The sequence below is a fragment of the Mesorhizobium sp. M2A.F.Ca.ET.043.05.1.1 genome, assembly GCF_003952445.1.
Lineage (GTDB): Bacteria > Pseudomonadota > Alphaproteobacteria > Rhizobiales > Rhizobiaceae > Mesorhizobium.
In genome coordinates this window covers 1470233-1582645 of sequence record NZ_CP034446.1, presented here as the reverse complement: position 1 = coordinate 1582645, position 112413 = coordinate 1470233, and the positions used below count along the sequence as shown (strand labels likewise).

112 protein-coding genes, 1 tRNA gene and 2 pseudogenes (1 of these 115 running past the window's edge) are annotated in these 112413 nt (G+C 63.6%); 37 read left to right on the top strand and 78 right to left on the bottom strand.

From position 1 onward, the window contains the following. The first annotated feature begins 94 nt into the window (after positions 1-94). Positions 95-1552, top strand: a complete 1458-nt coding sequence (locus EJ069_RS07550) for an NCS1 family nucleobase:cation symporter-1 (RefSeq protein ID WP_126060768.1) — start codon at positions 95-97, stop codon at positions 1550-1552. A gap of 341 nt (positions 1553-1893) precedes the next feature. Then, a complete protein-coding gene (locus EJ069_RS07545; protein ID WP_126060767.1) occupies positions 1894-2856 on the top strand; it encodes an IS110 family transposase in 963 nt (320 codons plus the stop codon). A gap of 1 nt (position 2857) precedes the next feature. Here the strand turns inward: EJ069_RS07545 and EJ069_RS07540 are convergent, their stop codons facing one another. The 5 genes from EJ069_RS07540 to tpiA form a co-directional block, all read right to left on the bottom strand. Further along, positions 2858-3433, bottom strand: coding sequence for a DUF1697 domain-containing protein (locus EJ069_RS07540; protein WP_126060766.1), 576 nt, complete (start codon positions 3431-3433; stop codon positions 2858-2860). A 21-nt stretch (positions 3434-3454) separates the two neighbouring features. After that, positions 3455-5092, bottom strand: coding sequence for a CTP synthase (locus tag EJ069_RS07535; protein WP_126060765.1), 1638 nt, complete (start codon positions 5090-5092; stop codon positions 3455-3457). A 206-nt stretch (positions 5093-5298) separates the two neighbouring features. Beyond that, positions 5299-6429 carry a L,D-transpeptidase family protein gene (locus EJ069_RS07530; RefSeq protein WP_126060764.1) on the bottom strand — a complete coding sequence of 377 codons (1131 nt, stop codon included), beginning with the start codon at positions 6427-6429 and terminating at the stop codon, positions 5299-5301. A 216-nt stretch (positions 6430-6645) separates the two neighbouring features. Then, complete coding sequence (gene secG / locus EJ069_RS07525; protein ID WP_126060763.1) at positions 6646-7152, bottom strand: preprotein translocase subunit SecG; 507 nt, start codon at positions 7150-7152, stop codon at positions 6646-6648. Positions 7153-7313: 161 nt separating this feature from the next. Further along, positions 7314-8081 (bottom strand): triose-phosphate isomerase, encoded by a 768-nt coding sequence (tpiA, locus tag EJ069_RS07520; protein ID WP_042642513.1) that lies wholly within the window; start codon positions 8079-8081, stop codon positions 7314-7316. A gap of 143 nt (positions 8082-8224) precedes the next feature. On the opposite strand from tpiA, the gene EJ069_RS07515 reads away from it, so the two are divergent. Genes EJ069_RS07515 through glp form a run of 5 tightly spaced genes read left to right on the top strand, consistent with a single transcriptional unit; the run spans position 8225 to position 13631 of the window. Next, positions 8225-10120, top strand: coding sequence for a peptidylprolyl isomerase (locus EJ069_RS07515; protein WP_126060762.1), 1896 nt, complete (start codon positions 8225-8227; stop codon positions 10118-10120). Then, positions 10117-11127: an anthranilate phosphoribosyltransferase gene (gene trpD / locus EJ069_RS07510; RefSeq protein WP_126060761.1), complete on the top strand. Its 1011-nt coding sequence runs from the start codon at positions 10117-10119 to the stop codon at positions 11125-11127. The genes EJ069_RS07515 and trpD overlap by 4 nt, the downstream gene beginning before the upstream one ends. A gap of 4 nt (positions 11128-11131) precedes the next feature. After that, positions 11132-11944 carry an indole-3-glycerol phosphate synthase TrpC gene (gene trpC, locus EJ069_RS07505; RefSeq protein WP_126060760.1) on the top strand — a complete coding sequence of 271 codons (813 nt, stop codon included), beginning with the start codon at positions 11132-11134 and terminating at the stop codon, positions 11942-11944. A 2-nt stretch (positions 11945-11946) separates the two neighbouring features. Further along, complete coding sequence (moaC, locus tag EJ069_RS07500) at positions 11947-12426, top strand: cyclic pyranopterin monophosphate synthase MoaC (RefSeq protein WP_126060759.1); 480 nt, start codon at positions 11947-11949, stop codon at positions 12424-12426. Beyond that, complete coding sequence (gene glp, locus EJ069_RS07495) at positions 12426-13631, top strand: gephyrin-like molybdotransferase Glp (protein WP_126060758.1); 1206 nt, start codon at positions 12426-12428, stop codon at positions 13629-13631. Before moaC ends, glp begins: the two co-directional genes overlap by 1 nt. Before the next feature lie 43 nt (positions 13632-13674). On the opposite strand, the gene EJ069_RS07490 is transcribed toward glp, so the two are convergent. Then, a complete protein-coding gene (locus EJ069_RS07490) occupies positions 13675-14505 on the bottom strand; it encodes an alpha/beta hydrolase (RefSeq protein WP_126060757.1) in 831 nt (276 codons plus the stop codon). A 59-nt stretch (positions 14506-14564) separates the two neighbouring features. Next, positions 14565-15812 (bottom strand): kynureninase, encoded by a 1248-nt coding sequence (gene kynU, locus EJ069_RS07485; protein WP_126060756.1) that lies wholly within the window; start codon positions 15810-15812, stop codon positions 14565-14567. 454 nt (positions 15813-16266) lie between these two features. On the opposite strand from kynU, the gene lexA reads away from it, so the two are divergent. Beyond that, the gene (gene lexA, locus EJ069_RS07480) at positions 16267-17001 is read left to right on the top strand and encodes a transcriptional repressor LexA (protein WP_042642529.1); all 735 of its coding nucleotides are present in this window, start codon (positions 16267-16269) and stop codon (positions 16999-17001) included. Here the strand turns inward: lexA and EJ069_RS07475 are convergent. Continuing rightward, a complete protein-coding gene (locus tag EJ069_RS07475; RefSeq protein WP_126060755.1) occupies positions 16995-19463 on the bottom strand; it encodes a ComEC/Rec2 family competence protein in 2469 nt (822 codons plus the stop codon). The two genes, lexA and EJ069_RS07475, sit on opposite strands and share 7 nt — an antisense overlap. Before the next feature lie 101 nt (positions 19464-19564). On the opposite strand from EJ069_RS07475, the gene gltX reads away from it, so the two are divergent. Both gltX and gltA read left to right on the top strand, forming a co-directional pair. Further along, entirely contained in the window at positions 19565-20989 is a 1425-nt protein-coding gene (gene gltX, locus EJ069_RS07470) for a glutamate--tRNA ligase (RefSeq protein ID WP_126060754.1), read from the top strand. A gap of 181 nt (positions 20990-21170) precedes the next feature. After that, the gene (gltA, locus tag EJ069_RS07465) at positions 21171-22499 is read left to right on the top strand and encodes a citrate synthase (protein ID WP_126060753.1); all 1329 of its coding nucleotides are present in this window, start codon (positions 21171-21173) and stop codon (positions 22497-22499) included. A gap of 71 nt (positions 22500-22570) precedes the next feature. Here gltA and lpxB read toward each other — a convergent pair whose 3' ends face one another. The 13 genes and pseudogenes from lpxB to EJ069_RS07400 all read right to left on the bottom strand — a co-directional run bounded on the left by lpxB (position 22571) and on the right by EJ069_RS07400 (position 35721). Then, positions 22571-23752 carry a lipid-A-disaccharide synthase gene (lpxB, locus tag EJ069_RS07460; protein ID WP_126060752.1) on the bottom strand — a complete coding sequence of 394 codons (1182 nt, stop codon included), beginning with the start codon at positions 23750-23752 and terminating at the stop codon, positions 22571-22573. Beyond that, positions 23742-24659, bottom strand: a complete 918-nt coding sequence (lpxI, locus tag EJ069_RS07455; protein WP_126060751.1) for a UDP-2,3-diacylglucosamine diphosphatase LpxI — start codon at positions 24657-24659, stop codon at positions 23742-23744. Before lpxI ends, lpxB begins: the two co-directional genes overlap by 11 nt. Next, complete coding sequence (gene lpxA / locus EJ069_RS07450; protein WP_126060750.1) at positions 24646-25485, bottom strand: acyl-ACP--UDP-N-acetylglucosamine O-acyltransferase; 840 nt, start codon at positions 25483-25485, stop codon at positions 24646-24648. The genes lpxI and lpxA overlap by 14 nt, the downstream gene beginning before the upstream one ends. Positions 25486-25500: 15 nt before the next feature. Continuing rightward, complete coding sequence (gene fabZ / locus EJ069_RS07445) at positions 25501-25962, bottom strand: 3-hydroxyacyl-ACP dehydratase FabZ (RefSeq protein ID WP_126060749.1); 462 nt, start codon at positions 25960-25962, stop codon at positions 25501-25503. Continuing rightward, complete coding sequence (gene lpxD, locus EJ069_RS07440; protein WP_042642540.1) at positions 25955-27010, bottom strand: UDP-3-O-(3-hydroxymyristoyl)glucosamine N-acyltransferase; 1056 nt, start codon at positions 27008-27010, stop codon at positions 25955-25957. The genes fabZ and lpxD overlap by 8 nt, the downstream gene beginning before the upstream one ends. A 78-nt stretch (positions 27011-27088) precedes the next feature. Then, positions 27089-29452, bottom strand: coding sequence for an outer membrane protein assembly factor BamA (gene bamA / locus EJ069_RS07435; RefSeq protein ID WP_126060748.1), 2364 nt, complete (start codon positions 29450-29452; stop codon positions 27089-27091). Positions 29453-29670: 218 nt separating this feature from the next. Then, a pseudogene (gene rseP / locus EJ069_RS07430) lies at positions 29671-30812 on the bottom strand (RIP metalloprotease RseP). Positions 30813-30918: 106 nt separating this feature from the next. Next, entirely contained in the window at positions 30919-31734 is an 816-nt protein-coding gene (locus EJ069_RS07425; RefSeq protein ID WP_126060747.1) for a phosphatidate cytidylyltransferase, read from the bottom strand. A gap of 12 nt (positions 31735-31746) precedes the next feature. Further along, the gene (locus tag EJ069_RS07420; protein ID WP_126060746.1) at positions 31747-32466 is read right to left on the bottom strand and encodes an isoprenyl transferase; all 720 of its coding nucleotides are present in this window, start codon (positions 32464-32466) and stop codon (positions 31747-31749) included. Positions 32467-32495: 29 nt separating this feature from the next. Beyond that, positions 32496-33050, bottom strand: a complete 555-nt coding sequence (gene frr / locus EJ069_RS07415; RefSeq protein ID WP_082037291.1) for a ribosome recycling factor — start codon at positions 33048-33050, stop codon at positions 32496-32498. Positions 33051-33140: 90 nt separating this feature from the next. Beyond that, a complete protein-coding gene (gene pyrH / locus EJ069_RS07410; RefSeq protein WP_042642552.1) occupies positions 33141-33863 on the bottom strand; it encodes a UMP kinase in 723 nt (240 codons plus the stop codon). Between the two features lie 185 nt (positions 33864-34048). Then, positions 34049-35158 carry an aldo/keto reductase gene (locus EJ069_RS07405; RefSeq protein ID WP_126060745.1) on the bottom strand — a complete coding sequence of 370 codons (1110 nt, stop codon included), beginning with the start codon at positions 35156-35158 and terminating at the stop codon, positions 34049-34051. A 35-nt stretch (positions 35159-35193) separates the two neighbouring features. Next, a complete protein-coding gene (locus EJ069_RS07400) occupies positions 35194-35721 on the bottom strand; it encodes a nuclear transport factor 2 family protein (protein ID WP_126060744.1) in 528 nt (175 codons plus the stop codon). Positions 35722-35837: 116 nt separating this feature from the next. Between EJ069_RS07400 and EJ069_RS07395 the strand changes: the two genes are divergently transcribed. Further along, on the top strand, positions 35838-36764 hold the full coding sequence (locus EJ069_RS07395; protein WP_126060743.1) for a LysR family transcriptional regulator: 927 nt from the start codon (positions 35838-35840) through the stop codon (positions 36762-36764). A gap of 54 nt (positions 36765-36818) precedes the next feature. On the opposite strand, the gene tsf is transcribed toward EJ069_RS07395, so the two are convergent. From tsf to EJ069_RS07370, 5 genes and pseudogenes are all read right to left on the bottom strand, one after another. Beyond that, positions 36819-37739, bottom strand: coding sequence for a translation elongation factor Ts (gene tsf / locus EJ069_RS07390; protein ID WP_040987261.1), 921 nt, complete (start codon positions 37737-37739; stop codon positions 36819-36821). 121 nt (positions 37740-37860) lie between these two features. Continuing rightward, a pseudogene (rpsB, locus tag EJ069_RS07385) lies at positions 37861-38635 on the bottom strand (30S ribosomal protein S2). Between the two features lie 176 nt (positions 38636-38811). Then, on the bottom strand, positions 38812-39423 hold the full coding sequence (locus tag EJ069_RS07380; RefSeq protein ID WP_126060742.1) for a LysE family translocator: 612 nt from the start codon (positions 39421-39423) through the stop codon (positions 38812-38814). Next, entirely contained in the window at positions 39420-39698 is a 279-nt protein-coding gene (locus EJ069_RS07375; RefSeq protein ID WP_126060741.1) for a DUF4031 domain-containing protein, read from the bottom strand. The genes EJ069_RS07380 and EJ069_RS07375 overlap by 4 nt, the downstream gene beginning before the upstream one ends. 83 nt (positions 39699-39781) lie before the next feature. Further along, the gene (locus EJ069_RS07370; RefSeq protein WP_126060740.1) at positions 39782-40612 is read right to left on the bottom strand and encodes a cell envelope integrity EipB family protein; all 831 of its coding nucleotides are present in this window, start codon (positions 40610-40612) and stop codon (positions 39782-39784) included. Positions 40613-40749: 137 nt separating this feature from the next. Here EJ069_RS07370 and EJ069_RS07365 point away from each other — a divergent pair, with 137 nt between their 5' ends. From EJ069_RS07365 to EJ069_RS07350, 4 genes are all read left to right on the top strand, one after another. Then, positions 40750-41214, top strand: coding sequence for a RidA family protein (locus EJ069_RS07365; protein ID WP_126060739.1), 465 nt, complete (start codon positions 40750-40752; stop codon positions 41212-41214). Positions 41215-41222: 8 nt separating this feature from the next. Next, entirely contained in the window at positions 41223-41951 is a 729-nt protein-coding gene (locus EJ069_RS07360; RefSeq protein ID WP_126060738.1) for a glycerophosphodiester phosphodiesterase, read from the top strand. A 53-nt stretch (positions 41952-42004) separates the two neighbouring features. Next, a complete protein-coding gene (locus tag EJ069_RS07355) occupies positions 42005-43219 on the top strand; it encodes a GNAT family N-acetyltransferase (protein WP_126060737.1) in 1215 nt (404 codons plus the stop codon). A 107-nt stretch (positions 43220-43326) separates the two neighbouring features. After that, a complete protein-coding gene (locus tag EJ069_RS07350) occupies positions 43327-43755 on the top strand; it encodes an HIT family protein (RefSeq protein WP_126060736.1) in 429 nt (142 codons plus the stop codon). Positions 43756-43767: 12 nt separating this feature from the next. Here EJ069_RS07350 and EJ069_RS07345 read toward each other — a convergent pair whose 3' ends face one another. From EJ069_RS07345 to EJ069_RS07325, 5 genes are all read right to left on the bottom strand, one after another. Continuing rightward, positions 43768-44118 (bottom strand): AzlD domain-containing protein, encoded by a 351-nt coding sequence (locus EJ069_RS07345; protein ID WP_126060735.1) that lies wholly within the window; start codon positions 44116-44118, stop codon positions 43768-43770. Next, positions 44115-44852: an AzlC family ABC transporter permease gene (locus EJ069_RS07340; RefSeq protein WP_126060734.1), complete on the bottom strand. Its 738-nt coding sequence runs from the start codon at positions 44850-44852 to the stop codon at positions 44115-44117. The genes EJ069_RS07345 and EJ069_RS07340 overlap by 4 nt, the downstream gene beginning before the upstream one ends. A gap of 203 nt (positions 44853-45055) precedes the next feature. Further along, positions 45056-47521: an ATP-dependent Clp protease ATP-binding subunit ClpA gene (gene clpA, locus EJ069_RS07335; RefSeq protein WP_042642578.1), complete on the bottom strand. Its 2466-nt coding sequence runs from the start codon at positions 47519-47521 to the stop codon at positions 45056-45058. Positions 47522-47527: 6 nt separating this feature from the next. Beyond that, positions 47528-47854 carry an ATP-dependent Clp protease adapter ClpS gene (gene clpS / locus EJ069_RS07330; protein WP_040972327.1) on the bottom strand — a complete coding sequence of 109 codons (327 nt, stop codon included), beginning with the start codon at positions 47852-47854 and terminating at the stop codon, positions 47528-47530. A gap of 277 nt (positions 47855-48131) precedes the next feature. After that, positions 48132-48461 carry a phasin family protein gene (locus EJ069_RS07325; RefSeq protein WP_042642580.1) on the bottom strand — a complete coding sequence of 110 codons (330 nt, stop codon included), beginning with the start codon at positions 48459-48461 and terminating at the stop codon, positions 48132-48134. Between the two features lie 287 nt (positions 48462-48748). Between EJ069_RS07325 and EJ069_RS07320 the strand changes: the two genes are divergently transcribed. Beyond that, on the top strand, positions 48749-50173 hold the full coding sequence (locus EJ069_RS07320) for a D-alanyl-D-alanine carboxypeptidase family protein (protein WP_126060733.1): 1425 nt from the start codon (positions 48749-48751) through the stop codon (positions 50171-50173). A 43-nt stretch (positions 50174-50216) separates the two neighbouring features. Here the strand turns inward: EJ069_RS07320 and EJ069_RS07315 are convergent, their stop codons facing one another. From EJ069_RS07315 to EJ069_RS07305, 3 genes are all read right to left on the bottom strand, one after another. After that, positions 50217-50915, bottom strand: coding sequence for a molecular chaperone DnaJ (locus EJ069_RS07315; protein WP_126060732.1), 699 nt, complete (start codon positions 50913-50915; stop codon positions 50217-50219). A 99-nt stretch (positions 50916-51014) separates the two neighbouring features. Further along, positions 51015-51452, bottom strand: a complete 438-nt coding sequence (locus EJ069_RS07310) for a DUF1489 family protein (RefSeq protein WP_126060731.1) — start codon at positions 51450-51452, stop codon at positions 51015-51017. An 84-nt stretch (positions 51453-51536) separates the two neighbouring features. Further along, positions 51537-52940, bottom strand: coding sequence for an L-serine ammonia-lyase (locus tag EJ069_RS07305; protein WP_126060730.1), 1404 nt, complete (start codon positions 52938-52940; stop codon positions 51537-51539). A gap of 179 nt (positions 52941-53119) precedes the next feature. On the opposite strand from EJ069_RS07305, the gene EJ069_RS07300 reads away from it, so the two are divergent. Beyond that, a complete protein-coding gene (locus tag EJ069_RS07300) occupies positions 53120-53839 on the top strand; it encodes a DUF599 domain-containing protein (protein WP_126060729.1) in 720 nt (239 codons plus the stop codon). On the opposite strand, the gene EJ069_RS07295 is transcribed toward EJ069_RS07300, so the two are convergent. The 5 genes from EJ069_RS07295 to EJ069_RS07275 all read right to left on the bottom strand — a co-directional run bounded on the left by EJ069_RS07295 (position 53812) and on the right by EJ069_RS07275 (position 57776). Next, a complete protein-coding gene (locus EJ069_RS07295; protein ID WP_126060728.1) occupies positions 53812-54609 on the bottom strand; it encodes a YdcF family protein in 798 nt (265 codons plus the stop codon). The two genes, EJ069_RS07300 and EJ069_RS07295, sit on opposite strands and share 28 nt — an antisense overlap. Before the next feature lie 30 nt (positions 54610-54639). After that, the gene (locus EJ069_RS07290; RefSeq protein ID WP_126060727.1) at positions 54640-56205 is read right to left on the bottom strand and encodes an amidase family protein; all 1566 of its coding nucleotides are present in this window, start codon (positions 56203-56205) and stop codon (positions 54640-54642) included. After that, a complete protein-coding gene (locus EJ069_RS07285; RefSeq protein ID WP_126060726.1) occupies positions 56205-56663 on the bottom strand; it encodes a GNAT family N-acetyltransferase in 459 nt (152 codons plus the stop codon). The genes EJ069_RS07290 and EJ069_RS07285 overlap by 1 nt, the downstream gene beginning before the upstream one ends. A gap of 3 nt (positions 56664-56666) precedes the next feature. Next, a complete protein-coding gene (gene gatC, locus EJ069_RS07280) occupies positions 56667-56954 on the bottom strand; it encodes an Asp-tRNA(Asn)/Glu-tRNA(Gln) amidotransferase subunit GatC (protein WP_040987223.1) in 288 nt (95 codons plus the stop codon). Between the two features lie 114 nt (positions 56955-57068). Further along, positions 57069-57776 carry a metal-dependent hydrolase gene (locus EJ069_RS07275; protein ID WP_126060725.1) on the bottom strand — a complete coding sequence of 236 codons (708 nt, stop codon included), beginning with the start codon at positions 57774-57776 and terminating at the stop codon, positions 57069-57071. 118 nt (positions 57777-57894) lie between these two features. Between EJ069_RS07275 and ruvX the strand changes: the two genes are divergently transcribed. Further along, entirely contained in the window at positions 57895-58377 is a 483-nt protein-coding gene (gene ruvX / locus EJ069_RS07270; RefSeq protein WP_126060724.1) for a Holliday junction resolvase RuvX, read from the top strand. On the opposite strand, the gene EJ069_RS07265 is transcribed toward ruvX, so the two are convergent. The 3 genes from EJ069_RS07265 to EJ069_RS07255 form a co-directional block, all read right to left on the bottom strand. Beyond that, the gene (locus tag EJ069_RS07265) at positions 58319-58660 is read right to left on the bottom strand and encodes a DUF6105 family protein (protein ID WP_126060723.1); all 342 of its coding nucleotides are present in this window, start codon (positions 58658-58660) and stop codon (positions 58319-58321) included. The two genes, ruvX and EJ069_RS07265, sit on opposite strands and share 59 nt — an antisense overlap. After that, complete coding sequence (locus EJ069_RS07260) at positions 58660-59220, bottom strand: hypothetical protein (RefSeq protein WP_126060722.1); 561 nt, start codon at positions 59218-59220, stop codon at positions 58660-58662. Before EJ069_RS07260 ends, EJ069_RS07265 begins: the two co-directional genes overlap by 1 nt. Positions 59221-59389: 169 nt before the next feature. Beyond that, positions 59390-61018, bottom strand: a complete 1629-nt coding sequence (locus tag EJ069_RS07255; protein WP_126060721.1) for a DNA alkylation response protein — start codon at positions 61016-61018, stop codon at positions 59390-59392. A 162-nt stretch (positions 61019-61180) separates the two neighbouring features. On the opposite strand from EJ069_RS07255, the gene EJ069_RS07250 reads away from it, so the two are divergent. The 4 genes from EJ069_RS07250 to dprA all read left to right on the top strand — a co-directional run bounded on the left by EJ069_RS07250 (position 61181) and on the right by dprA (position 65335). Next, a complete protein-coding gene (locus tag EJ069_RS07250; protein ID WP_126060720.1) occupies positions 61181-62161 on the top strand; it encodes an aspartate carbamoyltransferase catalytic subunit in 981 nt (326 codons plus the stop codon). Continuing rightward, the gene (locus tag EJ069_RS07245; protein WP_126060719.1) at positions 62158-63444 is read left to right on the top strand and encodes a dihydroorotase; all 1287 of its coding nucleotides are present in this window, start codon (positions 62158-62160) and stop codon (positions 63442-63444) included. The genes EJ069_RS07250 and EJ069_RS07245 overlap by 4 nt, the downstream gene beginning before the upstream one ends. Before the next feature lie 185 nt (positions 63445-63629). After that, positions 63630-64211: a glycerol-3-phosphate 1-O-acyltransferase PlsY gene (gene plsY / locus EJ069_RS07240; protein ID WP_126060718.1), complete on the top strand. Its 582-nt coding sequence runs from the start codon at positions 63630-63632 to the stop codon at positions 64209-64211. Next, positions 64208-65335: a DNA-processing protein DprA gene (gene dprA, locus EJ069_RS07235; RefSeq protein ID WP_126060717.1), complete on the top strand. Its 1128-nt coding sequence runs from the start codon at positions 64208-64210 to the stop codon at positions 65333-65335. The genes plsY and dprA overlap by 4 nt, the downstream gene beginning before the upstream one ends. A gap of 28 nt (positions 65336-65363) precedes the next feature. Here dprA and EJ069_RS07230 read toward each other — a convergent pair whose 3' ends face one another. From EJ069_RS07230 to EJ069_RS07220, 3 genes are all read right to left on the bottom strand, one after another. Further along, a complete protein-coding gene (locus tag EJ069_RS07230; protein ID WP_126060716.1) occupies positions 65364-66506 on the bottom strand; it encodes a hypothetical protein in 1143 nt (380 codons plus the stop codon). Positions 66507-66602: 96 nt separating this feature from the next. After that, a complete protein-coding gene (locus EJ069_RS07225; RefSeq protein ID WP_126060715.1) occupies positions 66603-66860 on the bottom strand; it encodes a hypothetical protein in 258 nt (85 codons plus the stop codon). A 93-nt stretch (positions 66861-66953) separates the two neighbouring features. Beyond that, positions 66954-67029 (bottom strand) — tRNA-Lys (locus tag EJ069_RS07220). Between the two features lie 280 nt (positions 67030-67309). On the opposite strand from EJ069_RS07220, the gene EJ069_RS07215 reads away from it, so the two are divergent. Further along, positions 67310-67762 (top strand): BA14K family protein, encoded by a 453-nt coding sequence (locus EJ069_RS07215; RefSeq protein WP_126060714.1) that lies wholly within the window; start codon positions 67310-67312, stop codon positions 67760-67762. 106 nt (positions 67763-67868) lie between these two features. Here the strand turns inward: EJ069_RS07215 and EJ069_RS07210 are convergent, their stop codons facing one another. The 16 genes from EJ069_RS07210 to EJ069_RS07135 all read right to left on the bottom strand — a co-directional run bounded on the left by EJ069_RS07210 (position 67869) and on the right by EJ069_RS07135 (position 84540). Then, positions 67869-68339, bottom strand: a complete 471-nt coding sequence (locus EJ069_RS07210; protein ID WP_126060713.1) for a DUF6882 domain-containing protein — start codon at positions 68337-68339, stop codon at positions 67869-67871. Positions 68340-68367: 28 nt separating this feature from the next. After that, positions 68368-69861 carry a glycerol kinase GlpK gene (gene glpK, locus EJ069_RS07205; RefSeq protein ID WP_126060712.1) on the bottom strand — a complete coding sequence of 498 codons (1494 nt, stop codon included), beginning with the start codon at positions 69859-69861 and terminating at the stop codon, positions 68368-68370. A gap of 91 nt (positions 69862-69952) precedes the next feature. Next, positions 69953-71677, bottom strand: a complete 1725-nt coding sequence (locus EJ069_RS07200) for an ABC transporter substrate-binding protein (protein WP_126060711.1) — start codon at positions 71675-71677, stop codon at positions 69953-69955. Positions 71678-71755: 78 nt separating this feature from the next. Continuing rightward, positions 71756-72043, bottom strand: coding sequence for a DUF2160 domain-containing protein (locus EJ069_RS07195; RefSeq protein ID WP_126060710.1), 288 nt, complete (start codon positions 72041-72043; stop codon positions 71756-71758). 3 nt (positions 72044-72046) lie between these two features. After that, the gene (locus EJ069_RS07190; protein ID WP_126060709.1) at positions 72047-72955 is read right to left on the bottom strand and encodes a carbohydrate ABC transporter permease; all 909 of its coding nucleotides are present in this window, start codon (positions 72953-72955) and stop codon (positions 72047-72049) included. A gap of 1 nt (position 72956) precedes the next feature. Continuing rightward, complete coding sequence (locus EJ069_RS07185; protein ID WP_042642628.1) at positions 72957-73823, bottom strand: sugar ABC transporter permease; 867 nt, start codon at positions 73821-73823, stop codon at positions 72957-72959. Next, on the bottom strand, positions 73824-74906 hold the full coding sequence (locus EJ069_RS07180; RefSeq protein ID WP_126060708.1) for an ABC transporter ATP-binding protein: 1083 nt from the start codon (positions 74904-74906) through the stop codon (positions 73824-73826). A 10-nt stretch (positions 74907-74916) separates the two neighbouring features. After that, positions 74917-75996, bottom strand: a complete 1080-nt coding sequence (locus EJ069_RS07175) for an ABC transporter ATP-binding protein (protein WP_126060707.1) — start codon at positions 75994-75996, stop codon at positions 74917-74919. Positions 75997-76035: 39 nt separating this feature from the next. Beyond that, positions 76036-77562 (bottom strand): glycerol-3-phosphate dehydrogenase, encoded by a 1527-nt coding sequence (glpD, locus tag EJ069_RS07170; protein ID WP_126060706.1) that lies wholly within the window; start codon positions 77560-77562, stop codon positions 76036-76038. A 126-nt stretch (positions 77563-77688) separates the two neighbouring features. Then, positions 77689-78456, bottom strand: a complete 768-nt coding sequence (locus EJ069_RS07165) for a DeoR/GlpR family DNA-binding transcription regulator (protein WP_126060705.1) — start codon at positions 78454-78456, stop codon at positions 77689-77691. 126 nt (positions 78457-78582) lie between these two features. Further along, entirely contained in the window at positions 78583-79995 is a 1413-nt protein-coding gene (locus tag EJ069_RS07160; RefSeq protein WP_126060704.1) for a pyridoxal-dependent decarboxylase, read from the bottom strand. A gap of 73 nt (positions 79996-80068) precedes the next feature. Continuing rightward, entirely contained in the window at positions 80069-80800 is a 732-nt protein-coding gene (locus tag EJ069_RS07155) for a peptidase (protein ID WP_126060703.1), read from the bottom strand. A 32-nt stretch (positions 80801-80832) separates the two neighbouring features. Beyond that, entirely contained in the window at positions 80833-81627 is a 795-nt protein-coding gene (locus tag EJ069_RS07150) for a transglutaminase family protein (RefSeq protein ID WP_126060702.1), read from the bottom strand. A gap of 21 nt (positions 81628-81648) precedes the next feature. Further along, positions 81649-82590 carry an alpha-E domain-containing protein gene (locus tag EJ069_RS07145; protein WP_126060701.1) on the bottom strand — a complete coding sequence of 314 codons (942 nt, stop codon included), beginning with the start codon at positions 82588-82590 and terminating at the stop codon, positions 81649-81651. A gap of 132 nt (positions 82591-82722) precedes the next feature. Next, complete coding sequence (locus EJ069_RS07140) at positions 82723-84135, bottom strand: circularly permuted type 2 ATP-grasp protein (RefSeq protein WP_042642643.1); 1413 nt, start codon at positions 84133-84135, stop codon at positions 82723-82725. A 168-nt stretch (positions 84136-84303) separates the two neighbouring features. Next, positions 84304-84540 (bottom strand): Lrp/AsnC family transcriptional regulator, encoded by a 237-nt coding sequence (locus EJ069_RS07135; RefSeq protein WP_027166286.1) that lies wholly within the window; start codon positions 84538-84540, stop codon positions 84304-84306. A 211-nt stretch (positions 84541-84751) separates the two neighbouring features. Between EJ069_RS07135 and EJ069_RS07130 the strand changes: the two genes are divergently transcribed. Then, positions 84752-85171, top strand: coding sequence for a DUF4864 domain-containing protein (locus tag EJ069_RS07130; RefSeq protein WP_126060700.1), 420 nt, complete (start codon positions 84752-84754; stop codon positions 85169-85171). Positions 85172-85376: 205 nt separating this feature from the next. On the opposite strand, the gene EJ069_RS07125 is transcribed toward EJ069_RS07130, so the two are convergent. The 9 genes from EJ069_RS07125 to coaD form a co-directional block, all read right to left on the bottom strand. Continuing rightward, positions 85377-85586, bottom strand: a complete 210-nt coding sequence (locus EJ069_RS07125; RefSeq protein WP_126060699.1) for a hypothetical protein — start codon at positions 85584-85586, stop codon at positions 85377-85379. Positions 85587-85812: 226 nt separating this feature from the next. Beyond that, entirely contained in the window at positions 85813-86538 is a 726-nt protein-coding gene (locus EJ069_RS07120; protein ID WP_126060698.1) for an SDR family NAD(P)-dependent oxidoreductase, read from the bottom strand. A gap of 65 nt (positions 86539-86603) precedes the next feature. Continuing rightward, the gene (gene tgt / locus EJ069_RS07115) at positions 86604-87734 is read right to left on the bottom strand and encodes a tRNA guanosine(34) transglycosylase Tgt (protein WP_126060697.1); all 1131 of its coding nucleotides are present in this window, start codon (positions 87732-87734) and stop codon (positions 86604-86606) included. After that, on the bottom strand, positions 87727-87996 hold the full coding sequence (locus tag EJ069_RS07110) for a hypothetical protein (RefSeq protein ID WP_126060696.1): 270 nt from the start codon (positions 87994-87996) through the stop codon (positions 87727-87729). Before EJ069_RS07110 ends, tgt begins: the two co-directional genes overlap by 8 nt. Continuing rightward, positions 87986-89074: a tRNA preQ1(34) S-adenosylmethionine ribosyltransferase-isomerase QueA gene (gene queA / locus EJ069_RS07105; RefSeq protein ID WP_126060695.1), complete on the bottom strand. Its 1089-nt coding sequence runs from the start codon at positions 89072-89074 to the stop codon at positions 87986-87988. Before queA ends, EJ069_RS07110 begins: the two co-directional genes overlap by 11 nt. Next, positions 89074-89523 (bottom strand): DMT family transporter, encoded by a 450-nt coding sequence (locus EJ069_RS07100; RefSeq protein WP_126060694.1) that lies wholly within the window; start codon positions 89521-89523, stop codon positions 89074-89076. The genes queA and EJ069_RS07100 overlap by 1 nt, the downstream gene beginning before the upstream one ends. A gap of 10 nt (positions 89524-89533) precedes the next feature. Then, positions 89534-90046 (bottom strand): peptidylprolyl isomerase, encoded by a 513-nt coding sequence (locus EJ069_RS07095; protein ID WP_042642653.1) that lies wholly within the window; start codon positions 90044-90046, stop codon positions 89534-89536. A 30-nt stretch (positions 90047-90076) separates the two neighbouring features. Continuing rightward, complete coding sequence (locus EJ069_RS07090; RefSeq protein ID WP_245456631.1) at positions 90077-90574, bottom strand: peptidylprolyl isomerase; 498 nt, start codon at positions 90572-90574, stop codon at positions 90077-90079. 126 nt (positions 90575-90700) lie between these two features. Continuing rightward, positions 90701-91201, bottom strand: a complete 501-nt coding sequence (coaD, locus tag EJ069_RS07085) for a pantetheine-phosphate adenylyltransferase (protein ID WP_126060692.1) — start codon at positions 91199-91201, stop codon at positions 90701-90703. A 292-nt stretch (positions 91202-91493) separates the two neighbouring features. On the opposite strand from coaD, the gene EJ069_RS07080 reads away from it, so the two are divergent. Next, positions 91494-91646: a hypothetical protein gene (locus tag EJ069_RS07080; RefSeq protein ID WP_095765297.1), complete on the top strand. Its 153-nt coding sequence runs from the start codon at positions 91494-91496 to the stop codon at positions 91644-91646. A 50-nt stretch (positions 91647-91696) separates the two neighbouring features. Here the strand turns inward: EJ069_RS07080 and gyrA are convergent, their stop codons facing one another. Beyond that, positions 91697-94483: a DNA gyrase subunit A gene (gyrA, locus tag EJ069_RS07075; protein WP_126060691.1), complete on the bottom strand. Its 2787-nt coding sequence runs from the start codon at positions 94481-94483 to the stop codon at positions 91697-91699. Positions 94484-94707: 224 nt separating this feature from the next. Here gyrA and EJ069_RS07070 point away from each other — a divergent pair, with 224 nt between their 5' ends. Continuing rightward, complete coding sequence (locus tag EJ069_RS07070; protein WP_245456451.1) at positions 94708-96387, top strand: SulP family inorganic anion transporter; 1680 nt, start codon at positions 94708-94710, stop codon at positions 96385-96387. A 30-nt stretch (positions 96388-96417) separates the two neighbouring features. Here EJ069_RS07070 and EJ069_RS07065 read toward each other — a convergent pair whose 3' ends face one another. After that, positions 96418-97242, bottom strand: a complete 825-nt coding sequence (locus tag EJ069_RS07065; protein ID WP_126060689.1) for an AraC family transcriptional regulator — start codon at positions 97240-97242, stop codon at positions 96418-96420. Positions 97243-97326: 84 nt separating this feature from the next. On the opposite strand from EJ069_RS07065, the gene EJ069_RS07060 reads away from it, so the two are divergent. Both EJ069_RS07060 and EJ069_RS07055 read left to right on the top strand, forming a co-directional pair. Continuing rightward, positions 97327-97851, top strand: coding sequence for a hypothetical protein (locus EJ069_RS07060; RefSeq protein WP_126060688.1), 525 nt, complete (start codon positions 97327-97329; stop codon positions 97849-97851). Positions 97852-98021: 170 nt separating this feature from the next. Next, positions 98022-98651 (top strand): MarC family protein, encoded by a 630-nt coding sequence (locus EJ069_RS07055; RefSeq protein ID WP_126060687.1) that lies wholly within the window; start codon positions 98022-98024, stop codon positions 98649-98651. A 76-nt stretch (positions 98652-98727) separates the two neighbouring features. Here the strand turns inward: EJ069_RS07055 and EJ069_RS07050 are convergent, their stop codons facing one another. Together EJ069_RS07050 and EJ069_RS07040 are read right to left on the bottom strand one after the other, a co-directional pair. Next, positions 98728-99153 (bottom strand): OsmC family protein, encoded by a 426-nt coding sequence (locus EJ069_RS07050; RefSeq protein ID WP_126060686.1) that lies wholly within the window; start codon positions 99151-99153, stop codon positions 98728-98730. 262 nt (positions 99154-99415) lie between these two features. After that, positions 99416-99925 carry a single-stranded DNA-binding protein gene (locus EJ069_RS07040; RefSeq protein ID WP_126060684.1) on the bottom strand — a complete coding sequence of 170 codons (510 nt, stop codon included), beginning with the start codon at positions 99923-99925 and terminating at the stop codon, positions 99416-99418. A 196-nt stretch (positions 99926-100121) separates the two neighbouring features. On the opposite strand from EJ069_RS07040, the gene EJ069_RS07035 reads away from it, so the two are divergent. From EJ069_RS07035 to EJ069_RS06990, 9 genes are all read left to right on the top strand, one after another. After that, positions 100122-100502: a cupin domain-containing protein gene (locus tag EJ069_RS07035; protein WP_245456450.1), complete on the top strand. Its 381-nt coding sequence runs from the start codon at positions 100122-100124 to the stop codon at positions 100500-100502. A gap of 45 nt (positions 100503-100547) precedes the next feature. Beyond that, positions 100548-100862, top strand: a complete 315-nt coding sequence (locus tag EJ069_RS07030; RefSeq protein ID WP_126060682.1) for a metalloregulator ArsR/SmtB family transcription factor — start codon at positions 100548-100550, stop codon at positions 100860-100862. Further along, on the top strand, positions 100859-101335 hold the full coding sequence (locus EJ069_RS07025) for an SRPBCC domain-containing protein (RefSeq protein WP_126060681.1): 477 nt from the start codon (positions 100859-100861) through the stop codon (positions 101333-101335). Before EJ069_RS07030 ends, EJ069_RS07025 begins: the two co-directional genes overlap by 4 nt. A gap of 16 nt (positions 101336-101351) precedes the next feature. Then, positions 101352-101954: an ATP-dependent Clp protease proteolytic subunit gene (locus tag EJ069_RS07020; protein ID WP_126060680.1), complete on the top strand. Its 603-nt coding sequence runs from the start codon at positions 101352-101354 to the stop codon at positions 101952-101954. Between the two features lie 130 nt (positions 101955-102084). After that, positions 102085-102303, top strand: a complete 219-nt coding sequence (locus EJ069_RS07015; protein WP_042642753.1) for a hypothetical protein — start codon at positions 102085-102087, stop codon at positions 102301-102303. A 793-nt stretch (positions 102304-103096) separates the two neighbouring features. Then, positions 103097-106018, top strand: coding sequence for an excinuclease ABC subunit UvrA (gene uvrA, locus EJ069_RS07010; RefSeq protein ID WP_126060678.1), 2922 nt, complete (start codon positions 103097-103099; stop codon positions 106016-106018). A gap of 106 nt (positions 106019-106124) precedes the next feature. Then, positions 106125-106583 (top strand): GNAT family N-acetyltransferase, encoded by a 459-nt coding sequence (locus EJ069_RS07005; protein ID WP_126060677.1) that lies wholly within the window; start codon positions 106125-106127, stop codon positions 106581-106583. 28 nt (positions 106584-106611) lie between these two features. Continuing rightward, positions 106612-107418: a DUF72 domain-containing protein gene (locus EJ069_RS07000; RefSeq protein WP_126060676.1), complete on the top strand. Its 807-nt coding sequence runs from the start codon at positions 106612-106614 to the stop codon at positions 107416-107418. A gap of 588 nt (positions 107419-108006) precedes the next feature. Then, the gene (locus EJ069_RS06990; RefSeq protein WP_126060674.1) at positions 108007-109152 is read left to right on the top strand and encodes a GGDEF domain-containing protein; all 1146 of its coding nucleotides are present in this window, start codon (positions 108007-108009) and stop codon (positions 109150-109152) included. A 24-nt stretch (positions 109153-109176) separates the two neighbouring features. Here the strand turns inward: EJ069_RS06990 and EJ069_RS06985 are convergent, their stop codons facing one another. The 4 genes from EJ069_RS06985 to urtC all read right to left on the bottom strand — a co-directional run. Beyond that, entirely contained in the window at positions 109177-109353 is a 177-nt protein-coding gene (locus EJ069_RS06985) for a hypothetical protein (protein ID WP_126060673.1), read from the bottom strand. Between the two features lie 419 nt (positions 109354-109772). After that, entirely contained in the window at positions 109773-110468 is a 696-nt protein-coding gene (urtE, locus tag EJ069_RS06980) for an urea ABC transporter ATP-binding subunit UrtE (protein ID WP_126060672.1), read from the bottom strand. A 70-nt stretch (positions 110469-110538) separates the two neighbouring features. Further along, a complete protein-coding gene (urtD, locus tag EJ069_RS06975) occupies positions 110539-111285 on the bottom strand; it encodes an urea ABC transporter ATP-binding protein UrtD (RefSeq protein ID WP_126060671.1) in 747 nt (248 codons plus the stop codon). A gap of 6 nt (positions 111286-111291) precedes the next feature. Next, on the bottom strand, positions 111292-112413 hold the 3' portion of the coding sequence (urtC, locus tag EJ069_RS06970; RefSeq protein WP_126060670.1) for an urea ABC transporter permease subunit UrtC. It continues 102 nt past the right edge of the window; only the last 1122 of its 1224 coding nucleotides appear in the window; its start codon lies off the right edge, out of view; it ends in the stop codon at positions 111292-111294.

Sequence of the window (112413 nt, the reverse complement as noted above, 5' to 3'; positions counted from 1 at the left end):
AGCCGGCAAATGGATTGCTTGCCGGTTCCCCTGCGTCAGGCTTAACCTCCGCGGTTACGCGTGAGGGCGCGTTTGCAAGAAGGGGAACAACGACATGACCATTCAAGGCGCATCGCCTGACCTCTATAACGAGGATCTGGCTCCGGCAACGGTCAGGAACTGGGGACCGTTTTCGATCTTCAATGTCTGGACTTCGGACGTACACAGCCTCTGGGGCTACTATCTGGCGGCCAGCCTGTTTCTGTTCTGCGGCGGCTTCGTTAATTTCATCATCGCCATCGGCATCGGCTCACTGATCATCTACGCGCTGATGAACATGGTCGGCTATGCCGGCGTGAAGACCGGCGTGCCCTACCCCGTGCTAGCCCGCGCCTCCTTCGGCATCTGGGGCGCCAACATTCCGGCGCTGGTGCGCGCCATCGTCGCCTGCTTCTGGTATGGCGCTCAGACGGCCGCGGCGTCGGGCGCCATCGTGGCGCTGCTGACGCGCCTGCAATGGTTCGACGAGTTCAACAAGAGCTCGCATCTTCTGGGGCATTCGACCCTGGAGGTGATCTGCTTCGTCGTTATCTGGGCGTTGCAGTTGCTGATCATTCAGAAGGGCATGGAGACCGTTCGCCGCTTTCAGGACTGGGCCGGCCCCGCCGTGTGGGTGATGATGCTGCTTCTGGCCATCTATCTCTGCGTGAAGTCCGGAACTTTCGCTTTCACCAGCGACATCCCCATGGATGTGCTGCGCGACAAGACCGCCGACGCCGGCATTCCAGGCGACCCGGGGTCGTGGACCGCGCTGTTCGGTGCCGCGGCGATCTGGGTGACTTATTTCTCGGCGCTCTACCTGAATTTCTGCGATTTCGCCCGTTACGCGCCGGACAATGCGGCCCTTCGCAAGGGCAATATCTGGGGCCTGCCGGTCAATCTGATCCTGTTCTCGCTGGTCGCCGGAGTCACGACGATCGCTGCCTACGACGTCTACCATGAAGTGCTGCTCCATCCCGACCAGATCTCGGCCAAGTTCGACAGCTGGTTCCTAGCGGCGCTTGCAGCGCTCACCTTCGCGGTGGCGACGCTTGGCATCAACGTGGTGGCGAATTTCGTTTCGCCGGCCTTTGACTTCTCCAATGTCTTCCCGCGTCAGATCGACTTCAAGAAAGGCGGCTACATCGCGGCGTTGATTGCGCTGGTGCTCTATCCCTTCGCGCCCTGGGAAGGCAGCGCCGCGCATTTCGTCGGCATCATCGGCGCGACGATGGGGCCGATCTTCGGCGTGATGATGGTCGACTACTATCTGATCCGCAAAAGCGAGGTCGATGTACCGGCGCTCTATCGCGAGGACGGCGAATTCCGCTTCCAGGGCGGCTGGCATGTCAACGCCTTCATCGCCGCCGGCATCGGCGCGATCTTCTCCTCGATCCTGCCCAATTTTACCAACCTGCTGCCGTCCTGGTGGGGCGTCTATGGCTGGTTCTTCGGTGTGGCCATCGCCGGCGCCGTCTACTACGTCCTACGCACTATGGCGCTCGGCGCGGGTGCCAGGACAGCCAAGGCCTGAGCGCACTTTTCCCTTCTCCCCTTGTGGGAGAAGGTGGATCGGCGCGATAGCGCCGAGACGGATGAGGGGTGTTCCAGCGGAGTGAGACGTTGGCTTTCCCTGGAACACCCCTCATCCGGCCGCTTCGCGGCCACCTTGCATAAGCGATGTTGTATGAAGTGGTCGTCCCGTAAGGGACGCCAACGGCCGGGTGGCCACCCGGCCGTTGGCGCCGATCGTCGGATCGCCAGCCACCCGAACCCGTGGGGTTAAGGAGAAGCAAGATCGCGATCGGCTCTTCATCGTGGCCCGGATGGTTGCTGGAACAACCTGGTTCGTATGCAAGGCAGGGAACGACGAAGATGAATGAGACTAGCACAAGAACCGCCGGAATCGACACCAGCAAGAAGTCGCTTGATGTCGCAACCTATCCGACGAGCGACAGGTTGCGCGTAGCCAATGCCAGAGACGGACATCAAGAGTTGGTTGCTTGGCTGAGCGCGCGTAAGATCAAACGCATCGGCATCGAAGCCTCCGGGGGTTACGAACGAGCCGTCGTGGAATATTTGCGCGAGCAGGGCTTCGAGGTCGCTCTCCTGCAGCCGCGTCAAGTGCATGCCTTTGCCATCTACAAGCTGCGTCGTGCCAAGAACGATCGTATCGACGCCGCCCTCATCGCCGAGTGCGCTGCCAATCTCGGCGACCTGCATGAACCGCCAGACACCAGGCTGGCCGCGTTCGCTGAGCATCTGCTCTTCATCGAGCAACTGGAGTACGATATCGCTCACCTCAAGACGCGGCGCGAGCACTTCACCACCAAGCGGATTCTCAACCAACTCAAGCGTGACGTTCAGCGTCTGCAGCGGCGCCGCGAGGCCGAACTGCTGCTCCTGCAGGTCGTCGTGTGCAAACACGATGATCTCGCTCGGCGGCTCGAGCTGATCGCCAGCGTTGATGGCATCGGCATACGCACCGCGCTCACCCTCGTCATCCTCTTGCCCGAACTCGGCAAGGTCAGTCGTGAGCAAATCTCTGCCTTGGTTGGCGTCGCTCCTTACGACGACGACTCGGGCGAACGTACCGGCGAGCGCCATATCGCCGGCGGTCGCAGTCGTGTCCGCCGAGCGCTCTTCAATGCTGCATTGCCCGCTTCCCAGCGCTGGAACACCGCCCTGGTCGCTCTCTACGGCCGCCTTACGAACAACGGCAAGGCCCACAGGAAAGCCATCATCGCCTGTGTCAGAAAGCTCCTCATCTTCGCCAACGCCGTCGTCGAACGCGGCACTCCGTGGAGCAAAGCTCCACCCGCAAACCACGCCGCCTAAGCTAATGGTTGCGCTTCTCCCACAGGGGAGAAGGGAAGGCCCCGCCGACCATCTCCGCCAGCCTGCGCACCGTGTTCCAGTTGCGCGACGTGCCGACGCCGAAGCGCTTGTGATTGGCGGCTGCAAGCAGCCGCGAGCTCGGCCGCTCGCGCGAGAAGACAAGCCAGATATCGCCGTCGACCAAAAGCACCTTCTCATCGTCGGCCGCACGGGCCTGAAGTCCAGATAGCGCTTCGTCGGCGACAGGTTGGCGCATCACCCGAATCGCGACCTGGTCGCCGGCTTCAGCCGACTCGGCAGGGAATGGATTGGAAGCCGCAAGCTTCAACCAATCCTCGGCGCCGCGCACGATAATATCGACATGGCGGCCGAAAGTTTTCTCGAAGGCCTTTTCCAGCCGCTGCTCAAGTTTCGAAATTTCGCCTGCTCGCGCCTCGAAGACCATGTTGCCGGTCGACACCAACGTGCGGACATTGTTGAAGCCGAGGCCTTCGGCCATCGTCTTGAAGTCCGACATGACGAGGCGCCGGCCTTCGCCGAGGCCTATGCTGTAGAGCAAGGCTACATAGGTCTGCATCGCTGGTGGCCAGCCGGTCGCTCAAACCAGGCGCGACTGGTCCACTGCCGCCGAGATGAAGCTCGCGAACAGCGGATGCGGCTCGAGCGGCCGGCTCTTCAGCTCGGGGTGGTATTGCACGCCGATGAACCAGGGATGGTCCGGATATTCGACCGTCTCCGGCAGCACACCGTCGGGCGACATACCGGCGAAGACCAGGCCGCACTCTTCCAGCCGCTGCTTGTAATCGATATTGACCTCGTAGCGATGCCGGTGGCGCTCGGAAATCTGCGTGTCGCCGTAAATGTCCGCAATTTTCGAGCCCTTGGCGAGTTCGGCCTGGTAGGCGCCGAGCCGCATCGTGCCGCCGAGATCGCCGGTAGCCCGGCGCTTCTCAAGCATGTTGCCTTTCAGCCATTCGGTCATCAGGCCGACGACTGGCTCATCCGTCGGGCCGAACTCGGTCGACGAGGCGTGATCGACGCCTGCCAGCGAGCGGGCCGCCTCGATGCAGGCCATCTGCATGCCGAAGCAGATGCCGAAGTAAGGCACTTTGCGCTCCCGCGCGAACTTGGCGGCCAGGATCTTGCCCTCCGAGCCACGCTCGCCAAAGCCGCCTGGAACAAGAATGCCGTGCACTTTCTCCAGCCAGGGAGCGGGATCCTCCTTCTCGAAGATCTCGCTCTCGATCCAGTCGAGCTTGACCTTGACGTGATTAGCGAGCCCGCCATGCGACAGCGCCTCGATCAGCGATTTGTAGGCGTCCTTAAGGCCGGTGTACTTGCCGACGACGGCGATGGTCACCTCGCCTTCCGGATTGTGGATACGCTTGGACAGCGCCTGCCACGGCTCCATGCGCGGCTTCGGCGCCGGGTCGATGCCGAAGGCGGCGAGCACTTCCGAATCGAGCCCCTCCTGGTGATAGGCCATCGGCACGTCATAGATATGCGGCACGTCCAGCGCCTGGATGACGGCGCTTTCGCGCACGTTGCAGAACAGCGACAGCTTGCGCCGCTCTTCCTTCGGGATCGGCCGGTCGGCGCGCACCAGAAGGATGTCGGGCGCAATGCCGATGCCGCGCAGTTCCTTGACCGAATGCTGCGTCGGCTTGGTCTTCAATTCGCCGGCGGTCGGGATATAGGGCATTAGCGTCAGATGCACATAGACCGCGTTGTTGCGCGGCAGATCGTTGCCGAGCTGGCGAATCGCCTCCAGGAACGGCATCGCCTCGATATCGCCGACCGTGCCGCCGATCTCGCACAGGACGAAATCGTAGTCGTCATTGCCGTCCAGCACGAAATGCTTGATCTCGTCGGTGACGTGCGGGATCACCTGCACGGTCGCGCCGAGATAGTCGCCGCGCCGCTCGCGCTCGATGATGTTCTTGTAGATGCGGCCGGTGGTGATGTTGTCCTGCTGGTTCGCGGAACGCCCGGTGAAGCGCTCGTAATGTCCAAGATCGAGGTCGGTCTCGGCGCCGTCGTCGGTCACGAATACTTCGCCATGCTGGTACGGCGACATCGTTCCGGGGTCGACATTGAGGTAAGGATCGAGCTTTTTGATCCGCGCGCGATAGCCTCGCGCCTGCAGGAGAGCCCCAAGAGCTGCTGCGGCGATGCCTTTTCCGAGTGAGGAAACCACGCCGCCTGTGATGAATACATATCGCGCCATGGGAGTCATCGCTTAACGCGGCCTGATTGATTCCGCCAGAGAAAAAACCGCCGCGAAGGCTTTTTCCCAAAATGGCGCGGGTGTCTCTGGAGCATGATCCCGAAAAGTGGAAACCGGTTTTCGGGAAAGATCATGCTTCACAAGGAACGGGGTTGGATTCAGTCAAAACAAAAGGGCCGGCGGTGCCGGCCCTTTCGGCAGTTTGATGGAAATCGTTAGATAATAACGACCTTGGTGCCGATCTTGACGCGGCTGTAGAGGTCCATGACGTGCTCGTTGATCATGCGGAAGCAGCCATTGGAGGCGCTGGTTCCGATCGAGTTCGGCGCGATCGTGCCGTGGATACGCAGATGCGTGTCCTTCTTGCCGTCATAGAGGTAGATGGCGCGCGCGCCGAGCGGGTTCTCGCCGCCGCCGGGCATGCCGTCCTTGTACTGGCCGTAATGCTTCGGCTCGCGCTTCTGCATGTCGAGCGTCGGGATCCAGCGCGGCCATTCCTGCTTGTCGCCGACCGCCACGGTGCCCTTGAACTGCAGGCCTTCGCGGCCGACAGCGATGGCATAGCGGCGCGCAGTGGAAAACGACTCGACGAGGTAGAGGCGGCGAGCGCTGGTGTCGATGACGATGGTGCCCGGCTCATAGCCGGTGAACGTGACGTCCTGCGGCACGAATTCCGGCTTCACCTTGAAGGGCCGCTTGGCGTCCTTCTTGGCCAACGCCGAATCGAGCGCGCGTGTCTCCGGCAGATAGCTGATCGAGGACACCGAGGCGCCGCCGAACAGGCCTGCGAACAGCCCACCGCTGCTCGTCTGCTTCTGGCCGGGCTGCTCACTGCGCAATTCACCGTTGTTGCCGGTGGCGGTGATGTTCATGGCTTCCGCCGGGATCGGCTCCTCGGCCTTGACCGGAACGAGCGGCGCTATCGGCTCCAGCGGCGCAAGGATGTTGGTGGTCTTCTTGGCCGGTTTGGCGTCGGCGACTTCAGATGCCGCCGCCCCGCCGCCCTTCTTGGCGAGCCATTCCTGGCGCGCCGCGTCTGCCTTGGCCTTTGCCGCCTCGCGCATCGCCAGCTTGCGAGCCTCGAGCGCCTTCTGCTTGGCGGCTTCCTTGTCGGCCACGATCTTGGCCTCGAGCTTGCTGATCTGCGCAAGGTCGTCCGAAGTCGGGTTTTTCTTCTTCTTGAGAAGCCTCAGCTGCGATGCGTCGCTCTTGGCGGCGACGACTGGAATTGCGTCGGTCGTCTCTACCGACGGGGAAGTGGCCAGGTTTGCCGGTCCGGCAAAGGCCGCGGAGCCCATGCCGAGGACGGCACAGACTCCCAGGAGGATGAAGCTGCGAAGCTGCATGGCGAAGATCCGATTGTCAAAAGCAAGTTGCCCACGGCATCGCCCGGCGCCCCCCAAGGACGCCGATAAAGTGCCGCGGGCAATCTATAATCGATTAGCCGTCATCGCCTCAAGCTGAGGCAGGCGCCACGCCCGGTTGAATCTTTGTGATCGGACGCGCATTTGCCGCGACTGTGTTCAAAGAACAACAGATCGCGGCCCGGTTTCCTTGGCCGGCTACTGGTTCGGAACCTGCGGCGTGACCGGCAAGGTGACGCCGTTGGCTGCAGGCGCCGGCGCAGCCGGAGCAGGCGTTGTCGCCGGAGCCGGCGCAGGCGCCATGGTGCCGTTGGCAAGAGGCGTCGTGGTTGTCGTACCGCTCGACGGAGCTGCGGGAGTCGTACCGCTGGCCGGAGACGCGGGCTTGGAGGTGCCCACCGGCCCATTGGAACCCGGCAGCTGGTTGAGCACGCCGCTGCCCTGGCTCGACGTCGCAGGCCGGTCGAGAATGTCGATCGGCTTTTCGCCGTAGCGGGCAAGGATCGACAGCGCCAGCGAAGTGACGAAGAACGCAGCCGCCAGGATCGCGGTCGCACGGGTCAGCGCGTTCGCAGCACCTCGCGCGGTCATGAAACCGGAACCGCCGCCGATGCCGAGGCCGCCGCCTTCGGAGCGCTGCAGCAGCACCACGCCGACAAGGGCGAGCACGACCATGAGGTGGATGACGATCAGTACGGTTTCCATAATTTATCCTGGCGAGGCCAAGCGCTGCCGCGCATACGACCGGTGTTTTGGAGGCGGCTCCTTACAATGCTTTGGCGGCATTTCCAAGCCCGTGGCCGGGAATATGGGAAGCAATGCGGCCAATACAACGATTTATGCCGCTGAAGCCGAGGTGACGGTCTCTAGGAGATATTCATGTAGGCTTCCGCAATCGCGAGGAAGTCGGCCGCCTTCAGGCTGGCGCCGCCGACCAGCGCGCCGTCGACATTCTCGACGCCGAGCAGTTCCACCGCGTTGGACGGCTTGACCGAGCCGCCATAGAGAATGCGCATCCTGGCCGCGGCATCGCCGAGCAAGCCGGTCAGCTTGCCGCGGATATGCGCATGCGCCTCGGCGACGTCGGCCGCCGTCGGGGTTAAGCCGGTGCCGATCGCCCACACCGGCTCATAGGCAATGATGGTGTTCGCAGCGGTAGCGCTGGTCGGAACTGATCCTTCGAGTTGGCGCGACAGGACATCGAGCGTGGCGCCAGCCTCGCGTTCGGCGCGCGTCTCGCCGATGCAGATGATGGCCACCAGCCCTGCCCGCCAGGCTGCCGATGCCTTGGCATGGACCGTCGCATCGTTGTCGCCGAACAGTTCGCGGCGCTCGGAATGGCCGACAATAACGTGGCTCGCGCCGGCGTCCTTCAGCATCTCGGCGGAAATCTCGCCGGTAAAGGCGCCGTTCTCCTTGGGATGGCAATCCTCTCCACCGGCCCGCACCGGCGTGCGCGACAGGATCTCGGCGGCGCGCTGGAGCAACGTCGCCGGCACGCACACCAGCGCTTCGGTCTCGGCGTCGAGGCCGCTCATGAACCCGTTGCCAATCGACCGCAGCTCGTTGAGCGAGGCGCTGGTGCCGTTCATTTTCCAGTTGCCGGCGACAAGGGGGCGGATTCCAGGGGTCATGGGACGCGTTCTCCGAGCGACATTAAGCAGCGCCCTCACTACCAAAATCAGGTCACAAAGCAATCGACAGTGGACCGGAAGGGCGCTATTGCGCTTGTTTCAGACTCGGCGCATGCGAAAATGCGCAAAACTCGGAAGTATGCATGCTTGGTATATTGAGAAGCGCGGCGGGTACCTGGGTCGCGAAGGCGTTGCTGTCCTTGCTGGTGGTGAGTTTCCTCGCCTGGGGCGCCACCACACGCATGGTGGGTGGCGTGCTGGGCGGTCATCACGCGGTGATCACCGCCGGCGGCACCGAGGTCTCGATCAACGAGTACCGCCTCGCCTATGATCGCCAGCTCAGCCTGCTTTCCCAGCAATATGGCCAGCGCGTCACCCAGGAACAGGCCAAGCTGCTCGGCGTCGACAACCAGGTGCTGGCGCAGCTCGTGTCGGGCGCCGTGCTCGATGAACAGGCGCGCAAGCTTGGCCTCGGCCTTTCCAAGGACCGGCTGGCCGAGCTGACGCGCGAGGACCCGGCTTTCAAGGGCCCCAGCGGCCAGTTCGATCGCCGGACGTTCGAATACCTCCTTCGCCAGCTCAACATGCGGCCCGAGGATTATCTCAAGAACCGCTCGCAGGTGGCCGTGCGCCAGCAAATCGTCGAGGCGATCTCCGACGGGCTGAAAGTGCCGCAGACCTTCCTCAAGGCGGTCTCGCTCTATCGCGGCGAGGACCGCACGATCGACTATCTGGTGCTGCCGAAAACGCTGGTGCAGCCGATCGAGGCGCCGTCCGACAGCGCCCTCAACGCCTATTTCGACGCCAACAAGAAGAACTACGCCGCGCCGGAATACCGCAAGTTCTCCTATGTCCGGCTGGAACCGCAGGACATCGCGGACCCGTCGGCGGTGACAGACCAGCAGGTGAGCGAGGACTACAACAAGAATATCGCGCGCTACACGACGCCCGAGATGCGCACCATCGAGCAGTTGGTGTTCAAGACGCCGGATGCGGCCAAAGCGGCTTTGGATTCGCTGAAGGCCGGTGCCACCTTCGACAAGCTCGTCACCGCCGAAGGCAAGACGCAGGCCGACACGCTGCTCGGCACGCTGTCCAAGGACAAGATCGCCGACAAGGCGGTCGCCGACGCGGCCTTTTTGCTCAATGCCAACGAGGTGAGCCAGGTCGTCCAGGGCGCCTTCGGCCCCGTGCTCCTGCGCGTCACCGAGATCAAGCCGCAGGTCGTGAAACCGCTTTCGGAAGTGTCCGACCAGATCCGCAAGGACCTCGCGCTCGGCGAGGCAAGTCGCATCCTGCTTGACGTGCATGACAGCTACGAGGACACCCGCGCCTCAGGCGCCTCGCTTGCCCAGGCCGCCGACAAGCTGAAGCTCAAGGTCGTCACCATCGACGCCATCGACCGCACCGGCCAGCGGCCGGACGGCACCGTTGTCAACGACCTGCCGCAATCGGCCGATCTCATCAAGGCGGTGTTCGCGGCCGAGCCCAATACCGAGAATGAAGCCCTGACCACCGCCGACAACGGTTTCGTCTTCTACGAGGTGCAGTCGATCACGCCGGCGCGCGACCGCACGCTGGATGAGGTCCGCAAGAAGGTCGTGGCCGACTGGACCGAGGCCGAGACCGACAAGCGGCTCGACGCGAAGGCGCAGGAGCTTGAGAAGCGCCTCAAGGCCGGCACCACGCTCGACGTCATCGCCGGCGAGCTCAAGCTCGAGAAACAGACAAAGCGCGGCTTGAAGCGCGAAGCCGACGACGCCGATTTCGGCAAGGAGGGTGCCGCGGCCATGTTCGGCGTCGGCGAAGGCGGCACCGGCCTGATCCCGTCGCCCACCGGCGACGGCCAGATCCTGTTCAAGGTCGCCGAGGTCTTCGAGCCGGCGGGCGCCGACGGCAGCACGGTGCCGGAAGAGGCGCAGAAATCCTTCGGCGCCGGCATGTCCGACGACCTGCTCGACCAGTTGGTGGCGCAGTTGCAGTCGCAATACAACGTCCGCATCGATCCGAACGCCGTTTCGCAAGCACAGACACGATGAGCGCGCTGAAGACACACATCGCCAAGGTCGCCACCGGCACCGCGCTGTCTTTCGAGGAAGCCCGCGAGGCGTTCGACATCATCATGTCGGGCGACGCGACTCCCGGCCAGATCGGCGGCTTCCTGATGGCATTGCGCGTGCGCGGCGAGACGGTGGGCGAGATATCCGGCGCGGTCGCCACGATGCGCGCCAAGATGCTGCGTGTCGAGGCGCCGCACGGCGCCATCGACATCGTCGGCACCGGCGGCGACAATTCGCACTCGGTCAACATCTCGACCGCTTCGGCCTTCGTCATCGCCGCCGCCGGCGTGCCCGTCGCCAAGCACGGCAATCGCGGCCTGTCCTCGCTGACCGGCTCCGCCGATGTGCTGACGGCGCTGGGCGTCAGAATAGATATCTCGCCGGAAATGATCGGCCGCTGCATCCATGAGGCCGGCGTCGGCTTCATGTTCGCGCCGGCGCATCATCCGGCGATGAAGCATGTCGGGCCGACCCGCGTCGAACTCGGCACGCGCACCATCTTCAATCTGCTCGGACCGCTGTCGAACCCCGCCGGCGTCAGCCGCCAGATGGTCGGCGTTTTCCTGCCGGAATGGATCATGCCGGTGGCAGAGACGCTGAAGGCGCTGGGCGCCGAGCACGCCTGGGTCGTCCATGGCGACGGCTATGACGAGATCACGACCACGGGCGAGACGCAGGTTGCGGAGCTTGCCGGCGGCGAGATCCGCACCTTCACCCTGACGCCGGAAGCCGTCGGGCTGAAGCGGCACACCAAGGAAGAGCTGCGCGGCGGCGACGCGGCCTACAACGCCAGGCAACTGCGCGATATGTTGGGTGGCGCCGCGGGCGCCTATCGCGACACGGTGCTGATGAACGCCGGCGCCGGTCTGGTTGTGGCCGGCAAGGCGACGACGCTTGCCGACGGCATCGCGGCGGCAGCGCAAGCGATCGACAGCGGCCGCGCCCTTGCGGTGCTGGACAAGCTCGTCGAGATTTCGAACGGATAAGGCCTTGTCGGACATCCTGCGCAAGATCGAAGCCTATAAGCGCGAAGAGATCGCGGCGGCGAAGCTTCGCGTACCATTCGCCGAAATCAAGGCGAAGGCGAAGGATGCCGAGCCACCGCGCGGATTCCTCGCGGCGCTCGAAGCCAAGCGCCGGGGCGGAGGCTTCGCGCTGATCGCCGAAATCAAGAAGGCCAGTCCTTCCAAGGGCCTGATCCGCGCCGATTTCGATCCGCCGGCGTTGGCCAAGGCCTATCAGCAAGGTGGCGCCGCGTGCCTTTCGGTGCTGACCGACGCACCGTCTTTCCAGGGCGCTCCGGAATTTCTGACGGCAGCGCGGGCAGCCGTGCGCCTGCCGGCCTTGCGCAAGGATTTTCTCTTCGATCCCTATCAGGTCCACGAGGCACGCGCCTGGGGCGCCGATGCGATCCTCATCATCATGGCGAGCGTCGACGACGCGCTGGCCAGCGAGCTCGAAGCGACCGCCTTCGAGGTCGGCATGGACGCACTGATCGAGGTGCATGATGAGAAGGAAATGCAGCGCGCGCTTACTTTGTCTTCGCGGCTGATCGGCATCAACAACCGTGATCTCAGAACCTTCCAGACCAGCCTCGACGTTTCGGAGCGGCTGGCCGCCATGGTGCCGGCGGATTGGCTGCTGGTCAGCGAGAGCGGCATCTTCACGCATCAGGATTGCCGCCGGTTGGAAAAGAGCAAGATCGGTACTTTCCTCGTCGGCGAGAGCCTGATGCGCCAGGCTGATGTGGCGGCGGCGACCGAGCTTCTGCTGACAGGCAAGGCAGCGGCCGAGGCCGTTTGAGAATGCCCGCCCTCACCCATCTCGGCGCCAAGGGCGAAGCCAACATGGTCGATGTCGGCGACAAGGCCGAGACGACCCGCACGGCAATCGCCGAGGGCTTTGTCTCGATGCGGCCCGAAACGCTGGAGATGATTCTGGCCGGCGACGCCAAGAAGGGCGATGTGCTGGGCACCGCCCGTATCGCCGGCATCATGGCAGCGAAGAAGACGCATGAGCTGATCCCGCTTTGCCATCCGCTGCTTCTGACCAAAGTGGCCGTCGAGATCGAGCCGGACCATTCGCTGCCCGGCCTCAAGGTCACAGCGCTCGCCCGCGTCACAGGCAAGACCGGCGTGGAGATGGAAGCGCTGACCGCCGCCTCGGTCGCCTGCCTCACCATCTACGACATGGCCAAGGCGGTGGATCGCGGCATGGTGATTTCCGGTGTCCGGCTGGTCGAGAAGACCGGCGGCAAATCCGGTGACTACAAGGCGGATGCCTGATGGCGCTGGTACCGGTCGCCGAAGCGCTCGCGCGCCTGCTCGACGGCGCAACATCTTTGCCGGGCGAGAGCGTGCCGCTGGCGGACGCGGCCGGACGGGTCCTGGCGGAACCGGTTGTGGCGCTGCGCACGCAGCCGCCCTTCAACGCCTCGGCGATGGATGGTTATGCCGCGCGTTCCGCCGACGTCGCTTCAGCGCCGGCGCAGCTTGAGGTCATAGGAATGGCGCCTGCCGGGCGGGGCTTCTCCGGAACCGTCGGCGAAGGCCAGGCCGTGCGCATCTTCACCGGCGCACCGCTGCCTGAAGGCGCCGACACCATCGTCATTCAGGAAAACGTCCGCGACCTCGGCAACGGCAGGATCGAGGTGACGGAACCGGCCGCCCAAGGACGCAATGTCCGCCGACGCGGGCTCGACTTCGGCGAGGGCGACATGCTGCTCGAAAAAGGTCGCGTGCTCGACGCGGCGGCTCTTTCGCTGGCGGCTTCTGCCAACCACCCTGCCTTGAATGTCGTGCGCCAGCCGCTGGTCGCGATCATCGCCACCGGCGATGAATTGCTGCCGCCGGGCAGCGCGCTCGGCCCAGATCAGATCATTTCCTCCAATGCCTATGGCGTTGCCGCCGCCGCCCAGTCGGTCGGCGCGCGGGCGCTCGATCTCGGCATCGCCGCCGACCGCAAGGAGGCGATCGCCGCGCTGGTCAGGAAAGCGGTACAGGCGGGCGCGGATGTCATCGTCACGCTGGGCGGCGCCTCGGTCGGCGATCACGACCTGATCCATGACGTGCTGACCGGCGAAGGCATGCGGCTCGACTTCTGGAAGATCGCCATGCGCCCCGGCAAACCGTTGATGTTCGGCCGGCTTGGCAATGTCCGCTGCATCGGCCTGCCAGGCAATCCGGTGGCAAGCATCGTCTGCTCGCAGCTCTTCCTGAAGCCGCTGCTTGCCCGGCTCGGCGGCCGCAATTTCAGGCAGGACGTGCGAACGGCCAGGCTTGGCGCCGCGATGCCGGCCAACGATCTCAGGCAGGACTATGTTCGCGCCGTGGTGCGCGAGGACGCCGGCACCCTGGTCGCGACCCCCTTCGGCATCCAGGACTCCTCGATGCTCAGGATGCTCGCCGACGCCAACGGCCTGATCGTGCGCGAGCCCTTCGCGCTGGCTGCGGAGGTTGGCGCCGAATGCAGCGTGCTTATGCTGCGCTGATAGATCGACAACGCCGGTCGTTCATAATCGGCGACGTCGATAGTTATTCGTCCACCAGCGTTCGGGTCAGGGGATGCTCCGGATCTGCGAGACCATCGACGACGTTGAAATGATGCCGACCCGGCTCGACAACTGACTGGGCAGCGGCGCCAAGCCCGGTCCAGATGTTGGCGAGCAAGGCGCTCTGGCGCAGGAACTCCGAGCGCTCGCCACCGCCGACCCAACAGGTGATGCGGGTTCCTTGCACGGGCCGCAGCAGCGCCGGGCTTTCGCTCAACGCTTCCCGCTCGTCGATGTTCAGCGTCTCGTTCAAAGCCGTGAACATCAACGGCCGAAGGTCGTGCAGGCCTGAAATCGAAACGACCATGCGTATGCGTTTCGCCACCATGGCGCCCAGCGGCGAAGTCGTCGTCACCATCCGGCTGGCGAGATGTCCGCCGGCCGAGTGACCGGTCAGCATCAGCGGGCCATCGACCATGGCCGCCGCCTTGCCGATCGCGGCCGCGACTTCATTGACGATGCCGCCGATCCTGGTCCGCGGGCACAGCGTATAGGAAGGCATGGCGACGGCAAAGCCGCGACCGACAGCGCCGGCGGCCAGATGCGACCAGGATGTCTTGTCCGATTCCATCCAGTAGCCGCCATGGATGAACACGACGAGCCCCTTCGATGCGGCAGGCGGAAGGAAGAGATCGAACCGGCTGCGCGGCGCCTCGCCATAGACGATGTCGAGCCGCGCCCTGCCCTGCGCCAACAGCTTTTCGCGAAATGCCTGAGCTGGGCCGTCCCAGGCCGCCGGCCAGCGGTCGCCCCCAGCGATGTTCGCGCCGTTGGCGTAGGCGTCATCCCAGTCGACAATGCGGTGTCCCAGCACCGGCCCCTCCCGCGATCAGATCGATTTCGAGTTGTCTTTGTTCGGCATGCCATTCGAAGTCAGGTGACGGCCTCCTTGATCGCATAGCGCGCCTCCTGCCAGGCGCCCGTGCGCAGGATGTCTTCCAGCACCTCGACGGCGTCCCAGACGTCCCGGTAGCCGACATAGAGCGGCGTGAAGCCGAAACGGACGGTCGACGGTGCGCGGAAATCGCCGATCACGCCACGCTCGATCAAGGCGCGCATCACCTGGTAACCATGCGGATGGGCGAACGACACCTGGCTGCCGCGCTCGGCCCCGTTGCGCGGGCTTTCCAGCTCGAGACCGAAAGCGCCGCATCTGGCTTCGACAAGCCGGATGAACAGATCCGTCATCGCGACGCTCTTCTCGCGCACGGCCGTCATGTCGACTTCGTCCCAGAGATCCAGCGAACCTTTCAGCGCCCGCATCGACAGCACCGGCTGCGTTCCGCACAGGAATCGCCGGATGCCTGAGCCGGCGGCATAACCCTGCTCGAACGCGAAGGGCCGGGCATGGCCCCACCAGCCGCTGAGCGGCTGGCTGATGTCGGGATGATGGCGGGTGGCGGCATAGATGAAGGCCGGCGCGCCGGGCCCGCCATTGAGATATTTGTAGGTGCAGCCGATGGCGAAATCGGCATTCGAGCCGTCGAGATCCACCGGCAGGGCGCCGGCCGTGTGGCAGAGGTCCCAGACGATCAACGCGCCAGCGTCATGGGCCTTGCGGGTCAGGGCCGCCATATCGCGCAACCGGCCGGACTTGTAATTGACGTGGTTGACCAGGATGATCGCGACACGGTCGTCGATCAGTTCCTCGATCGTCGGCGCATCGACGCCTTCGAGCCGCAGCACCGTGCCGGGCCGCGTCGAGGACACCCCCTCCGCCATGTAGAGGTCGGTCGGAAAGCTGTCGCCTTCGGCAACGATCACCGAGCGGTCGGGTCGCATTGCGAGTGCCACATGCAAGACCTTGTAGATGTTGATCGAGGTGGTGTCGCATACCACAGTCTGGCCAGGCGCGGCGCCGATCAGACGCCCGAGCCGGTCGCCCAGCTTGACAGGCATGTCGAACCAGCCGGCGGTGTTCCAGGCGCGGATGAGGTCCTGCGCCCATTCCTGCTTCGCGGCCGTCTCGATCTCGTTGAAGACATTGATCGAAGCGGCGCCCAGTGAATTGCCATCAAGGTATATCACCCCTTCCGGCAGGACGAAGCGATCGCGCAAGGGGCGCAGCGGGTCCGCCGCATCCATCGCCTCGACCTGGGCAAGATCGGGAATTCCCCTCATTGTGCTACCGCCTCCATTTCGGACTCAGGCCGCTACATCCTCCGGCGACCAAGGCGGTTGTCCCATCACCGTCCGCAACCCGGCAAGAACCTTCTGTCCTATGTTAGCTGGTCCATAGACGGCAAAGGCTGAGGATCGGAATCGCAGCCCAGGTTGGCATTTTGAGTTCGTTTCGTTCACGGTACGGCACATGGTTGCGTCAGCTGACTGGATCCCTTCAGCACCTTCGCGACGATGTCGGCTCTCAATTCAGCATAAGGAGAATTGCAAAATCGAGCGGAATCAATGACACAGCCCAACCGGTGGCGGCCGGGCACCGTCCGATGCAACATTCTTTCGCCCACCTTAAGAAATTCATTAAACTTTAAACGGTTGCGGAACACAACTGGAACAGATAGTGTTTGTTCTGGGTTTGTTTTTCTGATTCTGGTTTCGAAACCCGTGGGGGCCGCCAATGCTGACGCGCAAACAACATGAACTCCTGATGTTCATCCATGAACGCCTGAAGGAGAGCGGGATCCCGCCATCCTTCGACGAGATGAAGGAAGCGCTCGACCTCGCCTCGAAGTCCGGCATCCATCGGCTGATCACGGCGCTAGAAGAACGCGGTTTCATTCGCCGGCTACCGAACCGGGCGCGTGCGCTGGAGGTCTTGCGCCTGCCCGACTCGATCGCTCCCGGCCTGAATGCCGCGAAGAAATTTTCGCCAAGCGTCATCCAGGGCGGCCAGGGCAATCTAAGCCGCCAGGTCAAGCCGGCAGCGCCCTCGCGTACGCCGACACCCAGCAATGATGACGACGCCGCTTCAGCGGTGTCCATTCCGGTGATGGGCCGCATCGCCGCCGGTGTGCCGATCGACGCCATCCAGCACCAGACGCATTCGATCTCGGTCCCGCCAGACATGATCATGGGCGGCGAGCACTATGCGCTGGAGGTCAAGGGCGACTCGATGATCGAGGCTGGCATCTTCGACGGCGACACGGTCATCATCCGCAACGCCAGCACGGCAAGTCCGGGCGAGATCGTGGTGGCACTGGTTGACGATGAGGAAGCGACGCTCAAGCGCTTCCGCCGCAAGGGCGCCTCGATCGCGCTGGAGGCCGCCAACCCGGCCTACGAAACCCGCATCTTCGGGCCGGACCGGGTCAAGGTGCAGGGCAAGCTCGTCGGGCTGATCCGCCGCTACTGATCCGGCTGCGAGGGCTTGGCCCTCTCAGGCTTTTCGTAAGGCGGCAGTCCCCTCGCCTCGCGCGCGTACTTCCGCTGCTCGTGCCAGGGCCGGTAAGGCTGCTCGACGGCATATTGGATGGCTGCTCGCGCGGTTGCCGATTGTGGATCGAAGAAGACGGCGGCACTGCCGTCACGCGCCAGTTGGCGCTTGGTGACGACAAGCACGCGCTGATCCCAACAGGGATTGTAGGCCGTCGCATCGTTGATGACGATGAGGTCGGCAAAGCCGCAGGCGGGCCGTGCGCTGTCGCGGTTTTCGGCGAGCGCGACGATCGCGCCGGAAGGATGCCGGCCAATGCAGAGGTCGCCGGTGCAGTAGAAGGGCGAGCCGGGCGGCAGGTCGACCGGGTCGGCGATATCGAGAGCGTCCTTGGCGAATGTCTCGGGCGGCACGATGCCCTCGGCCTTCAGCGCCCGCTTCCAATTGTCAGTGGTGAACTCGTTGGAGCGTTCGCGGTTGACGGCAAGCTCGCCGCCGCCGATCGGCATCGCCACGAGATGCGCGTCCTCCGAGATCAGCACGTCCGGGGTGCGCACATGCGGGATCGCCAGCAGCGCGGCGAGCGCGAAGGGCACAGCGGCGAGCCTCAGCCAGGTGGTGGCCATGGTCGCGATGATGAGCGCGATTGTCGCCAGCAGCACCGACTGGATCGAGATCAATCCCACGGCATCGAGGGGCGAGCGCTCGGAAATCCATGCCGAAATGGCGATCATCGCTGTCAGGCCCTTGCCCATCACATAGAGGAAGGGACCGTCGAAGCCGAACGGCATGGCGAGCGCGCTCAACACGGCGAACGGCATGACGATCAGCGAGACGATCGGCATGACCGCCAGATTGGCGAGCAGGCTGAGCGGCGACACGCGCTGAAAATGCCAGATCGCAAACAGCAATGTCGCGCTGCCGGCGATCAGCGACGTTACGGCCGCGCCGCCCATGCCAACCGCGAGTTTCCGCGACAGGAACGCAAGAAACGAACGCTTCACCGGCGGCGCGGTCGTTTTGCCGGCGCGATAATCGGCAAAGCCGGCATAGGCGCCGACCAGGGCGGCGGTGGCGGCGAAGGACATCTGGAAGCTCGGGCCGACCACTTCATGTGGCGAGACAAGGATGACGGCAATCGCGGAGATCGCCAGGTTGCGCATCGTCAACGCCGCGCGGTCGAAGAGCACGGCGACAAGCATCACCGCAAGCATGATGAAGCTTCGCTCGGCCGCCACCACGATGCCGGAGATGACGAGGTAAGCGGCGATCGAGGCCAGCGCGATCGCCGCGGCGTATTTCTTCACCGGCTGGCGCGACGAGAAATCGGGAAACAGCGCGAAGGCGCCGCGCAGCAGGAACATGATCGTGCCGGCGACCAGTGCCATGTGCAGGCCGGAGATCGAGATGATGTGATAAATGCCGGTCCGTCGCATCGACTCGTTGATCGCTTCCGGAATGCCCGCGCGCACGCCGACAATCAGCGCCGCCGCGATCTCGCCCTCGGACCCGCCGATGCTGCTCCGGATGTGGTCGGCGATCCCTTCGCGCGCGTTTTCCACGGCCGACGCAATGCGCGCTCCGAAGGGTGCCCCCGTTGTCGCCGTCGAAGGCGGAGCTAACAGCTTTGGGTCGCCCAGGAAGAAGCCGCTGCCGCCAATGCCGCTAAAGTAGCTGTCGAAGGAAAAATCATAGCTGTCCGGCCGGACCGGACCGGTCGGCGGCAGCAGCTTGGCATAGCCGGTCAGCATCGATCCGGCGGTCATGCCGGGCGGGATCCTGCGCGCCGACAGCCGAACGCGGTCCGGCGCGTAGCGCAACGTCGGGTGCTCGGTGGATATCAGATCGATGGTCAGCCGCACACGGCCATTGGCCATCGCTTCGGCGGTGACCAGGCGGCCGGTCAGCCGGGTCTGGATTTCGGACCCCAGCATCGGCGTCGCCATCCGCCAGGTCTCCACCTTGGCCGCGAGAAAGCCGAGCGCGCAGAACAGCGATGCCATGAAGACAAGGTGCGCTTTCTGCCAGGAGCGCGACACCGCCGCGCAGACAGCCATCAGAGCCACGGCGGCAAGCGGCCTGTAGAGATCGGGCTCGGTGCTCAGCGAGAAGTAATAGATGACGCCGGCGGCCAGGAACACCGGCACCAGCAGAAAGCCGACGCCGCGGTCGAGCTCAGTGCTGGCAGCGACCGCAACGCTTCGGCGCAGCGCCGGAAGCGAAGCGCGGCCAAACTGTTTGCGGATCCGGCCGCCGACAGCGGTTGGCGAGGCTGGCTGCAGCGCACGACCACCGGGCGGCGGTAACTCGGCGGTCGGATGGAGTTCTGGAAGCGAAAGCGGCGCTTCTTCAGCGGGCTCGGCATGGGCAAACATCAGGCGCTCGCTGACGCCTGCTATCGTTTCCCCGCCCTCCTCCGTGCCCCGGCCACGTCCAGCCATCGGGTCTGCCCCTTGCGCCCCAGACCGCCTATGGTACATGAACGCCGACCGCGCGAAAGCCCGCGCGAAATATGCCGTCTCAGTGCTTCTTCGAGAGTTCCATGTCCGACAAGGTCGTCACCCGTTTTGCTCCCTCGCCCACCGGCTACCTGCACATTGGCGGGGCGCGCACGGCGCTGTTCAACTGGCTCTATGCCAGGCACACCGGCGGCACGATGCTTTTGCGTATCGAGGACACCGATCGCGAGCGCTCAACCGAAGCCGCCACGGCCGCCATTCTCGACGGATTGACCTGGCTTGGCCTTTCCTGGGATGGCGACGCCGTCTCCCAGTTCGAGCGCGCCCCGCGCCATCGCGAGGTGGCCGAGGAGCTCGTGCGCCTGGGCAAGGCCTATTACAGCTATGAGACGCCCGCGGAGCTGGAGGCGATGCGCGAGGCAGCTAGAGCCAAGGGCCTGCCGCCGCGTTACAACGGACAGTGGCGCGACCGCGATCCGTCCGAGGCGCCGGCAGGCGTCAAGGGCGCGATCCGCATCAAGGCGCCGACCGAGGGCGAGACGGTCGTCCATGACCGCGTGCAGGGCGAGGTGCGCTTTCCCAACAAGGATCTTGACGACTTCATCATCCTGCGCTCGGACGGCAACCCGACCTACATGCATGCCGTCGTCGTCGACGACCACGACATGGGCGTCACCCATATCATCCGCGGCGACGATCACCTGACCAACGCCGCGCGCCAGACGGTGATCTACAACGCCATGGGCTGGGCGGTGCCGTCGATGTCGCATATCCCGCTGATCCACGGCGCCGACGGCGCCAAGCTGTCGAAGCGGCACGGCGCGCTGGGCGTCGAGGCCTATCGCGCCATGGGCTATTTGCCGGAAGCCTTGCTCAACTACCTTGCGCGGCTCGGCTGGAGCCATGGCGACGACGAGGTGATGTCGATCAAGGACATGATCGCCTGGTTCGACATCGGCGACGTCAACAAGGGCGCTGCCCGCTTCGACTTCGCCAAGCTCGAGGCGCTGAACGGCGTGCATATGCGCAAGATGGACGATCGCGCGCTGTTCGATATCTTCGTCGCCACTCTGCCCTATCTCGAAGGCGGCCCGGCGCTCGCCGCAAAGCTCGATGACAAGCGAAAGGCGCAGCTGCTTGCCGCCATGCCCGGCCTCAAGGAGCGGGCCAAGACCCTGGTGGAGCTGGTCGACGGCGCGGCCTTCCTGTTTGCCGAGCGGCCACTGCCCCTGGATGAGAAGGCAGCGGGCTTGCTCAGCGCGGATGCGCGCGCGATTCTGCGCGGCGCGCATGGCGCGTTGTCTTCTGTCCAGGGCGAGTGGAGCGCCGCCTCGGCGGAGGCTTCGATCCGCGAGTTCGCGCAGGCTGGCGGATACAAGCTTGGCGCGGTGGCCCAACCACTGAGAGCCGCGCTGACCGGCCGCAGCACATCGCCTGGCGTGTTCGACGTGCTGGCCGTGCTGGGCCGCCAGGAAAGCCTGGCGCGCATTGGAGATCAAATCGATTAGGAGCGGACTGGCCCAAGAAGATTGGCATTGAAAGGTGTGTTTCGCAGTGCAACATTAGGCCTTGGCCCAATCTGGCACGCACCTCCTAAAATGCGGTGGCGAGTTCGCGCATTCCGGTGACTTCGACGTGTCGTTTGCAGGAATTGCCTTGCCGGCATGAGGATACAAAGGGAGTTTGAGAATGAGCGAAGCTGCGACAAAACTGGAACCGGGCAGCAAGGCGCACGAGTCGACCGCCAGGCTCGAACTCGCCGGCAAGACCCATGAATTCAAGGTGCGAAGCGGGTCGACCGGGCCTGACGTCATCGACATCGGCGCGCTCTACAGCACCACCGGCGCCTTCACCTACGACCCCGGCTTCACCTCCACCGCAAGCTGCGAGTCGGCAATCACCTTCATCGACGGCGACGCCGGCATCCTTTTGCATCGCGGCTATCCGATCGACCAGCTTGCCGAGCATGGCGACTTCCTCGAAGTCTGTTACCTCCTTCTCTACGGGGAGCTCCCGACCAAGGCGCAGAAGGAGGATTTCGACTATCGTGTGACGCGCCACACCATGGTGCACGAGCAGATGTCGCGCTTCTTCACTGGCTTCCGCCGCGACGCGCACCCGATGGCCGTCATGTGCGGCGTGGTCGGCGCGCTGTCGGCCTTCTACCACGACTCGACCGACATCTCGGACCCGTACCAGCGTATGGTCGCCTCGATGCGCCTGATCGCCAAGATGCCGACCATCGCGGCGATGGCCTACAAATACCATATCGGCCAGCCCTTCATTTATCCGAAGAACGATCTCGGCTTCGCCGCCAATTTCCTGCACATGTGCTTTGCCGTGCCGTGCGAGGAGTACAAGATCAATCCGGTGCTGGCGCGCGCCATGGAGCGCATCTTCATCCTGCACGCCGACCACGAGCAGAACGCCTCGACCTCGACGGTTCGCCTCGCCGGCTCTTCCGGCGCCAATCCGTTCGCTTGCATCGCCGCCGGCATCGCCTGCCTGTGGGGTCCGGCGCATGGCGGCGCCAACGAAGCGGCGCTGAACATGTTGGGCGAGATCGGCCATGTCGATCACATCCCGGAATTCATTGCCCGCGCCAAGGACAAGAACGATCCGTTCCGGCTGATGGGCTTCGGCCATCGCGTCTACAAGAACTACGATCCGCGCGCCAAGATCATGCAGAAGACCGCGCACGAGGTGTTGGGCGAGCTCGGCATCAAGGACGATCCGTTGCTCGACATCGCGATGGAACTGGAGAAGATCGCGCTAACCGACGCTTACTTCATCGAAAAGAAGCTCTACCCGAACGTCGACTTCTATTCCGGCATCACGCTGAAGGCGCTCGGCTTCCCCACAACCATGTTCACTGTTCTGTTCGCGGTCGCGCGCACCGTCGGCTGGATCGCGCAGTGGAAGGAAATGATCGAGGACCCGCACCAGAAGATCGGCCGCCCGCGCCAGCTCTACACCGGCGCCACCGAGCGCGACTACGTGCCGATTGCGAAAAGGTAATTGAGCGAATAGCGAGATAGCGAGTAGCGAATAGGGAAAGAAGGCAAACCGATAGCCCCACTCGCTATTCGCTACTCCCTATTCGCTCTCTTGATACACCCCATCACCACTTCCGCGGCGATCTCGCCGGAGGGCCGTTCGGTCGCCATGCGCCGGGCAATTTCGGCAAAACCGGCCTTTTGCCAGGCACGCATGCCGGTGTCGGCAAACAGGGCCTCAAGTTGCCGGGCAAGGTTCTCCGGCCGGACATACTGGTCGTAGAATTCCGGAACCAGCGTGCGGTCGGAAATCAGGTTGGGCAGCAGGGCCGACCAAGTCGTCACCATATGCTGCAGCAGCTGGCGCGCAATCGGGTCCAGCTTGTAGCAGGAAACCATCGGAACGCCTGCAAGCGCCAACTCGAGCGACACCGTTCCAGACGCGATCAATGCCGCATCGGCCTTGCCGAAGGCCTGCCATTTGCGCTCCGGCTCGGTGATGATTTCCGGCTTGTCATCCCAACTGGCGACCGAAGCCTTCACCAGCTCGGTGACATGCGGCACTGTCGGCAACAGCAGGCGCAGGCGATGGCCGCGTTGGCGCAGCGCCGACATCGCCTTGCCGAACGGTTCCATCAGCCGGCGAACCTCGCCGCGGCGCGAGCCAGGCAGCACCAGCAACGTCTTGACACGGTCGTCGGAGAGGTCGCGCGGCTGGCTCTGCGCCTTGGCGGCGCCAAGCACGCCAGGATCCCGCGTCAGCCGGTGACCGACATAAGTGCCCGGTGGTCCGCCGAGACGGGCAAGTGCCTTCACCTCGAACGGCAGGATGCAGAGAATGTGATCTACATAGGGCTTCATCGCCACCGCCCTGCCCGGCCGCCAAGCCCATACGCTCGGGCAGACATAGTGAACGATCGGGATGGCCGGCGCCATTGCGCGGACCTTCTTCGCCACGCGCAGCGAAAAGTCGGGACTGTCGATTGTGACGAGGCAATCAGGCCGCTCGGCCGCGATCGTCGCCGCCGTCTGGCTGATGCGGCGCATCAGCCGCGGCAGGTCGCGCAGCACCGCGCTGAAACCCATCAGCGCGATCTCTCCGCCGTCGAACAGCGGCGTCAGCCCCAATTGCTGCAGGTGCCGGCCGCCGATGCCGACAAGCTGAACCTTGCGGCCGGTCGTACGCTCGAGCGCCCGCACGATGTCGGCGCCGAGCAGATCGCCGGATTCCTCGCCGGCGACGATCGCGAGCTTGAGCGGCTTGTCAGCGGCCATCAGCGGCTCCCCGTTTGGCCAGCTCCGTCGCGGGCAGGCCGACGATGAAAAGGCCAAAGGCGTTCGCGCGAGCAAGCGTGGTCGGGCCTTCAAGGATGAGCGAACGGCCGGCCTCGACGGCTATGCCGGCAAGGCCTGCCGCATGCGCTGCCTCGACCGTCTGCGGGCCAATGGTGGGCAAGTCGGCCCGCAATTCCTGACCCGGCTTAGCGCATTTGACCAGCACGCCCCGCGCCTTGCCGGCCAGCCTGCCATGACCGCGCAAATCCCGCATTCTGTCGAGCAGACCGGCTGTGCCCTCGATGCCTTCCAGCGCCACGGCGCGACCTCCGATCGCAATCGCCGCCTGGCCGATATCGAGCGCGCCGATGGCCTTGGCCGCCTTGCGAGCGGCCTCGATGTCACGCCAGTCGGACTTGTTTGGTCCGGTCGCCGTCAATGTGCCTTCGCCCGCCGTCAGTTCCGGAACGACCTCGTGCGCGCCGACGACCTTGACGCCTCGCGTTTCGAGGGCTCGGGTCAACATCTTCAACAGGCCATCATCGCCGCGCCGCAAGGCTCTGACCACTAAGGGAATTATCGCCAGCAGACCAAATGTCGGCCTTATCTTGCTCAACCGCGGCCTGCGTTTGATCTCGCCGGCAAGGACGAGGTGGGTGATGCCCTGGCGCCTCAGCAAGGGAAACAGCCGCCCGATCTCCTCCAGCGCAAGTTTTTCCTGATCGTAGGCCGCAAAGTCGGCCTCGCGGTCGACCTCACCGGCGGCGATGATGATGAAAGGCGCAAAACCATGCTTCACCAGGCCGTCGGCGACTTCGACGGGCAGGCTGCCACCGCCGGCAATGATGCCGACCTTCGAGCCCGGCGCGAGTTGGATCCCTGATGCGGCGCGCTCAGACCTCGTCATCGCCGCTGTCATCGTCGCCACCACCCTTCAGCGGCGGGACCGCATAGTGCCGCTTGCCGCCGCTGGCGATGAAGTCGATCATCTTCGTGGCGGCAGGAGACGAGGAGCCGAATTCCGCCCTGGCGAGATCGATATTCTCCGCGACGCTGCGGGAACGGTCGAAAATCGACCGATAAACCTTGCGCAGCAGGTAGATTTCCGAGCGCGGCAGGCCGGAGCGCTTGAGTCCGATGATGTTCAGGCCGCGCAGCTTGGCGCGATTGCCAGCGGCGATCGCATAGGGAATGATATCGCCGACAACCGCCGAGCAGCCGCCGATGAAGGCGTTGTCGCCAATGCGCACGAACTGGTGAACGGCGGTCAGCCCGCCGATATAGACGTTGTCGCCTATCTCGCAATGGCCGCCGAGCGTCGCGCCATTGGCGAAGGTCGCGTTCTTGCCGACGACGCAGTCATGGGCGATGTGGGCATAGGCAAGGAAATTGCCGTTGTCGCCGACACTCGTCTCGCCGCGGCTAGAATCGGTGCCGACATGCATCGTGACGCCTTCACGGATGGTGCAGTTCTCACCGACGACGAGGGTAGTGCGCCCACCCTTGTGCTTGGTGTTCTGCGGCGGCGCGCCGAGCGTCGCCATCGGATAGACCTTTGTTCCGGCTCCGATGGTTGTTGCGCCCATCACCGACACATGGCTGACCAGCTCGACGCCGTCGCCGATGATTGAATCGGCGCTGATATGGCAGAAGGGTCCGATGCGAACACCTTTGCCGAGCCGGGCTCCTTCTTCGACGACCGAGGAAGGATGGATGGATGTCTCGACTTTCATGAGCATTTCGAACCGTCAGCCGGTGACCATCATGGCTGAAACCTCGGCCTCGGCGGCTTTCGCCCCATCAACCATCGCCTCGCAGGCGAATTTCAGCAGATTGCCGCGTTTCTTGATCTTCTTGACGTGGATCCTGAGCTGGTCTCCCGGAACCACCGGCTTGCGGAATTTCGCATTGTCGATGGTCATGAAATAAACCAACGACGGCTTTTCAGCGTTGAGGGTGCGAATGCAGATCGCGCCGGCGGTCTGCGCCATCGCCTCGATGATCAGCACGCCGGGCATGACCGGCTGCTGCGGGAAATGGCCTTGGAAATGCGGCTCGTTGATGGTCACGTTCTTGATGCCGACCGCGGATTCATCGCCATCGATATCGACAATGCGATCGATCAGCAGGAACGGATAGCGATGCGGCAGGAGCTTCATCAGCCCCATGATATCGACCGCCTCGAGTGTCGTTGCCACCATGTCAGCCATTTCCGTCGCCTTGCTTGCGCGTCCTGGCCATCTTGCGCAGCATCGCTATCTCGCGCATGGCTTCCGCCATCGGCTGTGCCGGATAGCCTCCCCAGATCTCGCCTGCCGGCACGTTGTTCATGAATCCACTTCTCGCAGCAAGCTTGGCCCCCGGCCCGATGGTCAGATGGTCGGCGAGGCCGACACCGCCACCCATGGTGACGTTGTCGCCGACGACGACGGAACCGGAGATACCCGAAAGGCCCGCTATAATGCAATTGCGGCCGATGCGAACATTGTGGGCGATCTGCACCAGATTGTCGATCTTGGTGCCCTGGCCGATGATGGTATCGGACATCGCGCCGCGGTCGACGGTCGAATTGGAGCCGATCTCGACATCGTCCTGGATGATGACGCGGCCAATCTGCGGCACGCGTTCAGGCCCCTTGGCGCCGCCCACAAAGCCGAAACCGTCCTGGCCGATCCTTGCGCCGCCATGGATGATGACACGATTGCCGACAAGCGCATATTGGATGCTGGCGCCGGGGCCGATGAAGCCGTCACGACCAATCTGGCAGGAACGGCCGACCACCGCGTGAGGTGCAATGACCGTGCCGCTGCCGATGGACACGCCGGGACCGATCACGGCGCCCGCCTCGACGATCGCCCCATCCTCGATATGGGCGGACGGATCGACAAAGGCATGCGCCGAGATGCCGGTTTCTCCGGTCATTGGCCCCGGAGTTGCGGCATGCGGAAACAAAAGGCGCCCGACCATCGCGAAAGCCTGTTGCGGACGAGGATGCATAAGCACCGCGACCCCTGGCGGCGCCTTGCTGGCAACATCGGCGGGGCACAGGACTGCGGCCGCCCTCAGCGACTGCATCAGCGCGAAATTGCGCTTGCCGTCGACAAAGACGAGCGCGCCGTCACCGCCCTCATTGGCGGGAGCCAGCCCTTCGATGGCAATTTCAGCCTGCGCGGCATCAAGCAGGCTGGCGCCGGTCAGATTCGCGACCTCGCCAGCCGTATACCGGCGTGAAGGCGCGAAGAACACCGGATCGGTCATTCCAGAAGCAATATCCAGCTGGGTCGGCTCAGTCTAGTCCGGGCCGTCACGCGGCCCGGAAACAACGCAACCGCTAAATTAGAAGCGGGTCGCTATGCCGAAGTTGAATTCCTGCACATTGTCGGTCGATTCTTTCTTGACCGGAATCGCGTAGTCGATGCGGATCGGGCCGAACGGCGAGGCCCACATCAGGCCGACACCCACCGAAGCGCGCAGCTTCATGTCAGCCGAAGCCGAGTCGACACCGACGAGCTTGTTGCCGTAAAGCGTAGCCGCATCAGCGAATACAGCGCCGCGCAGGCCGAAGCTCTCGGGAATGACCGGTAGCGGGAACTGGGCTTCAGCCGAAGCATTGAAGTAAGTCGAACCGCCGAGATGGTCCCCGCTGGTGCCAGAAGCCACCGGCCCGATACCGCCATATTCGAAGCCACGGATCATGCGGTCATTGCTCTGGAAATAGTCGAAGATGCGCAGATCACCACTACCGTAGCCAGCGATATAGCCTGCGCCACCCGAAATGAGACCGACAAGGTCAAGCTGTTCCGACAAGGTCTGGTAGACACTGGCGCGCCCGGTCACCTTCACCCACTTCGCATCGCCGCCGAGGCCGGCAAACTCAGTGGTACCGGTGATGTAAAGACCCTCATGCGGGTTCTTCATGTCGTCGATGGTGTTATAGACCAAGCCGAGGCTCACCGAAGATTTGAGCCACGGGCTTTCCGCGATGCCAGCTTGAATTGCAGGCGAAACATTACACTTCGCAGGATCCAGCTGACCATTGGTCAAGCAGTTGTCTGGGTAGTCATACTTCTCCTGCGAGATATTGTAAGCCAGCTGCGTCGAAATGCTGTCGGTAATCGGCAGGCCGAAGCGAACGCTCGCGCCGGTGGTGTCCGTGTCGTAGTGATCGTAGTTGCGGGTCGATTTGTAGATATCGAAACCCGCCGCGATGCGCCGGCCAAGGAAGTAGGGCTCGGTGAAGGAAAGGGCGAAGTCGCGCGAATTCTTGCCGCCACCGGCCGACAGCTTGATGTACTGGCCGCGGCCGAGGAAGTTGCGCTCGGTGATCGAGCCTTCGATGGATGGGCCGGGCGTGTCGCCGCCGGTCGAATAACCAGCGCCGACCGAGAATTCGCCGGTCGACTTCTCAACCACGGTGACCACGAGCACGACCTGGTCTGGCGCCGAGCCCGGAACCGTCGAGATGTCGACGGACTGGAAGTAATCAAGGCCTTCCAGCCGCTTCTTCGCGCGCTGGATGAGGACCTGGTTGAAGGCGTCGCCCTCGCTGACATCGAATTCGCGACGGATGACATAGTCGCGCGTACGGTCGTTGCCGCGGATTTCGATGCGCTCGATATAAGCCTTGGTGCCCTGGTCGATGGTGTAGACGACCGAAATGGTATGGTTCTCGAAATTGCGGTCGCCGCGCGGCGTCACCTGGGCGAAGGCGTAACCCGAGCCCGCGACCTTCTCGGTCAAGGCGACGATCGAATCCTCGACGTCCTTGGCGTTGTAGACATCGCCCTTGTGGGTTTCGACGGCCGATTCCAGCGCCTTCGAGTCGACCTCCGGAATGGAGCTTTCCACGCTGACGTCGCCGAACGTGTAGCGGTCGCCTTCCTGAACGGTGATGGTGACCGTGTATTTGTTGGTGGCGTCGTCAAGCTCGCCGACGGCCGAGACGACCTGGAAGTCGGCATAGCCATGATTGTAGTAGAAGCGGCGCAGCAGCTCCTGGTCGGCGCGCAGCTTGTCCTCGTCATAGACGTCGTCGCGCAGCACGAAGGACAGCCAGGACGAACGCTTGGTATTGATGACATCGGACAGGCGGCGACTGGAATAGGCGTGATTGCCGACGAAATTGATCGCCGCGATCTGGGTGCGGCCGCCTTCGTTGATGTTGAAGACCACGTTCACGCGGTTGTCGCCGAGATCCATGATCTGCGTGGTCACGGCGGCGTCATCGCGGCCAATGCGCTTGTATGCCGACTTGATCGCCTCGACATCGGCATCGAGCGTTTGCTGCGAGAAGGTCGCCCGCGGCTTCAGCTGGATACCCATCTGAAGCGCGTTGTCCTTGATTTTCTTGTTGCCCTGGAACAGGACCTGGTTGACGACCTTGTATTCGGAAACCTTGACCACCAGGCTCGAACCGACCTGGTTGATCTGAACGTCCGAGAACAGGCCGGTTCCGAACAGCGCCTTGACGGCGTCGTCGATATCGGAGCTGGAGAAAGGCTTGCCCGGCTTGATCGTAATGTAATTGCGGATGGTCTCGGCATCGACGCGCTGGTTGCCGCTGACCTCGACGCGCGAAACGACCGCGGCCTCGGCCACCGAGGTGGCTGCGAACTGCACTGCGAGCGCGCCTGGCACGACCAGAGCGGCGGACAAAGCCGCCGCGGAAGCGGCGCTCAGAAACTTGGATGCTGCCTTCATCGGGCTTTTGTACCTTTTTCTCGTAGTCCCCACGGCGAGAAAACCGGACGTGCGGTATTTTCCCTTACCGTATTAACCGGATTTTCCCTACACGCAAGGCTCCCGGTTAATTTGTATTTACTTAACCGTACCGCGTGGCTTTCGCGTCACGCATATCCCCACGCATGGTAAACGGCATCTCAATATGACCGGCGCTGAAGCCAAATTTCTTCATGATTTCAGCACCCAAACAGATCATTCCAAAAAACGAAGCCCATGAAACCGAGCACCAGGAACAGCCCGGTTCGATAGGCCATCTCCATCATTCGCTCCGAAACAGGTCGCCTTATGACGGCCTCCACGCCGTAGAACAACAGGTGGCCGCCGTCGAGAGGGGGAATCGGCAGGAGATTGAGAAATCCTATTCCGACTGACAGAAATGCAACAAGCTGCACCAGCCACTCGAAGCCGAGCTTGGCTGCTTGGCCCGACATCTTCGCGATCTTGATCGGCCCCCCAACTGGCATTTGTCCTCGCGTCCAAGCGCAAAGCGCTGCAGGAACTGGCCCGTGCGCTCGATCACATGTCCGGTTTCCTCGACCGCCGCCACCACGGCGCCGGCCGGCGTATAGGAGATCAGGCGTGGCTGGCCGAGCTCGGCATTGTTGACGACGCCGATAACCGCGACCTTGACCTTGTTGCCCAGCGCATCCTGCTGCTCCATCGGCTCCGGTGTCGCCGTGACGGCGATTTCCTTGCCGTCGCGCAGCATGGTGAAGGTGATGGCATCGCCTGCCCGGCCTGAAACCAGGCGCTGCACATCGGCGAAGGTCTCCACCTTGCTGCCGTCGACTTTGACGAATCGGTCGCCAGGCTGGATTCCGGCTTTCTCAGCTGGACTGCCCGCGGTGACCTGGGCCACCGTAGGTTCCAGAACCGGGCGGCCATAGAGGGAAAACAGCACCGCAAACACGGCGATCGTCAGCAGGAAATTGAACAGCGGTCCCGCAACGACGGTCGCGGCGCGCTTCCAGATAGGCTGCGTGTGGAAGGCGACCTCGCGCTCGGCGTCGGTCAGTGATTCGATCTCCTCGGCGCTCGGCTGGCTCGACGTCGCATTCATGTCGCCGACGAATTTGACGTAGCCGCCAAGCGGAATGGCGCAAAGCTTCCACCGCGTCCCGCGGCGATCGTTAAAGCCGACGAGCTCGGGGCCGAAACCGATGGAAAAGGCCTTCACGCCGATGCCGCACCAGCGGCCGATGAGATAGTGGCCCATCTCGTGGACGAACACGACCACGGTCAGCACGAACAGAAACGGCACGAGCGTGCCAAGGACGAAGCCTTGCGTGCTGAAGACCGCGTGAAAAATGTCGTTCAACTCATGCCCTCAAATTCGCCCGCACACGACATTCCGCCGCGACTGTGGCATCAATCCGGGCGAAACCGTGGCGCGCGCCGTTTTTCGCCTTGACCATTAGCGTCGTTCAGTTCGGAAACAGCCCCAGTGCCGGATGCTCGGCGCCCGCCGCGACCCAACCAATCACGTACAGCGCCAGCGCGGCCGCGACAAGCCCATCGACCCTGTCCATGACGCCGCCATGGCCGGGAATGAGGTTGCTGGAATCCTTGGCGCCATGCCGGCGCTTGACCCAGGATTCGAACAGGTCGCCGATCTGCGAAACGATCGACAGCGCCAGCGCGACGAGTCCGAGCTGAACGAGATTGCCGGCGCCGGCTGCAATTGCCAGCAGCAGCCCTGCGGCAAGGCCGCCGGCCGCCCCCCCAACCGCCCCGCTCTGTGTCTTGCCGGGCGAGATCGACGGCGCAAGTTTCGGACCGCCGACCGCGCGGCCGACGAAATAGGCCGCGATGTCAGTCGCCCAGACCACAGCGAACAGGAACAGAATCGCCATCAGCCCGGAGTGGTTGTTGTCACGCAGATAGGCGAGCGAGAAGCCGGATAGTGCCGCATAGGCCACCCCGGAGGCTTCCCACTGCGCGGCCACCCTGATCCGGGCTGCAATGGCCGCGACCGCCACAAGGATGACGATCAGCAGCAACAGCCACAAGGCCGGCACGCCGGCAATCAGCGCGCCGATGAAGATCACAATCAGTGCTTCCGGCAGAAAACCGAGCGCCGCGCCGTTGCCGGCGCGCGCCATGCGCGTCCATTCATAGAAGATCAACGCCGCGATTGCCCCACAGAACAGCCGGAACGGCAATCCGCCGAGCCAGGTGAGCGCAAGCGTCAGCGCCGCCATCACGATTGCCGAGATGACGCGCTGCTGGAGGTTGCTCATGCGTGGCGTCGCCTAAAGCGCGACATCGCGGGCGGCGAGCCCGCCGAAGCGCCGTTCGCGGCCGGCAAAGTCGCGCAAGGCATCGGCCAGATGTTCGCGGCTGAAATCCGGCCAGTAGCAAGGCAGGAAGACAAGCTCGCTATAGGCCGCCTGCCACAGGAGGAAATTCGACAGCCTGAGCTCGCCGCTCGTCCGGATCACAAGTTCAGGATCAGGAATGCCCTGCGTGTCGAGCGAAGCAGCAAAGCTCTCCGCCGTGATCGCTTCGCTCGCGATGTCGCCGCGCGCGACTGCATCCGCCAGCTTGCGAGCGGTGCGCACGATCTCGTCGCGGCCGCCATAGTTGAAAGCGATCACCAGCGTCAGCGCCTCGTTGCCGGCGGTCAGCGATTCGGCCTCCTGCAGCAGGCCCCTGATGTCGGGCTGCAGCCCTTGCTTGTCGCCAATTATCCTCACCCGCACGCCGTTCTGATGCAGTTCGGCAAGGTCGCGGCGAATGAACAGCTTCAACAGACCCATGAGGTCGCTGACCTCGGATTTCGGCCGCGACCAGTTTTCCGAGGAAAAGGCGTAGACAGTCAGGTAGGAGATGCCGAGATCGGGCGCGGCGCGCACCGTCTTGCGCAGGGCCTCTACGCCCGCCCGGTGGCCGGCAAGACGCGGCAGACCGCGCGCCTTGGCCCAGCGTCCGTTTCCATCCATAATGATCGCGACATGCGCGGGCGTTGCCATAATCTCGCTTTCGAGCGGAAAGCCCGACCCTAAACCTGCATGATTTCAGCTTCCTTATCGGAAAGCAGGTGATCGATCGTGCTGATCATCTCGTCGGTCAGCTTCTGCACCTGGTCGGAGCGCTTGCGCTGATCGTCCTCGCTGATGGTGCCATCCTTCTCGGCCTTCTTGAGGAAATCCATGCCGTCGCGGCGAACATGGCGAACCGCGACGCGCGCATTCTCGGCGTAACCGTGCGAAATCTTGACCAGCTCCTTGCGGCGCTGCTCGTTGAGCTCGGGCAGCGGAATCCGGAGTGTGGTGCCGTCGACGATCGGGTTGAAGCCCAGATTGGCCTCGCGGATGGCGCGGTCCACCGCGCTGACCATCGACTTGTCCCAGACCGACACCGAAATCATGCGCGGCTCCGGGACGGACACGTTGGCCACCTGGTTGATCGGCATCGCCGTGCCATAGGCCTGCACCTGGACGGCGTCGAGCAGGTTGCTGGAGGCGCGGCCGGTGCGCAGCGAAGCCAGATCGTGCTTGAAAGCGGCGATCGCCCCATCCATGCGTCGCTTCAGGTCTTCGTACTCGCCACTCATGATCATCTCCTCGACCCGTTCGCCGGGTTCACTGTTTCTATCGTTATTCGGTTCGCGGTTCCGCAGTCGCTTAACGGATTCCGGGGCCTGTTACTTGTCCGTGACGACCGTGCAATGGCCGCCGCCCCTCAGAATATCGCCGAAACCACCTTTTTCGTGGATCGAATAGACGATTATCGGAATGTTGTTTTCGCGCGCAAGTGCAATCGCGGCGGTATCCATGATCGCAAGCCCGCGTTTGATGACTTCGGCGTGGCTGATGCGGTCGAAGCGGACAGCGTTCGGATCTTTCTTGGGATCTGCCGAATAGACCCCGTCGACCTGCGTGCCCTTGAACAGCGCATCGGCGCCGATCTCGGCGGCGCGAAGCGCCGCGGCCGAATCGGTGGTGAAGAACGGATTGCCGGTGCCGCCGGCGAAGATGACCACCTTGCCCTGGTTCATATAGGCGGTCGCCTGGCGCTGGGAAAAGCTCTCGCAGAGCTCGGGCATGGCGATCGCCGACAGCACGACGGCGTCAACGCCGATCTTGTTCAGCGAGGTGCGCAGCGCCAGCGAGTTGATGACGGTGGCGAGCATGCCCATGTGATCGCCGGTGACGCGGTCGCCGCCCTTTGAGGCGACGGCGACTCCGCGGAAGATGTTGCCGCCGCCGATGACGACGCCCACTTCCACGCCCAGCGCGCGCGCCTCGGCGATGTCTGCGGCGATGCGGTCGACTACCGAGACGTCGATGCCGAAATGCTGCTCGCCCATCAACGCTTCGCCGGAAGCTTTCAGCACGACACGTCGATAGAGGGGCTTATCCGTCATCTTGATCCTCGCAAATCTCGGCGCGGCAATTTTGGAGGCAAAACCGCCCCCGCTTCATCCGGCGATGCTGTCATGACGGGTTGACCCGATACACGAAGGGCGCGGCGATGTCACGCCGCGCCCTTGTGCAAAATTCCAGGCTTTTTCGGTCAGTTGCCGCCTTTCGAACAGTTGCCCTTTTTCAATCAGTCGCTTGAGATGCTGACCGCTTCGCCTTCGATGACGACGGGAGGGCAATAGCCTGCCGGCTTGTCGCCAGTCACCGCGCCACCGGTCACCCGCACCTGGATCTCGGAGCCGAAATACGAATGCGGAAACGGTGCTGGCGTGGCGCTGACCTCTTCCAGCCGCTTGCGAAGCTCGGCGGGTATAGAAAAATCGAGCGCGCCAAGATTGTCCTCGAGCTGCTCGAGCCTCGTCGCTCCAAGGATGACGGAGGCGATGCCTGGCTGGGTCGCCACCCAGTTGAGCGCGACCTGCGCCATGCTGCGGCCAAGCTCGGCCGCCACCTTCTCGAGCTCCGCCACGATCGCCCAGTTGCGGTCGCTGAACTTCTGGAAGCCGGGATGTGTGGTGTTGCGGAAGCCGTCGAGCCGGCCGGCATTCCCGGCTTGCGTCGGCCTGTATTTGCCGCTGAGCAGGCCGCTGGCCAAAGGGCTCCACACCATGATGCCGGCGCCATGACGGGTGGCGAAAGGCACATATTCATGTTCGATGGCGCGCTCGGCGAGCGAATATTCGAGCTGCAGCGCCGAGACCGGCTCATAGCCGCGCAGTTCGGCGATCGCCTGGGCGCGGCCGGCATACCACGCCGGCACGTCGGAGAGGCCGACATGGCGCACCTTGCCGGCGCGCACCAGATCGTCCAGCGTGCGCAGCACCTCCTCTGCCGGGGTGATCCGGTCCCAGACATGCAGCAGGTAGAGATCGATATAGTCGGTGCCGAGCCGCTTCAACGAGGCGTCCACCGCCCGCATGATGTTCTTGCGGCCATTGCCGCCGGCATTGGGATTGCCCGATTCCGAGTTGAAGGTGAATTTGGTGGCGATCACCGCCTTGTCGCGCAAGCCGCGCTCGGCGACGAACTCGCCGAGCCAGGTCTCGGCTGTGCCGCCGGTATAGAGATCGGCCGTGTCGAAGAAGTTGCCGCCCGCTTCGACATAGGCGTCGAACATCGCGCGCGCGGTGTCCCGGTCCGCGCCCCAGCCCCATTCGGTTCCGAAGGTCATGGTGCCGAGCGCCAGCCGGCTGACGCGGAGGCCGCTGTTGCCAAGCGTGTAATAGGTCATGCTCATGGTGGTCTTCCGATTCTGAACTGATGTGCTGCCGGTCACTGTCCAGGCGTCGCCTTGACCCAGGGGTTGCCGCGCTCATGCGTCATGCGAAAGGTGAAGCCATCGACCCTCCAGCCTGCGGCCGAGCGCGTCAGGTGGTGCTCATACGTGCCCCAAACCTCCCAGAGCGGGTCGCCATTGCCTTCCATCCGGTTCCAGGCATAGCCGTTGGAATGGACGGTCGCGGCATCGGCCTCGAGCACGACCTGATGGTTGGTGCGCAGATGCAGGCTGGTCTTGCTGCCCTTGAGGTTGCCTGCCCACGCGCCGATCAGGTCGTCGGAGGCGATGTTGGCCGCGGGCTGGCCGGAGAGGCTGCTGAAATCGGCGGTGACACGCTCGGCGAAATAGCTGCGCGCCAGCTTCCAGTCCTGCGCATCCACAGCGCGGTCGATGGCGTCGGCGATGCGGATCACCGCGCGCTCATCGGCAAGCGCCTGCCAGCCGGTCGCCTCCGCTCCGCCGGCATCGACCGGCGCCAATGCCATGCCCGCCGCAAAGGTTGCATGTCTCAACGCATTCATTTCGTCTCTCCTTGAAGCATCAGCCCGCCGCCGATGTGTTGATGCCCAATATGGGCTGGCTTGAGAGCATCGATAAGATTGCATTGTTCGCAAAGACTATGCGATATCATTCATGAATGGATCGCGATCTGCTCACACATTTGCCGGTCATCGTCGCCGTGGCGCGGCGCGGCGGTTTCGCGCTTGCCGCGGCTGAGCTCGGCATGAGTCCATCCGCCGTGAGCCATGCGGTGCGTCTCGTGGAGGAGCGCGTCGGCCAGCCGCTCTTTGCACGCACGACGCGCAGCGTCTCGCTGACCGAGGCCGGCAAGGCGCTGGTGGAGACGGCGGCCCCTGCCCTCCAGGACATTGCCGAGCGGATGGATCGCATCCGCGGCGTGAAGGGAAGGCCGGCCGGCCTGCTCAGGATCAATGCCTCCAACATAGCGATCCCCCTGGCGGTGACGCCGGTGGTCGCGGCGATGGCCGAACGCTACCCCGATGTGACGGTCGAGATCGTTGCCGACCAGGGACTTATCGATATCGTCGGCGAAGGTTTTGATGCCGGTATCCGGCTGGGCGAGATGATCGCGCAGGACATGGTCACCGTCCGGATGACGCCGCCGTTCAAAGCCGTGATCGTCGCCTCTCCCGCCTATGTCGGAAAACACGGCCGTCCGCGCGACGTGGCCGATCTCGCCAACCACAACTGCATCGGCTACCGGCTGGTCCGATCCGGCGCGCTGTACCGCTGGGATCTGAACGACAACGGCAAGGATGTCGTTGTCGAGACACGCGGCACAGCCGTCGTTACGGATTCGCTTGGCGCCATCGACCTGGCGCTGGCCGGCGTCGGGCTCGCCTATGTCTTCGAGCCGCTGGCTCGCGCCGACCTTGCCGCCGGCCGCCTCGTTCAGATCCTGCCGCAGACGGCGATCGAGGAGCCCGGCCTCTTCCTCTATTTTCCGCGCCGCGCGTCGATGGCGCCGAAGCTCAGGGCCTTTATCGACACCGCACAAGAAATCGGCCGAGCATCCATGCGGACACCCGGCCGAGTTGCCTGAGCTCGTGAGCTCTTCACCTTTAGAGAAACGCGATGCGCTCCCCTTGGATCGGAGCTATTTCTTGACCGCTGCCGCGACTTCCGCCGCGAAATCGGTCGTTTCCTTCTCGATGCCCTCGCCCAGCGCGTAACGCAGATAGGCGGTGATCTTCGCCGGAGCGCCGATCTCCTTTTCGGCATCCTTCAGCGCCTTCTCGACGGTGATGTCGGGATTGAGCACGAAGGCTTGCTTCAAAAGCACGACCTCTTCATAGAACTTGCGCAGGCGGCCCTCGACCATCTTCTCGATGATGGCTTCCGGCTTGCCCGACTGGCGCGCCTGATCGGAGAAGATCGCCTTCTCGCGCTCGACGAGCGCCGGGTCGACTTCCTCGGCGGTCAGCGCGACCGGGTTGCTGGCGGCGACATGCATCGCGACCTGGCGGGCAAAGGCGTTGGCGGCATGCTCGTTGCCGGTGGTCTCGATGGCCACCAGCACGCCGAGCTTGCCGAGACCGTCGGCAACCGCGTTGTGGACATAGGTCGCCACCACGCCATGCGGTACGGTGAGCTTGGCCGAACGGCGGAAACCCATGTTCTCGCCGATGGTGCCGACAGCGTCCTTGATGGTGTCGGTGACCGACTTGTCGGAGCCCGGATACTTCGCGGCGGCGACCGCCTCCGTCGTGCCGTACGCGAGCGCGACCTTGGCCACGTTGGCCACGATCTCCTGGAAGGCCGCATTGCGGGCGACGAAGTCGGTCTCCGAATTGACCTCGACGACGGCGGCTTCACGCACGCCGGCATCGACGCCGATCAGGCCCTCGGCGGCGGTGCGGCCGGCCTTCTTGTCGGCCTTCGAGATACCCTTCTTGCGCAGCCAGTCGACGGCCGCTTCCATGTCGCCGTTGGTCTCGTTCAACGCCGCCTTGCAGTCCATCATGCCCGCGCCGGTCAAGTCGCGGAGTTCTTTGACCTGTGCAGCCGAAATCGTCATTGTCGCCTCTTTGTTTCAAATGCGCCGACGCACCAACCGGGACTCGGGTGATGCGCTCGGCAAAAGCGCTTTAGCGCGCCAACTTATTGGAAAGATGAAGGCCGGGTTCCGGCCTTCGATATCAAGCTTCCGGAGCTTCGCTGGCCGGAGCGTCAAGCGCCGGCTCGACCGGAGCCTCGGCCGAAGCGCCGATGTCGACGCCGAGCGCGCCCTGCTGGCGGGCGATGCCGTCGATGGCAGCCTTGGCGATCAGGTCGCAATAGAGCTGGATGGCGCGTGCCGCGTCGTCATTGCCGGGGATCGGGAAGTCGATCTTGTCCGGATCGCAGTTCGAATCGATGATCGCCACGACCGGAATGCCGAGGCGCTTGGCCTCGAGGATGGCGATCGCTTCCTTGTTGGTGTCGATGACGAACATCAGGTCCGGCGTCGAGCCCATGTCCTTGATGCCGCCGAGAGCCTTGTTGAGCTTCTCGCGCTCGCGATCGAGGTTCAGGCGCTTCGGTGAGGCCCTGGGCCTCGCCGGCCAGCGTCTCGTCGAGCTTGCGCAGGCGCTGGATGGAGTTCGAGATCGTCTTCCAGTTGGTGAGCATGCCGCCCAGCCAGCGCGAGTTGACATAATACTGGGCCGAACGCTGCGCGGCGTCGGCGACGATGTCGGAGGCCTGGCGCTTGGTGCCGACGAACAGCACGCGGCCGCCCTTGGCGACGGTGTCGGACACCTGCTTCAAGGCCTGGTGCAGCAGCGGCACCGTCTGCGACAGGTCGATGATGTGGATGTTGTTGCGGGCGCCATAGATGTAGGGCGCCATCTTCGGGTTCCAGCGATGGGTCTGGTGGCCGAAGTGAACACCAGCTTCCAAAAGCTGGCGCATGCTGAAATCTGGCAGAGCCATTCTTTAGTTCCTTTCCGGTTGGCCTCCACGGACACAGGCATTTCGGACGGGATGTCCTGATGCCACCGGAGGTTTCAGCCGGATTTCTCCCGGGCAGACACCAAAGTCCGTGTGTGGAATGAGCGCGCATATAGAGGGGAAGTCCCTTAAACGCAAGCCGTGCGTCGCTGCGCGGCTCAACGTGCGGCAATCAGCGCACCGGTGCCGATCATCGCGCCGCCGGCGAACCTGTTCATCAGGCGCATGCGCCTCGGGGTGTTGAACCAGCCGGCTGCCCGGCCGGCCATCGCGGCGTAGATGCCCATGGTGATGACATTGACGCTGATCACGACGAGCACCACCAGCAGGCCATCGGCGAAGGTCATGGTATCGAGGTTCAGGATCAGTGGCATGATGGAGGCGTGGAACAGGATCGCCTTCGGATTGCCGAGCGCTATGGAAGCGCCCAGTGCGAAGGACCGCGACAGCCGCGCCTGCGACTGAGGAGATTCGTCCTTTTGTTTGGCGGCGGCTCGCCACATCCTGATCCCGAGAAAGACGAGGTAAGCGGCGCCCGCGTATTTCAGCAAGATAAAAATCCATTCGAAGGTCTGGGCAATGGCCACCAGTCCGAGCAGCGCCAGGGTGACCAGCACGGCGTCGCCCGCGGCGACGCCCACGCCGGTGATGAACGCCCGGCCGAAGCCGCGCGACAAACCGTTGGTGATGACCGCAAACATCGCCGGTCCAGGCGTGGCGGCTGCCAATGTGATTGCGACACAATATGCCAGGAATGCCGTCACCGTCATCGTCTCACTTTCCCATTCGGCACTCGCACACGGCGGAAGACCGCCACGATCTCCTCGCGGCTGCATTCGACGGCCCCGAGCCGCACCGCGCGGTCGCGCTCTAAGCCGGTTATATCGTAGTGCGGCGCCGACGTCTTGGGCGGCCCCTGGTAGGACGAGCGTTTGATGCCGAGTTCGGCAGCGAAGCGATGCAGTTCATCGACCTCATCGGCAAGGAGGTGGCACCAGCGGTGGCCGGCCCATTTCCAGATCGCCGCATCGACATAGACCGCCATCAGGCTCGCCGCACTCGGTAGGCCTCACACATGGCGTCTGGAGGCCAAGCCTGCAAGCCGGTGTCGCCGATCGTCGGGAATCGCTATTTCGAAGCCGGGCAAGGCTTGGTCTGGTCGAACAGCGACAGGTTCACCAGCTTGCCGGTCATCGAGAAGTCGCCATAGTCCATGACGAGGTCGCGGGTGATGCCGTTCTCGTGCAGCTTGAAGCTGATCCGGTACTCCGGCACCTCTTCGCCGCTTTTGTCGGTATCATCGAAATAGGCGATGTCGACCGGCCAGTATTTGTCCGAGGCGAGGTTGGCCAGCGCCGGCGCTTCCGGATCCGTCTTGTCGGATTCGGTCTTCTTGCCGACGATGACGGTGGTGCTCATCACCTTGTTGGCGTCCTCGGAGCCGTCGAACAGATTGGTCTGGTAGAAATTCTCGCCCTTCTCGGCCTTGCCGATCAGCTCGACCAGATGCTGGGTCGGAAACTGCGTGGCCGCAAGCTCGAGGCTGCTCTTCTCGGGCTTGTCGATATTGACCTTGAGGCCCTTCGCTTCCCGCGTGGCCACCCCCTTCACCTCCTTGTCGAGGTTCTGGTCGACAAAGGATTTCGTCACGAAGGAAAAGGTCTTGCCTTCGGCATCCTCGAAAGTCGTCGTCTGCTGGTCGGTGAGCCTGGTGTTGTCGTTGGTGACGATCTGGGTGACGAAGCGGAACTTGACCGTGTAACCCTCGCAGGCGGAGCCGTTGAACTCATAGACCATGCGGCCGGTGATGCCCGTGATGCCCGAACGGTCGGAGGCCTTGTTGAGTGTCAGATCGTAGACTGCGCGATGCGCCTGCAGCGCGGGCACCGCAAGGGCCGGCGCCATTGGGAACGCTGCCGAAAGACAGGCGGCGGCGAGAAAAAGGCGCGTTGCGCGCATACGTTGCTCCGATCGTCGCGGCCGCGAGACGCCGCAGGGAAAGATGGTCCAGCTTAAAAAAAGTCGTGGCGGAAGCGAGGCAAAAATAGCAATTTCGGCCCGGCCAACGCGGCGCCTTCCAGCAATAGGGAAAACCAATGAGCGAAACAATCGAAAAGCGGCTAAGCGATCTCGGCGTGGCCATTCCGGCCGCCGCCGCGCCCGCCGCCAACTACGTGCCCTATTGCCGCACCGGCAACACGCTGTTCACCGCCGGCCAGTTGCCGCTGAAGGACGGCAAGCTGCAGGCAAGCGGGCTGCTCGGCCGCGACATCGACACCGCCGCCGGCAAGGAAGGCGCGAAATTCTGCGCCATCAACATCCTGGCGCAGGCCAAGGCGGCGCTCGGCGATCTCGAGAGAATCCGGCGCGTGGTCAAGATCACCGTCTTCGTCGCTTCGGCGCCCGATTTCGTCGAGCAGCATCTTGTCGCCAACGGCGCCTCCGACTTCCTGGTCGCGGCACTCGGCGAGCGTGGCAAGCACGCCCGATCCGCCGTCGGCACCGCCTCGCTGCCGCTCAACGCCGCGGTCGAGATCGAAGCGATCTTCGAAGTCGAGTGAGGTTCCCGATGACCGATCTTTCCTGGCTGATCGCGCAGCCTGTCGCGCATCGCGGCTTCCATGACATGAACAAGACCCGCTGGGAGAACACGCTGTCGGCCTTCGCCGCGGCAGCCGAGCGCGGCTATGCCATCGAATGCGACGTGCATCTCTCGTCGGATGGCGTCCCGGTGATCATCCATGACGGCGACCTGAAGCGCCTGACTGGCGAGGACGGCTTCATCTGGCAACGCACCGCGGCCGAACTGGCGACGCTCAGGATCGGCGGCACCAAGGACCACCTGCCGACCCTGCAGGAAGCGCTCGACCTCGTCGACGGCCGCGTGCCGCTGGTGGTCGAGCTGAAAGGCGTTCCCGGCCATGACGCGGGGCTGGTGGCAGCCGTCGGCCGGCTGCTCAAGCGCCACAAGGGTAAGGTGGCGATCATGTCGTTCGATCACTGGCTGATCCGCGAGTTCGCCAAGGACGCACCGGGCATCCCCGGCGGGCTGACCGCCTACGGCAAGGACAACCAGCTGATCGAGGCGCATTTCGCCATGCTCGCGCATGACCTCGCCTTCACCTCCTACGCCGCCGGCGACCTGCCCAACCCCTTCGTCAGCTTCGTGCGTGAAAAGCTCAAGATGCCCGTCATCACCTGGACCGTGCATGACCAGCCGGCGGTCGACCTCACCTTCAAATACGCCGATCAGATGACCTTCGAGGGTTTCGAGCCAGACCTGGTGAAGGTCGCCTGAGGAATGCCCGAAACGTGACTTGCAGCGTCCTTGAGGACGCTTAAATAAGCCCCATGGATCAAGGCGACGACGATGATGGACGGGCAGCGAATGCGGATTATGCGATCCGCGTCGCGGCAGGCATCGGCGCGTTCACCTGTGCGGAATGGGACGGCTTTGCCGGGACCACGCGCGGCGATAAAGAAAACGGCTACAACCCTCTGGTTTCATTCGCCTTTCTGAGCGCCTTGGAAGATTCCGGCTGTGCTGTTCGGCGCACCGGCTGGCAAGGTCATCACCTTAGACTTGAAACCGCGCAAGGCAGGCTTCTCGGCGCTGTCCCCTGTTATCTCAAATCGCACAGCCAGGGCGAATATGTCTTCGACCATGGCTGGTCGGACGCCTTCGAGCGCGCCGGCGGCCGCTACTATCCCAAGCTGCAATGCTCGGTGCCGTTCACGCCGGTGAGCGGCCCTCGCCTGCTTGTCAGCAAAGGCGAGAATGAAGGTGCGGTACGGGCAGGCCTGGCGGAGGGATTGAAACTCGTGACCGACAAGCTCGGTGTCTCTTCCGCGCATGTCACCTTCGCCAGCGAGCCCGACGTCGCGACGCTGGAGGCGGCGGGCTTCCTGCATCGCACCGACCAGCAGTTCCATTTCTTCAACGAAGGCTTTTCGACCTATGACGACTTCCTCGCCACCCTTGCCTCACGCAAGCGCAAGGCGATGAAGAAGGAGCGCCGCGAGGCGTTGGTTAACGGCATCTCGATCGATTGGCTGACCGGCAAGGACATCACCGAAAGCGCCTGGGATGATTTCTTCGCCTTCTACATGGATACCGGCGGCCGCAAATGGGGCAGGCCCTATCTCAACCGGCAGTTCTTCTCGCTGATCGGCGAGCGCATGGCCGACGATATTCTTCTGGTGATGGCCAAGCGCAATGGCCGCTACATTGCCGGCGCCATCAACTTCATCGGTTCCGATGCGCTCTACGGCCGCAACTGGGGCTGCATCGAGGACCACCCTTTCCTGCATTTCGAGGTCTGCTACCACCAGGCCATCGACTTCGCCATCGAGCGCAAGCTCAAGGTGGTGGAGGCAGGCGCGCAGGGCGAGCACAAGCTGGCGCGCGGCTACCGTCCCGTGACCATGCATTCGGCGCACTACATTTCCCATCCCGGCTTGCGCAACGCCGTCGCTGATTATCTCAGGCGCGAGCGGCGCGAAGTCGAACGCATGGGCGAGTATCTCGAAGAGCACACGCCCTTCCGCAAGGATCTCGGCGAATAATCCTGGGCAGCGAAAAGGCGGCTTGGCGGCCGATCTCGCCTGAACGCCTTGCCGCCCACCGGCGGCTTCGCTACACCGGACGGCGAATGCAATTGGGAGTGTCACCCATGGCCGAAGCCTATGATCCCGGCAACATCTTCGCGAAAATCCTGCGCGGCGAAATCCCCTCGCACCGCGTCTATGAGAACGATGCAATCGTCGCCTTCATGGATGTGATGCCGCAGGGCATGGGCCACACGCTGGTGGTGCCCAAGGCGCGGTCGCGCAACATGCTCGACGCCGATCCGGCAACGCTCGGCCCGCTGTTCGCGGTCGTCCAGAAAATAGCCGTGGCGGTGAAAAAGGCCTTCAACGCCGACGGTGTCACCATCATGCAGTTCAACGAGCCGGCTTCCGGGCAGACCGTCTACCACCTCCATGTCCATGTCGTGCCGCGCTTCGAGGGCGTGCCGCTGAAGCCGCATTCCGGCCAGATGGAGAAGCCGGAGGTGCTGGCCGAGAACGCCGGCAAGATCCGAGCGGCTCTGGCGGACTGAGATGGGGCGAAATCAAAAGTTCAGATAAAGTCCCGCCAGCAGCAGAAACTCGGCTGTGGCGATGCCGACCACCATGCGCTTTCCCGACACCAGATAGGCGACGAAACCCAGGGCCGCCGCCGCTATCCTCAAGCCAAGCGAAGTGTGCGCAAGCGCGCCGCCTGGAAAGACAATCAGGTTGCCGATGACGGCGGCAACAAGCGCCGTCGCCATGGTGCGAACCAGCACCAACAGGTCTGAATCTTCGGAAAGCTTGCCGCCAAGATAGACACCGAGGAAGCGCCAGATATCCGTCGCGGCGAAACCGGCGACGAGAATGAACATGTATGGCCACCACCAGGCGCCGCTAGAAAAGTAGCTCACGCCGTGCGCACCTTGCGCCGCCAAAATTGCAAGCCATAGGCGACCGTGCCGCCGATCAGTCCGGCAACCAGCAGATCGACCTGCGGCAACACTATGTGGAAGACCGGTCCGAGGACGAGGCCCAGGACCATTGCGACATGCCCTGCCCGTTCGCGTGCGGACCCCCACAACGAGGTCAGAAAATACATCGGCGTCAACATCAGCAACGCCGCCGAAACGGCGGACGGCAGCGCATCCGCCACTGCATAGACGACGCTCACGACGATGACATTCGTCGTCACCAGCGTGCCGCCGAGGCCGGCATAGTAAGTCGTACGCAGTTGAGGCGGGACGCGCTTGAGGCGCTCCATGGCCAGCACCCAGGAGGTCACGGCCACGAAATGCGCCAGGAGATAGAGCACGCATTGCCGGGTTTTCCCGGTGCGCATCTCGGGTGCCAGCGCCATCACCATCGGCATCAGACGTATGGCGGACAACGTGACGGCCAACATCGCCGCCGGCAGCGCCGCTCCCGATGCGATCGCGCCCACCAGCACGACCATGGATGGCAGCGCCCACACCGTTCCGGTCATGAAAGCGGCCTGTGCCACCGTGACCCCGGCGTCTTTCGCCAGGGCGGCAAAGCCAATGAACGAGCTGACGAGGATCAGGCCAGGCAGGGAAAAGGCCGCGCGGGCACCACGCAGGAACCAAGTGGAACGAGGCGCTGTGACGTCCGAGGTCCAAGTCGACATGTGCCGGCCATAGCATGCGCGGCCATAGGATGCGACCACACCGGCACGGGCGCATCGTCTTTCCATTGATCCAGGAAAATCTGTTGGCGGTTGGAGGACATCGGCCACGCGCACTGTTAAGGACAACCCGGCCGATTTCCAACGTCTTTCCCTGCAAAAAAGCCCCGTCGCCGGGGCTTTTCTGCAATTCGGGATAAGGCCGATCAGCCCTTGCGCGGCAGTTGCGGCACAAGGCTGCGCTTGTTGCCGTCCTTGCCCTTCGGCTCCGGCTTCTGCGCCACCGCCTTCTTGGGCGCAGGCTTCTTGGCCACCGCCTTCTTCGGCTTCGGCGCGTCTTCCGGCTCTTCCTTCTTCGGCTGCACGGGCGACTCGTCGGCGAGCGATTCGAGCTTCAGGCCGGACTCGCCGGTTTCCTTCTTCTCGACGGTGACGCGCACCGTGCCGCCCTTCTTTAGCTTGCCGAACAGCACCTCGTCCGCCAGCGGCTTCTTGATGTGCTCCTGGATGACCCGGCCGAGCGGACGGGCGCCCATGCGCTCGTCATAGCCCTTGTCGGCCAGCCAGGCGATCGCGTCCTGCGACAGATCGAAGGTGACGCCACGCTCGGAGAGCTGGGCCTCGAGCTGCATGACGAACTTCTGCACCACCTGATGGATCACCGGCACCGGCAGCGAGCCGAACGGGATGATCGCGTCGAGACGGTTGCGGAACTCCGGCGTGAACAGCCGGTTGATCGCCTCGACGTCGTCGCCTTCGCGTTTGGTCGAGCCGAAGCCGATCGCCGCGCGCTGCGCATCCGACGCACCCGCATTGGTGGTCATGATCAGGATCACGTTGCGGAAGTCGATCTGCTTGCCGTTATGGTCGGTCAGCTTGCCATGGTCCATCACCTGCAACAGGATGTTGAACAGGTCCGGATGCGCCTTCTCGACCTCGTCGAGCAGCAGCACGCAATGCGGATGCTGGTCCACGCCGTCGGTGAGCAGGCCGCCCTGGTCGAAGCCGACATAGCCGGGAGGCGCGCCGATCAGCCGCGAGACGGTGTGGCGTTCCATGTATTCCGACATGTCGAAGCGGATTAGCTCGACGCCGAGCGAGGCGGCAAGCTGCTTGGCGACTTCCGTCTTGCCGACGCCGGTCGGACCCGAGAACAGGTAGGAGCCGATCGGCTTCTCCGGTTCACGCAGGCCGGCGCGCGCCAGCTTGATCGCCGAGGTGAGCGCGGTGATCGCGGTGTCCTGGCCGTAGACGACGCGCTTCAGCTCGACGTCCAGACCCTGCAGCACCTTCTCGTCATCGGCCGAGACCGTCTTCGGCGGGATGCGCGCCATGGTGGCGATCGTCGCCTCGATCTCCTTTATGCCGATCGTCTTCTTGCGCTTGGCCTCCGGCACCAGCATCTGCGAGGCGCCGGTCTCGTCGATCACGTCGATCGCCTTGTCCGGCAGCTTGCGGTCGCTGATGTAACGGGCCGACAGCTCGACCGAGGCCTTGATCGCCTCGCTGGTGTAGCGGACCTTGTGGAACTCCTCGAAATAGGGCTTGAGGCCCTTCATGATCTCGATGGCGTCCTCGATGGTCGGCTCGTTGACGTCGATCTTCTGGAAGCGCCGTACAAGCGCGCGGTCCTTCTCGAAGAACTGGCGGAATTCCTTATAGGTGGTCGAGCCGATGCAGCGGATCGCGCCGGACGACAGCGCCGGCTTCAGGAGGTTCGACGCATCCATCGCGCCGCCCGAAGTGGCGCCGGCCCCTATCACGGTGTGGATCTCGTCGATGAACAGCACCGCGCCCGGATAGTCCTCGAGCTCCTTCACGACCTGCTTCAGCCGCTCCTCGAAGTCGCCGCGGTAGCGGGTGCCGGCCAACAGCGTGCCCATGTCGAGCGCGAAGATGGTGGCGTCCTGCAGCACTTCCGGCACATCGCCTTCGACGATGCGCTTGGCCAGGCCTTCGGCGATCGCCGTCTTGCCGACGCCGGGGTCGCCGACATAGAGCGGGTTGTTCTTGGAGCGGCGGCACAGCACCTGGATGGTGCGGTTGATCTCGCTGTCGCGGCCGATCAGCGGGTCGATCTTGCCGGCGCGGGCCTTGTTGTTGAGGTTGACGCAGTAGGCCGTCAGCGCGTCCTGCTGCTTCTTCTTGCCGTTTTCCTCCTGCGGCTCGGCGCCGTTCTGGCCGCCCTGCTCGTCCTCGGCGCCGCGCGGCGTGCGGGATTCCGAAGCGCCCGGGCGCTTGGCGATGCCGTGCGAGATGTAGTTGACCGCGTCGTAGCGGGTCATCTGCTGTTCCTGCAGGAAATAGGCGGCGTGGCTCTCGCGCTCGGCGAAGATGGCGACGAGCACGTTGGCGCCGGACACTTCCTCGCGGCCGGACGACTGCACGTGGATCACGGCGCGCTGGATGACGCGCTGGAAGCCTGCCGTCGGCTTGGAATCCTCGTCGTAGCCGGTGACGAGGTTGTCCAGCTCGGTGTCGATATAGGTGAGAACGGTGTGCTTGAGCTCGTCGAGATCGACATTGCAGGCGCGCATGACGGCGGCCGCCTCTGTGTCGTCGATCAGGGCAAGCAGCAGATGTTCGAGCGTCGCATACTCATGATGCCGCTCGTTGGCGAATGTCAGCGCCTGATGTAGCGCCTTTTCCAGGCCTTGGGAGAAAGCCGGCATGTTACCTCACTTCTTCTCCATCACGCATTGCAGCGGATGCTGATTCTGTCGGGCGAAATCCATGACCTGGGACACTTTGGTCTCGGCCACCTCGAATGTGTAGACGCCGCACTCGCCCACTCCATGATTGTGAACATGAAGCATGATGCGTGTGGCGGCCTCGCGGTCCTTTTGGAAAAAACGCTCAAGGACGTGAACGACGAACTCCATGGGAGTGTAGTCGTCGTTCAGAATGAGGACCCGGTAGAGACTGGGCTTTTTGGTCTTGGTCTTGGTGCGCGTGATGACAGCAGTACCGCGACCGGGATCGTTGCGGTCCCCGTCACTTTGCATTCGCACCACGCCTGCCGTGGCAGTCAAACCGATCGTCACGTAGTCCAGCCTTTTCGAATCCTCATGCGAGTTCAACATGTAGGTTCTCGATGGACGATTTTAAGCCCTTCTGTTTAGCTGACAATATGGCTAGGTGGGCAAACCTCAGCGAATTTCTCAATCGTGAATGCGGCAATGTGCATCGGGTTGCGATCGGCCACGAAAAAACCCGGCCGCGCTACCGCGACCGGGTCCTTTTCACAGGCCGGCTGGCCGTATCGGATATGATCCGGCGAAATTACTTCGCTTTGGCGACCACCGATTCGAACGGCTTGTAAGCCTCCTTGGCGAGCTCGGCATAGAGATTGCCGATCTTGCTGGCCTCGGCCACGAAGCTCTCATAGCTCTGCTTGGCGTAATCGGTCTGGATCTCGATGGCCTTCTCGATCGACTTGGCCGCGAACAGCTTCTCGAAGGCGGCGCTGCCGGCCTCGAAGCTCTTCTTGGTGTATTCGCCGGCTTCGGTGGCGATCGCCTGCGCGCCCTTGGTGAGCGAGGCAAAGCTCTTCAGCCCGGTGTCGGCAAACTCCTTGCCGTATTTCGTGAAGTCCTCATAGGTCTGGGTCATTTCATACTTCCCTTGGTTGAAACGCCCTTTTTGCCCCGGGCGCCCTTGTGCAATGCACCTTAATATATTGTGCAACGCACAAAAGTCAAGAATCCCTTGTTGCGCAGGGGCTCCAGCGCGCCGGCCGGTAAAATTCGATTAAAGAGAAGCTCGATTTGCCGAAAAATGGTGAACGCGGCGGTTACCATAAACGGATTGGTAACGCTGACCGCGATAGCTTGGCCGGAAGTGAGGCAGGCACTCCCGTAGCCGCCTCCGGGGCAACGAAAATTTCAGGGTAAGTAACGGTGCGTCAGGCGTTGTCGGGGCTGGTCTCCAAATCCTCATTCTCCTTCAAGGCAGTCATGGTCGCCGTGCTGGCGATGACGATTATCGCTGCCGATGTGGCGTCGGCCCTTGCCGCAAAGTCCGCGGCCATTGTCGTGGATGCCAAGACCGGCAAGGTGCTCTATTCAGCCGACGCCAATGGCCGGCGCTACCCTGCTTCGCTCACCAAGATGATGACGCTCTACCTCACCTTCGAGGCGCTGGCGAAGGGCCGGGTCAGCAAGAACACGCCGGTGCCTTACTCAGCGCACGCCGCGGCCCAGCCGCCGACCAAGCTCGGTGTGCGCGCCGGCGGCTCGGTTCCGGTCGAGACCGCGATCCTGTCGATGGTGACGAAGTCGGCCAACGACTCGGCCACGGCGCTCGGCGAGTTGCTCGGCGGCAGCGAGGACAATTTCGCCCGTATGATGACGGCCAAGGCGCGCCAGCTCGGCATGAACGGCACCGTCTTCCGCAACGCCAACGGCCTGCCCGATCCGGGCCAGTTCACAACGGCGCACGACATGGCGATGCTTGGCATAGCGCTGCGCGAGCACTTCCCGCAATATTACGGCTATTTCTCGCAACGCTCGTTCATGTATGGCCGCCAGCGCATCAACGGCCACAACCGCCTGCTTGGCCGCATCAAGGGCGTCGACGGCATCAAGACCGGCTACACCCGCATGTCGGGTTACAATCTCGTCTCCTCCGTCGCCGACGGCGACCGCCGCCTCGTCGCGGTGGTGATGGGCGGCGCTTCCGGCCGCAGCCGCGACAACCAGATGGCCGCGCTGATCACCACCTATCTGCCGCGCGCCTCGACGCGCGGCGGCGGCGATCTCATCGCCAAGGGCAATGACAATCCGATCAAGACGCTGGCCAAGGTCTTTTTGCCCAAGCATGACGCACCGACACCGGACGAAAAGCCGGCGACGGACGACACTGTCGTTGCCTCGGCCGATGACGTCCAGGACGACACCCAACAGGTCGCCGAAGAGACGAAGCCCGTGATCCAGGTCAGGAAGGTGAAGACGGTTGCGGTGGCCGCCATGGCGCCGGCTGCCAAGCCGCAGGAGACCACGTCGCAGGCGGTCACGGCCTATGCCGAACCGACACCTGCCGCGCCGGCAATCGATCCGGTGAAGACGTCGTCGGTGCCGTCAGGCTGGGTGGTTCAGGTTGCTTCCTCGCCCACCAAATCCGGAGCTCAGAGCCTTCTCGATCAGACCGCCAAGCAGGCGCCGAAGGTCCTCGCCGATGCTTCCGGCTTCACCGTCGCCTTCGATAAGGATGGCGTCACCTTTTACCGCGCCCGCTTCGGCGGCTTCGGCTCGAAGAATGCCGCCTGGAAGGCCTGCGATGCCCTGAAGCGCAAGAAAATCTCGTGCTACGCCGTCGAGCAATAGGCGGCTGTTCAAATCTCCCGGAAGGTACCGGCGTCGAAGGAGACTAATCGTGATTGGAGAGCAGGACGTCCTTGGCTTCATTGATCCGCGCCGCCAGGACAGACGTGCCGCCGACATCGGCGTTCAGGCGCTGCATCAGGCGGCGATGCGCCTTGCGGATATCCGCCGCGGCGGCCCCCGCTTCAAGACCAAGGACCTTGTAGGCCTCCTCCTTAGTCATGGCGCCCGCACCTGGCGCAACACCCAGCCCTTCGTCACTGTGCGGCTGCGCGTCCTTGCGCCAGACGGGAAAACGGCCGTCAAGATACGTCTCTAGGAGCTGACGGCTCTCCGGATCGGGGCTGAGCTCGCCATAAAGCTGGCGCAGATCCGTCAGCCCCATCGCGCCAAGCATCTTGCCTTCATAGCGCCCGGCCAGAACAAGCCCCTCGAGCCTGCCGCTGTCATGGTCGAGGTCCATTTCGAGCGCGGCGGTGCGCACCGTCGAATGCTTGGAAGCGGCGGCCCGCGCCGGAGGCCGTCTCGTGCGAATCCAGCCGACCCAGGCGAGCGCCGCGAGCAGAAGCAGTCCGCCGATGAGGCTGCGGCCGAAGACCAGCATGGGCGCGCCGACCAGCCCCAGCAAAGCCGGCCCGAGCGATCGCAGACCGTCGGCCATCCTCGCCGCATCAGCACGCACAAAGAGCAACGCGGCGCCAAAAAGCACCACAAGGATTGCCGCCAATGCGAGGATCACACCCATCGGTTTGCGCCGCCATACGGATGACTGAGCATAGGAATAGGATGGGACCTAGGTCCGGCGCTTGCAAGCCCCACGCTCAGCGAGCCGAAGGGCCAGCGCTTAGAGCAGGCCGAGTTCGGCGAGTTCGAGCCTCAGCTTCGGCGGCATCTCGGCGAGTGCCGCCCTGCCCTTGCCGAGATCGGCCGGCGCATCGGCGGGCTTGAGGTAACGCCAGCCCTGGAAGGCGCGCCGCGGCTGCCAGTCGGTGCGCACGACCTCGGGATCGAGCACCAGATGACAGCGGCCGATACCTTCAGCGTCGGTGAAGGGCCGGATCTCGGTGATCAGTTGCCGACACTGGACGCTGCCCTTGATCACCCAATAGAGCGAGCCGCCGTCCGTGATCTCGCTGCCGCGCGTCGGCACCATGCGGGTCGTGTGCCAGTGCTCGGCCGGCTCGCCGGCACGGCGCCGCTCGTCGAGGCGGAAGGCGATCCACTCTTCGAGATCCTCGACGCTGTCGCAGCCGACGCACAGTTTTAGAAGATTGAGTGACATGCCCCAAGATTTAGCCGCGAGGGTTGACGCGTCAACGCCTTGAGAGACTTCTCCACAGGGCCAGCCTGGAGTGTCCGTAAGACCTCAGCACTCCACCACGTTCACCGCCAGACCACCGAGGCTGGTTTCCTTGTACTTCTCGTTCATGTCGAGGCCGGTCTGGCGCATGGTCTCGATCGCGGCGTCGAGCGGCACGAAATGCGTGCCGTCGCCCTTGATGGCCAAGGAAGCGGCCGTCACGGCCTTTACCGCGCCAAGGGCATTGCGCTCGATGCAGGGCACCTGCACCAGGCCGCCGACCGGATCGCAGGTCATGCCGAGATGATGCTCCAGCGCAATCTCGGCGGCGTTCTCGACCTGCTCCGGCGTGCCGCCCATCACGGCGCAAAGACCGGCGGCGGCCATGGCCGAAGCCGAACCCACCTCGCCCTGGCAACCGACTTCTGCGCCCGAAATCGACGCGTTGGACTTGATGATGCCGCCGACGGCCGCGGCCGTCAGCAGGAAATCGCGGATGCTTGGCTGATCGGCTTCGGGATGGAAATGCAGCCAATAGCGCAGCACCGCCGGCAGCGTGCCGGCGGCGCCATTGGTCGGCGCCGTGACGACGCGGCCGCCGGCGGCGTTCTCCTCATTGACCGCCATGGCGTAGATCGACAGCCAGTCATTGGCCAGCAAGGGGTTGGGCCGGTTCTGCTGCCACTGTTCCTGTAATTTGTCGTGCAATTGCCGCGCGCGGCGGCGAACTTTCAGCCCGCCCGGCATGATGCCGTCCTGCGACAGGCCGCGGTCGATGCAGCCTTTCATCGCGCCCCAGATCGCGTCGAGGCCTTCGTCGAGCTCCTCGCGCGACATATGCTTTTCCTCGTTGGCGCGCTTCATCTCGGCGATCGAGAGCCCGCTCTTGGCCGCCATCGCCAGCATCTCGACGGCGTTCTTGAAGGGATACGGCACTCGTCTGCCCTCGGTCGTCACCGAGCCCTTGGCCTTCACGCGCTGCAATTCTTCCTCGGAAACGACGAAGCCGCCGCCGATCGAATAATAGATGCGCTTGAGCAACAGGCGGTCGGACACATCATAGGCATAGAAGGCCATGCCGTTGGCGTGGCCGGTCAGCGGCGTCTTGCGGTCGAGCACGAGGTCCTTGGCTGGATCGAAACGGTATATCGGGTGCCCCGGCGGCGAAATCCGCTTCTCGGCGCCGATGCGAGCGACGATGCCGTCGGCCTCGTCCGGATCGACCGTCTGCGGCGTCTGGCCGGCCAGGCCGAGGATGACGGCGCGATCCGAGCCGTGGCCGATGCCGGTATAGGCAAGCGAGCCATGCAGGCTGGCGCCGATGCGATCGACTTTGACGCCTGCCGGCCGCGGCCAGTCGCCGGCCAGGATCTCGTCGAGGAAGCGGCGCGCAGCCGTCATTGGCCCCATCGTGTGCGAGCTCGAAGGGCCGATGCCGATCTTGAACAGGTCGAAAACCGAAAGGAACACGGGCCGTTGTCTCCTGAGCGCCGGTCAGAAACTTACATATAGGAATTCCCTGGATGTTTCCGCTGTTTTGCAAGTCGCGGCGCGGCGGCTGCCGACCTTGTTTGCTCCGCCAGCGACATCATCCTGCCGAGGCCTCCTGCCCCGTCGAAGCGCCGGCGTCGCCTGTGTTACAAGAACGCATGGGCGACTCACTCCATCTCTCATTGGCAGATCTGGCGGCTTTGACCTTCTTCCTGGTCGTCTGGGTGCTGCACACGCTCGCCTCCGACGGCAAGCTGATCAGCCGCGTCTCGCTGACGACCGCAATGAATGTCCAGCGCGAGGCCTGGATGCGCAACATGGCCGAGCGCGAAATCCGCATCGTCGATACCGCCATCATGGGCGGCCTGCAGCAAGGCACCGCCTTCTTTGCCTCGTCTTCCCTGATCGCGCTCGGCGGCTGCTTTGCTTTGCTCGGCGCCTCCGACCGCGTGCTCCAGGTTCTGGCCGACCTGCCCTTCGGCGAGGCTTCGTCGCGCGAAACCTTCCAGACAAAGGTATTCGGCCTGGTGCTGATCCTGGCTTTCGCGTTCTTCAAATTCGGCTGGGCCTACCGGCTGTTCAACTATTGCTCGATCCTGATCGGCGCTGTGCCGACCCCGCATGGCCCTGCTTCGCGCAATCCGGTCAGCGAAACCGCGGTGTGGCGGGCGACGCGCATGAACGTGCTCGCCGGCAAGCACTTCAACGCGGGGCTTCGCGCCGTCTTCTTCTCGATCGGCTATCTCGGCTGGTTCGTCGACCCGGTCGTCTTCGTGATGTCGACGCTGGTGCTTCTAGCGGTGCTGGTGCGCCGCCAGTTCTTCTCAGCGGCGCGCCAGGCGGTGCTCGGTCACCCGCCCGGTCCGGGGAAAAGCTGATCGATCCTGCCGGACAGCCTATAGGCGAAAAGCCCGATCCATTCGCGGACCGCGATGGTGGTCGCCTGTATGGAGTCCATCGGATTGTCGCGGTAGAAGCCAACGCCTTCCTTGCCCGAGGTGCGATAATCGACCGGCCACGGAATGGTTGCAAAGCCCGCCTTGTCGAACAGCGCCTTGGCGCGCGGCATGTGGAAGGCCGAGGTGACCAGCAGCCACGTCTCGCCAGGCTTCGGCTCGACAAGCTTTCGCGAGAAGACCGCATTCTCGTAGGTGTTGCGCGATTTGTCCTCGAGGATCAGGCGATCGGCGGAGACGCCAAGCGCGCCAAGCAGGCGCGGCGCCGTGTCGGCGTCGCCCTCGCCGTCGAGGAAAAGCGAGCCATTGCCGCCGGACACGACGATCTTCGCCTGGGGAAAGCGCCTGGCGAGGATCGCCGTCTCCACCATGCGGTCGCCGCCGCTGTTCAGCTCATAACCGCCGCGCGCCAGGTTGATGGCGCCCTCGAAGCCGCCGCCAAGCACGACGATGCCATCGACCTTCTCGGGCAATGGCGGCTTCGGAAAGCGTTCTTCCAGCGGGTTGAGCATCATCGCGCCGACCGACGTCCAGGCCGAAAGAACCAGGATCGCGATGCCGACCACGCTGCCCGTCGCCGCCAGCCGACGGCGCCTGAACAGCGCTGCCGACAGTCCGGCAAGCAGCAGCAAGATCGCCAGATTGATCGGCTGGCCGAAGAACCAGAAGACTTTCGACAAGTAGTAGAACATCCCTCACCCACTGTCAGATGAGGTATGACCCTACCACCATTTTTCCGGCTGAAATTTGCCCGCCGCCTGCTCGATGACATTGGCCGTCTGGAACAGCGTCTCCTCGTCGAACGGGCGGCCGATGAGCTGCAGGCCAAGCGGCAGGCCCTTGCCGTCGAGGCCGGCCGGCACGGAAATGCCGGGAAGGCCGGCCATGTTCACCGTCACAGTGAAGATGTCGTTGAGATACATCTTGACCGGATCGGAGGCCATGTCCTCGTCGGCGATGCCAAAGGCGGCCGACGGGGTTGCAGGCGTCAGGATGACGTCGACGCCGGCGGCAAAGACATTCTCGAAGTCGCGCTTGATCAGCGTGCGCACCTTCTGCGCCTGCAGATAGTAGGCATCGTAATAGCCGGCCGACAGCACATAGGTGCCGATCATGATGCGGCGCTTGACCTCGCGGCCGAAGCCGGCGGCACGGGTCTTCTCATACATGTCGATGATGTCCTTGCCGGGCACGCGCAGGCCGTAGCGCACGCCGTCATAGCGGGCGAGGTTTGACGACGCCTCGGCGGGCGCTACGATATAATATGCCGGCAAGGCATATTTGGTGTGCGGCAGCGAGATGTCGACGATCTCGGCGCCGGCATCCTTCAGCCAGGCAATGCCTTTCTGCCAGAGCGCCTCGATGTCTTGCGGCATGCCGTCGACGCGGTATTCCTTCGGAATGCCGACCTTCATGCCCTTGATCGGCTTGCCGACCGCCGCTTCATAGTCCGGTACCGGGCGGTCGACCGAGGTCGTGTCCTTCGGATCGACGGAAGCCATCGACTTCAACAGGATCGCGGCGTCGCGCACGTCGCGCGCGATCGGCCCGGCCTGGTCGAGCGACGAGGCGAAAGCAACGATGCCCCAACGCGAGCAGCGGCCATAGGTCGGCTTGATGCCGACCGTACCGGTGAAGGCGGCGGGCTGGCGGATCGAGCCGCCGGTGTCGGTCGCGGTGGCGCCGGCGCAGAGAAACGCGGCCACGGACGACGCCGAGCCGCCGGACGAACCGCCCGGCACCAGCTGGGCGTTGTCCAAAGTTCGCGCCGTCTTCGTGCCGCCTGCTGAAACAAAGCCGCCGTCGCCCTGATGCGTCGTCGGCATGACGACCGTATCGACACGCGAGCGCCGCCACGGATTGATCACCGGGCCGTAATAGGAGGTCTCGTTCGACGAACCCATGGCGACCTCGTCCATGTTGAGCTTGCCGAGCATGACGGCGCCGTCGGCCCAAAGATTGCTGGTCACGGTCGACTCGTAGCGCGGCTTGAAGCCGTCGAGCACATGGCTGCAAGCCTGGGTGTGGATGCCTTCAGTGGCGAACAGGTCCTTGATGCCGAGCGGGATACCCTCCAGCGCGCCGCTCTCGCCCTTGGCAAGCTTGGCATCCGAGTTCTTTGCCATGTCGCGCGCCTTGTCGGCGGTGACGGCCACATAGGCGTTGAGCACCGGATTGGCGCGCTCGATCGCCGCCAGATAGGCCTCGGTGATCTCGGCCGCGGTGATCTCCTTGCCGCGCAGCTGGGCGCGGGCCTCGGAGATGGTGAGATGTGTGAGATCGCTCATCAGGCAAGGCTCTTTTCGTAAAACACCGACCATTCGGAGTCGGGATAATCCAGCACCGGTCCGCAACGCGTGAATCCGGCGCGCTCATAGACGGTCCAGGCGGCGGGATGGCGATCGCCGGTTTCGAGCACCAGGCGCGTCAGCCCTTCCTGCCGGGCAAGCGCCTCGACCCGCCCGACGATCTCGGCGCCGATCTTCATGCCGCGATGCGAAGGCCGCGTATACATGCGCTTGACCTCGCCGGTCGCCTCGTCGTGGCGCTTCAGCGCGCCGCAACCGACGGCAAGGCCGTTGTCGCGCGCGATGAACACCGTCGTGTCCGACCCGGCCATCTGCTCGACCGTCAGGTGATAGCAATGCTCGGCCGGCGTCAGCTCGAGCAGCGCGGCGTTGAGTTCGGCGACCAGCGCGCGCACGTCGTCCTGCAGAGGCGTCTCGACGGCGATCTCGACAGCCACGATCTACTCCACCACCTTCGGAACGAGGAAGAAATTCTCTTCCGTGGCCGGCGCGTTGGCGACGATGTCGGCGGGCTTGTTGCCGTCGGTGACGACATCCTGGCGCTTCTTCATCTCCATCGGCGTGACCGAGGTCATCGGCTCGACGCCGGAGACATCGACCTCGTTCAATTGCTCGACAAAGCCGAGGATGGCGTTCAATTCGCCCGTCATGCGCTCGGCATCCTCCTCGCTCACCGCGATACGGGCAAGGCGCGCGACGCGCTTCACGGTCTGAAGATCAACGGACATGTTCTTTTCGCCTCGGGAAAACCAGTGCGGGCTATAGCGGCGCGGCGTCTGCCGCGCAACATGCATGATGCCGGAGCGATTGCGGCCGTTGCCCCCAATGGTCGATGAGGCGACCTAGATCGTGATCGCCTTGCCGATCTCAGGCAGCGCCACGTTGACGCCCGAGCCTTCCATGCCGGCGACGAATTTGTCGGCGGTCTGGTCGAGCATCGAGAAAGTCCTGAAATGGCAGGGAACAACAGTATCGAAGCCGAAGAACCGACGGCAGGCAAGGGCCGCCACCGCGCCGCCCATGGTGAAGCGGTCGCCGATCGGCACGATGCCGACCTTTGGCTCGTGCAGCTCGTTGATCAGCCCCATGTCGGAGAAGATGTCGGTGTCGCCCATGTGGTAGAGCGTCTTGTCTTCGGGAAAATGCAGGACGAGCCCACCCGGATTGCCGAGATAGGTGTTGGTGCCGCCTTCACCGCCGAAGGAGGACGAATGCAGCGCCTGGACGAACGTCGTGGTGAAAGGACCGCAATCGACGGTGCCGCCGATATTGCCCGGATTGATCTTGTCGCCGCTGACGCCCTGGCCGACGAGGTACATGCAGATCTCGAAATTCGCGACCAGCATGGCGCCGCTTTTCTTCAGCACCTCGACCGCGCCGCTGACATGGTCGTTATGGCCGTGGGTCAGGAGAACGTGAGTCACACCTTCCGCCGGGCCTTCCCAGCCGCCCGTCCAGGACGGATTGCCGACCAGATAGGGGTCGATGAGAATGGTGGCGTCCTTGGTCTCGACGCGGAATGCCGAATGCCCGTACCAGGTCAGTTTCATGAATGCTTTCCTCGATTTTCCCGTTGCCAAAGGATAGAACGCTGGCGGCAAATTTAAAGTGGGACGGCGCTTCCTAACGCCAAAAGGATGTGTGACGCCCAAATGTCAGGGGAAGCCGTTGGGCATTATTTCAATCGAGGAACTGCCGGAGCGTCTCGCCGACGGCAAGGCGCTCGCCGGGCTCGATCTCGGCGACAAGACGATCGGCGTGGCCGTCTCCGATCGTGGGTTGTCCTTCGCCCATCCGCGCCCGGTCATCCTGCGCAAGAAATTTTCGCTCGATGCCGCCCAACTGCTCGCTCAGCTCGCGAAGGACAATGTCGGCGCCATCGTGCTTGGCCTTCCCGTCAACATGGACGGCTCGGAAGGGTCCCGCGCGCAAAAATCGCGCGCCTTTGTCCGCAACATGGCGCCGCTTTCCGACCTGCCCTTCGTGCTGTGGGACGAGCGGCTGTCGACGGTCGCTGCCGAGCGGACGCTGATCGAGATGGATTTCTCGCGCAAGAAGCGCGCCGGCAAGATCGATTCGGCGGCTGCCGCCTTTATTCTCCAGGGAGCGTTGGACCGACTTCAGTTGCTTGGCCGAGCCGATCGGGGCTGATGTCGCCCTGCCGGCGCTGCCTTATCCATTCGGCGATGTTGCGCCGGCGGCGGAAGGCCCACAGCCCCATGAGCAGGAAGAAGTCGAAAACGCAGGTCCGCGCCACCATTCCCGGTATGATGGCCGGGTCGACGCCGAGCATCTGGCCATAGAGCTGGAAGGCGAAATCGTGCACCTGTCGGCTCAGCATCGCGTAGCCGAAATTCATGTCGTTGGCCGACAGGAAGAACCATCCCCAGAAGATGGCCATCGGAGCAGCCCAGAGTGTGAATATCGTGCGCATCAGCGCCTGCCTCCGGGCTTGTTTTCCGGACGGCCGGATATGCGCGAAAGCAAGGAGCTGTGCGCGGCCCCCATCGCCATGCGCGAGGCGGCGCGAACATCGCCTTGGGGCAAATTCATTGCCGCGGCAAGGGCGGAGCGGCGCTCGGCCGTCACCGCAACATAGGAGGCAAGCAGTGCCGTCATCTGAATGCCGACAATCACGAACAGGCCGTCGATGCCTTGCACCACGCCGCCGATGAGAATCAGCGAAAGCAGCGACGATGCGAAGATGAAAGCGACCCGCGCAACGCTTTCGCCTGCGTCCGGCCTTGCCGGGCCGTTGAGCAGCGTTTCCACAAAGGCCCAGCAGAACAACACCGCGACGGTCAGGAGCGCGACCGAAAGCGGCGCGACCACGGCGACATTTTCAAGCTGCGGAAACCGGCCGCCCTGGATCGAGAGGCCAAGCACGCCAAGCGCCGCTGCTATGCCCCGGCTGCCGTCCATGCAGACATAGGCAAGCAGGGCAAAGACCACCGCCCAATGCAAGGCCAGAACTGAGCTCAAGACGTGCCGCATACGAATCCTGCTTCGCGGAGCCCGGGCCATGGTTAACCCTTCCCTACTCCAACAAGCGGAGATTGGGCTTTGCGAAGGTCCGCCGCAATGGAAACCATTTGTTAAGGTTAACAGCTATCCACAGGCCGACAATTGGCGGATGGCATCATGCTCCGTCGCCAGAGCCGGATCAGGTCACCGGCGGATAGAGCGTGTCGATGATCATGCGCGCATCATGGCGCGAATCGAGCATGCCGTAGGTGGTGCGCCACTGGCCGCCGAGCCGGGTTTCGACGAAGGCGTCGGCGATCCGCCCTGCTCCCAGCCTGCGAAGCTCCGCCGCGGCGGCCGAAAGCGCGAGCTGTTCGGTGAGCAGGCGCGCCGAACCCTGGTCGGTCGCGGCGACCTGCATGGCGGCCTTCAGCACGCCGATCGTGCCGCGGCCGCCGGTGCCGAGATCGCGGTCGATGCCAGCGAGCACTTCCTCGAACAGCCCGGGCGCGCGGCCGAGCACGCGCAGCACGTCGAGCGCCATGACATTGCCCGAGCCCTCCCAGATCGCGTTGACCGGCGCCTCCCGGTAGTAGCGGGCAAGCGGCGCTTCCTCGACATAGCCATTGCCGCCGAGGCACTCCATCGCCTCGTAGAGCAGCGCCGGCGCGATCTTGCAGACCCAGTATTTGACGACCGGCGTCATGGCCCGGGCAAAGGCCGCCTCGCCGCGATCGCTGGCCGCCTCGTCGAAGGAGCGCGCCAGCCGGAACGACAGCGCCGTGGCCGCGGCGACGTCGAGCGCCATGTCGGCCAGAACCCGCTGCATCAGCGGCTGGTCGATCAGGTTCGAGCCGAACACCTGGCGATGGCGCGTGTGGTGCACGGCCTCGGCGAGCCCCGCCCGCATCAGCGCCGACGAAGCGACCGCGCAGTCGAGCCTCGTCAGCGTCACCATGTCCATAATGGTCTTCACGCCGGCGCCCGGATCGCCGACCATCTCGCCGATGGCATTGACGAACTCCACCTCCGACGAGGCGTTGGAGCGGTTGCCGAGCTTGTCCTTCAGCCGCTGGAAGCGGAAGCCGTTGCCGGAACCGTCGCCCAGGATGCGCGGCACGAGGAAGCAGGACAATCCCTCCGGCGCCTGTCCGAGTACCAGGAAGGCGTCCGACATCGGCGCCGACATGAACCATTTGTGGCCGGTGAGCCGATAAAAGCCGCTGCCGGTTCGCTCCGCCCTGGTGGTGTTGGCGCGCACATCGGTGCCGCCCTGCTTCTCGGTCATGCCCATGCCGAGCGTCAGCCCGGTCTTCTGCACCGGCGGCTTCTGCGTCTGGTCGTATTTGCGCGTCGTCACGCGCGGCGCCCATTCGCGGAAAAGCTTCGGGCTCGCCATCAGCGCCGCCAGCGAGGCGCTGGTCATGGTTATGGGGCACAGATGCCCCGTCTCGAGCTCGGCGGTCAGATAGAAGCGCGCCGCCCTCACCTGATGGCGGCGGCCGATCTCGGCATCGCCGTTCTCCCAGACGGAAGAATGCAGGCCGCCGGCAACTGACCGACGCATCAAGGCGTGATAGGCCGGATGGTATTCGACAAGGTCAAGGCGCCGGCCCTGGCGGTCATGCGTGCGCAGTTTCGGCGTGTCGGTGTTGGCGAGGCGGGCAAGCTCCTGCGCCTCCTGCGTCATCACGAACCGGCCAAGCCCGTCGAGATCCTTGCGCACGGGATCCGAAAAACGTTCGGCAAGCTGGATGAGCAACGGATCGCCCCGCCATGCATTGCCGCCTGTCAACGGCGGCGGCTGGTTGATCACCTCGTCGGTCACGCGTCTTCCTTACATCCCAAGGCCGCGATCACGAATCCGAGGCCATCCGGCCTTATAGCCCAAGCATTACGGCACGCGCGACGAAAATACCGGGGAGAACGCCCGCAATCCAAAGCTGGCGCTTGCGGCGGGCCGGACCGCACCCTATAGCAGCGCCTTGAGATGACCGACGCTTCGTCCCTGCCGCTCTTTCCCCACCGCCATCTTCTGGGCATCCGCGATCTTTCCCCTGCCGATATCGAGCTGTTGCTCGATCGGGCGGACCAGGCCGTGGCGATCTCGCGGCAATCGGAAAAGAAGACCTCGACGCTGCGCGGCCGCACCCAGATCAACCTGTTCTACGAGGCATCGACCCGTACGCAATCGTCCTTCGAGCTGGCCGGCAAGCGTCTCGGCGCCGACGTCATGAATATGTCGGTGGCGAGCTCCTCGGTGAAGAAGGGCGAGACGCTGATTGATACGGCGATGACGCTCAACGCCATGAGGCCGGATATCCTGATCATCCGCCACCAGTCGGCCGGCGCCGCCGCCCTGCTCGCCCAGAAAGTCGGCTGCTCGGTGGTCAATGCCGGCGACGGCGCGCATGAGCACCCGACGCAGGCGCTGCTCGACGCGCTGACCATCCGCCGCGCCAAGGGCCCGCTGTCGAAGCTAATCGTGGCGATCTGCGGCGACATCCTGCATTCGCGCGTCGCCCGCTCCAACATCATGCTGTTGAATGCGCTCGGCGCGCAGGTACGTGTCGTGGCGCCCTCGACGCTGCTGCCTTCCGGCATCGACCGGATGGGCGTGATCGTCGCGCGCTCGATGGCAGAAGGGCTGAAGGACGCCGACGTCGTGATGATGCTGCGCCTGCAGCGCGAGCGCATGGAAGGCGCCTTCGTGCCGTCGATCCGCGAATATTTCCGCTATTTCGGCCTCGATGCCGAAAAGCTGAAAGCCGCCAAGGACGATGCGCTGGTCATGCATCCCGGTCCGATGAACCGCGGCGTCGAGATCGCCTCCGAAATCGCCGACGGGCCGCAAAGCGTCATCCAGGAACAGGTGGAGATGGGGGTCGCCGTGCGCATGGCGGTCATGGAGGCGCTGCTCGACCCCCGTCGGAATTGTGAGGGCCGCAACCATGAGGGGCGCGGCGCATGAGCGTGACCGTCTTCAGCAAGGCGCACATTGTCGACCCGTCGCGCGGCGTCGACGAGATCGGCAGCGTCATCGTCGACGGCCGCAAGATCGCCGCGGCCGGAAAGGCGGCATTGAACCAGGGGACGCCCGAAGGCGCCACCGTCATCGACTGCGCCGGCAAGACGATCATTCCAGGTCTTGTCGACGCGCGCGTCTTCATCGGCGAACCCGGCGGCGAGCATCGCGAGACCATCGCCTCGGCAAGCGTGGCTGCGGCGGCCGGCGGCGTCACCTCCATCGTCATGATGCCCGACACCGATCCGGTGATCGACAATGTGGCTCTGGTCGAATTCGTGCTGCGCACGGCACGCGACACCGCAAGCGTCAACATCTTCCCGGCGGCCGCGATCACCAAGGGCCTTGAAGGCCGCGAGATGACCGAATTCGGCCTGCTGCGCGAGGCCGGCGCCGTCGCCTACACCGACGGCCGCCACACGATCGCCAACGCGCTGGTGATGCGCCGCGCGCTCACCTATGCCCGCGATTTCGGCGGCGTGATCGCGCACGAGACACAGGATGCGGACCTCGCCTCATCCGGCGTGATGAACGAAGGGCTCTATGCGAGCTGGCTCGGCCTGTCGGGCATTCCGCGCGAGGCCGAGCTCATCCCGCTTGAACGCGACCTGGCGCTGGCCCGGCTGACCGGCGGCGCCTACCACGCGGCAAAAATCTCGTCGGCGATGGCAGCGGGCGCGGTGAACCGGGCCAAGACCGACGGCGCCAATGTCACGGCGGGTGTGGCCATCCACAATCTGTCGTTGAACGAGAACGATGTCGGCGAATACCGCACCTTCTTCCGCCTGACCCCGCCCTTGCGCGCCGAGGATGACCGGCTGGCGATGATCGAGGCGATCAAGGACGGCACGATCGACATCATCGTTTCCTCGCACGACCCGCAGGACGTCGACACCAAGCGCCTGCCCTTCGCCGACGCGGCCGCCGGCGCCATCGGGCTGGAGACGCTGCTTGGCGCGGCGCTTCGGCTCTACCACAATGGCGACGTGCCGCTGCTCAGGCTGATCGAGACGCTGTCCACGGCGCCAGCAAGATTGTTCGGCCTGCCGGGCGGCACGCTGCAGCCGGGCGCGCCGGCCGATCTTGCGGTCGTCGATCTCGACGAACCGTGGATCGTCAGCGAAAGCGGCCTGCGCTCGCGCTCGAAGAACACCTGTTTCGAAGGTGCGCGTCTTCAGGGCAGGGTCCTGCAGACGGTGGTCGCGGGCCGCACGGTTTTTTCCGCCTAGACCATCCGACGCATTGAGCGCTGCCAAGTCTGCCAGGCACGGAGTTGCTTGGCGAACCCTCTCGACTCTACCATTATGCTCGACTGATGCCCGCGCAGGCGCCGGCTATTGCAAACCAGAGTTGCATAACGCAAATTGCATCAATCTTAAGGCGAGCGAGCCAAAGAAGGAACACGGGGGAAACAATGGGATATGCGATCGCGCTCGTCTTCGGCTATCTGCTCGGCTCGATACCGTTCGGACTTCTGATCACTCGCGCGGCCGGTCTCGGCGACGTTCGCAACATCGGTTCCGGCAATATCGGCGCGACCAATGTGCTGAGGACAGGCAACAAAGGGCTCGCAGCCGCCACGCTGCTGCTCGATGCGCTGAAAGGCACCGCCGCCGCCCTCATAGCCGGGCATTTTTCGCCGGACTTCGGACTTCTGGCTGGGTTCGGCGCCTTCCTCGGCCACCTCTTCCCGGTCTGGCTCGGCTTCAAGGGCGGCAAGGGCGTCGCCACCTATCTCGGCGTCCTGCTCGGCCTTGCCTGGCAGGGCATGCTCGTCTTCGCCGTCGTCTGGCTCGCCATGGCCTTTCTGTTTCGATACTCCTCTCTGGCCGCGCTGGCGGCGGCGGTCATCGTGCCGATCGCGCTCTATTTCATCAGCACGCCGCAGATCGCCGGCCTGTTCGCCGTGATGAGTCTGATCGTCATCATCAAGCACCATGCCAACATCTCGCGGCTGCTGGCCGGAACTGAAGGCAAGATCGGGGCGAAGGGATGAGCACTCCGGCAGCCGGCCCGCGCCTCAGCGACCGGCAGAGGCTTGCCTGGCTTCGGCTGATCCGCACGCCCAATGTCGGTCCGGCTTCGTTTCGCGAGCTGATCAACCGTTTCGGCTCGGCCGAAGCAGCGCTTGAAATGCTGCCCGAATTGATGATCTCCGGCGGCGCCAATCGCATCGTCCGCATCCCCTCCGTCGCCGAGGCCGAAGCCGAGCTGGACGCCGCCCGGCGCGCCGGCGCCCGCTTCGTCGGCATCGGCGAGGCCGATTATCCGACCTTGCTGAAGACCTTGGACAATCCGCCGCCGCTGCTGGCGGTGAAAGGCGAAGGCGCGGTCTTCCGTATGCCGGCGGTGGCGATTGTCGGCGCCCGCAACGCGTCGCTGGCCGGGATCAAGATGGCGCGCATGCTGGCGGCCGACCTCGGCCGCGAAGGTTACGCCATCGTTTCAGGCCTGGCGCGCGGCATCGATACGGCCGCGCACAAAGGCAGCGTTTCGACCGGAACCATCGGCGTTCTGGCCGGCGGGCTCGATGTCCCCTACCCGCCCGAGAATGCCGGCCTGTGCGACGAGATCGCCGATCGCGGCGGCGCCATCGTTTCGGAAATGCCCTTCGCCTGGCAGCCGCGGGCCCAGGATTTCCCGCGCCGCAACCGCCTTGTCGCCGGCATGGCACTCGGCCTGGTGGTGGTCGAGGCCGCGCAACGTTCCGGCTCGCTGATCAGCGCCCGCCTCGCCAATGACATGGGCCGGCTGGTCTTTGCCGTGCCGGGCTCGCCGCTCGACCCGCGCGCCGCCGGCTGCAACGCGCTGCTCAAGGACGGCGTCACGCTTGTCACCGAAGCCGCCGACGTGCTCGGCGCGCTGGCGCCGCTTGCCGGCACCCGCCCTCCAAGAACCGCGCCGCTTGCCGAGGCGCCCGACATCTCGACCCTGCCGCCGCCCGGTGAAAACGACCGCGCCGATGTGCTGGAGGCGCTAGGCCCCACGCCGATCGCGGTGGACGACATCATCCGCCACACGGGCATGAGTGCGGCGCAGATATCGATGGTGCTGCTGGAGCTCGACCTTGCCGGACGGCTGGAGCGTCACGCCGGAGGGAATGTGTCGCTTATCGCATGACTTGTCACACGGGGCAGAGCCAACTTCCTTATCGAAACAGATATTTCGACACTTCCGGATTGCCGCGGCGCCACATCACATTGTCGAGGAAATAGTGGTGCACGTTGATGAAAATCAGCACGATGAAGAAGAACAGCGACGAACCGAGGACCTGTTTGTCATAGGGGACCAGGGCGGTCAGCACGAACGGGATAAGCCAGAAGCCGAGATAGCCGAGCGCGCCGCCGCCGATGATGAATCCCAGCACCCGCAACCTGTAGCGAGGCCCGAGCACCGATAGGATTTTCGGCTCCGGGTCGCGCGCGGCATCCGAGACGTCGCGCTCGACATTGGTCTGGTAGCGCCAGACCACGGCCAGATATTGCAGCGAGTGCAGCGCCGGCACCACCAGCAGCCAGAGCGGGTTTATCCTGGCAATCAGGATCCAGAGATAGAGCGAGGCGACATAAGCCACGATGCCGTTATACGGCAGGCCTCCATTCTTTCGCCAACGTCTGGCCAGCATCAGGAGCGTGGCCGCCGTCGATCCGACGGCCGCCAGCACGGCAATGTCGGTGATCCATGACGGCGCGGCGAAGGTGTAATACTGGAGCCCGTAATACTGTCCCGCGGTCACCGCCGTGTTGGTCTGCAGCCAGGCCAGGATCCACACCGCGTAGGAGTTGACCAGAAGCACCTTCTTGTCGCGCCCGTCGAAGAATTTGCGTTTCAGCACGGCGTCGACCATCAGCATGCCGTAGCCCTGCTTGACGTAGTGCCAGCCGACGAAGAAGAACATTGCATTGGCCGCGAAGCCGAGCAGCCGCGTGTTTGACGTCGCCGCGCCATAGGCGAAGAACAGGGCCATGATCGCCGGAACGATGACGCCGGCGAAAATGTAGCGAAGCTGCAGGCTCCTGTCGTATCCCTCGCCGCGCGCCTTGCGGCCGAAATTGCGATAGAAGATCTGGTAGGAATGGGCGAAATGCGGATAGTTCACCAGATAGGCCACGACGACCATCGTCGCGGCTAGCGGACCTTCATAGTCGCGCGGCACGAAGAACAGCACCGGCAGGATCAAAAAAGCGCTGCCGCCGAGCATGAGGAAATCGGCGACCGGGCCGAAGAGATATTTGCCGGGCGGCGTCGCCGCTTTACGGGCCGTGGTCTCTACCGAAAGGTCAAGTGCCATCGTGGAGCCTCCCTCGGAGGCCCGAGTTTAACCATGACCCTGTCCAGGAACAAGGCAACGCGGCAGGATCACCTTTATCTGGGGGAAGTCACACCGTCAGGCTGAGGCGGTCGAAGCGATCTTCACCAGTCGCTTCCTGGCCTCCGCGACCCGCTGCTGTTCCGACCTTATTCGGTCGCACAGCACAAGATTGATCCCGACGCCGCATTCCTCGTCCAGCAGTTGTTTTGCGTGATTGAGCGAAATCTCCGCGCGCTTGACACGCTGCCTGGCCCTCGCCAGTTCCAAGTTCAGTACGTCCACTGTATCCGCATCCCGATTTGCGGTCCCTTCGGCAAAGAAACAGCCGAGCATGGCTTTTTGTTCCTTATCGGCAACGCGGACAATGGCCCTGCTCCGATCGTCAATTATGAAGCATGAGGCAGGTCGATCTTGGACGGTCAAATTTGGTGAGCGCGATGGGATTCGAACCCATGACCTACTGATTAAAAGTCAGTTGCTCTACCGGCTGAGCTACGCGCTCCCGCGGGCTCGAAACGCCGCCCTCGAAATTGCGCGGAACATAGGGAGAGTGCCGCGACCGGTCAACCGGAAAAAGACGGGCGTCCAAGGCGGATTTTTGAACGGGTTCGAACGGACGCCGAGAGGTTGGTTGCGAGCGGTTTTCGATGCCTGCGCCAATGATCCGGGTCCGCATTGCGTCAGAAAGCTCCACAACAGCGGGTTGAGATTGAAAGGGGAACAATTTGCAACCCGGACCCTTTTCGCAGCAGGGACGTCGATCAACTTCGAGGAGAAGAGTAATGAACAAGATCGCATCGGGCCTGCTGGCAACCGCTCTCTCGGCGTCGTTCATCGCGGCGGAGATGGTGCCGGTCAACGCTCAGCCAGCTTATGTGCCGCAACCCCAGGCCCTGTCGGATGTCCAGACCGTGCAGTATCGGGATTGGAGAAGGCACCGCGGCTTCAACCGGGATTTCTCGCGTCGTGGTGACGCTGTCTACTGGAACGGCCATCGCGGCTATCGCGAATATCGCCACGGCTATCGCCGGCATGGCGACTACTGGTTCCCGCTGGCCGCTTTCGCCACCGGCGCATTGATCACCGGCGCCATCGTCAACAGCGAGAACAATCGTGTCTATCGCGGCGATGCGCATGTGCAGTGGTGCTATGACCGCTACCGCTCGTATCGCGCCTCGGACAACACATTCCAGCCCAACAACGGCCCGCGACGGCAGTGCGTCTCGCCCTACTGACGGCCTCCAGTCAGTGTCCAGGGTCGTTAACTGAGCCCGCGCCGCAAGGCGCGGGCTTTCTCGTTGTCATTCAACCGGATTTCAAGAACTGAGTGCGCCCCACGGGTCAGCTTGCCCAGCTAATGGTCTTGAGGATCAGATAAAGTCCTACGCCGTCATCAGGAGGACAGCGATAGGCTCCGCAGGCGTTGCAAATCCGAGTCACTACTGAGGTCAATTCCCAGCCGAGTGCGTTGAGATCTTCGTTCGTCACATAGTCTCTAGTTAGCTCGCTGATGCCATGCTTCTTGCCGAAAGATCGGGCTGACTGGGCGTCAGTTATGAATTCCGGAGGCCAATTCGAATTGGCCCAGGCCCAGAGCCAATTGCCGGCCTTGGCGCTGGTGGAGCCCGCAATCTGGATTTCCGAAACGACCTTGACGCCGCTCTGGTCGGAAAACACTAGCTTTCCGGCCGTCAAGTCGTAGTCGTAACGCGACCAGTTGCCGAGGCGGAAATCCTTCGCCAGGCGTGCGTTCTTGGCGGTGAGCTGTTCAAAGGCCTCATCGCGCCATGCAGGATACCAATCCGGCTGCATTTCCCCTCGCCCGTTCCCGTATAAATCGCTATCTCGCGCTTAGCGTCCTGCGCACCGCATCGCGCCATCCGGCGAGCATCGCCGCGCGCGATGCGGCATCCATCTCCGGCTTGAAGCGCCGTTCCAGCGCCCAACTCCTCGCGAATTCCTTTGCCTTCGGCCAGACACCCGCTTTCGACCCGGCAAGCCACGCCGCACCCAGGGCAGTCGTCTCCAGGATGGTCGGGCGGTCGACCGGCGCGTCGAGAATGTCGGCCAGCCGCTGCATGGTCCAGTCGGATGCCACCATGCCGCCGTCGACGCGAAGCACCGTCTTGGCCGACGCGCCTTTCCAGTCCTTGCGCATGGCGTCGAGCAGGTCGCGCGTCTGGAACGCGACCGATTCGAGTGCGGCGCGCGCGAACTCAGCCGGGCCTGAATTGCGCGTCAGGCCGAAGATCGCGCCGCGCGCATCCGCGTCCCAGTGCGGCGCGCCAAGGCCGACAAAGGCCGGAACCAGATAGACGGCTTGCGCCGGATCGGCGGTCGCCGCCAGCGCGCCGCTTTGCTCGGCCTTGCCGATCACCTTGATGCCGTCACGCAGCCACTGCACGGCGGCGCCCGCGATGAAGATCGAACCTTCCAGCGCATAGGTGGTCTTGCCGTTCAACCGGTAGGCGATCGTGGTCAGAAGCCGGTTCCTCGAGCGCACAAGGTCGGCACCGGTGTTGAGCAGCGCGAAGCAGCCGGTGCCGTAGGTGGATTTCATCATGCCCGGCTCAAAACAGGCCTGGCCGATGGTCGCCGCATGCTGGTCGCCGGCAACGCCGAGGATGCGCATCTCGGCGCCGAACAGGCTCTTCTCGGTGACGCCGAAGTCGTCGGCGCAGTCCTTCACCTGAGGCAGGATCTCTGCCGGTATGTTCAGGATCGAGAGCAGCTCTTCGTCCCAGACATTCGTCTCGATGTTGTAGACCAGCGTGCGCGAGGCATTGGTGGCGTCGGTCGCGTGCATCTTGCCGCCGGTCAGCCGCCAGATCAGGAAACTGTCGATCGTGCCGGCGAGCAGTTCGCCCTTCTCGGCGCGCTTCCTGGCTCCTTTCACCTTGTCCAGCATCCAGGCGATCTTGGTGCCGGAGAAATAGGGATCGAGCAGCAGCCCAGTCTTTTTCGTGAATTTCTTCTCCAGCCCCTGCTTCTTCAATTTCTGGCAGAGCGGCGCGGTGCGGCGGTCCTGCCAGACAATGGCATTGTGGATCGGCTTGCCGGTCGCCTGATCCCAGATCACGACCGTCTCGCGCTGATTGGTGATGCCGATCGCGGCCACATCCGAAGCGGCACGGCCGGCGGACTTAAGCGCCGACTTCACCGTGGCGAGAACGCTTGCCCAGATATCTTCCGGGTCATGTTCGACCCAGCCGGAGGCCGGATAATGCTGCGCGAATTCCTGCTGGCCGGTGCCCGCGACCTTCATCTTGTCGTCGAACAGGATCGCTCGGGTCGAGGTCGTTCCCTGGTCGATCGCCAGCACAAAACCGCTCATTCCGTTCCCTCCACTACTCATGCAACAGGGGAGACGGCCAAGCCGCCTCCCCTGCATTTCTTACGCGGGCAAATGCGCCCACGTCATGCAGTTACTTCTGCCAGCTCTTCACCAGCTCGTCGTAGTTGACGGTGATTGGCTTGTCCTTCTCGTTCTCGACCTTGAGCTGCGGCGCAAGGTTGCCCTTCGAGACGGCATCCTTGTTCCAGTATTCGAGATCGTGCTCTTCGGCCATCTTCGGTCCAATATCGCCCTGGACGCCGGATTTCTCGAGACGGGAGAGCACCTTCTCCTGGTCGGCGCAGAGCGAATCCATCGCTTCCTGCGGGGTCTTCGCACCGGACGACGCATCGCCGATGTTCTGCCACCAGAGCTGCGCCAGCTTCGGATAGTCCGGCACGTTGGTGCCGGTCGGGGTCCACTGCACGCGCGCCGGCGAGCGGTAGAACTCGATCAGGCCGCCGAGCTTCGGCGCCCGCTCGGTGAAGCTCTTGTCGTGGATGGTGGAGTCACGGATGAAGGTCAGGCCGACCTGGCTCTTCTTCACGTCGACCGTCTTCGACACCACGAACTGCGCGTAGAGCCAGGCGGCCTTGGCGCGGTCGGTCGGGGTCGACTTCAGCAATGTCCACGAACCAGCGTCCTGGTAGCCGAGCTTCATGCCGTCCTTCCAATAGACGCCATGCGGCGACGGCGCGACGCGCCATTTCGGCGTGCCGTCATCGTTCACGACCGGCAGGCCGGGCTTGGCCATGTCGGCGGTGAAGGCCGTGTACCAGAAGATCTGCTGGGCGATGTTGCCCTGCGAGGGGACCGGGCCCGATTCGGAGAAGGTCATGCCCTGCGCTTCCGGCGGCGCGTAGGCCTTCAGCCAGTCGAGATATTTCTGGATGGCATAGACCGAGGCCGGGGCGTTCGTGTCGCCGCCGCGTGCGGAGCACGATCCGACAGGACGCGAATTCTCGTCGACCTTGATGCCCCATTCGTCGACCGGCTTGCCGTTCGGGATGCCCTTGTCGCCGTTGCCGGCCATGGAGAGCCACGCATCGGTGAAGCGCCAGCCGAGCGACGGGTCCTTCTTTCCGTAGTCCATGTGGCCATAGACTTTCTTGCCGTCGATCTCGCGGCCGGTGAAGAACTGAGCGATGTCCTCATAGGCCGACCAGTTGACCGGCACGCCGAGGTCGTAGCCATACTTGGCCTTGAAGTCGGCCTTGTTCTTCTCGTCGTTGAACCAGTCGTAGCGGAACCAGTAGAGGTTGGCGAACTGCTGGTCGGGCAGCTGGTAGAGCTTGCCGTCCGGCGCGGTGGTGAACGACTTGCCGATGAAGTCGTCGACGTCGAGCATCGGATCGGTGACGTCCTTGCCCTCGCCGGCCATCCAGTCGGTCAGGTTGCGCGCCTGCTGATAGCGCCAGTGCGTGCCGATGAGGTCCGAGTCGTTGACCCAGCCGTCATAGAGGTTCTGCCCGGTCTGCATCTGGGTCTGGATCTTCTCGACGACATCGCCTTCCTGGATGACGTCATGCGTGACCTTGATGCCGGTGATGGCGGTGAAGGCCGGCGCAAGCACCTGGGATTCATACTGGTGCGTGGTCAGCGTTTCCGACACGACCTTGATTTCCATGCCGGCGAACGGCTTGGCGGCGTCGATGAACCACTGCATTTCCTTTTCCTGATCGGCGCGCGAAAGCGTCGACAGGGGGCCTATCTCCTTGTCGAGAAAGGCTTTTGCCTCATCCATTCCGGCATAGGCGTGGCCCGCGCCCAGCAATAGGACAAGGGCGGTCGTTGATGTTAGAAATTGCCGTCGCATGTGTCTCCTCCAGTCTTAAGTTGTGAAGTGCGATCCGGGGCGGCCGCCAGCACGCGGCCGCTCCGACTTTTTCCCCCTCTATACGTATCGGAACACGCCAATGGCGTAGACCACGGAGAGAGCGAGAGCCCACCACAGGTTGGGTCCAACCAGACCCAGCCAAGCGAGATGGATGAAGGCGCTGCCGAGCAGCGAAACGAAGAGGCGGTCGCCGCGCGTCGTCTCGAAGCGCAGCAGGCCGACGCGCGGATTGCCGCCGGGCGAGACATATTCCCAAAAGCCCATGCCGCAGAGCATCAGCGCAATGACGACGAAGAAGGCGGCTGTCGGCCACGTCCACGCCATCCAGGAGAAGTCGAGATTCATGGCTTAGACCCTCCCCAAGGCGAAGCCCTTGGCGATATAATTTCGCACGAACCAGATCACGAGCGCGCCGGGGATCAGCGTCAGCACGCCGGCGGCGGCGAGTAGTCCCCAGTCCATGCCGGCGGCCGAGACGGTGCGTGTCATGGTGGCGGCGATCGGCTTGGCGTCGGTTGTCGTCAGCGTGCGCGCGATCAGCAGCTCCACCCATGAGAACATGAAGCAGAAGAAGCAGGCGACGCCGATGCCGCTCGCGATCAGCGGCATGAAGATCTTCACGAAGAAGCGCGGAAAGGAATAGCCGTCGATATAGGCGGTCTCGTCGATCTCCTTCGGCACACCGGACATGAAGCCTTCGAGGATCCACACCGCCAGCGGCACGTTGAACAGGCAATGCGCCAGCGCCACCGCGATATGGGTGTCGATGAGACCAAAGGCCGAATAGAGCTGGAAGAACGGCAGCGCGAACACCGCCGGCGGCGCCATGCGGTTGGTGAGCAGCCAGAAGAACAAATGCTTGTCGCCGAGGAAGCGGTAGCGCGAGAAGGCATAGGCGGCCGGCAGCGCCACCGCCACCGATATCACCATGTTCATCACCACATAGGTGATCGAATTGATGTAGCCCGAGTACCAGGACGCGTCGGTGAAGATGATCCTGTAATTGCGCAGCGTCGGCTCGTGCGGAAAGAGCGTCAGCGACGACACGATCTCCTGGTTGGTCTTGAAGCTCATATTGATGAGCCAGTAGATCGGCAGGAGCAGCACGATGATGTAGAGCGTCGGCACGATCCACCACCAGCGCGATTCCTCGCCGCGGCGGCGCATCAACTTCGCCACCTCGTCCTGCGACAGCGTGCTGCCGACTTCGGTGATCGCTGTTTCGCTCACGCGTGTCGTCTCGTTGGCGCCTGTCATCTCAGCGCTCCGCGTCGTAATTGGTCATCACGGTGTAGAACACCCACGACAACAACAGGATGATCAGGAAGTAGACCAGCGACATCGCCGCTGCCGGTCCGAGGTCGAACTGGCCGAGGGCCGTCTTGACGAGGTCGATGGAAAGGAAGGTCGTCGAATTGCCGGGACCGCCGCCGGTGACGACGAAGGGCTCGGTGTAAATCATGAATGAGTCCATGAAGCGCAGCAGCACGGCGATCAAAAGCACGCGCTGCATCTTCGGCAGCTGGATGTAGCGGAACACCGCCCAGCGCGAGGCGCCGTCGATCTTGGCCGCCTGGTAGAAGGCATCCGGAATGGAGACCAGGCCGGCATAGCAGAGCAGCACGACAAGGCTCGTCCAGTGCCAGACATCCATGATGATGACCGTGACCCAGGCGTCGAACGGGTCCTGGACATAATTGTAGTTGAAGCCCAGCGCATTGACGTAATAGCCGAGCAGGCCGATGTCGTTGCGGCCGAACACCTGCCAGATCGTGCCGACGACGTTCCACGGGATCAACAGCGGCAGCGCCATCAGCACCAGGCAGACCGGCACGCCCCAGCCCTTCTTCGGCATGTTGAGCGCGATGAAGATGCCGAGCGGCACCTCGATCGCCAGGATGATGAAGGAGAAGATCAGGTTGCGCACCATCGCTTCCCAGAAGCGGTCGGAGTGCAGCAATTCCTCGAACCACTCGGTGCCGGCCCAGAAGAAGACGTTGTTGCCGAACGTGTCCTGTACCGAATAATTGACCACGGTCATCAGCGGGATGACGGCCGAGAAGGCCACCAGCACCAGAACCGGCAGGACAAGGAACCAAGCCTTGTTGTTCCAGGTCTTGTCCATCTAGGCCCCCATCTCTACGCGCCAGGAATCGGCATAGATGTTGATGCCAGCCGGATCGAAGCGGACTTTCGGGTCGGCAGGCACCTCGTCGTCCTCGCCGATCACCGCGGCAATCTCCTTGCCTTCCAGATTGGCGCGCACGACCTTGTGGCGGCCGACGTCCTCGACCTTGGAAACCTGCACCGCCATGCCTTCGCGGCCGAGCCGCACATATTCGGGACGGATGCCGAGCTCGACGGCGCCGGCTTCCGGCTTTCCGGTAACAGTCTGGGGCACGCCCGGCAGCTCGATGCGCTGCGCGCCGAGCTTCGCCGTCCTGCCTTCCAGCGCGACCGGCAGCACGTTCATGCCCGGCGAGCCGATGAAATAACCGACGAAAGTGTGGCGCGGCCGCTCGAAGAGTTCGGCCGGCGTGCCGATCTGCACGATCTCGCCGTCATACATGACCACGACGCGGTCGGCGAAAGTCAGCGCTTCGGTCTGGTCATGCGTGACATAGACCATGGTGTAGCCGAAGCGGCGATGCAGATGCTTCAATTGCGAACGCAGCACCCATTTCATGTGCGGGTCGATCACCGTCAGCGGCTCGTCGAACAGGATGGCGTTGACGTCCGAGCGCACCAGGCCGCGACCGAGCGATATCTTCTGCTTCTGGTCGGCGGTGAGCCCGCGCGCCTTCTTCTTCGCCAGCGAAGCGAGATCGATCATGTCCAGCGTCTCGCGCACCTTGCGGTCGACGTCCGCCTCCGGCACGCGGCGGTTGCGCAGCGGGAAGGCCAGATTGTCGTAGACGGTCATGGTGTCGTAGATGACCGGGAACTGGAACACCTGCGCGATGTTGCGCTCCTGCGTGGACAGATTGGTGATGTCCCGGCCGTTGAACAAAAGCTGGCCGTGCGAGGGATGCAGCAATCCCGAAATGATGTTGAGCAAGGTGGTCTTGCCGCAGCCCGACGGCCCGAGCAGCGCATAGGCGCCGCCATCCTCGAAGATGTGATGCACTTCCTTCAGCGCGAAATCCGAATCCTTCCGTGGATTGGGCAGATAGGAGTGGCGGATATGGTTGACGTCGATGCGCGCCATCTGATCCTCCTCAGGCCGCCAGCTTCGACGCCGTCACGGCGCGGCCGTTGTGGTCGAACACCAGGATGTGGCGCGGGTCGATGAACACCTCGACCTCGTCGTCCGTCTCAAAATCGAGGATGCCATGCGCCAGCATCACCCAGCGCGCATCGGCGAAATCGAGATGGACGAAGCTTTCCGAGCCGGTGATCTCGGTGATGGTGACCTTGGCCCGCACCGGCACCGCGCTGGCGTTCGGCCGCTCCAGCGACAAATGATGCGGCTGGAAGCCGATCGTGTAGCTGGCGTCCGAAATGCCGGCGAGTTCCGGCGGCACCGGCAGCTTGACGCCGCCTTCGAGCAGGAAGTCCGAGCCCTTCTTGGATAGCACGATGGTGTTGAGCGGCGGATCGGCGAAGGTCCTTGCCGTCACCAGATCGACCGGCTTGCGGAAAACCTCGACGGTCGGTCCGAATTGGGTGACGCGGCCCTCCGAAAGTGTCGCCGTGTTGCCGCCCAGCAGCAGCGCCTCATGCGGCTCGGTCGTGGCATAGACGAAGATCGTGCCCGCGGCGGCGAAGATCTTCGGCAATTCGGCGCGCAATTCCTCGCGCAGCTTGTAGTCGAGATTGGCGAGAGGCTCGTCGAGCAGCACCAGGCTGGCGTTCTTGACGATGGCGCGTGCAAGCGCCGTGCGCTGCTGCTGACCGCCCGAGAGGTTGAGCGGGGTGCGGTCGAGGTAAGGCGTGAGCTTGAGAAGCGCGGCGGCATTGCGCACTTCCTTGTCGATCTTGCCCTGCTCCACGCCGGCGACCCGGAGCGGCGAAGCGATGTTCTCGTAAACCGTCATCGCCGGGTAGTTGATGAACTGCTGGTAGACCATGGCGACATTGCGCTTCTGCACCGGCTGCCCGGTAACGTCCTTGCCGTCGAACCAGACCGAGCCGGACGTCGGCGCGTCGAGACCCGCCATCAGCCGCATCAGGCTGGTCTTGCCGGAAAGCGTCGGCCCCAGCAGAACATTCAGCGAGCCGTGCTGAAGCGTCAGCGACACGTCGCGGATATGCTCCTGCGCACCGATCGTCTTCGTCACGTTCCTCAGTTCCAGCATCACGCCTCCTCCCAGGCCTTGCGCTTCAGCAGTCGATCGTCATTCCGCCGCCGCGACGTGACGGCTGCTCAGCCCTCGCATGAATTCTTCCAGTGCCGCCGTCTGCTCGCGGCTGAAATGCAGGCCGCGCTTGGTGCGGCGCCATAGCACGTCCTCGGCGGTGACCGCCCATTCGTTCTCGGCGAGATAGCGAACCTCAACCTCGAAAAGATCGGCGCCGAAATTGCGGCCAAGATCAGTATTCGACTTGGCGAGCCCGAGCAGCTTCTCCGCGCGCGTGCCGTAGAGCCGCGTGAACCGGCGCGCCAGCCTCTGGTCGAGGAACGGATAGGTCTTTTTCAGCCTGGCGACCTGCGCGTCGAAACCGGTGGCTGGAAAATCACCGCCCGGCAGCGGCGCGTCATGCGTCCAAGGCTTGCCGCGCTTGCCGAGAAAGCCTTCGACCTTCTCAAGCATCGATTCCGCAAGCCGACGGAAGGTCGTGATCTTGCCGCCGAAGGCGTTGACAAGCGGAGCGACGCCCTCCCCGCCATCGGCCTTCAGCACATAATCGCGCGTCGCTTCCTGCGCCTTGGAGGCCCCGTCGTCATAGAGCGGACGCACCGCCGAATAGGTCCAGACGATGTCGGAGCGCTTCACGGCGACCGCGAAATATTCGCTTGCCGCGGCGCAAAGATAGTCGATCTCGGCGTCGGAGATCTTCACATCGTGCGGGTCGCCTGGATAGTCGCGGTCGGTCGTGCCGATCAGCGTGAATTCTTCCTCGTAGGGAATGGCGAAGATGATGCGGCCGTCCTTGTTCTGGAAGAAATAGGCGCGCGGATCGTCGAACTTCTTGGCGACGACGATGTGGCTGCCTTGGACAAGACGGACATTGTGGACTTCGTTCTGGCCGACGGCTGTCTGCAGAACGTGATCGACCCACGGGCCGGCGGCGTTGACGAGAAGCCGCGCGCGAACCTCTTCGGTGTCGCCAGTCAGCACGTTCTGCACCTTGATGGTCCAGGTCGGACCGTCTCGGCGCGCGCTGACGACCTTGGTGCGGGTGCGGATGATGGCGCCCCGGTCGGCGGCATCACGAGCGTTCAGCGCCACCAGGCGAGCGTCATTGACCCAACCATCCGAATATTCGAAAGCCTTGTGGAACAACGGCTTGAGCGGCTTGCCTGCCGGATCGCTCGCCATGTCCAGCGTCTTCGTCGCAGGCAGCAGCTTGCGCCCCCCGATGTGATCGTAGAGGAACAGCCCGAGCCGGATCAGCCAGGCGGGCCTCAGGCCCTTGGCGTAAGGCAGGACGAAGCGCATCGGCCAGATGATGTGCGGCGCGTTCTTCCACAGAACCTCGCGCTCCATCAGCGCCTCGCGCACCAGCCGGAACTCGTAGAATTCGAGATAGCGAAGCCCGCCATGGATAAGCTTGGTCGAGCCGGAGGACGTCCCGCTCGCCAGATCGTTCATCTCGGCAAGGTAAACCGAAAATCCGCGGCCAACGGCGTCGCGGGCGATGCCGCAGCCATTGATGCCGCCGCCGATGACGAAAATGTCTTGGATCGGGGATGTGTCCAAAAGTTCCTCCAACGATTTCGCATTGCACCATTTTTGTGTTTTACGAAACCGTGACGGAATTATTTCGAACTCAAAGCGAATGTCAAACGAAATTTCATGGCTGCGTGAAACAGCCGTGAAGCGCCGCTATTCGAGCGCCGTCTCGATCAGCCGGACCTCGGTCTCCTCGCAAATCCGGCGAATCGAGGGGATGTCGCAACGATCGGTGATGAAGGTATTCACCTGCGAAAGATGGCCGATCCGGACAGGCGCCGTGCGCTCGAACTTGGTCCGGTCGGAGACCAGGATGACGTGGCGCGCATTGGCGATGATCGCCTGCGCCACCTTCACCTCGCGGAAATCGAAATCGAGAAGCGCACCGTCATGATCGATGGCCGAGGCGCCGATGACGGCGTAGTCGACCTTGAACTGGCGGATGAAATCGACGGCCGCTTCGCCAACGACACCGCCGTCGGAGCCGCGCACCACGCCGCCGGCGATCACCACCTCGATCGTAGGATAGATGCGCATCCTATTGGCAACATTGATGTTATTGGTGATGACCATCAGCCCGTTGTGGTCGAGCAGCGCTTTGCTGACGGCCTCGGTGGTGGTGCCGATATTGATGAACAGCGAAGCATTATCCGGGATCAACCGCGCCGCCGCGCCGCCGATCGCCTCCTTCTCGTCGGCCGCGATCTTGCGCCGCGCCTCGTATTCCATGTTCTCGATCCCGGATGGGAACAGCGCGCCGCCATGGACGCGGGTGAGCAGCCGCTGATCGCACAGATCGTTGAGGTCCTTGCGGATGGTCTGCGGCGTCACATTGAAATGCGTCGCCAGATCCTCGACCAGAACCCGGCCGTGGTCTTTCGCCATCTGGATGATTTCGGCGTGGCGTGGCGAAAGAAACATCCGGCGTCCCTCCATTTTCGTTTTTCTCCTCTATATCGGAAAACGAAAGCGAAGAAAAGGTATGAGCCGGCTAACGAAAATCACCTGATTGCAAAAGGCAAACCAGCGCGGAACGCGTCCGCCGCCTCAGGACGGACGCCGGGCAATCTCGGTTATGACGTCGAACGCGGCGTCGACATCGGCCGCCGTCGCCTCGAACTGCCCCGCCTGAAAGCGGATCGCCACGCGGCCATCGACCCGCGTTTGCGTCAGGTAAATGCGGCCGTCGGTGTTGATGGCGTCGACCAAGCGCAGATTGTGCTCATCCGGATCGGTACCCGATGGCGCTTCGTGCCGGAATGAGAACAGCGACAGCATCGGCTCGCTGACGAGCTCGAAATCCTTTTCCCTGGCGAGGCGCGCTGCCAGTCCTTCGCTCCAGGCGACATGATTGCGGATCATGGCGCGCAAGCCCTCGAGGCCATAGGCCCGCAGCAGGAACCAGAGTTTCAGCGCGCGGAAACGGCGCCCGAGCGGCACTGACCATTCCGAATAGTTGATGATGCCGTCGTGCCCCAACGTCTTCAAAAACTCCGGCTTTATGGCCAGCGTGCGCACCAGGTCTTCCGGCTGACGAACAAACTGGATCGAGCAGTCGAACTGCGCCCCGAGCCACTTATGTGGATTGAAGACGATGGAATCGGCGCCTTCGACGCCTGCCCAGAAATGCCGGTATTCCGGGCAGATCATCGCCGATCCGGCCCAGGCGGCGTCGACATGCAGGTAAAGCCCGTGCCGCTCCGCGACCGCGGCCACCGCGGCGATGTCGTCGGTGCCGCCAATGCTGGTGCCGCCGACGCAAGCGATGATGCCTGCGGGCAGCAGGCCGGCCGCGCGATCGGCGACGATTGCGGCATCAAGCGCGGCCGGATCCATGGCACGAAAACGTCCTGAGACCGTGATGCGGACGAGGTTCTCCTCGCCGATGCCTGAGACCCAGATGGCGCGGTCGATCGAGGTATGGACCTGGTCGGAGGAATAGACGCGCAGCTTGCCCTGTCCGGCCAGCCCCTTTTTGTTGCCCTGCCAGTCGAGCGCCCGCTCGCGCATGGTGAGCACCGCCGCAAGCGTCGCCGACGAGGCCGAATCCTGGATGACGCCGGAAAAGCCCTCGGGGAGGCCAAGCGCCTGGCGCATCCAGTCGACGATGCGCGTCTCGAGCTCGGTCGCCGCCGGCGAGGTCTGCCACAGCATGCATTGCGCGGCCATCGCCGAGACCAGATACTCCGCCACGACCGAGACCGGCGCCGCATTGGCGGGGAAATAGGCGAAGAAGCGCGGATGCTGCCAATGCGTCATGCCCGGCACGATCTTTTCTTCGAAATCGGCGAAGATCTTTTCCATCGGTTCGGCCGTTTCGGGCGGCGAAGCCTCGATGCTCCGGAGGATCTCGCCCGGCGCGATTGCCGGCCGCACCGGACGGTCGCGCAGGCCAGCGCGGTAATCGGCGCCCCAGTCGGCCGCCCGCCTCGACCAGTCGCGGAATGTTTCGTTGTCCATCTATCCTCCCGACCCCAGCCGCAATGCAGCGGGTAAGCCAGCTAAATGCCCAACCGGCCGCGACGTGCGGACCCTAACCGGGGAAATCCGGCAGGCTGGCAAAGGCCGACTTCAGAGCGTTCGACCAGCCGTCGGAAATGGTGCGGTAATAGGGATCGTCCTGGCCGATGCGCCTGTTGAGCCCAACCTTGAAGCTGTCGTTCTCCAGGAACAGCAGATCGAGCGGCAGCCCGACCGAAAGGTTCGATTTCAGCGTCGAATCGAAAGACACCAGAAGCAGCTTCACCGTTTCGGCCAGGCCCATTGTCCGGTCATAGGCACGGATGATGATCGGCTTGCCGTATTTCGTCTCGCCAATCTGGAAGAAAGGCGTGTCATCGGTCGACTCGATGAAATTGCCTTCCGGGTAGATCATGAACAGCCTGGGCGGGCTGCCCTTGATCTGGCCGCCCAGGATGAAGGAGGCATTGAAGTAGGAATCCGCCTTGTCGCCGTTCGGCGAGGCATGTTCGATGACTTCCTTGACCGTATCGCCGACCAGCCGCACCGTCTGGTACATGGATGGCGTTTCGAGCAGCTTCGGATGACGGTCGCCAACGGCCTTGTTGCGCTCGTCGAGCAGGCTGACCACGGCTTGCGTCGTGGCCAGGTTGCCCGCCGACATCAGCACGATCACACGCTCACCAGGCTCTTCCCAGACGTGCATCTTCTTGAAGGTCGAGATCGAATCCATGCCGGCATTGGTGCGCGTGTCCGACATGAACACGAGCCCGCGATCGATCTTGAGGCCGACGCAATAGGTCATGATTCTTCTTTAGCAGCGAATCTCGTCGGAAATTACTGCTCTACCGTGACGGTGACGGCAAGCTTCTCTTGCGCCTGCCCCAGCAGTATCCCCGAGACAGGCGAGGCGTCGCGATAGTCGCGCCCCGTCGCCACCCGCACATAGCGTTCGTCGGGAGAAATACCGTTGGCCGGATCAAAGGCAACCCATCCGAGCCCCACGACATAGGCCTCGGCCCAGGCATGGCTGGCGGCCTGCTCGACGGCGGCATCCATCATCAGATAGCCGCTGATATAGCGGGCCGGAAAGCCAAGCGCGACGGCCGCGGCGATGAAGATATGGCTGTGGTCCTGGCAGACGCCGGATTTGAGCGCCAGGGCCTCTTCGGCCGGCGTCACGACGCTGGTCGCGCCTGGCTTGTAGGCGACGCGTTCGCGGATCGCGCCCATCAGCGCGTGGAGCCGCTCGATTTCCGTCCCCTGCCCGACCTTGCCGGCCAGTTCACGAATACCGTCGCCGGCGGCGGTGAGCGGCGTCTGCTGCGCGAACAGCCAGAGCGGCGCGTAGCCTTGATGCGGGCCCGTCACGCCCGCCGTGTCATGCGTCGTCACCTCTCCCTGCGCCTCGACGACGATGGCGGTGTGGCCGCTCTCAGCGCTCACCAGCCGCGTGTCGTTACCGAAATGATCGGTAAAGCGCACCTCCTCGCGTGCGCCTTCGACCTTGATCACCCAGGAGCCGACGGTCTGCGTACGCCCGCTCAGGGGCAGCAGGCGCAGCCGCTGCAGCAGATATTGCACCGGCGCATCGTAGCGGTACTCGGTGCGATGGGTGATCTTGAGCCGCATGACGCCCGCCCTCAGCCCCGCTCAATGGAACCGGTAATCCTGGGCGATCTCGTCGCCCAGCCTGGTGTTGTCGCGAATGAACTCGGCCAGGAACTCGTGCAGGCCGTGATCGAATATGTCCTTGATCGAGCCTCGTCTGAGCAGCGCCTGAATCTTCTCGGCCGTGGCGTGGCAGGCATGGCGCTCGCCATAGTCGTCGGCGAGGAATTTCAGGTGCTCGCCGAGGAAGCGATAGCAGAAGGTCAGCGAGCGCGGCATGCGCACATTGAGGATCAGATAGTCCGCGATATTCGTCGGCTTGTAGTCGGCCTCATAAACCCAGCGATAGGAGCGGTGCGCCGACACCGAGCGCAGGATTGACTCCCACTGGTAATTGTCCAGCGTCGAGCCGACCCAGGACAGCGAAGGCAACAGCACATAATACTTCACGTCGAGGATGCGCGCCGTGTTGTCGGCGCGTTCGACATAGGTGCCGAGCTGCGAGAAATCGAATATTTCGTTGCGCAGCATCGTGCCGTAGAACGAGCCGCGGATCAGCGCCGTCTCGCGCTTGATGGCATCGAGCACCGTCGGCAGGTCGCGCTCGTCGATCGGCCTCGCCAGCATGCGCTTCAGCGACATCCACGCTTCGTTGATGCTTTCCCAGGTCTCGCGCGTCAGCGCCGTTCGCACCATGCGGGCATTGTTGCGTGCCGTCTCGATCGACGACATCGTGCTCGACGGGTTCGAGGTGTCGCGCAGCAGGAAGTCGGAGACGTTGGCGGCGGTATAGTCCTGGTATTTCTGCGAGAACGCATAGTCGGAGCCGGCGCTGAGCAGCACCGAATTCCATTCCTCCGACGCGTTCTGCGTGCGCGTTAGCGCCATACGCAGGCCGGCATCGACGAGGCGCGCCATGTTTTCGGCCCGCTCTATATAGCGGTTCATCCAGTAGAGACCGTTTGCGGTGCGGCCGAGAAGCATGTGGATTTGCCTAGTGAATGGTGAATAGTGAATGGTGAATAGTGAGTAGTACCCAGCAACACTTCGTCATTGCCATCCTCTCGTAACCAGGCATCCGACCATTCACCATTTTACCATTCACCATTCACCGCTCTAGTCGTCGAGTACCCACGTATCCTTGGTGCCGCCGCCTTGTGAGGAATTGACCACCAGAGAACCCTCTTTGAGGGCAACACGCGTTAGCCCACCCGGCACGATCTGGATTCGGTCCGAGACCAGCACGTAGGGCCGAAGATCGACATGGCGCGGCGACAGGCCCTTTTCGGTCAGGATCGGACAGGTCGACAGCGCCAACGTCGGCTGGGCGATGTAGTTCGAAGGCTTCGCCTGCAGCTTCTTGGCGAACTCCTGGCATTCCTTCTTGGTGGCAGCCGGGCCGACCAGCATGCCGTAGCCGCCGGAGCCGTGCACTTCCTTGATCACCAGCTCGCTGATGTGCTCGAGCACATATTTGAGGCTGTCCGGCTCCGAGCAGCGCCAGGTCGGGATGTTGCCTAGAATGGCCTTGCGGCCGGTGTAGAACTCGACGATCTCCGGCATGTAGGAATAGATCGCCTTGTCGTCGGCGATGCCGGTGCCCGGCGCGTTGGCGATGGTGATGTTGCCGGCGCGGTAGACATCCATGATGCCCGGCACGCCGAGCGCGGAGTCCGGGCGGAAAGTCAGCGGATCGAGGAAAGCGTCGTCGACGCGCCGATAGAGCACGTCGATCTGCTTGTAGCCCTCGGTCGTGCGCATCGCGACATGGCCATCGACGACGCGCAGATCCTGCCCCTCGACCAGTTGTACGCCCATCTGGTCGGCGAGGAAGGCATGCTCGAAATAGGCCGAGTTGTAGGAGCCTGGCGTCAGCACCGCGATGGTCGGCGCGCCCTTGGCGCTTTGTGGCCTGACCGCTGCGAGCGACTGGCGCAGGAGCTGCGGATAATTCTCGACCGGCCGCACCTTGATCTTCTGGAACAGCTCCGGAAAGAGCTGCATCATCGTCTCGCGGTTCTCCAGCATGTAGGAGACGCCGGACGGCGTGCGGGCGTTGTCCTCCAGCACGTAGAACTCGTTCTCCGATATGCGCACGATGTCGACGCCGATGATATGGGTGTAGACACCGGCAGGCGGCTTCACCCCGATCATCTCGGGCAGGAAGGCCTCGTTCCTGGCAACGAGATCCCTCGGCACGCGACCGGCCCGCAGAATCTCCTGGCGGTGATAGATGTCGTCGAGAAAGGCGTTCAGCGCCTGCACACGCTGCTCGATGCCTTGCGTCAGCCGGCGCCATTCGTGGCCGGAGAGGATGCGCGGCACGATGTCGAAAGGGATCAGCCGCTCGGAAGCTTCCTGCTCGCCATAGACGGCAAAGGTGATACCGGTTTTGCGGAAGACACGCTCGGCGTCCTGCATTTTCTGGGTAAGCCTGGCCGGGTCCTGCTCCTTCAGCCAGCGATCATAAGCCTCATAAGGTCTTCTCAATCCGGAAACTTCCGGAAGCATTTCATCGAAGGCTGCCAATCGAGTACTCCCCTCTGAGACCATTTCACTGGCCTCGCCGGAGAAAATCAAGCGCAATCGATGATTTAGGAAGCCGTGACGGCCACTCTATGCAAATTGCCTAAATTTAAGGCACAGGCGGCAAGGTCGGGTCAGCCCCTGCTTGCCGGCGGGGCATCGCCCGACCGGTCAGAACGCCCGGAAGGTCACGATGGTGAAGGTGTCCTTGATTCCGGGCAGGATCTGTACCCGCTCGTTGACGAAGTGACCGACGTCTTCCTCGTCGTCGACGTAGAATTTGGCGAGCAGGTCGTAATTGCCGGCGGTCGAGTAGATCTCGGAGGCGATCTCGGCGTCGGCAAGCGCGCTGGCGACCTCATAGGCCTTACCGAGGTCGCACTTGATCTGCACGAAAAATGCCTTCATTGCCCGGTCCTGCCGCCTGCATCGTGAATAAGCGGCCCTTGTGGCAGACTGCCGCCCGGCTTTCAAGCTTCACGCGCCGCGCAACTCAAAGAGTGGCTGATCCCGCCTCCCGGCGCTGAAATGGCGAAATCTTCGCAGGTCGGTGAAACCGCGCCCTGCCGCGACGCGTATGTTAGAGTCGTTCGCCAGGCGATTTACCGGGAGGCAGCCCATGCGCCGAGCATTGTTCGCGTTAGCTCTTGTTCCAATGTTGATGACCTCGCTTGCCTTCGCCGGTAATGCGGAGGTCAAGGCCGCGCAGACGGTTATCGACAGCCAGCTGAAGGCCTTCATCGCCAATGACGGCGCCGCCGCCTACAGTTTCGCCGCGCCCAATGTGAAGGAGATATTTCCGACCGTCGACACCTTCATGAACATAGTGACCAACGGCTACGCGCCGGTGCGAAAGCCCCAATCCTATTCCTTCGGCAGGGCCGAGCAGACCGGGCCCGGCTCGATCGTCCAGCAGGTGCTGATCGTCGGGCCCGACGGTAAGGATTACGAGGCGGTCTATACGCTGCAGCAGCAAGCGGACGGCAGTTTCAAGATCACCGGCTGCAGCTTGCGCGCCTCGGCCTCGGTCAGCACCTGAGCAATTCCGGGAAGGCGCGCGACGGCCGGAATTTGGCCGGGCCCACTCTCAATCCCGGCGCTGATACAATGTCCAGGCCAGGCCCGAAAGACCCCAGCTCGTCGAGGCGTCGACACGCTCATAGGCCGACCTGCAGGTCGGCACGGCCTCGAGATGTTGTGGCTGCCGGTCGATAGGCCCCTTGAGGATCAGCCAGGACGGACGCTCATATTTTGTCTACGGAGACAAACGATGCCTGGCGCCCAAGGCGTTTGGCAAAATAATCGACGGTCATCACGGTCCGGAATTCCTGGTTGGTGGCGTAATTCGCCGCGCCGTCACGCGTCATTCTGTCCACCACCGCTGCGTAGGCCCCCCGCGCGCCGAGCACCCGCAGAACGAGGCCGGCCACCCCGATGACCGCGACGGCCAGCAATACCGCTCCAGTCCATTGTTGGAAGGCGGCTGCAGGCTCGCGGGAGCCGCTAGCACGGCTGGTTTGTGCCTCACCCGACACCGAGGCTTGCTCCGAGACGAGCAAGGTCTGCGCCTTCGCCTGAAATCATCCCGGCAATCTATACAATCGCAGTCGTTTCAAAATGGTTCGCGCCCTCAAGCGGAGGCTTGAGGGTCTCGGGTCGCCTCAGCACATAAACCGGTGTTCAGTAGCGAGCCCGGCCGCCGGACATGTCGAATACCGCGCCCGTGTTGAAGCTGACGGCATCGGAGCAAAGCCACAGCACCAGCGCCGCAACCTCGTCGACGGCGCCAAGGCGCTTGAGCGGACTTGCGCCGATCATGTCGCTGACGACTTGATTGCCAAGTCGCCTGATAAGGTCGGTATCGATCGGCCCCGGCGCGACGCAATTGACGCGAATATCGGTGTCATTAACTTCGCGCGACAAGGCTTTGGTGAAAGCGATAATACCTGCGCTCGCCGCCGAATAGGCTGCAAGATTGGGCAATCCCTCCTTGCCGGCCAGCGACCCCATATTGACGACGCGGCCGCTGCCGGTCTTGCGCATGAACGGCAAAACCTGATGTGTGACCTCAAACGTGCCGATGAGGTTGACTCCGATGATGCGCTGCCACTCGGCCGGCTCGAAAGCCTCGAAGCTGCGAAAGGACCCGAGGTAGCCGGCATTGTTAACGAGAATATCGACCCGGCCGCTCTCGGCGATCACTTCGCTCAGGGCTTTTCCGATATCGCCTGCCTTGGTTACATCCACAGTTTGGCTGCGCGTTCCGTCGAGTGGCACCGGATCGGCATCCCATATCCAGACGTCGCATCCCGATCGTGCCAGTTGCATGGCCACGGCCTTGCCGATGCCCCTCGACCCACCGGTCACGATCGCCGTCTTGCCGGCGAAATCGAACGTCACAGCCATGGCTGATCCCTCAAGACAGGATTCTGCTCCCGGGCAGAACGTCCGTCAATCGGCGGGACCAGCGGCTAGATCGCCTGGATGTCGCCCCTCGCCCAGCCTTCGGCGATCTCGGCGGCGCGCGCTTCAAAAGCCCGCGCCTCGATGGCTGCCCGGATGTCCTGCATGAGCTTCTGATAATAGGACAGGTTGTTCCAGGTCAGCAGCATGGCGCCGAGCGCTTCCTGCGAGCGCACCAGATGATGCAGATAAGCGCGCGAGTAATCGCGCGCCGCCGGGCAATCGCTTTCCTCGTCGAGCGGCCGCGGATCGTCGGCGTGGCGGGCATTCCTGAGATTGACCTTGCCGCGCCGCGTATAGGCGAGGCCATGGCGGCCGGCGCGCGTCGGCATCACGCAGTCGAACATGTCGATGCCGCGCGCCACCGATTTCAATATATCGTCCGGCGTGCCGACGCCCATCAGGTAGCGCGGTCTGCGCGCCGGCAGCTCCGGGCAGGTGATGTCGAGCATCTCCAGCATCACTTGCTGCGGCTCGCCGACAGCCAGCCCGCCGACGGCATAGCCTTTGAGGTCCATCGCCTTCAGCGCCTGCGCCGAACGCACGCGCATCGGCGCGCTGTCGCCACCCTGGACGATGCCGAACATCGCCTTGCCCGGCTGGTCGCCGAATGCCGCCTTGCATCGCTCGGCCCAGCGCAGCGACAATTCCATGGCGCGCTCGATCTCGTTGGGCTTGGCCGGAAGCGCCGTGCACTCGTCGAGCTGCATCTGGATGTCGGAATCGAGCAGTCCCTGGATCTCGATCGACCGTTCCGGCGACATTTCATAAGGCGCGCCGTCGATATGCGAGCGGAAGGTGACGCCCTGCTCAGTCAGTTTCCTGAGCTTCGACAGCGACATGACCTGGAAGCCGCCGCTGTCGGTCAGGATCGGATATGGCCAGCGCGCAAACTCGTGCAGGCCGCCAAGCCGGGCGACGCGCTCGGCGCCGGGCCGCAGCATCAGATGATAGGTGTTGCCCAAAATGATGTCGGCGCCGACGCCGCGCACCTGGTCCATATACATAGCCTTGACGGTGCCGCCGGTGCCGACCGGCATGAAGGCCGGCGTGCGGATTTCGCCGCGCGGCATCGAGACAAGACCGCGCCTGGCCTTGCCGTCGCTGGCAAGCACCTTGAAGGAAAAAGTCTCAGCCATTGAATTCCTTGTCGTGCACCGGCGCATCGGGCGCCTGCTCGTCGAGCGACTGGCGGTAGCGGATGCAGCCGCGCATGAATTTCGGCCATGGCGGCACGGCGATCGACGGCTCGGTCTTTTCTGGCAAAAGGTCCCAGAGGACGGGATGATGCCAGCACAGATCATGCCCGGTCGTGTCGCGATGCGCGCGGACGCCGGCGCGCAGCTTTCTCACTTCCGCGAGCAGCCTGTCGCGGTCCATGCCGTCGAGATCATCGTCCATCGCTCGTCTCCGCTCGGTAAAGCAGGCTGGCGTCGCCATAGGAGTAGAACCTGTAGCGGTTCTCGATGGCATGCGCATAGGCCGAGCGCATCGTCTCCAGCCCGCTGAAGGCCGAGACCAGCATGAACAGCGTCGAGCGCGGCAGATGGAAATTGGTCATCAGCATGTCGGCTGTGCGGAAGCGATAGCCGGGCGTGATGAAGATGTCGGTCGGTCCGGACCAGGGCTCTATCCTGCCGTCCGCGCGAGCCGCGCTCTCCAAAAGCCGCAGTGATGTCGTGCCGACGCAGATGATCCGCCCTCCCCGCGCCCTGGCCGCGTTGAGCGCCGCCGCCGTCTCGGCACTTACCGAGCCGGTCTCCGCATGCATCTTGTGGCCGGCCGTGTCGTCGGCCTTCACCGGCAGGAAGGTGCCGGCGCCGACATGCAGTGTGACGAAGCGGCGCTCGATGCCCTTGGCGTCGAGCGCGGCAAACAGCGCTGGCGTGAAATGCAGCCCGGCGGTGGGGGCAGCGACCGCGCCCTCTTCCCTGGCATAGATGGTCTGGTAGTCGGCGCGGTCGCGCTCGTCGTCGTCGCGCTTCGAGGCGATATAAGGCGGCAGCGGAATGTGGCCGACGGCATGCAGCGCCTCATCGAGGAACGGCCCGGAAAGGTCGAAACCGAGCAGCGCCTCGCCTGCCTCGCCCTTTTCGAGCACCGTCGCGTCGAGCTGGCCCAGGAAGCAGGAACTGCCGTCATGACCGAAATGGATGCGGTCGCCGGCGGCGATGCGCTTGCCAGGCCGCATGAAGGCCTGCCAGCGGTCCGGCGCCACGCGCATATGCAGCGTCGCCTCGACCTGCGCCACCGCCTCGCCGCGCTTGCGCATGCCCTTCAGTTGCGCCGGGATGACCTTGGTGTCGTTGAACACCAGCACGTCGCCTTGCCTTAGCAGCGAAGGCAGGTCGCGGACAATGCGGTCCTGCAATGGTTCGCCCGGCTCGACGACCAGCAGCCTGGCGCTGTCGCGCGGTTCCGCCGGACGAAGCGCGATGCGCTCCTCCGGCAGCTCGAAGTCGAACAGGTCGACACGCATCAGAAAAGCCGAATGAGCAGCGCCCCGGCGAGCAGCATTACCGCGCCGGCGACGCGGCCGAGCGAGATTTCGCGCACCGCCACGCCAAGGAAGCCGACGCGGTCGATCAGCATGCCGGCGAGCAACTGCCCGGCGACCAGGAAGGCCATCAGGGCCGCAGCGCCGATGCGTGGTGTCAGAATGGTGGAGAGCGTGACATAGAAGCCGCCGAGCATGCCGCCGGCGATGAACAGCCAGGGCGCCGGCGCCTTCCAGTCGAGCGAAATGCCCTGCAACCTCACCACCGCGAAGGCAATGATGCCAAGGACGATGGCGCCCGACAGGAACGAAAACGCCGCGGCGGCCACGGGAAGGCCGAGGCCGCGCGCCAGTTGCGAATTGATCGGCGCCTGGATGGCGATGAAGGCGCCGGACAGGATGCCGAGCAGGGACCAGACTGCGCCCATCATCGTTATGCCCTTACTTGACGTCGGCCGCGACCTTCAGCGACACGATCTTGTCGGGATCCTGCACCGGCTCGCCGCGCTTGATCTTGTCGACATTTTCCATGCCCTCGATGACCTGGCCCCACACCGTGTACTGGCGGTTGAGGAAGGCGGCATCGTCGAAGCAGATGAAGAACTGCGAATTCGCCGAGTTCGGGTTCTGCGCCCGAGCCATCGAGCAGGCGCCGCGGCCATGATTGGCGTTGGAGAACTCGGCCTTGAGGTCCGGCTTGTCGGACCCGCCCATGCCCGCGCGCGACGGCGCATAGGTCGGCTTCGAGGAGTTGCCGAACTTGACGTCGCCGGTCTGTGCCATGAAGCCGTCGATGACGCGGTGGAACACGACGCCGTCATAGGCGCCCTCACGCGCCAGTTCCTTGATGCGGGCGACGTGGCCGGGGGCCAACTCGGGATACATTTCAATGACGACCTTGCCCTTGGTCGTTTCCATGATCAGCGCGTTCTCGCGATCCTTGATCTCAGCCATGTCGGAAATCCTTTTTGAAAATTGAGGGGTTTATTTGACGTCGGCGGCGATGCGAACCTTGATCATGCGGTCGGGGTCGCTGACCGTGCCGTTGTCGGCCTCGTCGCCCTTCTTGATCTTGTCGACGAGGTCCATGCCGCCGACCACCTTGCCGACGATGGTGTACTGGCCGTCGAGGTTCGGCGCCGGCGCGAACATGATGAAGAATTGCGAGTTGGCCGAATTCGGGTCCTGCGACCGCGCCATGCCGACCACGCCGCGCGTGAATTGCTCGCTCTGCGAGAACTCGGCCGGCAGATCGGGAAGATCGGAACCACCGGTGCCGACGGCTTGCGGGTCGAAACCCTTCTTCATGTTGCCGAACTTTACGTCGCCGGTCTGCGCCATGAAGCCGTCGATGACGCGGTGGAAGGCGACATTGTCATAGGCGCCGTCGCGCACCAGCTTCTTGATCTGCGCGACATGCTTGGGCGCCAGATCGGGGCGCAGCGTAATCGTCACGTCGCCATCCTTGAGCGTGATGATCATGGTGTTTTCCTTGTCGGCAGCGACGGCCGGCACTGATGCCGAGAAAAGGGATGCCGCGAAAAGGCCGGCAAGCACGACAAGGAACGAAGCGAGCTTCTTCAGCTGCATAGGGATCTCCGGGAAAACCTATTTGGTGAACTTGGCCGTAAGCGCCCCGGCGACAGCCGCCGGCACGAATGGACGAATGTCGCCGCCCATCGAGGCAATCTGGCGCACGAGTGTGGCGGTAATGGTGCGCACCGAGGGACTCGCCGGCAGAAAAACCGTCTGCAGTTCCGGCGCCATCGTCTCGTTCATGCCGGCCATCTGCATTTCGTAGTCGAGATCGGTGCCGTCGCGCAGGCCGCGGATCATGATCGAAGCGCCCTGCTTGCGAGCAGCGTCGATGACCAGCCCGTCGAAGGCAACGACCTTGATGCGACCGCTGTCCTTGCCGAATTCGGCCTTGGTTGCCGCCTCGATCAGTTCCACGCGTTCCTCGAAGGAAAACAACGGCTTCTTGCCTGGATGGATGCCGATCGCCGCATAGACGGTGTCGGCCACCGCCAGCGACGCCTTGAGCACGTCAAGATGGCCGTTGGTCAGCGGGTCGAATGAGCCGGCGTAAAGGGCGGTGCGTTCGGTCATGGCAGGCTTCTAGAGCAATTCCAGGAAAAGTGTGAGCGGTTTTCCGTCCGGAATTGAGCAAAGACAAAAAGATAGAGCGGTTCGCTGTTATCTTGAAACGGTGAAACGCTCTAGCGAACCTCTCAGAAAAAGGCAAATCCGATAGGTTGGCCCACCGTGAACCTTTTTGCGCCGATGAACGACAGATGAACGCGGCAATCACGAACATTTCACGCAGCGTCCACTAGGTTGCCGCTTCAAGGGACGAAACAAAATCCCCATCTCGTCGTTGTAAGCCCAGGAGAACACGCAAATGCTGATCTACATGCTTGCCACAGCAATGACCATCGTGATGCTCATCGCGACCGCCTTCGGGTTGCATCAGGAAGCAGCGCGGGTGCGCGTCAAGGCCAACACCAAGCGCCTCGATGGTTTCGCCCACCGCAACGTCTACCGTCGCCACTGATCCCCGTCATGATCGATCCGGCCCAACGGGCCGGTTGAGCCGGACGAAATCTATTCGCTCCCGCCCGTATCGTCCGCACCAGCCTCGCTCGAAGCCACGTCTTCCGCTTCTTCGTCCGACTGCGGCTCCGAAATCCGCTCCACAGAGACGACCTTTTCGCCTTCGGCCGTGTTGAAGATCGTCACGCCCTTGGTGGCGCGGCTGGCAAAGCGTATGCCGTTGACCGGCACCCGGATGACCGTGCCGCCGTCCGAAACCAGCATGATTTGATCGTCATTGCCGACCGGGAAGGTCGCGACCAGCCGGCCGATCTCGGCCGTCTTGGAAACGTCGGTGGCGCGAATGCCCTTGCCGCCGCGCCCCGTCAGGCGGAAATCATAGGACGACGAGCGCTTGCCGTAGCCATATTCGGTCACCGTCAGCACGAATTGCTCGTGCGCCTTCAGCTTTTCATAGTCATCGTCGGAAAGCTCCGCCTCCTCGCCGATCTCCTCATTGGTCAGCGAAATCTCATCTTCCTCGCCGGTCGTTCCGACGGCAAGCCGCCTTTCAGCCGCCGCACGCTTCAGATAGGCGGCGCGTTGTGCGGGTGACGCATCGACATGCTCGATGATCGACATCGAGATGATGCGGTCGGTCTCGGCCATGCTTATGCCGCGCACACCGACGGAATTGCGGCTCTGGAAGACGCGCACGTCGGAGACCGGGAAACGAATGCACTGGCCGGAATTCGCCGTCAAAAGCACGTCGTCATTGTCGGTGCAGGTCTCGACGCCGAGGATCTCGTCGCCCTCTTCCTCCAGCTTCATGGCGATCTTGCCATTGCGGTTGACCTGGACGAAGTCGCTGAGCTTGTTGCGGCGCACGGTGCCACGCGTAGTGGCGAACATCACGTCGAGATCGCCCCAGCTGGTCTCGTCCTCCGGCAGCGGCATGATCGTGGTGATACGTTCGCCCTGCTCTAACGGCAGCATGTTGATCAGCGCCTTGCCGCGCGATTGCGGATTGCCGATCGGCAGCCGCCAGACCTTTTCCTTGTAGACGATGCCGCGCGAGGAGAAGAACAGCACGGGCGTGTGCGTGTTGGCCACGAACAGCCTTGTGACGAAATCCTCTTCCTTGGTCGACATGCCGGAGCGGCCCTTGCCGCCGCGGCGCTGCGCCCGGTAGAGCGACAGCGGCACGCGCTTGATGTAGCCGGAATGGCTGACGGTGACGACCATGTCCTCGCGCTGGATCAGGTCCTCGTCTTCCATGTCCGCGCCGCCCTCGGAGAGCTCGGTGCGGCGCGGCGTTCCGAACTCGTCGCGGACCGCGATCAGCTCGTCCTTGACGATCTGCTGGATGCGCACGCGAGACGACAAAATGTCAAGGAAATCAATTATCTCGGCGCCGATCTTGTTCAACTCGTCGGCGATCTCGTCGCGGCCGAGCGCGGTCAGGCGCTGCAGGCGCAGGTCGAGGATGGCGCGCGCCTGTTCCTCGGAGAGGTTGTAGGTGCCGTCCTCGTTGATGCGGTGACGCGGGTCGTCGATCAGCTTGATCAGAGGCGCGACGTCGTGCGACGGCCAGCGCCGCTCCATCAACTGCTCGCGCGCCGTCTGCGGATCGGGCGCGGTGCGGATGAGCTTGATCACCTCGTCGATATTGGCGACCGCAATCGCAAGGCCGACAAGGACATGGGCGCGCTCGCGCGCCTTGCGCAGCAGGTATTTGGTTCGGCGGCTGATCACCTCCTCGCGGAAAGCGACGAAGGCTTTCAGCATGTCGATCAGCGTCATCACCTCCGGCTTGCCGCCGTTGAGCGCCACCATGTTGGCGCCGAACGACGTCTGCAGCGGCGTGAAGCGGTAAAGCTGGTTGAGGATGACGTCGGCGACGGCCTCGCGTTTCAGCTCGATGACGACCCGGTAGCCCTGGCGGTCGCTTTCGTCGCGAATGTCGGAGATGCCGTCGATGCGCTTCTCGCGCACCAGTTCCGCCATCTTCTCGATCATCGCCGCCTTGTTCACCTGATAGGGAATCTCGGTGACGACGATGGATTCACGGTCGTTTCCGCGCCTTTCGATCTCGACGCGGCCGCGCATGACGATCGAGCCGCGGCCGGTGGAATAGGCGCTGTAGATGCCGGAACGGCCAAGCACGATGCCGCCGGTCGGGAAATCCGGGCCGGGCACGATTTCCATCAGTGCCGGCAGGTCGATGGCCGGGTTGTCGATGATCGCCATCGCCCCGTTGCACACTTCGGCTAGGTTGTGCGGCGGAATGTTGGTGGCCATGCCGACGGCGATGCCGCCCGAACCGTTGACCAGAAGGTTGGGGAAGCGCGCCGGCAGCACCCTCGGCTCTTGTTCGGCGCCATCATAATTGTCCTGGAAATCGACCGTTTCCTTGTCGATATCCTCCAGGAGCTCATGCGCGACCTTGGTGAGCCGTGACTCGGTGTAGCGCATGGCCGCGGGCGGATCGGCGTCGATGGAGCCGAAATTGCCCTGCCCGTCGATCAGCGGCACGCGCAGCGACCAGTCCTGCGCCATGCGAACCAAGGCGTCATAGATCGAGGCGTCGCCATGCGGATGGTATTTACCCATCACGTCGCCGACGATGCGCGACGATTTCACATGCTTGCGGTTCCAGTGGTAACCGCCTTCCTGCATGGCGTAGAGGATGCGGCGGTGCACGGGCTTCAGGCCGTCGCGCACGTCGGGCAGCGCGCGGCTGACGATCACGCTCATGGCGTAATCGAGATAGGAGCGTTGCATCTCCTCGATGATCGAAATCGGCTCGATGCCGGTGGGGCCGCCATCCGGCCCGCGCGGTGTCTTCTGGTCGGTCAAATCAGGTCACAATCCAGTCGGGAATCACTGCATGCTTATATAGGAAGCCTTGCCGAAACTCCAATGTCGGCCGGACTTTTCCAGAGACAATTTTGATGGTAATTTCAAATGGATACCGCTGATTGCGACGATATGGCCACCGTCGTTTTCGCCGTCATGCGGCAAGGTCGGCGATGGATCGGGCAAAAACCGCAACTGGTGTGAAGCTGGCCTCATGGCTACCCATGCGGGCCCTCAGCGGCTGGAGCGTCAAGGACCTCAACGGCGATCTGTCGGGCGGCATCACGCTGGCCGCGATCGCCATTCCCGAGCAGATGGCGACGGCGCGCCTTGGCGGTTTCGCGCCGCAGATCGGCTTTTTCACTTTCGTCGCCGGCTCTGTCGCCTTCGCGCTGCTCGGCGCCAACCGCCAGCTGTCGGCCGGCGCGGATTCGACGATCACGCCCTTGTTCGCCGGCGGTCTGGCGCTGATCGCCACCTCAGGCTCACCGCATTACCTAGCGCTGGCGGCCATGCTGGCCCTGATGGCGGGGCTGCTGGTGGCGCTCAGCGGCGTCTTCCGTCTCGGCTGGATCGCCGATCTGCTGTCCGTGCCGGTCACGACGGGTTTCCTCGCCGGCATCTCGGTCCATATCATCGTCTCGCAACTGCCTTCCTTGCTCGGCCTGCCGGCCGAAAGCGGCGAGACGGTGCGGCGGGTCGGCGAGATAGCCGCCAATATCCACCTCACCAATCCCTGGAGCCTGGCAATCGGCCTTGGTGTCTTCGCCATCGTCTTCGCCGCCGGACAGGTCAGCGCGCGGATCCCGGCGGCGTTGATCGGCATGGTCCTGGCGACGCTTGGCGTCGTCGCCTTCGATTTGAGGAACCGTGGCGTCGAGGTGCTCGGCGCCTTGCCGAACGGGTTGCCGGCCCCAGGCGTGCCGACCGCCGACTTCCAGGATGCCCGGGCACTTGTTCCGCTGGCGCTGCTGATCGCCATCGTCGTCATGGTGCAGACAGCGGCCACGAGCCGCTCGTTTGCTTCCCAAAACGGCGAAGCGCCAGACGTCAATCGCGACTTTGTCGGCGTCGGCGCGGGCAGCATCGTGGCCGCCCTGTTCGGCGCCTTTGCCGTCAACGCCAGCCCGCCGCGCACGGCCATCGTCGCCCAGACCGGCGGCCGCTCGCAGCTGTCGGGCCTGATCGCGGCGGCTATCGTTCTGGCGCTCAGCATCTTTGGGGGAACACTGCTGGCCAATGTACCGCAGGCGGCCCTTGCCGGCGTGCTGATGTTCGTGGCCCAGCACATCCTGCGCTGGAGAATCGCCGTTAACGTATATCACCAGGCGCCGGGCGAGTTCGCGCTGATCCTGATCACCATGATCGCCATCGTCGTCCTGCCGATCGAAACCGGGGTCGCGATCGGCATCGGTCTGTCGCTGCTGCACGGCATCTGGGGCTCGACGCGCACGGAGCCGATCGAGTTGGCGCAGGTGCCGGGCACCTCGGTCTGGTGGCCGCCCAGTAGTGCCAGCACGGACGAGCAGCAGCCCGGCGTGCTGGTGGCGGCGTTTCAGGCGCCGCTTTCCTTCGTCAATGCCGACCGTTTCAAGCGCGGCCTCATCGACCTGATCGACGCCAGGAGCGAGGACGTGAGGCTGGTGGTGCTGGAGGCCAGCAACATCGTCGAGATCGACTACACCGCCGCCCAGGCGCTGATCGACACCATCCGCCATTGTCGCGACAAAGGTGCGGTCTTTGCTATCGCGCGCATGGAATCGCTGCGCGCGCAGGCGGCGCTGACGCGGTTCGGCATCGTCGACATCGTCGGCGCTGAACGGATATTCCACAGCGTCGACGCGGCGATCAAATCACTTGGTCCGAGGAAACCGCAGCTCAAGGAACAGGACAGCATGCCATGATCGACTCCCGACGGGCAGCAGCAGGCCTTTTCAGCCAACGCGCCGGGCGCGATAGGCGCCCGGCGCCTCCCCAATCTCGCGCCGGAACCGGCGATTGAAAGTCGAGAGATCGTTGAAGCCTGCGTCGAAAGCGATGGCCGAGATCGTTGCATCCGAGCTGCGCAGGCGCACGGCGGCACGATGCAGCCTTGTCCTCAGCAGGAACTGATAGGGCGTCATGCCGGCCACATGCCGGAAGATGCGTAGGAAATGATACGGGCTCGTCGCCGTGGCGCCGGCAAGCTCGGCCAGCGAGAGCGGCCGCTCGGCATTGAGCTCGATCAGCCGCACCGCTTCGGCAACGCGTTTCTGATCGCGGCGGCTTGGTGTCCGCGCCGTTCTGAAAGAACCGGCGGCAGCCCCGACCACCGCGCCGGCAAGGCGCAGGCCGAGTTCCTCGAACGCCTCGTTGTCGCTGCTTTCGCGCGCAGCCTCCGCCTCGGCCAGCAAAGGCGCCAGCACCGGCAAGGGCGGCAGGCGCGGATCGGCGAAGCCCAGCCGCTTCGCGCCCGGCAGTTCGGCCACGACGCGTTCCAGATAGGCTGGCGAAAAATGGAAGGAAAGGCAGCGGTCACCGGCGCCGTGCTCATGCCCGCATTCATAGCAGGCGCCGGGATTTCCGAGCAGGATGGCACCCGGCGCCAGCATCGCCGTGCCCTGGCGCGTGCGGTAGCGGAAGGTGCCATTGGTTACCGCGGCAACGCAGAAGCTGCGATGCTCCTCCTCGAACGGCCTGTCGCCCGCGGCGGCGGTACACACCACGTCGGACACCTGCCAGCCAGATCCGGAAGCCAGAGTTCTCTGCGCTGTCGTCATGCCCGAAGGATAGCAATTTTTCCCAAGCGACGAACCCCGCCTGCCCCTATTGCTTGCCCTCTCCTGACAAACGAGACAGCAACCATGGCCAATCCCTTTGCCGAAGCCTTGCACAGCGACGGCCCCATTCCGGACCTCGCCGAAAGGCTGAAGCTCTACGGCCGCTTCATCGGCGCCTGGACTTTCGATGCCACGCGCATTCTAGAGGACGGCACAAAGCTCACCGGTCGCGGCGAGGTGCATTTCGGCTGGGTTCTGGAAGGCAGGGCCGTGCAGGACGTCTGGATACTGCCCGCCCGCGACGCAGGTCCCTCCCCGTCGCTCGGACCGTGGACCTTCTACGGCACGACATTGCGCGTCTACGATCCCGGCGCCGACGCCTGGCACATCTTCTGGAGCGACCCGCGCAATCAGTACTACAGCCGGCAGCTCGGCCGCGCCGAGGGCGACACGATCGTGCAGGTCGGCGCCGACGGAACCGGCGCGTCGGTACGTTGGAGCTTTTCGCGCATCACCGAAAACTCGTTCCGCTGGCTGGGCGAGCGCTCGCATGATGGCGGCGCGACCTGGCGCTTGGAGGTCGAATTCCTGGCCCGGCGCGTGGGTTAGAGCTGATGGCTACCGAAGATCGCAGCGGCACAAAGCAAGAGCCGTAGCGATCCTTCGCGCCTGCCTTCACAGTTTCGCGCGCAGCATTTCCCCTCCCGCCTGTTTCCACCGCCCGGGCTTTGCTCTACCAATTGCGGAGGCTGGGCTTCGCCTGGCGGGAGGGGCCAGCGATGCCGAGTTTCGACAGCCTGTTCAACGCCTTCGTCACCATACTGGTGACCATCGACCCGCCGGGGCTTGCGCCGCTCTTCCTCGCCGTGACGCGAGGCATGAACCGAGAGGAGCGCCAACAGGTCTCGGTGCGCGCCTCGGTGATCGGCTTTCTGGTCATGGCGCTGTTCGCGGTTGCCGGCGCCTCGATCCTGTCGGTGTTCGGCATCACGCTGCCGGCCTTCCGCGTCGCCGGCGGCTTTCTCTTGTTCTTCATCGCCTTCGAAATGGTGTTCGAGCGCCGCCAGGACCGCAAGGAGAAGATCGGCGACGTCGCCATCACCAAGGACATGATCCACAACATCGCCGCCTTCCCGCTGGCGATCCCGCTGATCGCCGGCCCCGGCGCGATCTCGGCGACGGTGCTGTTGTCGGGACATTTCGAAGGCTTTGCGGCTCAAGCCGCGCTGGTCGGCATCATCTTCCTCTGCCTCGTCATCACCTATCTGGTGTTCGTGCTGTCGGAACGCATCGACCGCATCCTCGGCCAGACCGGCCGCTCGATCCTGACCAGGTTGCTCGGCGTGATCCTGGCGGCCTTGGCGGTCCAGTTCGTTGCCGACGGCGTCAGGGCGCTGATGGCGGTCTAAGCGGCTGCGAAGCAGCCCACCTACTGCCCTACTGCCCTACTGCCCTACTGCCCTACTGCCCTACTGCCCTACTGCCCTACTTCACCCCCGTCTCGACCACCTCGAAATCATGCGTGATCGTCGCCGTCTTCGCCATCATCGCGCTGGCCGAGCAATATTTCTCGATCGACAGGTCGATCGCACGCTTCACCTTGTCATGCGAGAGCGCGCGGCCCTTGACGATGAAATGCATGTGGATGCGGGTGAACACTTTGGGGTCGGTCTCGGCCCGGTCGGCGTCGAGCTCCACCACGCAATCCTCGACTGCCTCGCGGCCTTTCTCCAGGATATGCACGACGTCATAGGCCGAGCAGCCGCCGGTGCCGATCAGCACCAGTTCCATCGGGCTCGGTCCAGGCGTCTTGCCATCCGGCCCATGCGCCGTGCCCAGCACGACCTTATGCCCGCTGCCGGATTCGCCGACAAAGGTGCGTTCCTCGACCCATTTGACGCGTGCTTTCACGGTGGTCTTCCTTGAGAAATTCAGGTCCGCGCTAAGGCCTGTTGAGATTCAGGTCAGGCCGCGCCGAAAATGGCGGGTTCCGAGAACCGGCCTACGCCGGCCGAAGCCCTCACAACTGTCTCGCTCTATGAAGGCTACTGCCGGCGAACGATAGATGGCTAAAGCGGCAAAGGCCGCGAAGGCATGCCATGGAATGGGAGGCGGCGCCGACGAAAGCGGTCCGAGCGACATCGCCTTCCCCTAAACGATCATGTCGAGACGCTTAGAACGGGATCTCGTCGTCCAGCTCGCGCGACGCGCCGCCGCCCTTGGAGCCGCCGCCACCGCGGCTGAAGCCTTCGTTCGGGCCGGACTGGCCGAAATCCGAGCCACGGCTGCTGCCGCCGGAATAATTGCCGACCTGGCCGCCGCCGCCCTCGCCGCGCGCGTCGAGCATCTGCAGTTCGCCGCGGAATTTCTGCAGCACCACCTCGGTCGTGTAGCGGTCATTGCCGGTCTGGTCCTGCCATTTGCGGGTCTGCAGCTGGCCCTCGACATAGACCTTCATACCCTTCTTCAAATACTGCTCGGCCACCTTGGCGAGCTGATCGTTGAAGATCACGACATTATGCCACTCGGTCTTTTCCTTGCGCTCGCCCGAATTCTTGTCGCGCCAGCTTTCCGAGGTGGCGACGCGGATGTTGACGACCGGATCGCCAGAATTCAGGCGGCGGATTTCAGGGTCCGCCCCGAGATTGCCGACCAGAATGACCTTGTTGACGCTACCCGCCATCGTACTTCTCCGCGCTCATCCGAAACAAATTTTAAGTCGCTCACCTTACAGCCTCAGGGTCGCCCATGCCCGTAAAGGCTGGCTTTTCCCACAAGGTTTTTGTTCCTCTTTCGTTCTAGCATAACCGATGCTTCTGTCAAGGAATGTCAGCAAGAGGTAGTGTCCTGGTGTGGGAAACGAAAGGGGATATCTCCGAATGAACACCCTGACACATGAGGATCAGCCGCGCGAACTTTGGCGGACCGGAGTGGAGACGCGGATGCGTGTTGCCGCCGCCAACGGCGCGGCCGAGCTTTGCATATTCGAACAGTGGGTCGAACCGGCAACCGGTGCGCCGACCCATTCGCATTCGGTAGAAGAAGTGCTGACAGTGATTGCCGGCGAGGCCGAAATGTGGATCGAAGACAGGCGAGCAGTACTGACTGCGGGGCAGTCGCTGATCATCCCGGCGCATCGCAGGCATGGCTTTCGCAACATTGGGTCCGGCATGCTCCACATCCATGCCGTGCTCGCATCGCCGATCTTCGAAGCAAGCTTCGACGGAGCCGCGAATCCGGTGAAGCGCTGGACATCATAAAAACAGCGCTTGCCAAATCAATAAGTATCGACTTATGCTTTCCGCATGATCGAAGCAGAAATTTTCCGGGCGCTCGCCGACCCCACCCGTCGCGCCGTCTATGAGCGGCTGACCGCCAGCGAGATGAGCGTGAGCGAGCTGCGCGCCGGCATGAGCGTGTCGCAGCCGGCGGTCTCGCAGCACCTTGCCGTGCTGCGCGGCGCCGGCTTGGTGGTCGAGCGCCGCGCCGGCCGCAACGCCTATTACCGAGCCGATCCGCAAGGGCTCGACCCGCTGCTCGGCTGGATCGACCGCTACCGCGCCTTCTGGCCGGAACGCATCGAGAAGTTGAAGACGGTTCTGAAGGGAATGGACCAATGACCAAGGCAGAGAACCCGACAGCGGCAGAGGCCCCGCTCAGCTTCGAATGCGAGCTTGCCGATCCGCCTGAAAAGGTCTGGCGGGCGCTGACCGAGCCGGAACTGCTGGCCGCCTGGATGATGCCGAACGACATCAAGGCTGAAGCCGGCAGCCGCTTCACCTTTGCCGGACCGGATGCGCCGATCGAATGCGAGGTGCTGGAAGCCGAGCCCGGCCGGCTGCTGCGCTATTCCTGGCGCGAGCGGCCCGCCGACAAGGACGCTGACCAGCTTCCCGCCTTTGACAGCATCGTCACCTTCACGCTGGCCCGCACAGCTTCCGGAGGCACGCATCTTCGGATCGTCCATGATGGCTTCGTCCCGTTGGCGGAGCCTGTTCTAGCCATCGCTGGCGCCGGCTGCGGGCTTTCGCTTCATGCGCGTAAGAACCCGATCGCCGCCAATGCGCCCTGCATGATGTTGCGCGCGGCCTGATGAGAGGATACCCGTCATGAGCATTGCCAATCTGGTGCCGATGGTCATCGAGCAGTCGAGCCGCGGCGAACGTTCCTTCGATATCTTTTCGCGGTTGCTGCGCGAGCGCATCGTCTTCATCAACGGCGAGATCAACGACAATGTCTCGGCGCTGGTCTGCGCCCAGCTGCTGTCGCTGGAATCCGACAATCCCGACAAGGAGATCTCGCTCTACATCAACTCGCCCGGCGGCATGGTGACCAGCGGCTTCGCCATATACGACACGATGCAATACATCTCCTGTCCGGTGTCGACGGTCTGCATGGGCTTCGCCGCCTCAATGGGCTCGTTTCTCCTGATGGCGGGCTCCCCGGGACGCCGCATCGCGCTGCCCAACACCAGGATCGTCCTGCATCAGCCGCTTGGCGGTTTCCAGGGGCAGGCTTCCGACATCCAGCGCCACGCCGAGGACATCGTGCGCACCAAGCAGCATATGACGGAGCTCTACGCCAGGCATTGCGGCCGCACCTACGAGGAAGTGGAGCGCACGCTCGACCGCGACTACTTCATGAGCGCCGCGGAAGCGAGGGACTGGGGCCTCGTCGACCACGTCTACGACACGCGCAAGAAGGCCGCCTGACATCGCGGGCCAGACGCGCGGCAATTTGATCGCCGCGCGTCTGGCCTCACTCCAGCCGCGTCCCTATAGTCCGCGCATGATCAGGTCCGTTCATTTATGTGCTGCCCTCGCCGCTCTTGCCGGCGCCTTGATGGCCGGCACCGCGCTGGCCGACGACAGCCCGTCGCAGAAACTGCCCGGCGTCAGCGGCGACTATCGCATCGCCAAACCGGCGCCGCAGCCGGAACCCGATGACGCGCAGCCGGCCGGCAGCGACGGCTCGTTCAAGATCGGCAACACCGATGTCAGGATCGGCGGCAGCATAACGATCGACATGGCAACGGGCGGCATGAAGCTACCGAACCACTGATCGCGGCCGCGGGTTGAGCGCCCCACAAAATGTAAGCCCCATCCCTGCTGTGCAGACGGATGGGGCTTCATGGATCTGAAATCCAACTTTAGCCGGGAGTGGACTGCCGGCGTTCTGTTTCGGATGCAACGCGGCATTCAACCGACGATCCGACTATGGTCTCTGATTGTAGGGAATCGGCAAGTCACGGTTTGTCGGGCTGGCGTTTCAAGTCTGCCCTGGCACTTATGCCCGCCGCGGCTCCATCTCCGTGTGGAGCCTCAAGGGACTGTCCGGTGGCGTCATGCTCCGCTCCTGGGTCCGTTGCGACAATGTCGTTCGAAGCGCTAATCGCTATCGCCTGCGGCGTCTCGCAGGCCGCCTGTTGGGCGGCGAGGCCATCGAAAGACGGCCGGCTTCGTTGACGCCTTGGAGACTGCTCCCCTGGGTCCGCGACGTCAACCGTTGAATAGCCGGTTACGGAAAAATGTGATCGGTTGGAGGTTACGTGCGGGTAAGCCAAGCGGCTCTGTGGATCAACAAGGCGGCATAGGCGGCACTTGTCTCCACACCGTTTCGAACGACAGTTGAACGGTGATCAACGCAACTGTTTCCACAACGCTTTGTCAGGAGCGTGTTCGGCCTTTGTTCTTTCCGCTTGCCCGCTCGCGCGAAAGGCGGTTAAACCCATGATCGGCCTGTTCCGTCGAGATTGTGGCGTCTCTCGACGTGGCGGCAAAAATACCTACATAGGGGATGGCCGGGACAAACCCGCCCAATCCAGCAAATTCCAGATCTGAGGCGGCGACCGGCGATGGCCGACCATAAATATCTTTCCATTCGCGGGGCGCGCGAACACAATCTCAAGAATATCGATCTCGACCTGCCGCGCGACAGCCTGATCGTCATGACTGGACTGTCGGGCTCCGGCAAGTCGTCGCTCGCTTTCGACACCATCTATGCCGAGGGCCAGCGCCGCTATGTCGAGAGCCTGTCGGCCTATGCCCGGCAGTTCCTGGAGATGATGCAGAAGCCGGATGTCGACCAGATCGACGGCCTGTCGCCCGCCATCTCGATCGAGCAGAAGACCACCTCGCGCAACCCGCGCTCGACGGTTGGCACCGTCACCGAGATCTACGACTATATGCGCCTGCTTTTCGCGCGCGTCGGCATTCCTTATTCGCCGGCAACCGGCCTGCCGATCGAGAGCCAGACCGTCAGCCAGATGGTCGATCGCGTGCTGGCGCTGGAGGAAGGCACCCGCCTCTATCTGCTCGCGCCGATCGTGCGCGGCCGCAAGGGCGAATACCGCAAGGAACTACTCGAGCTGCAAAAGAAGGGTTTTCAGCGCGTCAAGGTCGACGGCACCTTCTACGAGATCGCCGACGTGCCGGCGCTGGACAAGAAGTACAAGCACGACATCGACGTGGTGGTCGACCGCATCGTCGTGCGCGGCGATCTTGCGACTAGACTCGCGGATTCGATGGAAACGGCGCTGAAGCTCGCCGACGGGCTGGCTGTGGCCGAATTCGCCGACAGGCCGCTCGATGCCAGCCTGACCGGCGAGGACTCGGTCAACAAGTCGAAGAACGAGACGCATGAGCGCATCCTGTTCTCGGAAAAATTCGCCTGCCCGGTATCCGGCTTCACCATTCCCGAGATCGAACCGAGGCTGTTCTCCTTCAACAACCCGTTCGGCGCCTGCCCGACCTGCGACGGCCTCGGCAGCCAGCGCGCCATCGACCCCAACCTCGTCGTGCCGGACGAGAACGTCTCGCTGCGCGACGGCGCCATCAGCCCGTGGGCGAAGTCGACCTCGCCCTATTACGCGCAGACGCTTGAGGCGCTGGGCAAGGCCTATGGCTTCAAGCTCGGCGACAAGTTCAAGGATCTGAGCGCGCAGGCGAAAGAAGCCGTGCTGCATGGCACCGGCGAGCGCGAGATCACCTTCCAGTATGATGACGGCCTGCGCTCCTACAAGACCACCAAGACCTTCGAGGGCGTGATCCCCAATCTCGACCGGCGCTGGAAGGAAACGGAATCGGCCTGGATGCGCGAGGAGATCGAGCGCTTCATGTCGGCCACGCCCTGCCCCGCCTGCAACGGCTACAGGCTGAAGCCGGAAGCGCTGGCGGTGAAGATCGGCGGTAAGCATATCGGCGAGGTTACGGAACTGTCGATCCGCAAGGCGGATCAATGGTTCACCGACCTTCCGGCGCAGCTGAACGACAAGCAGAACGAGATCGCGGTGCGCGTGCTCAAGGAGATCCGTGAGCGGCTGCGCTTCTTGAACGATGTCGGCCTCGACTATCTGACGCTTTCGCGCAACTCCGGCACGTTGTCCGGCGGCGAGAGCCAGCGCATCCGTCTCGCCTCGCAGATCGGCTCCGGCCTCACCGGCGTGCTCTATGTGCTGGACGAGCCGTCGATCGGCCTGCACCAGCGCGACAATGCGCGTCTGCTCGACACGCTGAAGCACCTGCGCGACATCGGCAACACGGTGATCGTCGTCGAGCATGACGAGGACGCCATCCTGCATGCCGATTACGTCGTCGACATCGGTCCGGCCGCCGGCATCCATGGCGGCCGCGTCATCGCGCAAGGCACGCCGCAGCAGATCATGGCGACGCCCGCCTCGATCACCGGCAAGTACCTGTCGGGCGAGCTCGAAGTGACGACGCCGGCGGTGCGCCGCGAAGCCAAGAAGAACCGGCGCATCAAGGTGGTCGGCGCGCGCGGCAACAATCTGAAGAACGTGACGGCGGAGATCCCGCTCGGCACCTTCACCGCGGTCACCGGCGTATCCGGCGGCGGCAAGTCGACCTTCCTGATCGAGACCCTGTTCAAGGCGGCCTCGCGCCGCATCATGGGCTCGCGCGAGTATCCGGCCGAGCATGACCGCATCGAGGGGCTGGAGTTCCTCGACAAGGTCATCGACATCGACCAGTCGCCGATCGGCCGCACACCGCGCTCCAACCCGGCGACCTATACCGGCGCTTTCACGCCGATCCGCGACTGGTTTGCGGGACTCCCCGAAGCCAAGGCGCGCGGCTATCAGCCGGGGCGCTTCTCCTTCAACGTCAAGGGCGGCCGCTGCGAGGCCTGCCAGGGCGACGGCGTCATCAAGATCGAGATGCACTTCCTGCCCGACGTCTACGTCACCTGCGACGTCTGCCACGGCAAGCGCTACAACCGCGAGACGCTCGACGTGCTGTTCAAGGGCAAGTCGATCGCCGACGTGCTCGATATGACCGTCGAGGAAGGCGTCGAGTTCTTCTCGGCGGTGCCGGGCGTGCGCGACAAGCTGGTGACGCTGAACCAGGTCGGCCTCGGCTACATTCATATCGGCCAGCAGGCGACGACGCTGTCGGGCGGCGAGGCGCAGCGCATCAAGCTCGCCAAGGAATTGTCGCGCAAGGCGACCGGCAAGACGCTCTACATCCTCGACGAGCCGACCACCGGCCTGCACTTCCACGACGTGGCCAAGTTGCTCGAAGTGCTGCACGAGCTGGTCGATCAGGGCAACACTGTGGTGGTGATCGAGCACAATCTCGAGGTGATCAAGACCGCCGACTGGGTGCTCGACCTCGGCCCCGAGGGCGGCGACGGCGGCGGTGAGCTGGTGGCGTCTGGCACGCCGGAAGCGATCGTGCGCGAGAAGCGCAGCTATACCGGTCAGTTCCTGAAGGAGCTCCTTGAGCGGCGCCCCGGAGGCAAACGCGAAGCGGCCGAGTGATGGCAGGTAGCGGCCTGATCTCCATCGAAAGCCGCTTCGATGCCGTCGCGGCCATAGCTGCCGGGATGCAGAAGGTTGTCGCGAGCGCTGCCGGAGTCGACCAATCATGAGGCTGGCCCGCCCCGACGATCTCGCCGGCATCGTCGCGCTGACCACCGAAGCCTATGCGCCCTACACGGCCATCTTCGACGCGCCGCCGATCCCGGTCACCGAGGACCATGCGCCGCGCATCGAGCGCGGCGAGGTCTGGCTGCTGGAAGAAGACTCAACGCTCGCCGGATTGATCGTGCTCGAGCGTCATGCGGACCACGCCATGATCTTCAGCATCGCCGTTTCGCCGGCCTTCCAGGGCAGGAAGCTCGGCATCAGATTGCTCGACTTCGCCGACAAGCAGGCCCGGTCATGGGGCGTGCCGGAAGTGCGGCTCTACACCAATTCGCGCATGGCGCGGAACATCGCGCTCTATGCGGCGTACGGCTATCGTGAAACGGGTCGCCGCGCCAATCCATACAGACCAGGATGGACATTGGTCGACATGGTGAAGCCCGTCGACCGGGCAGCCTGATCGCAGGTTCAAACGGAGGAAGAAGACGATGACTGCCCAAGGAACGATCCGCTCGGGCATGGGCGGCTGGACTTTCGAGCCGTGGGATACCTCCTTCTATCCGGAGAAGCTCGCCAAGGCCAAGCAACTGCACTACGCCAGCCGCCAGGTGCCGAGCATCGAGGTCAACGGCACCTATTATTCCAGCTTCAAGGAACCGACTTTCGTCAAATGGGCCAACGACGCGCCGGATGGCTTCGTCTTCTCGCTCAAGGGCAACCGCTTCGTCACCAATCGCCGCGTGCTCGGCGAGGCCGGCGAATCGATGATGCGCTTCCTCGGCTCCGGCGTTGCCGCGCTCGGCGACAAGCTCGGCCCGATCCTGTGGCAATTCGCGCCGACCAAGAAATTCGACGCGGACGATTTCGAAGCGTTCCTGAAGCTTCTGCCCGAGAAACAGGACGGCGTGCCTTTGCGCCACGCACTGGAAGTGCGCCATGACAGCTTCATCGTGCCGGAGTTTCCAGCGCTCGCGCGCAAATACAACGCCGCGATCGTCTATGCCGACCACGCGAAGTATCCGGCGATCGCCGATGTCACCGGCGACTTCGTCTACGCCCGGTTGCAGACCGGCAGCGACGACAACCCCGACTGCTACACCCCGAAAGGTCTCGATGAATGGGCGGGCCGGGTGAAGACCTGGGCGCAGGGCAAGCAGCCCGCCGACCTGCCGCGCGTCGATCCCAAGACCGATGCGCCGGTCAAGCCGCGCGACGTGTTCGTCTACTTCATCACCGAAGGCAAGGTGCGCGCACCCTTCGGCGCCATGGCGCTGATGAAGCGGGTGGCGGCTTAGAGCTGCGAACCTCCACAGCGGCCGTTGTTCAAACGCCAGAGCTTTGTTCGGCGCGCCACGCGACGCTAATCGGCCGTTGGCTTGTCGGAACCTGCCGGCCGTCTTGACCGTTCTGTCTCAGCCGCCGACTGCGGGAGACCGCTGCGAAGTCGCAACAGCTGCCGAAGCTCGGAACGGGAACGCACCCACCTCGGGAACGCTTGCCAAGTCCTGCAGCCTTGGAAAAGAGCGAGGAAAGATGATCGTCATCCTCGGTGCCTTGCTTACCATTGCAGGCATCGTGTACATGGCAGGCGCCACTCTGAGGCGCGGACGACTGAGTGATCCAGCACCTCGTCCGATGCCGAACCTGGCAACATCGGCCCCGACATTGGAGCCGCGGCGGCGCGGACTCGGTTTTCTCGGCCTGTCGCAGAATTGGCCAGGTTTGGTGATGATGGCGATCGGCCTTGTCCTACTATTGTCGGTAGTGGTCCTATAACGCAGGAATCCTAGCATCTTCGCGGCGATCGTAACGTAATCGATACTTCCTTGCTCCATTATGGACCTACGTCAGGTTGCAGAAGCCTGGCGCCGGCAAGGACGCGCATGCTGCTCGACTACAACTCACTGCTTCTGGCCGTCGGCTTCTCCGCCGCTTGCCTCAGCCTCACCCTGTTCGGAACCTGGATGGCCGCCCGTTCCGACAAGTTCCTTTTGACCTGGGCAGTCAGCGTGCTGGTCGTGGTGTGCGAAGTCTTTGCCTACGACGCCTATATCAAGGCGCCAGGAACCGCCCTTGGCGTGCTGACGCTCGCGGTGCTGCTGCTGGGCTTCTCGGTCATGCTAGGTGCTGCCCATCAGTTCAGGACCAGGCGCTCGCCCCTGCCGCTTATCGCGCTCGGCGTCGGCATTTCCTGTGCCCTGGCGCTGCCTCCCATGGCGCTCGGCTATGACGGCCTGGGCTTCATGCTGGAGAATGCCCTGGCCGCGCTGCTCCTGTTCGGCACGGCGTATGAATATTGGCGGGGCCGCGCGGAGGCGCCCGTCCATCTCATCGGCGTGTCGCTGCTCTATTCACTGACCGCGGCATCCTTCGTGCTGTGCGCGGCCGTGCTGGCGTGGGATGGCAAACTGGTTCTCGGTCACGCGCCGAGCAACTGGGCGGAGGATCTGAGCCTCGTCATCGTGATCGCCTCCATGACCGGTATCGGCGCGTTGTCGCTGGCGCTCAACCAGGGTCGGCTCGCCCGCCACCATCAGCGCGAGGCGCAAACCGATGCCTTGACCGGCCTGCTCAACCGCCGCGCTCTGTTCGACCTGCATGGCAAGACGCCGGTCAGCGCCTTCACCGCTGTGGTCGTGTTCGACCTCGACGGCTTCAAGGCGATCAACGACCAGTTCGGCCATGCCGCCGGCGACGAAGTGCTGAGGGCCTTTGCCGAAGTGCTTTGCGACGGTCTGCGCCCGAACGACTCCGTCGCGCGCATGGGCGGCGAGGAGTTTGCCATGGTGTTGAGGCGCATTTTGCCCGAGGTGGCTGGAGCAACGGCCGAGCGTGTCAGGGCCGCGTTCGCCGCACGCACGATTGAGACCGAAACCGGCCCGTTGCGCTGCACGGTCAGCGCCGGCTTCGCCTTCGGCAGCACGGACGGCATGAGCTTCGACAAAGTGCTCAGCGCCGCCGACAAGGCGCTCTACGCCGCCAAGCGCGCCGGCCGCAATCGCGTCCTGGACTTCCGCCTCGCCGGATGACCTTTTCGGGCCTCCTGCTCACTCTCAGTGGTGAGCAATCACGTCGTTGAAGGCGTCAAGGTCGACATAAAAAACCTTGGTCATTTCGCCCAGCAGATCATCCTCGTCATAGCCTTGCGACATCAGGATGTTGATCGCGGTCATGATATCGACGCGCTCCGTGAGGCGCCGCTTCTGATAGTCTTCGACAAAACGTTCCATCGCCATCCCCTGGCAAAAGTCTTTTTGGACGCATTGACCGACAATCACTGCGGGGAAACCTAAGCGGGCTCGCTTGCGTGGACCTTGCGGGCAGTGTCCGCGCCTTCCCCCTCATTCGCGACTGGCACGGAAAGCGGCCGACTCACCAAGGCCAAGAAAGACTAGCATGGAGTATTGAGCGCGCCAGAGCCGTCGAACACTTCGTCATCCTTGGGCGCAGCGACGCGAAGCGGAGCGAAGACCCGAGGATCCATGCCGTTACTTGGAAGCGTTACTGATGGTGCAGAATTTGGAATGGCGCTGCGCAAAGAACCTATTCTGTAGCGCAGCACTCTTCGGCCAATTTCACGGAATGGACCCTTGGATCTGCGCCGCGTCGCTTCGCTCCTTGCTTCGCCCAAGGATGACGACGACGCGAGTTACACCGTGAGGAACTTCCGCACGTCCGCCCGGTCGAGGTCTTCCGCCGGACCCGTATGCACGATCTGGCCGCGATCCATGATGTTGACCTCGTCGGCTAGCTCGCGACAGAAGTCTAAATATTGCTCGACCAGAAGCACCGCGATCCCCGCCTGGTCGCGCAGATAGCGGATGGCGCGGCCGATATCCTTGATGATCGAGGGCTGGATGCCTTCGGTCGGCTCGTCGAGCACCAGGAGCTTCGGCCGCATCACCAGCGCTCGTCCGATGGCGAGCTGCTGCTGCTGCCCGCCGGAGAGATCGCCGCCGCGGCGGCCAAGCATCTGCTTCAGCACCGGAAACAGCTCGAAGACATGCGCCGGGATGTTGCGGTCCGCACGCCGCAGCGGCGCGAAACCGGATTCCAGGTTCTCGCGCACCGTCAGCAGCGGAAAAACCTCCCTGCCCTGCGGCACGAATGCGATGCCCGACCGGGCGCGGTCATACGCCGCGCTCCGGTCGAGCGCCTTCCCCTCGAAGGCAACGCTTCCGCTCGTCAGCCGGTGGTGGCCGACGATCGATCTCATCAAACTGGTCTTGCCGACGCCATTGCGGCCGAGCACGCAAGTGATCTTGCCGGAGCCCGCCTTCAGCGAAACGCCGCGCAGCGCCTGGGCGGCGCCATAGTGAAGCGTGGCATTGGAGACTTCGAGCATGCTCAGCCCCTTCTCCAGCGCTTCAGGAAAGCGAAATCGAAACGGTAGAACGGAACCCGCCAGACCATGCTCAGCGCCCCAGATAGACTTCGACGACGCGCTCGTCCGCCGAGACGAAATCAAGCGTGCCTTCCGAGAGCACCGAGCCCTCGTGCAGGCAGGTGACCTTGACGCCGAGCTCGCGCACGAAATGCATGTCATGCTCGACGACCACCACCGAGTGGTCGCGCGCGATGTCCTTGAGCAGGCGCGCGGTCTCCTCGGTTTCGGCATCGGTCATGCCGGCGACCGGCTCGTCGACGAGCAGCAGCTTCGGATCCTGCGCCAACAGCATGCCGATTTCCAGCCACTGCTTCTGGCCGTGGCTGAGATTGGCTGCGAGCTCGTCGCGCTTGTCGCCGAGACGGATGATGCCGAGTATGTCGTCGATGCGCCGCGCCTCGGCGGCGGAACGGCGATGGAACAGCGCCGGAAATATCGAACGCGGTCCCTTCAGCGCCAGCATCAGATTGTCCTCGACGCTGTGGCTCTCGAAGACGGTCGGCTTCTGGAATTTGCGGCCGATGCCCATCATGGCGATTTCGGCCTCGTCATGGCGGGTGAGATCGACCTGGCCGTCGAAGAAGACTTCGCCCTCGTCCGGCCGCGTCTTGCCGGTGACGATGTCCATCATCGTCGTCTTGCCGGCGCCGTTGGGCCCGATGATCGCCCGCATCTCGCCCCTGTCGAGCACCAGCGACAAATTGTTGATGGCGCGGAAGCCGTCGAAGGAAACCGAGACGCCGTCGAGATAAAGGATGGTGTTCGACTTGTTCATGTTCGCTCACTCCGCCGGCTGCGGCTCGGACCCGGTGGTCGACCAGGCGCCCGGCGTCTGTGCCGCGGAGCGAACGATCTTCGGCTGCGGCATCTCTGGATCGGCGCCGGCTTCCGCGGCAAGCGAGGCCGCGCGCAGCGCCTTGGCCCTGCCGCGCCAGCCGTCCCACATGCCCACGATGCCCTTGGGCAGCAGCAGCGTGACGGCGACGAACAGCCCGCCCAGCGCGAACAGCCAGAATTCCGGCAGCACGCCGGTGAACCAGGATTTGCCGGCATTGACGAGCAGCGCGCCGATGATCGGGCCGACGATGGTGCCGCGCCCGCCGACGGCGGTCCAGATCACCACCTCGATCGAATTCGCCGGATCGAATTCGCCGGGATTGATGATGCCGACCTGCGGCACGTAGAGCGCGCCGGCGATGCCGGCCATGATTGCCGAGACGGTGAAGGCGAAGAGCTTGACGTTCTCCGCCCGCCAGCCAAGGAAGCGGGTGCGGCTCTCGGCGTCGCGCACGGCCATCAGCAGCTTGCCGTATTTGGAACGCACGATGGCCGCGGTCACGAAGACGGCAAGCGCGAGCGTGACGGCGCTCGCCGCAAACAGCGCCGAGCGTGTCGCGTCCGCCTGCACGCTAAAGCCGAGAATGTCCTTGAAATCGGTCAGGCCGTTGTTGCCGCCGAACCCCATGTCGTTGCGGAAGAAGGCGAGCAGCAGCGCATAGGTCATCGCCTGGGTGATGATCGACAGATACACGCCGGTGACGCGGCTGCGGAAGGCGAACCAGCCGAACACGAAGGCAAGCAGGCCGGGCACGGCCAGCACCATCAGCGCCGCGAACCAGAAATGGTCGAAGCCGTACCAGAACCAGGGCAGCTCCTTGTAGTTCAGGAACACCATGAAGTCGGGCAGGATCGGATTGCCGTAGACGCCGCGCGAACCGATCTGGCGCATCAGATACATGCCCATCGCATAGCCGCCGAGCGCGAAGAAGGCGCCGTGGCCGAGCGAAAGGATGCCGCAATAGCCCCAGACGAGATCGAGCGCGAGCGCCAGCAGTGCGTAGCAGAGATATTTGCCGACCAGCGCCACGATGTAGGGCGGGATGTAGAAAGCGCTTTGCGGCGA

Bases quoted from the DNA above. Each gene is read 5' to 3' on its own strand.
- EJ069_RS07550 (WP_126060768.1), top strand. From the start codon at position 95: ATGACCATTCAAGGCGCATCGCCTGACCTCTATAACGAGGATCTGGCT.
- EJ069_RS07545 (WP_126060767.1), top strand. From the start codon at position 1,894: ATGAATGAGACTAGCACAAGAACCGCCGGAATCGACACCAGCAAGAAG.
- EJ069_RS07540 (WP_126060766.1), bottom strand. From the start codon at position 3,433: ATGCAGACCTATGTAGCCTTGCTCTACAGCATAGGCCTCGGCGAAGGC.
- EJ069_RS07535 (WP_126060765.1), bottom strand. From the start codon at position 5,092: ATGACTCCCATGGCGCGATATGTATTCATCACAGGCGGCGTGGTTTCC.
- EJ069_RS07530 (WP_126060764.1), bottom strand. From the start codon at position 6,429: ATGCAGCTTCGCAGCTTCATCCTCCTGGGAGTCTGTGCCGTCCTCGGC.
- secG (WP_126060763.1), bottom strand. From the start codon at position 7,152: ATGGAAACCGTACTGATCGTCATCCACCTCATGGTCGTGCTCGCCCTT.
- tpiA (WP_042642513.1), bottom strand. From the start codon at position 8,081: ATGACCCCTGGAATCCGCCCCCTTGTCGCCGGCAACTGGAAAATGAAC.
- EJ069_RS07515 (WP_126060762.1), top strand. From the start codon at position 8,225: ATGCTTGGTATATTGAGAAGCGCGGCGGGTACCTGGGTCGCGAAGGCG.
- trpD (WP_126060761.1), top strand. From the start codon at position 10,117: ATGAGCGCGCTGAAGACACACATCGCCAAGGTCGCCACCGGCACCGCG.
- moaC (WP_126060759.1), top strand. From the start codon at position 11,947: ATGCCCGCCCTCACCCATCTCGGCGCCAAGGGCGAAGCCAACATGGTC.
- glp (WP_126060758.1), top strand. From the start codon at position 12,426: ATGGCGCTGGTACCGGTCGCCGAAGCGCTCGCGCGCCTGCTCGACGGC.
- kynU (WP_126060756.1), bottom strand. From the start codon at position 15,812: ATGAGGGGAATTCCCGATCTTGCCCAGGTCGAGGCGATGGATGCGGCG.
- lexA (WP_042642529.1), top strand. From the start codon at position 16,267: ATGCTGACGCGCAAACAACATGAACTCCTGATGTTCATCCATGAACGC.
- EJ069_RS07475 (WP_126060755.1), bottom strand. From the start codon at position 19,463: ATGGCTGGACGTGGCCGGGGCACGGAGGAGGGCGGGGAAACGATAGCA.
- gltX (WP_126060754.1), top strand. From the start codon at position 19,565: ATGTCCGACAAGGTCGTCACCCGTTTTGCTCCCTCGCCCACCGGCTAC.
- gltA (WP_126060753.1), top strand. From the start codon at position 21,171: ATGAGCGAAGCTGCGACAAAACTGGAACCGGGCAGCAAGGCGCACGAG.
- lpxB (WP_126060752.1), bottom strand. From the start codon at position 23,752: ATGGCCGCTGACAAGCCGCTCAAGCTCGCGATCGTCGCCGGCGAGGAA.
- lpxI (WP_126060751.1), bottom strand. From the start codon at position 24,659: ATGACGAGGTCTGAGCGCGCCGCATCAGGGATCCAACTCGCGCCGGGC.
- lpxA (WP_126060750.1), bottom strand. From the start codon at position 25,485: ATGAAAGTCGAGACATCCATCCATCCTTCCTCGGTCGTCGAAGAAGGA.
- fabZ (WP_126060749.1), bottom strand. From the start codon at position 25,962: ATGGCTGACATGGTGGCAACGACACTCGAGGCGGTCGATATCATGGGG.
- lpxD (WP_042642540.1), bottom strand. From the start codon at position 27,010: ATGACCGATCCGGTGTTCTTCGCGCCTTCACGCCGGTATACGGCTGGC.
- bamA (WP_126060748.1), bottom strand. From the start codon at position 29,452: ATGAAGGCAGCATCCAAGTTTCTGAGCGCCGCTTCCGCGGCGGCTTTG.
- EJ069_RS07425 (WP_126060747.1), bottom strand. From the start codon at position 31,734: ATGAGCAACCTCCAGCAGCGCGTCATCTCGGCAATCGTGATGGCGGCG.
- EJ069_RS07420 (WP_126060746.1), bottom strand. From the start codon at position 32,466: ATGGCAACGCCCGCGCATGTCGCGATCATTATGGATGGAAACGGACGC.
- frr (WP_082037291.1), bottom strand. From the start codon at position 33,050: ATGAGTGGCGAGTACGAAGACCTGAAGCGACGCATGGATGGGGCGATC.
- pyrH (WP_042642552.1), bottom strand. From the start codon at position 33,863: ATGACGGATAAGCCCCTCTATCGACGTGTCGTGCTGAAAGCTTCCGGC.
- EJ069_RS07405 (WP_126060745.1), bottom strand. From the start codon at position 35,158: ATGAGCATGACCTATTACACGCTTGGCAACAGCGGCCTCCGCGTCAGC.
- EJ069_RS07400 (WP_126060744.1), bottom strand. From the start codon at position 35,721: ATGAATGCGTTGAGACATGCAACCTTTGCGGCGGGCATGGCATTGGCG.
- EJ069_RS07395 (WP_126060743.1), top strand. From the start codon at position 35,838: ATGGATCGCGATCTGCTCACACATTTGCCGGTCATCGTCGCCGTGGCG.
- tsf (WP_040987261.1), bottom strand. From the start codon at position 37,739: ATGACGATTTCGGCTGCACAGGTCAAAGAACTCCGCGACTTGACCGGC.
- EJ069_RS07380 (WP_126060742.1), bottom strand. From the start codon at position 39,423: ATGACGGTGACGGCATTCCTGGCATATTGTGTCGCAATCACATTGGCA.
- EJ069_RS07375 (WP_126060741.1), bottom strand. From the start codon at position 39,698: ATGGCGGTCTATGTCGATGCGGCGATCTGGAAATGGGCCGGCCACCGC.
- EJ069_RS07370 (WP_126060740.1), bottom strand. From the start codon at position 40,612: ATGCGCGCAACGCGCCTTTTTCTCGCCGCCGCCTGTCTTTCGGCAGCG.
- EJ069_RS07365 (WP_126060739.1), top strand. From the start codon at position 40,750: ATGAGCGAAACAATCGAAAAGCGGCTAAGCGATCTCGGCGTGGCCATT.
- EJ069_RS07360 (WP_126060738.1), top strand. From the start codon at position 41,223: ATGACCGATCTTTCCTGGCTGATCGCGCAGCCTGTCGCGCATCGCGGC.
- EJ069_RS07355 (WP_126060737.1), top strand. From the start codon at position 42,005: ATGGATCAAGGCGACGACGATGATGGACGGGCAGCGAATGCGGATTAT.
- EJ069_RS07350 (WP_126060736.1), top strand. From the start codon at position 43,327: ATGGCCGAAGCCTATGATCCCGGCAACATCTTCGCGAAAATCCTGCGC.
- EJ069_RS07340 (WP_126060734.1), bottom strand. From the start codon at position 44,852: ATGTCGACTTGGACCTCGGACGTCACAGCGCCTCGTTCCACTTGGTTC.
- clpA (WP_042642578.1), bottom strand. From the start codon at position 47,521: ATGCCGGCTTTCTCCCAAGGCCTGGAAAAGGCGCTACATCAGGCGCTG.
- clpS (WP_040972327.1), bottom strand. From the start codon at position 47,854: ATGCAAAGTGACGGGGACCGCAACGATCCCGGTCGCGGTACTGCTGTC.
- EJ069_RS07325 (WP_042642580.1), bottom strand. From the start codon at position 48,461: ATGACCCAGACCTATGAGGACTTCACGAAATACGGCAAGGAGTTTGCC.
- EJ069_RS07315 (WP_126060732.1), bottom strand. From the start codon at position 50,915: ATGGGTGTGATCCTCGCATTGGCGGCAATCCTTGTGGTGCTTTTTGGC.
- EJ069_RS07310 (WP_126060731.1), bottom strand. From the start codon at position 51,452: ATGTCACTCAATCTTCTAAAACTGTGCGTCGGCTGCGACAGCGTCGAG.
- EJ069_RS07300 (WP_126060729.1), top strand. From the start codon at position 53,120: ATGGGCGACTCACTCCATCTCTCATTGGCAGATCTGGCGGCTTTGACC.
- EJ069_RS07295 (WP_126060728.1), bottom strand. From the start codon at position 54,609: ATGTTCTACTACTTGTCGAAAGTCTTCTGGTTCTTCGGCCAGCCGATC.
- EJ069_RS07290 (WP_126060727.1), bottom strand. From the start codon at position 56,205: ATGAGCGATCTCACACATCTCACCATCTCCGAGGCCCGCGCCCAGCTG.
- gatC (WP_040987223.1), bottom strand. From the start codon at position 56,954: ATGTCCGTTGATCTTCAGACCGTGAAGCGCGTCGCGCGCCTTGCCCGT.
- EJ069_RS07275 (WP_126060725.1), bottom strand. From the start codon at position 57,776: ATGAAACTGACCTGGTACGGGCATTCGGCATTCCGCGTCGAGACCAAG.
- EJ069_RS07265 (WP_126060723.1), bottom strand. From the start codon at position 58,660: ATGCGCACGATATTCACACTCTGGGCTGCTCCGATGGCCATCTTCTGG.
- EJ069_RS07260 (WP_126060722.1), bottom strand. From the start codon at position 59,220: ATGCGGCACGTCTTGAGCTCAGTTCTGGCCTTGCATTGGGCGGTGGTC.
- EJ069_RS07250 (WP_126060720.1), top strand. From the start codon at position 61,181: ATGACCGACGCTTCGTCCCTGCCGCTCTTTCCCCACCGCCATCTTCTG.
- EJ069_RS07245 (WP_126060719.1), top strand. From the start codon at position 62,158: ATGAGCGTGACCGTCTTCAGCAAGGCGCACATTGTCGACCCGTCGCGC.
- plsY (WP_126060718.1), top strand. From the start codon at position 63,630: ATGGGATATGCGATCGCGCTCGTCTTCGGCTATCTGCTCGGCTCGATA.
- dprA (WP_126060717.1), top strand. From the start codon at position 64,208: ATGAGCACTCCGGCAGCCGGCCCGCGCCTCAGCGACCGGCAGAGGCTT.
- EJ069_RS07230 (WP_126060716.1), bottom strand. From the start codon at position 66,506: ATGGCACTTGACCTTTCGGTAGAGACCACGGCCCGTAAAGCGGCGACG.
- EJ069_RS07225 (WP_126060715.1), bottom strand. From the start codon at position 66,860: ATGCTCGGCTGTTTCTTTGCCGAAGGGACCGCAAATCGGGATGCGGAT.
- EJ069_RS07215 (WP_126060714.1), top strand. From the start codon at position 67,310: ATGAACAAGATCGCATCGGGCCTGCTGGCAACCGCTCTCTCGGCGTCG.
- EJ069_RS07210 (WP_126060713.1), bottom strand. From the start codon at position 68,339: ATGCAGCCGGATTGGTATCCTGCATGGCGCGATGAGGCCTTTGAACAG.
- glpK (WP_126060712.1), bottom strand. From the start codon at position 69,861: ATGAGCGGTTTTGTGCTGGCGATCGACCAGGGAACGACCTCGACCCGA.
- EJ069_RS07200 (WP_126060711.1), bottom strand. From the start codon at position 71,677: ATGCGACGGCAATTTCTAACATCAACGACCGCCCTTGTCCTATTGCTG.
- EJ069_RS07195 (WP_126060710.1), bottom strand. From the start codon at position 72,043: ATGAATCTCGACTTCTCCTGGATGGCGTGGACGTGGCCGACAGCCGCC.
- EJ069_RS07190 (WP_126060709.1), bottom strand. From the start codon at position 72,955: ATGACAGGCGCCAACGAGACGACACGCGTGAGCGAAACAGCGATCACC.
- EJ069_RS07185 (WP_042642628.1), bottom strand. From the start codon at position 73,823: ATGGACAAGACCTGGAACAACAAGGCTTGGTTCCTTGTCCTGCCGGTT.
- EJ069_RS07180 (WP_126060708.1), bottom strand. From the start codon at position 74,906: ATGGCGCGCATCGACGTCAACCATATCCGCCACTCCTATCTGCCCAAT.
- EJ069_RS07175 (WP_126060707.1), bottom strand. From the start codon at position 75,996: ATGCTGGAACTGAGGAACGTGACGAAGACGATCGGTGCGCAGGAGCAT.
- EJ069_RS07165 (WP_126060705.1), bottom strand. From the start codon at position 78,456: ATGTTTCTTTCGCCACGCCACGCCGAAATCATCCAGATGGCGAAAGAC.
- EJ069_RS07160 (WP_126060704.1), bottom strand. From the start codon at position 79,995: ATGGACAACGAAACATTCCGCGACTGGTCGAGGCGGGCGGCCGACTGG.
- EJ069_RS07155 (WP_126060703.1), bottom strand. From the start codon at position 80,800: ATGACCTATTGCGTCGGCCTCAAGATCGATCGCGGGCTCGTGTTCATG.
- EJ069_RS07150 (WP_126060702.1), bottom strand. From the start codon at position 81,627: ATGCGGCTCAAGATCACCCATCGCACCGAGTACCGCTACGATGCGCCG.
- EJ069_RS07145 (WP_126060701.1), bottom strand. From the start codon at position 82,590: ATGCTTCTCGGCCGCACCGCAAACGGTCTCTACTGGATGAACCGCTAT.
- EJ069_RS07135 (WP_027166286.1), bottom strand. From the start codon at position 84,540: ATGAAGGCATTTTTCGTGCAGATCAAGTGCGACCTCGGTAAGGCCTAT.
- EJ069_RS07130 (WP_126060700.1), top strand. From the start codon at position 84,752: ATGCGCCGAGCATTGTTCGCGTTAGCTCTTGTTCCAATGTTGATGACC.
- EJ069_RS07120 (WP_126060698.1), bottom strand. From the start codon at position 86,538: ATGGCTGTGACGTTCGATTTCGCCGGCAAGACGGCGATCGTGACCGGT.
- tgt (WP_126060697.1), bottom strand. From the start codon at position 87,734: ATGGCTGAGACTTTTTCCTTCAAGGTGCTTGCCAGCGACGGCAAGGCC.
- EJ069_RS07110 (WP_126060696.1), bottom strand. From the start codon at position 87,996: ATGGACGATGATCTCGACGGCATGGACCGCGACAGGCTGCTCGCGGAA.
- queA (WP_126060695.1), bottom strand. From the start codon at position 89,074: ATGCGTGTCGACCTGTTCGACTTCGAGCTGCCGGAGGAGCGCATCGCG.
- EJ069_RS07100 (WP_126060694.1), bottom strand. From the start codon at position 89,523: ATGATGGGCGCAGTCTGGTCCCTGCTCGGCATCCTGTCCGGCGCCTTC.
- EJ069_RS07095 (WP_042642653.1), bottom strand. From the start codon at position 90,046: ATGGCTGAGATCAAGGATCGCGAGAACGCGCTGATCATGGAAACGACC.
- EJ069_RS07090 (WP_245456631.1), bottom strand. From the start codon at position 90,574: ATGATCATCACGCTCAAGGATGGCGACGTGACGATTACGCTGCGCCCC.
- coaD (WP_126060692.1), bottom strand. From the start codon at position 91,201: ATGACCGAACGCACCGCCCTTTACGCCGGCTCATTCGACCCGCTGACC.
- EJ069_RS07080 (WP_095765297.1), top strand. From the start codon at position 91,494: ATGCTGATCTACATGCTTGCCACAGCAATGACCATCGTGATGCTCATC.
- EJ069_RS07070 (WP_245456451.1), top strand. From the start codon at position 94,708: ATGCGGGCCCTCAGCGGCTGGAGCGTCAAGGACCTCAACGGCGATCTG.
- EJ069_RS07065 (WP_126060689.1), bottom strand. From the start codon at position 97,242: ATGACGACAGCGCAGAGAACTCTGGCTTCCGGATCTGGCTGGCAGGTG.
- EJ069_RS07060 (WP_126060688.1), top strand. From the start codon at position 97,327: ATGGCCAATCCCTTTGCCGAAGCCTTGCACAGCGACGGCCCCATTCCG.
- EJ069_RS07055 (WP_126060687.1), top strand. From the start codon at position 98,022: ATGCCGAGTTTCGACAGCCTGTTCAACGCCTTCGTCACCATACTGGTG.
- EJ069_RS07040 (WP_126060684.1), bottom strand. From the start codon at position 99,925: ATGGCGGGTAGCGTCAACAAGGTCATTCTGGTCGGCAATCTCGGGGCG.
- EJ069_RS07035 (WP_245456450.1), top strand. From the start codon at position 100,122: ATGAACACCCTGACACATGAGGATCAGCCGCGCGAACTTTGGCGGACC.
- EJ069_RS07030 (WP_126060682.1), top strand. From the start codon at position 100,548: ATGATCGAAGCAGAAATTTTCCGGGCGCTCGCCGACCCCACCCGTCGC.
- EJ069_RS07025 (WP_126060681.1), top strand. From the start codon at position 100,859: ATGACCAAGGCAGAGAACCCGACAGCGGCAGAGGCCCCGCTCAGCTTC.
- EJ069_RS07020 (WP_126060680.1), top strand. From the start codon at position 101,352: ATGAGCATTGCCAATCTGGTGCCGATGGTCATCGAGCAGTCGAGCCGC.
- EJ069_RS07015 (WP_042642753.1), top strand. From the start codon at position 102,085: ATGGCCGGCACCGCGCTGGCCGACGACAGCCCGTCGCAGAAACTGCCC.
- uvrA (WP_126060678.1), top strand. From the start codon at position 103,097: ATGGCCGACCATAAATATCTTTCCATTCGCGGGGCGCGCGAACACAAT.
- EJ069_RS07005 (WP_126060677.1), top strand. From the start codon at position 106,125: ATGAGGCTGGCCCGCCCCGACGATCTCGCCGGCATCGTCGCGCTGACC.
- EJ069_RS07000 (WP_126060676.1), top strand. From the start codon at position 106,612: ATGACTGCCCAAGGAACGATCCGCTCGGGCATGGGCGGCTGGACTTTC.
- EJ069_RS06990 (WP_126060674.1), top strand. From the start codon at position 108,007: ATGCTGCTCGACTACAACTCACTGCTTCTGGCCGTCGGCTTCTCCGCC.
- EJ069_RS06985 (WP_126060673.1), bottom strand. From the start codon at position 109,353: ATGGAACGTTTTGTCGAAGACTATCAGAAGCGGCGCCTCACGGAGCGC.
- urtE (WP_126060672.1), bottom strand. From the start codon at position 110,468: ATGCTCGAAGTCTCCAATGCCACGCTTCACTATGGCGCCGCCCAGGCG.
- urtD (WP_126060671.1), bottom strand. From the start codon at position 111,285: ATGAACAAGTCGAACACCATCCTTTATCTCGACGGCGTCTCGGTTTCC.